Annotated in this window: 94 protein-coding genes (2 of these 94 running past the window's edge); 88 read left to right on the top strand and 6 right to left on the bottom strand. The window is 45.0% G+C overall.

The features are described from left to right. The 37 genes from atpB to ABTV53_RS25645 form a co-directional block, all read left to right on the top strand. Position 1 carries a 1-nt sliver of a F0F1 ATP synthase subunit A gene (atpB, locus tag ABTV53_RS25825; protein WP_433747884.1) on the top strand. 818 nt of this gene lie to the left of the window's left edge, so just 1 of its 819 coding nucleotides falls inside the window; its start codon lies beyond the left edge, outside the window; only part of the stop codon is in view: it crosses the left edge, with 1 base visible at position 1. Between the two features lie 78 nt (positions 2 to 79). Next, positions 80 to 304 carry a F0F1 ATP synthase subunit C gene (atpE, locus tag ABTV53_RS25820; RefSeq protein WP_017691934.1) on the top strand — a complete coding sequence of 75 codons (225 nt, stop codon included), beginning with the start codon at positions 80 to 82 and terminating at the stop codon, positions 302 to 304. A gap of 113 nt (positions 305 to 417) precedes the next feature. Next, complete coding sequence (atpF, locus tag ABTV53_RS25815) at positions 418 to 906, top strand: F0F1 ATP synthase subunit B (protein ID WP_036612568.1); 489 nt, start codon at positions 418 to 420, stop codon at positions 904 to 906. After that, the gene (locus tag ABTV53_RS25810; RefSeq protein WP_036612565.1) at positions 903 to 1,451 is read left to right on the top strand and encodes a F0F1 ATP synthase subunit delta; all 549 of its coding nucleotides are present in this window, start codon (positions 903 to 905) and stop codon (positions 1,449 to 1,451) included. Before atpF ends, ABTV53_RS25810 begins: the two co-directional genes overlap by 4 nt. A 16-nt stretch (positions 1,452 to 1,467) precedes the next feature. Next, positions 1,468 to 2,982, top strand: a complete 1,515-nt coding sequence (gene atpA / locus ABTV53_RS25805; protein WP_047840700.1) for a F0F1 ATP synthase subunit alpha — start codon at positions 1,468 to 1,470, stop codon at positions 2,980 to 2,982. A gap of 208 nt (positions 2,983 to 3,190) precedes the next feature. Continuing rightward, a complete protein-coding gene (gene atpG, locus ABTV53_RS25800) occupies positions 3,191 to 4,063 on the top strand; it encodes an ATP synthase F1 subunit gamma (protein ID WP_036612560.1) in 873 nt (290 codons plus the stop codon). A 95-nt stretch (positions 4,064 to 4,158) separates the two neighbouring features. Then, entirely contained in the window at positions 4,159 to 5,562 is a 1,404-nt protein-coding gene (atpD, locus tag ABTV53_RS25795) for a F0F1 ATP synthase subunit beta (protein ID WP_047840699.1), read from the top strand. A gap of 60 nt (positions 5,563 to 5,622) precedes the next feature. Beyond that, positions 5,623 to 6,027, top strand: coding sequence for a F0F1 ATP synthase subunit epsilon (locus ABTV53_RS25790; RefSeq protein WP_215077371.1), 405 nt, complete (start codon positions 5,623 to 5,625; stop codon positions 6,025 to 6,027). Between the two features lie 616 nt (positions 6,028 to 6,643). Further along, positions 6,644 to 6,901 (top strand): DUF1146 family protein, encoded by a 258-nt coding sequence (locus tag ABTV53_RS25785; protein ID WP_017691941.1) that lies wholly within the window; start codon positions 6,644 to 6,646, stop codon positions 6,899 to 6,901. Positions 6,902 to 7,423: 522 nt separating this feature from the next. Next, positions 7,424 to 8,770, top strand: a complete 1,347-nt coding sequence (murA, locus tag ABTV53_RS25780; protein ID WP_433754344.1) for a UDP-N-acetylglucosamine 1-carboxyvinyltransferase — start codon at positions 7,424 to 7,426, stop codon at positions 8,768 to 8,770. A gap of 469 nt (positions 8,771 to 9,239) precedes the next feature. Continuing rightward, on the top strand, positions 9,240 to 10,580 hold the full coding sequence (spoIID, locus tag ABTV53_RS25775) for a stage II sporulation protein D (protein ID WP_433747879.1): 1,341 nt from the start codon (positions 9,240 to 9,242) through the stop codon (positions 10,578 to 10,580). 479 nt (positions 10,581 to 11,059) lie between these two features. Continuing rightward, positions 11,060 to 11,800, top strand: coding sequence for a M23 family metallopeptidase (locus ABTV53_RS25770; RefSeq protein WP_145149371.1), 741 nt, complete (start codon positions 11,060 to 11,062; stop codon positions 11,798 to 11,800). A 171-nt stretch (positions 11,801 to 11,971) separates the two neighbouring features. Then, entirely contained in the window at positions 11,972 to 12,259 is a 288-nt protein-coding gene (gene spoIIID, locus ABTV53_RS25765) for a sporulation transcriptional regulator SpoIIID (RefSeq protein ID WP_024632710.1), read from the top strand. A gap of 219 nt (positions 12,260 to 12,478) precedes the next feature. Next, positions 12,479 to 13,477: a rod shape-determining protein gene (locus ABTV53_RS25760; RefSeq protein ID WP_133386096.1), complete on the top strand. Its 999-nt coding sequence runs from the start codon at positions 12,479 to 12,481 to the stop codon at positions 13,475 to 13,477. A gap of 102 nt (positions 13,478 to 13,579) precedes the next feature. Continuing rightward, positions 13,580 to 14,464 carry a flagellar hook-basal body protein gene (locus ABTV53_RS25755; protein ID WP_433747875.1) on the top strand — a complete coding sequence of 295 codons (885 nt, stop codon included), beginning with the start codon at positions 13,580 to 13,582 and terminating at the stop codon, positions 14,462 to 14,464. Positions 14,465 to 14,508: 44 nt separating this feature from the next. Then, complete coding sequence (locus tag ABTV53_RS25750) at positions 14,509 to 15,348, top strand: flagellar hook-basal body protein (protein ID WP_433747873.1); 840 nt, start codon at positions 14,509 to 14,511, stop codon at positions 15,346 to 15,348. A gap of 12 nt (positions 15,349 to 15,360) precedes the next feature. Beyond that, positions 15,361 to 15,585, top strand: a complete 225-nt coding sequence (locus ABTV53_RS25745) for a DNA-directed RNA polymerase subunit beta (protein WP_017691949.1) — start codon at positions 15,361 to 15,363, stop codon at positions 15,583 to 15,585. Positions 15,586 to 16,073: 488 nt separating this feature from the next. Next, positions 16,074 to 16,505, top strand: coding sequence for a 3-hydroxyacyl-ACP dehydratase FabZ (gene fabZ / locus ABTV53_RS25740; protein WP_105406857.1), 432 nt, complete (start codon positions 16,074 to 16,076; stop codon positions 16,503 to 16,505). A gap of 112 nt (positions 16,506 to 16,617) precedes the next feature. Next, complete coding sequence (locus ABTV53_RS25735; RefSeq protein ID WP_433747871.1) at positions 16,618 to 18,339, top strand: phospho-sugar mutase; 1,722 nt, start codon at positions 16,618 to 16,620, stop codon at positions 18,337 to 18,339. A 315-nt stretch (positions 18,340 to 18,654) separates the two neighbouring features. Continuing rightward, positions 18,655 to 20,676: a DUF5693 family protein gene (locus ABTV53_RS25730; RefSeq protein ID WP_433747869.1), complete on the top strand. Its 2,022-nt coding sequence runs from the start codon at positions 18,655 to 18,657 to the stop codon at positions 20,674 to 20,676. Then, entirely contained in the window at positions 20,652 to 21,833 is a 1,182-nt protein-coding gene (gene csaB, locus ABTV53_RS25725; RefSeq protein ID WP_433747866.1) for a polysaccharide pyruvyl transferase CsaB, read from the top strand. Before ABTV53_RS25730 ends, csaB begins: the two co-directional genes overlap by 25 nt. Before the next feature lie 7 nt (positions 21,834 to 21,840). Further along, a complete protein-coding gene (locus tag ABTV53_RS25720; protein ID WP_433747864.1) occupies positions 21,841 to 22,599 on the top strand; it encodes a WecB/TagA/CpsF family glycosyltransferase in 759 nt (252 codons plus the stop codon). 375 nt (positions 22,600 to 22,974) lie between these two features. Beyond that, on the top strand, positions 22,975 to 24,102 hold the full coding sequence (locus ABTV53_RS25715; RefSeq protein ID WP_433747861.1) for a glycosyltransferase family 4 protein: 1,128 nt from the start codon (positions 22,975 to 22,977) through the stop codon (positions 24,100 to 24,102). A 163-nt stretch (positions 24,103 to 24,265) separates the two neighbouring features. Continuing rightward, on the top strand, positions 24,266 to 28,165 hold the full coding sequence (locus ABTV53_RS25710) for an S-layer homology domain-containing protein (RefSeq protein WP_433747858.1): 3,900 nt from the start codon (positions 24,266 to 24,268) through the stop codon (positions 28,163 to 28,165). A gap of 206 nt (positions 28,166 to 28,371) precedes the next feature. Next, the gene (locus ABTV53_RS25705) at positions 28,372 to 28,713 is read left to right on the top strand and encodes a hypothetical protein (RefSeq protein WP_036612519.1); all 342 of its coding nucleotides are present in this window, start codon (positions 28,372 to 28,374) and stop codon (positions 28,711 to 28,713) included. Positions 28,714 to 29,231: 518 nt separating this feature from the next. Beyond that, on the top strand, positions 29,232 to 32,219 hold the full coding sequence (locus ABTV53_RS25700) for an S-layer homology domain-containing protein (RefSeq protein WP_433747855.1): 2,988 nt from the start codon (positions 29,232 to 29,234) through the stop codon (positions 32,217 to 32,219). Positions 32,220 to 32,561: 342 nt separating this feature from the next. Then, positions 32,562 to 35,168, top strand: a complete 2,607-nt coding sequence (locus tag ABTV53_RS25695) for a hypothetical protein (RefSeq protein ID WP_433747853.1) — start codon at positions 32,562 to 32,564, stop codon at positions 35,166 to 35,168. A gap of 135 nt (positions 35,169 to 35,303) precedes the next feature. Further along, positions 35,304 to 35,870, top strand: a complete 567-nt coding sequence (locus ABTV53_RS25690; RefSeq protein WP_433747851.1) for a hypothetical protein — start codon at positions 35,304 to 35,306, stop codon at positions 35,868 to 35,870. Between the two features lie 148 nt (positions 35,871 to 36,018). Further along, the gene (locus tag ABTV53_RS25685) at positions 36,019 to 36,291 is read left to right on the top strand and encodes a small, acid-soluble spore protein, alpha/beta type (RefSeq protein WP_433747848.1); all 273 of its coding nucleotides are present in this window, start codon (positions 36,019 to 36,021) and stop codon (positions 36,289 to 36,291) included. 255 nt (positions 36,292 to 36,546) lie between these two features. Then, positions 36,547 to 37,749 (top strand): methionine adenosyltransferase, encoded by a 1,203-nt coding sequence (gene metK, locus ABTV53_RS25680; protein ID WP_433747845.1) that lies wholly within the window; start codon positions 36,547 to 36,549, stop codon positions 37,747 to 37,749. Between the two features lie 209 nt (positions 37,750 to 37,958). Beyond that, positions 37,959 to 41,744, top strand: coding sequence for an S-layer homology domain-containing protein (locus ABTV53_RS25675; RefSeq protein ID WP_433747842.1), 3,786 nt, complete (start codon positions 37,959 to 37,961; stop codon positions 41,742 to 41,744). Between the two features lie 116 nt (positions 41,745 to 41,860). Continuing rightward, the gene (locus ABTV53_RS25670) at positions 41,861 to 43,087 is read left to right on the top strand and encodes a stalk domain-containing protein (RefSeq protein ID WP_433747840.1); all 1,227 of its coding nucleotides are present in this window, start codon (positions 41,861 to 41,863) and stop codon (positions 43,085 to 43,087) included. A gap of 229 nt (positions 43,088 to 43,316) precedes the next feature. Further along, entirely contained in the window at positions 43,317 to 46,040 is a 2,724-nt protein-coding gene (locus ABTV53_RS25665; protein WP_433747837.1) for a stalk domain-containing protein, read from the top strand. A 47-nt stretch (positions 46,041 to 46,087) separates the two neighbouring features. Continuing rightward, complete coding sequence (locus tag ABTV53_RS25660) at positions 46,088 to 47,248, top strand: sensor histidine kinase (RefSeq protein WP_074092506.1); 1,161 nt, start codon at positions 46,088 to 46,090, stop codon at positions 47,246 to 47,248. A gap of 7 nt (positions 47,249 to 47,255) precedes the next feature. Further along, complete coding sequence (locus ABTV53_RS25655) at positions 47,256 to 47,978, top strand: response regulator transcription factor (RefSeq protein WP_026081439.1); 723 nt, start codon at positions 47,256 to 47,258, stop codon at positions 47,976 to 47,978. Between the two features lie 323 nt (positions 47,979 to 48,301). Then, the gene (locus ABTV53_RS25650; protein WP_433747834.1) at positions 48,302 to 48,712 is read left to right on the top strand and encodes a hypothetical protein; all 411 of its coding nucleotides are present in this window, start codon (positions 48,302 to 48,304) and stop codon (positions 48,710 to 48,712) included. 445 nt (positions 48,713 to 49,157) lie between these two features. Further along, the gene (locus ABTV53_RS25645) at positions 49,158 to 51,047 is read left to right on the top strand and encodes a helicase-related protein (RefSeq protein WP_433747831.1); all 1,890 of its coding nucleotides are present in this window, start codon (positions 49,158 to 49,160) and stop codon (positions 51,045 to 51,047) included. 32 nt (positions 51,048 to 51,079) lie between these two features. Here the strand turns inward: ABTV53_RS25645 and ABTV53_RS25640 are convergent, their stop codons facing one another. Next, positions 51,080 to 51,403 (bottom strand): hypothetical protein, encoded by a 324-nt coding sequence (locus tag ABTV53_RS25640; protein ID WP_433747828.1) that lies wholly within the window; start codon positions 51,401 to 51,403, stop codon positions 51,080 to 51,082. On the opposite strand from ABTV53_RS25640, the gene ABTV53_RS25635 reads away from it, so the two are divergent. The 32 genes from ABTV53_RS25635 (at position 51,404) to ABTV53_RS25480 (ending at position 87,546) form a co-directional block, all read left to right on the top strand. Continuing rightward, complete coding sequence (locus tag ABTV53_RS25635) at positions 51,404 to 52,066, top strand: ComF family protein (protein ID WP_433747825.1); 663 nt, start codon at positions 51,404 to 51,406, stop codon at positions 52,064 to 52,066. It abuts the gene before it with no gap. Between the two features lie 315 nt (positions 52,067 to 52,381). Next, on the top strand, positions 52,382 to 57,376 hold the full coding sequence (locus ABTV53_RS25630) for a fibronectin type III domain-containing protein (RefSeq protein WP_433747822.1): 4,995 nt from the start codon (positions 52,382 to 52,384) through the stop codon (positions 57,374 to 57,376). 150 nt (positions 57,377 to 57,526) lie between these two features. After that, positions 57,527 to 57,934 (top strand): TIGR03826 family flagellar region protein, encoded by a 408-nt coding sequence (locus tag ABTV53_RS25625; RefSeq protein ID WP_433747819.1) that lies wholly within the window; start codon positions 57,527 to 57,529, stop codon positions 57,932 to 57,934. A 174-nt stretch (positions 57,935 to 58,108) separates the two neighbouring features. Continuing rightward, positions 58,109 to 58,393, top strand: a complete 285-nt coding sequence (gene flgM, locus ABTV53_RS25620) for a flagellar biosynthesis anti-sigma factor FlgM (protein ID WP_433747817.1) — start codon at positions 58,109 to 58,111, stop codon at positions 58,391 to 58,393. 11 nt (positions 58,394 to 58,404) lie between these two features. Then, complete coding sequence (locus ABTV53_RS25615; RefSeq protein ID WP_222215826.1) at positions 58,405 to 58,908, top strand: flagellar protein FlgN; 504 nt, start codon at positions 58,405 to 58,407, stop codon at positions 58,906 to 58,908. 19 nt (positions 58,909 to 58,927) lie between these two features. Beyond that, positions 58,928 to 60,484: a flagellar hook-associated protein FlgK gene (flgK, locus tag ABTV53_RS25610; protein ID WP_433747814.1), complete on the top strand. Its 1,557-nt coding sequence runs from the start codon at positions 58,928 to 58,930 to the stop codon at positions 60,482 to 60,484. A 20-nt stretch (positions 60,485 to 60,504) separates the two neighbouring features. Then, positions 60,505 to 61,425, top strand: coding sequence for a flagellar hook-associated protein FlgL (flgL, locus tag ABTV53_RS25605; RefSeq protein ID WP_433747812.1), 921 nt, complete (start codon positions 60,505 to 60,507; stop codon positions 61,423 to 61,425). A gap of 15 nt (positions 61,426 to 61,440) precedes the next feature. Beyond that, complete coding sequence (locus ABTV53_RS25600; protein WP_433747810.1) at positions 61,441 to 62,010, top strand: DUF6470 family protein; 570 nt, start codon at positions 61,441 to 61,443, stop codon at positions 62,008 to 62,010. A gap of 25 nt (positions 62,011 to 62,035) precedes the next feature. After that, entirely contained in the window at positions 62,036 to 62,539 is a 504-nt protein-coding gene (gene fliW, locus ABTV53_RS25595) for a flagellar assembly protein FliW (RefSeq protein WP_433747808.1), read from the top strand. A gap of 2 nt (positions 62,540 to 62,541) precedes the next feature. After that, on the top strand, positions 62,542 to 62,787 hold the full coding sequence (gene csrA / locus ABTV53_RS25590; protein WP_433747806.1) for a carbon storage regulator CsrA: 246 nt from the start codon (positions 62,542 to 62,544) through the stop codon (positions 62,785 to 62,787). Positions 62,788 to 62,930: 143 nt separating this feature from the next. Further along, on the top strand, positions 62,931 to 63,746 hold the full coding sequence (locus tag ABTV53_RS25585) for a flagellin (protein WP_433747803.1): 816 nt from the start codon (positions 62,931 to 62,933) through the stop codon (positions 63,744 to 63,746). A gap of 247 nt (positions 63,747 to 63,993) precedes the next feature. Then, positions 63,994 to 64,809 carry a flagellin gene (locus tag ABTV53_RS25580; RefSeq protein ID WP_433747803.1) on the top strand — a complete coding sequence of 272 codons (816 nt, stop codon included), beginning with the start codon at positions 63,994 to 63,996 and terminating at the stop codon, positions 64,807 to 64,809. Positions 64,810 to 65,057: 248 nt separating this feature from the next. Further along, positions 65,058 to 65,879, top strand: coding sequence for a flagellin Hag (hag, locus tag ABTV53_RS25575; RefSeq protein WP_433747800.1), 822 nt, complete (start codon positions 65,058 to 65,060; stop codon positions 65,877 to 65,879). A gap of 178 nt (positions 65,880 to 66,057) precedes the next feature. Beyond that, positions 66,058 to 67,932: a glycosyltransferase gene (locus ABTV53_RS25570; protein ID WP_433747798.1), complete on the top strand. Its 1,875-nt coding sequence runs from the start codon at positions 66,058 to 66,060 to the stop codon at positions 67,930 to 67,932. A gap of 87 nt (positions 67,933 to 68,019) precedes the next feature. Beyond that, complete coding sequence (locus ABTV53_RS25565; protein ID WP_433747796.1) at positions 68,020 to 69,132, top strand: glycosyltransferase; 1,113 nt, start codon at positions 68,020 to 68,022, stop codon at positions 69,130 to 69,132. A 14-nt stretch (positions 69,133 to 69,146) separates the two neighbouring features. After that, positions 69,147 to 70,340 (top strand): class I SAM-dependent methyltransferase, encoded by a 1,194-nt coding sequence (locus ABTV53_RS25560; RefSeq protein WP_433747793.1) that lies wholly within the window; start codon positions 69,147 to 69,149, stop codon positions 70,338 to 70,340. A 25-nt stretch (positions 70,341 to 70,365) separates the two neighbouring features. Next, the gene (gene rfbF / locus ABTV53_RS25555; protein ID WP_433747790.1) at positions 70,366 to 71,154 is read left to right on the top strand and encodes a glucose-1-phosphate cytidylyltransferase; all 789 of its coding nucleotides are present in this window, start codon (positions 70,366 to 70,368) and stop codon (positions 71,152 to 71,154) included. Continuing rightward, the gene (locus ABTV53_RS25550) at positions 71,117 to 71,860 is read left to right on the top strand and encodes a hypothetical protein (protein WP_433754372.1); all 744 of its coding nucleotides are present in this window, start codon (positions 71,117 to 71,119) and stop codon (positions 71,858 to 71,860) included. Before rfbF ends, ABTV53_RS25550 begins: the two co-directional genes overlap by 38 nt. Positions 71,861 to 71,880: 20 nt before the next feature. Further along, on the top strand, positions 71,881 to 72,795 hold the full coding sequence (locus tag ABTV53_RS25545; protein ID WP_433747787.1) for an NAD-dependent epimerase/dehydratase family protein: 915 nt from the start codon (positions 71,881 to 71,883) through the stop codon (positions 72,793 to 72,795). A 2-nt stretch (positions 72,796 to 72,797) separates the two neighbouring features. After that, positions 72,798 to 73,865 (top strand): class I SAM-dependent methyltransferase, encoded by a 1,068-nt coding sequence (locus ABTV53_RS25540; RefSeq protein WP_433747784.1) that lies wholly within the window; start codon positions 72,798 to 72,800, stop codon positions 73,863 to 73,865. 42 nt (positions 73,866 to 73,907) lie between these two features. Then, positions 73,908 to 74,462, top strand: coding sequence for a dTDP-4-dehydrorhamnose 3,5-epimerase (rfbC, locus tag ABTV53_RS25535; RefSeq protein ID WP_433747782.1), 555 nt, complete (start codon positions 73,908 to 73,910; stop codon positions 74,460 to 74,462). 12 nt (positions 74,463 to 74,474) lie between these two features. Continuing rightward, the gene (locus ABTV53_RS25530; RefSeq protein WP_433747780.1) at positions 74,475 to 76,289 is read left to right on the top strand and encodes a glycosyltransferase family 2 protein; all 1,815 of its coding nucleotides are present in this window, start codon (positions 74,475 to 74,477) and stop codon (positions 76,287 to 76,289) included. A gap of 26 nt (positions 76,290 to 76,315) precedes the next feature. After that, positions 76,316 to 77,410 carry a CDP-glucose 4,6-dehydratase gene (gene rfbG, locus ABTV53_RS25525; protein ID WP_433747777.1) on the top strand — a complete coding sequence of 365 codons (1,095 nt, stop codon included), beginning with the start codon at positions 76,316 to 76,318 and terminating at the stop codon, positions 77,408 to 77,410. A gap of 257 nt (positions 77,411 to 77,667) precedes the next feature. Further along, a complete protein-coding gene (locus ABTV53_RS25520) occupies positions 77,668 to 78,057 on the top strand; it encodes a flagellar protein FlaG (RefSeq protein WP_433747775.1) in 390 nt (129 codons plus the stop codon). A gap of 14 nt (positions 78,058 to 78,071) precedes the next feature. Continuing rightward, the gene (fliD, locus tag ABTV53_RS25515) at positions 78,072 to 79,553 is read left to right on the top strand and encodes a flagellar filament capping protein FliD (RefSeq protein WP_433747772.1); all 1,482 of its coding nucleotides are present in this window, start codon (positions 78,072 to 78,074) and stop codon (positions 79,551 to 79,553) included. 23 nt (positions 79,554 to 79,576) lie between these two features. Then, positions 79,577 to 79,963, top strand: coding sequence for a flagellar export chaperone FliS (gene fliS, locus ABTV53_RS25510; RefSeq protein WP_433747770.1), 387 nt, complete (start codon positions 79,577 to 79,579; stop codon positions 79,961 to 79,963). Then, entirely contained in the window at positions 79,956 to 80,315 is a 360-nt protein-coding gene (locus tag ABTV53_RS25505) for a hypothetical protein (protein WP_433747767.1), read from the top strand. The genes fliS and ABTV53_RS25505 overlap by 8 nt, the downstream gene beginning before the upstream one ends. A gap of 291 nt (positions 80,316 to 80,606) precedes the next feature. Continuing rightward, the gene (locus ABTV53_RS25500) at positions 80,607 to 80,804 is read left to right on the top strand and encodes a cold shock domain-containing protein (RefSeq protein ID WP_024631599.1); all 198 of its coding nucleotides are present in this window, start codon (positions 80,607 to 80,609) and stop codon (positions 80,802 to 80,804) included. A gap of 432 nt (positions 80,805 to 81,236) precedes the next feature. Further along, positions 81,237 to 81,800 (top strand): ribosome hibernation-promoting factor, HPF/YfiA family, encoded by a 564-nt coding sequence (hpf, locus tag ABTV53_RS25495; RefSeq protein ID WP_124116500.1) that lies wholly within the window; start codon positions 81,237 to 81,239, stop codon positions 81,798 to 81,800. A 792-nt stretch (positions 81,801 to 82,592) separates the two neighbouring features. Further along, entirely contained in the window at positions 82,593 to 85,097 is a 2,505-nt protein-coding gene (secA, locus tag ABTV53_RS25490) for a preprotein translocase subunit SecA (protein ID WP_433747765.1), read from the top strand. 286 nt (positions 85,098 to 85,383) lie between these two features. Continuing rightward, positions 85,384 to 86,497, top strand: a protein-coding gene (prfB, locus tag ABTV53_RS25485; RefSeq protein ID WP_124116498.1) for a peptide chain release factor 2 whose coding sequence is annotated in 2 segments (ribosomal slippage) — positions 85,384 to 85,455 and positions 85,457 to 86,497 — 1,113 coding nt in all. Because the reading frame shifts where the segments join, the coding sequence is not laid out codon by codon here. Between the two features lie 140 nt (positions 86,498 to 86,637). Then, positions 86,638 to 87,546 carry a YitT family protein gene (locus ABTV53_RS25480; RefSeq protein ID WP_433747762.1) on the top strand — a complete coding sequence of 303 codons (909 nt, stop codon included), beginning with the start codon at positions 86,638 to 86,640 and terminating at the stop codon, positions 87,544 to 87,546. A 243-nt stretch (positions 87,547 to 87,789) separates the two neighbouring features. Here ABTV53_RS25480 and cls read toward each other — a convergent pair whose 3' ends face one another. Continuing rightward, on the bottom strand, positions 87,790 to 89,238 hold the full coding sequence (gene cls / locus ABTV53_RS25475; protein WP_421895675.1) for a cardiolipin synthase: 1,449 nt from the start codon (positions 89,236 to 89,238) through the stop codon (positions 87,790 to 87,792). A gap of 329 nt (positions 89,239 to 89,567) precedes the next feature. On the opposite strand from cls, the gene argC reads away from it, so the two are divergent. From argC to argH, 8 genes are all read left to right on the top strand, one after another. Continuing rightward, positions 89,568 to 90,617 carry an N-acetyl-gamma-glutamyl-phosphate reductase gene (gene argC, locus ABTV53_RS25470; RefSeq protein WP_433747759.1) on the top strand — a complete coding sequence of 350 codons (1,050 nt, stop codon included), beginning with the start codon at positions 89,568 to 89,570 and terminating at the stop codon, positions 90,615 to 90,617. Between the two features lie 133 nt (positions 90,618 to 90,750). Further along, positions 90,751 to 91,989, top strand: coding sequence for a bifunctional glutamate N-acetyltransferase/amino-acid acetyltransferase ArgJ (gene argJ / locus ABTV53_RS25465; RefSeq protein WP_433747757.1), 1,239 nt, complete (start codon positions 90,751 to 90,753; stop codon positions 91,987 to 91,989). 92 nt (positions 91,990 to 92,081) lie between these two features. Further along, on the top strand, positions 92,082 to 92,264 hold the full coding sequence (locus ABTV53_RS25460; protein ID WP_421895666.1) for a hypothetical protein: 183 nt from the start codon (positions 92,082 to 92,084) through the stop codon (positions 92,262 to 92,264). Between the two features lie 43 nt (positions 92,265 to 92,307). Continuing rightward, positions 92,308 to 93,147 carry an acetylglutamate kinase gene (gene argB, locus ABTV53_RS25455; protein ID WP_433747754.1) on the top strand — a complete coding sequence of 280 codons (840 nt, stop codon included), beginning with the start codon at positions 92,308 to 92,310 and terminating at the stop codon, positions 93,145 to 93,147. 372 nt (positions 93,148 to 93,519) lie between these two features. Beyond that, complete coding sequence (locus tag ABTV53_RS25450; RefSeq protein WP_433747751.1) at positions 93,520 to 94,773, top strand: aspartate aminotransferase family protein; 1,254 nt, start codon at positions 93,520 to 93,522, stop codon at positions 94,771 to 94,773. Between the two features lie 199 nt (positions 94,774 to 94,972). Beyond that, positions 94,973 to 95,938 (top strand): ornithine carbamoyltransferase, encoded by a 966-nt coding sequence (gene argF / locus ABTV53_RS25445; RefSeq protein WP_433747749.1) that lies wholly within the window; start codon positions 94,973 to 94,975, stop codon positions 95,936 to 95,938. 157 nt (positions 95,939 to 96,095) lie between these two features. After that, on the top strand, positions 96,096 to 97,331 hold the full coding sequence (locus ABTV53_RS25440) for an argininosuccinate synthase (RefSeq protein WP_017692004.1): 1,236 nt from the start codon (positions 96,096 to 96,098) through the stop codon (positions 97,329 to 97,331). 106 nt (positions 97,332 to 97,437) lie between these two features. Further along, positions 97,438 to 98,841, top strand: coding sequence for an argininosuccinate lyase (gene argH, locus ABTV53_RS25435; protein WP_433754343.1), 1,404 nt, complete (start codon positions 97,438 to 97,440; stop codon positions 98,839 to 98,841). A gap of 193 nt (positions 98,842 to 99,034) precedes the next feature. Here the strand turns inward: argH and ABTV53_RS25430 are convergent, their stop codons facing one another. Then, on the bottom strand, positions 99,035 to 99,823 hold the full coding sequence (locus ABTV53_RS25430; protein ID WP_433747747.1) for an alpha/beta hydrolase: 789 nt from the start codon (positions 99,821 to 99,823) through the stop codon (positions 99,035 to 99,037). A 307-nt stretch (positions 99,824 to 100,130) separates the two neighbouring features. On the opposite strand from ABTV53_RS25430, the gene ABTV53_RS25425 reads away from it, so the two are divergent. The 4 genes from ABTV53_RS25425 to ABTV53_RS25410 all read left to right on the top strand — a co-directional run bounded on the left by ABTV53_RS25425 (position 100,131) and on the right by ABTV53_RS25410 (position 103,843). After that, positions 100,131 to 100,754, top strand: a complete 624-nt coding sequence (locus ABTV53_RS25425) for a YhbD family protein (protein WP_433747744.1) — start codon at positions 100,131 to 100,133, stop codon at positions 100,752 to 100,754. A 14-nt stretch (positions 100,755 to 100,768) separates the two neighbouring features. Next, the gene (locus ABTV53_RS25420; RefSeq protein ID WP_433747741.1) at positions 100,769 to 101,497 is read left to right on the top strand and encodes a polymer-forming cytoskeletal protein; all 729 of its coding nucleotides are present in this window, start codon (positions 100,769 to 100,771) and stop codon (positions 101,495 to 101,497) included. A 33-nt stretch (positions 101,498 to 101,530) separates the two neighbouring features. After that, entirely contained in the window at positions 101,531 to 102,214 is a 684-nt protein-coding gene (locus tag ABTV53_RS25415) for a hypothetical protein (RefSeq protein WP_433747738.1), read from the top strand. A gap of 72 nt (positions 102,215 to 102,286) precedes the next feature. Next, the gene (locus ABTV53_RS25410) at positions 102,287 to 103,843 is read left to right on the top strand and encodes a DHA2 family efflux MFS transporter permease subunit (RefSeq protein WP_433747736.1); all 1,557 of its coding nucleotides are present in this window, start codon (positions 102,287 to 102,289) and stop codon (positions 103,841 to 103,843) included. A gap of 190 nt (positions 103,844 to 104,033) precedes the next feature. On the opposite strand, the gene ABTV53_RS25405 is transcribed toward ABTV53_RS25410, so the two are convergent. After that, positions 104,034 to 105,467 carry a VanW family protein gene (locus tag ABTV53_RS25405; protein ID WP_433747733.1) on the bottom strand — a complete coding sequence of 478 codons (1,434 nt, stop codon included), beginning with the start codon at positions 105,465 to 105,467 and terminating at the stop codon, positions 104,034 to 104,036. 254 nt (positions 105,468 to 105,721) lie between these two features. On the opposite strand from ABTV53_RS25405, the gene ftsE reads away from it, so the two are divergent. From ftsE to ABTV53_RS25380, 5 genes are all read left to right on the top strand, one after another. Continuing rightward, a complete protein-coding gene (gene ftsE, locus ABTV53_RS25400) occupies positions 105,722 to 106,408 on the top strand; it encodes a cell division ATP-binding protein FtsE (RefSeq protein WP_024631580.1) in 687 nt (228 codons plus the stop codon). After that, positions 106,398 to 107,315: a permease-like cell division protein FtsX gene (gene ftsX, locus ABTV53_RS25395; protein ID WP_091013078.1), complete on the top strand. Its 918-nt coding sequence runs from the start codon at positions 106,398 to 106,400 to the stop codon at positions 107,313 to 107,315. Before ftsE ends, ftsX begins: the two co-directional genes overlap by 11 nt. 188 nt (positions 107,316 to 107,503) lie before the next feature. Next, a complete protein-coding gene (locus ABTV53_RS25390; protein ID WP_433747729.1) occupies positions 107,504 to 108,784 on the top strand; it encodes a murein hydrolase activator EnvC family protein in 1,281 nt (426 codons plus the stop codon). A gap of 135 nt (positions 108,785 to 108,919) precedes the next feature. Next, a complete protein-coding gene (locus ABTV53_RS25385) occupies positions 108,920 to 110,392 on the top strand; it encodes a S41 family peptidase (protein ID WP_433747726.1) in 1,473 nt (490 codons plus the stop codon). 65 nt (positions 110,393 to 110,457) lie between these two features. Then, the gene (locus ABTV53_RS25380) at positions 110,458 to 111,786 is read left to right on the top strand and encodes a PDZ domain-containing protein (RefSeq protein WP_433747723.1); all 1,329 of its coding nucleotides are present in this window, start codon (positions 110,458 to 110,460) and stop codon (positions 111,784 to 111,786) included. A gap of 90 nt (positions 111,787 to 111,876) precedes the next feature. On the opposite strand, the gene ABTV53_RS25375 is transcribed toward ABTV53_RS25380, so the two are convergent. Next, positions 111,877 to 112,566 carry a response regulator transcription factor gene (locus ABTV53_RS25375; protein ID WP_433747720.1) on the bottom strand — a complete coding sequence of 230 codons (690 nt, stop codon included), beginning with the start codon at positions 112,564 to 112,566 and terminating at the stop codon, positions 111,877 to 111,879. 21 nt (positions 112,567 to 112,587) lie between these two features. Continuing rightward, complete coding sequence (locus tag ABTV53_RS25370; protein ID WP_433747718.1) at positions 112,588 to 113,799, bottom strand: sensor histidine kinase; 1,212 nt, start codon at positions 113,797 to 113,799, stop codon at positions 112,588 to 112,590. A gap of 211 nt (positions 113,800 to 114,010) precedes the next feature. On the opposite strand from ABTV53_RS25370, the gene ABTV53_RS25365 reads away from it, so the two are divergent. Both ABTV53_RS25365 and ABTV53_RS25360 read left to right on the top strand, forming a co-directional pair. Then, entirely contained in the window at positions 114,011 to 114,946 is a 936-nt protein-coding gene (locus ABTV53_RS25365; protein ID WP_433747715.1) for an ABC transporter ATP-binding protein, read from the top strand. Positions 114,947 to 114,957: 11 nt separating this feature from the next. Further along, positions 114,958 to 115,343, top strand: partial view of an ABC transporter permease gene (locus ABTV53_RS25360; protein ID WP_433747712.1) — the 5' end (the start) only. It continues 811 nt past the right edge of the window; the window shows 386 of its 1,197 coding nt (coding positions 1–386); its start codon is at positions 114,958 to 114,960; the stop codon falls past the right edge of the window.

The raw sequence follows: 115,343 nt of genomic DNA, 5'->3' as shown, positions 1-115,343 counted from the left end.
AGTTTCAAGCCCTACGAAGATTTCTTCACCAGGCTGAACAATAAAAAATTCGATTTATCATTTTAAGGAGGATATACAAATGGGAGCAATGGCATTAATCGCAGCAGCAATTGTTGCAGGACTGGGCGCGTTTGGCGCAGGTATTGGTAACGGTATGGTAATCAGCAAAACGGTGGAAGGTATTGCCCGTCAACCGGAAGCAAAATCCACTCTTCAAACAACAATGTTTATCGGTGTAGGTTTGATCGAGGTATTGCCGATCATCGGTGTGGTACTCGCGTTCATGTTCTACGGTATGGCTTAATTAAATTTTAAAGGTTTGGCGGGGAAGGCCATAGCCATCCGCGCCTTCTTTTTAGGTAATGTCCGTTCGAACGGATGACGTTTCAAGGATACCTCCAGGAAGGAGTGAACAGATTGAGTTTCATATGGGAAAATACGCTTCTTGCGATTGTTGCATTTGCAATTTTATATTGGCTGCTTAGCCGTTATGCCTTCGGGCCTTTGTTCTCCATTATGGAAAAACGTCGTGAACTCGTGATGACGCAGATGAATGAGGCTGCACAGACTCGGGAACAGGCCATTGCCTATGTGGAGGAACAAAAACAAGCTCTTGAGCAAGCGCGTCAAGATGCTTACGACATCATTGAACAGTCCAAACAAACAGGTGGCAAACAAGCTGAATCGATTTTGGCTGATGCAAAAGCTGAAGCTAATCGTCTGAAAGACGATGCAGTACGCGAAATCGAGAGCGAGAAGAACAAAGCAGTCGCAGCACTTCGCAGCGAACTGGGTACAGCTTCCGTTCAGATTGCATCCAAGTTGATCAAAAAAGAAGTTGAGAACGGTCCTGCACAAGAAGAGCTTGTGAACCAATACCTCAATGAGGTAGGAGGCCGACAATGAGCCGCGATACGATTGTTGCCAAACGTTATGCGAAAGCATTGTTCGAAGTTGCTCTTCAGCAACAGCAGGTGCTTGAGGTTGAACAGGAACTGGTTGCAGTAGTCAGTGCATTGACCGGAGATGCAGATATCGAGAAATTTATCGTATCCCCTAATATCTCTGATGAAGCCAAGCAGAACGTGATTCACTCAAGTCTTGATGGCAAGGTATCCGATTCAGTCCTTCGTACAGTCTTGTTGTTGATTGAGCGCGGACGCGTTGAATTGCTGGGAGACTTGCTGAATGATTATCGGAAGATCCAAGGTGAGTCGTTGGGCATCGCTGATGCACGTGTCTACTCGACTTATGCGTTGAATGATGAAGAAAAAGAAGCGGTAGCCCGTGAATTTGGTGGCCGTGTGAATAAAAAGATTCGTATCGAGAACATTGTTGATCCGACTCTGCTGGGCGGATTGAAAGTCGCCATTGGCGATACGATCTATGACGGCAGCTTGGCTGGCAAGCTCGAACGTCTTGAGCAGTCTTTTAACAGACGAGTACAGTAGATTGGGGTGAGGACACTTGAGTATCAAACCAGAAGAAATCAGTACATTAATTAAGAGCCAAATCGAACAATACAAGACCGATATCGATGTAGTCGAAGTCGGAACGGTAATCGAGGTTGGTGATGGTATCGCTCGTGTTTACGGACTTGAGAACGTCATGTCCAACGAGTTGGTTGAATTCCCAAGCGGTGTTATGGGACTCGCCATGAACGTCGAAGAAAGCAATGTCGGTGTCGTTATCCTGGGACCTTACTACGATATTCGTGAAGGTGACCAAGTGAAACGTACTGGTCAAATCATGCAAGTGCCTGTAGGCGAAGCATTGATTGGACGCGTTGTGAACCCGCTCGGTATTCCGGTAGATGGCAAAGGGCCAATCGCTACAACGGAATTCCGTCCGGTTGAAGGTAAAGCACCGGGCGTAATGGATCGTAAATCGGTTCATGAGCCGATGCAAACAGGGATCAAAGCCATTGATGCCATGGTTCCAATCGGTCGTGGACAACGTGAGTTGATCATCGGTGACCGTCAAACAGGTAAAACATCCATCGCAATTGATGCGATCCTGAACCAAAAGGGTAGCGGCATGAAGTGTATCTATGTGGCTATTGGTCAGAAACAGTCTACGGTTGCTCAAGTTGTGGAAACTCTTCGTCGTAAAGGCGCAATGGAGTACACAATCGTTGTAACTGCAGCAGCTTCCGATCCATCACCACTCTTGTACATCGCACCGTATTCCGGTTGTTCGATGGGTGAGTACTTCATGTACAAAGGCGAGCACGTTCTGGTCATCTATGATGACTTGACCAAACAAGCCTCTGCATACCGTGAGCTTTCCTTGTTGCTTCGTCGTCCACCAGGCCGTGAGGCTTATCCGGGTGACGTCTTCTACCTGCACTCCCGTTTGCTGGAGCGTGCTGCGAAGCTGAATGATGAGCTTGGTGGTGGTTCTTTAACCGCACTGCCGTTCATTGAAACACAAGCTTCTGACGTATCTGCATACATCCCAACGAACGTAATCTCCATCACGGACGGACAAATATTCCTGGAAGCTGACTTGTTCAATGCTGGACAACGCCCGGCGATCAACGTAGGTATTTCCGTATCCCGTGTCGGTGGTTCTGCTCAGATCAAAGCGATGAAAAAGGTCGCAGGTTCCCTGCGTCTCGACCTCGCTCAATATCGTGAGCTTCAAGCGTTCTCCCAGTTCGGTTCCGATCTGGATAAAGCGACTCAGGCCCGCCTGAATCGTGGTGCGCGCATGATGGAAATCCTGAAGCAAGGTGTTAACCAGCCTCTGCCTGTAGAACAACAGGTTGTCAGCTTGTACACTGCGGTTAAAGGATTCCTGGATGAGATTCCAACAGGTGATGTGACTCGTTTTGAGCGTGAGTTCCTCGCGTTCATGGAGAGCAGCCATCCGGAGATTCTTGCATCCATCCGTGATACTAAAGAATTGACTGCAGACAACGAAAATGCACTGAAAGGTGCAATTGAGAAGTTCAGAAAGAGCTTTGCTGTCTCTGTCTAAATAAATGATTGCAGGTGCGGAGTTGTCTAACCGATTCCGCATGTCTGCATGTAATACGTTGACTCTGTCAAAACAGGGTTGTGCTTACGACTTAGTTTTGACAGAGTCAAAACTAGTGAATGCTTACGAAGTAACTTTGGCTCTGCCAAAGTAGGATTGTGCTTACGATGTAGTTTTGACTTTGTCAAAACTTTAAGGTGGTGAAATCATGGCAAAAGGCATGCGCGAAATTAAGCGGCAAATTAAAAGCGTACAAAGCACCAAGCAGATCACCAAAGCAATGGAGATGGTAGCTGCTGCAAAACTGCGTAAAGCGCAGGAAAAAGCGGAAGCAGCCCGTCCTTATTCGGAGAAACTGAAAGAAGTTGTAGCTAGTATTGCATCAAGCACGCAAGGTATACAGCACCCGATGCTGGAGAGCCGTCCGGTCAAAAAGACAGCTTACCTGATCATTACATCGGACCGTGGTCTTGCAGGTGGATACAATGCGAACGTTTTGCGTCAGGTTAATCAGACGCTCAAAGAGCGCCACAACTCCCAGGATGACTACGAATTGTTCGTCATTGGACGTAAGGGACGCGATTACTTCAGACGTCGTGAAATTGCGATGGCATCCACAACAACGGATCTGTCGGATTCGCCTTCATTTGCAGACATCAAATCCATCGCACACGAAGCTGTTCATGGGTTTGAACTGGCTGAATTTGATGAATTGTACATTTGTTATAACCGCTTTGTGAATGCGTTGACCCAGATTCCTACGGTAGAAAAACTTCTTCCGATGGAAACACCTGAGGTAACTGCTGCGGAAGGACCAACGGCGAGCTACGAATACGAGCCGTCTGCTGAAGCTGTACTTGAAGTTTTGCTTCCGCGTTATGCGGAAACACTGATCTATGGTGCACTTCTGAACGGTAAGGCGAGTGAGCTGGGTGCGAAAATGACGGCAATGGGTAATGCAACCAAAAATGCATCCAAACTCATTAATGACTTGTCATTGACATACAACCGTGCCCGCCAAGCGGCGATTACGCAGGAGATTACGGAAATTGTGGCAGGTGCCAACGCAGCACAAGGCTAACCGTTTTTTTATTAATGAAGGCTTGCAGAGCAAAGATAAACGAACGGTACATTATTTTTGCAAAAGTAGCAGGCTTGTAGGAGGGGAACGTTAAGATGAACAAAGGACGCGTTGTGAGCATCATGGGTCCGGTTGTTGACGTCGAGTTTGATCGCGGCGGTCTGCCGGAAATCCTCAATGCCATTACGATCACTACAGTAAGTGAGAGCGGCGTTAGTGTAAACCTTACACTCGAAGCTTCGAAACATCTGGGTGACAACCGAGTACGTTGTATTGCGATGTCCTCCACGGATGGACTTGTTCGTGGTATGGAAGCTTTAGATACAGGAGCACCAATCTCTGTACCTGTCGGTGAAGCAACACTGGGTCGTGTATTTAACGTACTCGGCGAAGCAATTGATACTGGCGGTGCTGTAGCTGCTGAACACAAGAACCCGATTCACCGTTCAGCACCTGCATTTGATGAACTGACTACCCAAGCAGAGATGCTGGAGACAGGAATCAAAGTTATCGACTTGCTTGCTCCTTACGCTAAAGGTGGTAAAATCGGTCTCTTCGGTGGTGCCGGTGTAGGTAAGACTGTAACGATTCAGGAATTGATCAACAACATCGCACAAGAGCACGGTGGTATCTCCGTATTTGCGGGTGTTGGTGAGCGTACGCGTGAAGGTAATGACTTGTATCACGAGATGAGTGATTCCGGCGTTATCAACAAAACAGCAATGGTCTTCGGACAAATGAACGAGCCTCCAGGCGCACGTCTTCGTGTTGCCCTCACAGGTCTGACGATGGCGGAATACTTCCGTGATGAAGAAGGCCGTGACGTGTTGCTCTTTATCGATAATATCTTCCGTTTCACCCAAGCGGGTTCAGAAGTATCCGCTTTGCTTGGACGTATGCCTTCTGCGGTAGGTTACCAACCTACGCTGGCAACAGAAATGGGTCAACTGCAAGAACGTATCACATCAACGAAAAAAGGTTCTGTAACATCCATCCAGGCCATCTACGTGCCTGCGGATGACTACACTGACCCGGCTCCTGCAACGACGTTTGCTCACTTGGATGCAACGACGAACCTGGAGCGTAAAATTTCGGAGATGGGTATCTACCCTGCGGTAGATCCGTTGGCTTCCAGCTCCCGGATCTTGTCCCCTGAAGTTGTAGGTGAAGAACACTACAGCGTAGCTCAAGGCGTTAAACGTATCTTGGCACGTTACAATGAATTGCAAGATATCATTGCAATCCTGGGTATGGACGAGTTAAGTGAAGAAGACAGAGCGCTTGTATACCGTGCTCGTAAAATCCAACGTTTCTTGTCCCAGCCTTTCCACGTTGCTGAAGCATTTAACGGTATTCCGGGTAAATACGTTCCGGTTAAAGAAACGGTGCGCAGCTTTAAAGAGATTCTCGAAGGTAAGTATGATGATCTTCCGGAAGCAGCTTTCCTCTTTGTTGGTACAATTGAAGAGGCAGTGGAGAAAGCCAAAACACTGGTTTAGTCTGAATCCAGGATTGTCCTTAGGTGGGCTATCCTTCGGATAGTTTCAGGAGGGATGGAATTGAGCACCTTTTTGTTGGAGATTGTAACACCCGAGCGTCTGGTCTATTCAGAACAAGTGGATAGCATTACAGCTCGTGGTATTGAAGGGGAGCTGGGCATTCTGCCTGGTCATATTCCTATGGTTACACCTTTGCAGATTGCACCAATCTATATCCATAACGGAAAAGAAAATAAACGAGTTGCTATCGGTGGCGGGTTTATCGAAGTACGTAAAGATAAGGTTGTTGTACTCGCAGAGAGTGCTGAATTCCCGGAAAACATTGATGTGGATCGTGCGCGTGCGGCGAAAGAGCGGGCAGAACGTCGGCTTGCAAGCCAAAGCAATCAGGACCACTTTGATCACCGTCGTGCAGAGATTGCACTGCAAAAAGCGGTTAACCGGATTAATGTGTTCGGCAAATAAATGATTCTTAGAAGCCCGGCGGCTTAGTCTGCTGGGCTTTTTTGAGTTCGTTTGATAGAACTGTTTTCGAAAATAGCAATATTATTAGTTTGAACCATTCAAGAAATTTTTCATTATAGAGAAGTTTATAGAAGCATTCTTAAGCAAATTAATCACCGATTATGAGGATTTGAATAGAATGTAGGACTAAAGTAGTGGGCGCATTTACCACTAAGAGAACCATTTTTTTCATAAGAGATTTAAAATTATTTCCGAGGAAATGACAGAATCGATATCGAAATAGCGCTCTTTTATGTCGTTTTAGTCACAAAATCCCGGCATTTTAAAATTAGAATATTTTAGAAGTGGAAATCAATGTAATTGACAATGTATGATGAAAGAGCCTATATTCCATAGAGTCAGCAGAAGCAGGAAGCTGCGTAGTAGATTCCATAGTCATGCACAGCCGCATTGTTGCTGCTCGGTGATTGGGCATCAGGAGATTCCTGCCTGGCAGGAATAAATCTGACAGTACGCTCAGTATGTTATGCTCAAGTCATTCCAGTATACTAACAAGTTATGGGTGCCGGGCATATGATATGCTGATCGCTGCAACAAATGTGGAGGTAAAGAATATATGGATACTGATCTGACAAATCAGGTGAATCAGGCGTTAAGTACCAATGGCTTGGTCTCAATCATCGTCTCCCTTTTATGTATTGCATTATCTTGGTGGGCTTTGACAAATCTCAAACTGGATTTAATCATCAGACAGCCACGAGGTGCTCAGGGAAGATTGTTACATTTGTTGCTCGCCATTATCTTGGGGCATGCCGTTGCTGGCTTTGTCATTGACTACTTGTCCTGGACACAAATGTTGCGTAATTTGTTTTAATGTTGAGATGGTTGGTTAATCATCTGTTAGGTTCTTCAAGCTGCTCATTGTCGAATAACATCGATTAATTGTGTTAACAATTAGAGTATGAGTTGTCGGTAAAGAAATTAAGAAAAAAGTGTGACGTAAAATTGGATGAATCTGAGATGTTTTATGTAAAAATGCTTGTATCGTATAATTCAATAATGTTATGATGGAAGTTAGGGAATTCACAATTGTTCACTTATTTTGTAGTTATAAACGGGATATCCGGTTCATGCCGGCTAATAACCATCCCACTCTGTCTGTTCTGATGCTCTGCTGGCTTGTAAGACACTAATTTTACATGCTGATTAGCAAGACGCACGGCACATGGTATCATTGATATGGATTATAAAAACCAATTCTTTTCTGAATAGACATCTGTGGCAATATGCCAGAATATGTCGAAATTCCACACACAGCAACAGTCCTTTCTACACACAGTGGGGCTTACGTATTCCGGAATGAAGAAAAGGGAATAAAAGCGCGGAGGGAACCATGATGAGCAAATTTATCGTCCGCGGTGGCAAAAGGTTGACCGGAAGTGTCAAAGTTAGCGGCGCTAAAAATTCTGTTCTTCCGATCATCGCTGCCTCTCTCTTAGGGGAAGAAGGACAAAGCGTTATTATTGACGCACCTCCTCTAGACGATGTGATGACGATTAACAAGGTGTTGGAATCGCTGGGAGCGGGAGTTACATACCGGGACGAAGTGATTACCGTAAATGCGGAGAAACTTACTTCCTGTGAAGCCCCGTATGAATGGGTAAGTAAAATGCGGGCGTCTTTCCTGGTCATGGGGCCTTTGTTGACTCGTATGGGTCATACAAGAATCTCACTTCCTGGTGGATGTGCCATCGGTACACGGCCTATTGATCAGCATTTGAAAGGTTTTGAAGCCATGGGCGCAGAGATCAGCTTGGGCCAAGGTTATATCGAAGCTCGTAGCCAAGGTCGGTTGCGTGGCGCGAAAATTTATCTGGATGTGGCTTCCGTAGGTGCCACTCAAAATATTATGATGGCTGCAACATTGGCTGAAGGTGTAACTGTTCTGGAGAACGCGGCCAAAGAACCTGAGATTGTGGATCTTGCCAACTTCCTGAATGGAATGGGCGCCATCGTACGTGGTGCCGGTACTGGAGTTATCCGCATTGAAGGTGTGGAGAAACTGACAGGCGTAACACACACGGTTATTCCGGATCGGGTAGAAGCGGGTACGTATATGGCTGCTGCTGCAATCTCTGGTGGTGACGTGTACATTGAAGGTGCAATCTCTGATCATTTGGGCTCCGTTATCGCGAAGCTTGAAGAGATGGGTGTAACGATCCAACCGGATGAGAATGGCGTGCGTGTAATTGCAGATCGTCCTCTTAAAGCTGTAGATGTGAAAACATTACCCTACCCAGGATTCCCGACAGATATGCAATCCCAGATGATGGCACTCTTGCTCGCATCTGAAGGAACAAGTGTCGTGACAGAGACTGTTTTTGAAAACCGATTCATGCATGTGGATGAATTCCAATTGATGAATGCGGAGATCAAAGTTGAAGGACGTTCGTCCATCATCACAGGTAGTGCCAAACTGAAGGGTGCCAAAGTAACGGCTACCGATTTGCGTGCGGGTGCCGCACTCATTATTGCAGGTCTTGTTGCTGAAGGTACAACGGAAGTGGGCGGTGTTCATCACATTGACCGTGGCTATGTACATCTCGCTGAGAAGCTTAACGGACTTGGCGCTGACATCTATCGGATCTCGGTTGATGAGCCTAAGCTGGAAGCAACCAAAGCACCTAGTGAAAAAGTGGAGAAAGAAGTACCGATGTTTAAGGTGCAACCCACTTTGGCTTAACACTGGATTGAATAGAAAAAATATGGTCCCCCAATTATGAGTCACACGATTGTGTGGATTATGAATGCGATGGAACGTATATTGTAAAAAATGATAAAGCTAAGCCATCCGGCTTGGCTTTTTTTGTGTTTACTTTTAAGAAGATAACGAGATATTTGATACCTGATTCTATTAATAGCTGGTCCTAACTTGTATAACATAACATCGTATTCTGTATCGATTCTGAACCAAATGAAAGAGCGTACTTTATATAGGGTGTCGGATCCAGCTAAACACCGGTATTCAGCGACAGATCAACGTTTCTGAGATGTACATAGCAAAAGAAAACAGGAAATTGAACATAACGAAAAGGGCCTCGTTTCTCTTAAATCAGGTTCTATCAGATCAAGCCAGCTCATAACCTAAACTATGGATTTGAACAACACGACCGGCACAAGACCGGCCATAGATAACGGAGGGTTATAGTCGAATGAAAGAAGCTCGTGTACAGGTAAAGGTACCCCTTGTCCCTCGTTCAGGTATGCAAGAGCCGGAGGGAAATACCGTTTCTGGAGTGGAAAAAGACAAGTCCGCCCCATTAAAACTGAGGACTGTTTCCTCACAGCCTGCAAGATTATCAACTCCAGAACGGGTGTCGACAGATGAGCTGAACCGACAGACTACCGAGCACATTCATATACCTGTTATTGAGCTGGACCAGTTCCGCCGTGTGAAGCGTCGCCGAATGCGGACATTTGGACGAAAACCCCGGTGGGGACGCAACTCGACACGTTGGCAACCTGCTGCCGCTGTATCTGCCTTATTGGCAATGGCGCTGCTGATTCCGGTCATTCTGGTATGGCCGCGGACAAGCGAGTCACCAAAACCGATCCCTGCTCCAACCGATTCCAGCAGCACAAGAACCCCAGCTCCTGCGCCAGCCGTTCCTGTTACCTACCCTGAACCCCAAGTGCGCGTATACCTGTCTGCAACGGGCACAACGATGAATCTGCCATTGGAAGACTATGTTATCGGGGTTGTCGCAGCTGAGATGCCTGCGGAATTCAGACTGGAGGCGTTAAAAGCGCAGGCGATCGCAGCTCGCACATTTATCGTGCGCAGGTTAGCTGCGAGTGATACAAGCGGTGTTCCATCAGGTGCGGCAGATGTGACGGATACGGTCAGCCATCAGGTGTTTATTCCACCAGATCAGGTTAAAGCGGATTGGACACGTCTCGGGAAGGCAAAGGAATGGGAGAAGCTGCAACAGGCTGTACGTGAAAGTCGAGATACGGTTATGACATATCAGGGCAAGGCGATCACCGCATCCTTTTTTTCCACAAGTAATGGGTATACCGAGAATGCCGAGGATGTATGGGGGAACGCCGTGCCGTATCTGCAAAGTGTAGATAGTCCGTGGGACAAAAACCTGGCACCGGGATTCAAGCAGACCGTTACCATGAAGCGTAATGAGATTCTGCAGAAGTTGAACCTGGATGCCATACCGGTTACCGCCCAGAAGGGTGGATCGTGGATGGAAGTATTGTCTACAACCAAAGGACATCGGATTAAGGAAATGCAGATCGCAGGTGAAACATTCAGCGGTCCCGAGGTTCGCAAGCTGCTTGGATTAAGATCAAGCCAGTTCAGTTGGAAGACCACAGGTGACGAGGTCCAGATTACAACGTATGGATACGGGCATGGGGTTGGCATGAGTCAATGGGGAGCAAATGGCATGGCGCAGGAGGGACACACGGCCACCCAGATTCTCAAACACTACTATACCGGCATTTCATTCGGACAGGCATCCAAGATGTTGGCATCCAAGTAGGAGAGATGAACATGGATGGCGAATTAATTTCGAATGGATACGCTAACGAATCTCAGAAGCGTGGTATCTCAGTCACATCCTATATCTTTTCGCTCTCACCGATAAATGTACTTCATAGGAGGATTGACCATCACAGCCAAACCAGCAATCCAGTCTTCTCTACCAGCCACCGATTCCGGAGCTTTCGAGATTCGGCTATATATGCGGAGAGTGCTAGCGTGTGGGGAGCGCAGGGGACAGAAAAGGCCTGTAGAAGCAAAGCGTCCGCCTTTATCACCGATTTCTCCCTTGGGAGAATATAATCAGGAAATCCGGGGGTAACAGCCGGTCGAAAGGTTTTCTGGCCACGAAGGGGCACACGAACTAATCACCCACCACCACACATATATAGCACTCTCTGAAACCTCCGTGAAAATAATTAGAGTCGCGCGTGTATAAAAGAGTTGCACCCGGTAACACTTGTTACTGAGGTGATCAAGATGAATGAACAAAACAAAAAAACAGTCCAAGAAGAAACTCCTAAAACAACTCAAGGAGTACCGGCTAGCCAGCCCTCTTCATGGAAAAGAGCAATGTCCAAACGCTGGGTCTTCCCGGCAGCCTACATCGCAGCAGCAGGCATTATACTAACCTTAGTGTGGGTCTATCAGGGCACAGGCGACAAAACGCTGAACTCGGACCCTGCTAGCGGGGTAGTAGAAACAGGCGCATCGGCGGGTACAGAAGGAACAGCAGTAGGCGGAGAAGAAGAAAGTGTGGAAGTTGTCGCAAAGTCGGAGAATTTTGTATGGCCGGTAGCGGTACCGTCCGAAATTTCGGTAGTGAAACCATTCTATGATAGCGAAGCTTCAACCGAGGAACATGAAGCGGCAATGGTGCAGTACAATGATACATTTATCCCGAACACGGGTGTGGATCTGGCACGTGGGGATAACAAAACGTTTGAAGTCAAAGCAGCGCTTGCCGGTAAAGTTACCCGGGTTGAGCAAAACCCGCTCACAGGTCAGGTTGTGGAAATTACACACAGCGATAACCTGAAGACGGTATATCAAAGCTTGGCAGACGTCAAAGTGAAACAGGACGACGAAGTGAAACAGGGAGATGCGATTGCATCCGCTGGCGTCAATGAATTGGGTAAAACGCTTGGCAACCACCTTCACTTTGAAGTATACGAGGACGGACAGCCGGTTAACCCGCAAGGATATCTTCCGGAAAAATAAATGAATTTTACCGCAGCAACATGATGGGCAGAGGGGTTGAACCTCTGCTCTTTTTGTGCTTTTCAGAAAATAATGGGACCTTCGAAGCTTGTCACACCTCTAAACCGCGAATATATAGGCATGCTCCTCATATAATGTACCAAACTATCCACACAGTAGGGAGGCGGGAGCGTGCACGATTACATCAAGGAACGGACCATCAAAATTGGTCGCTGCATTGTTGAGACGAGGAATACGGTCCGTACCATAGCCAAAGAATTCGGCGTGTCAAAGAGTACTGTGCATAAGGATCTGACGGAGCGTCTGCCGGAAATCAACCCTGATCTTGCTGACCAGGTGAAACACATCTTGGAGTATCACAAGTCCATTCGCCATTTGCGGGGCGGTGAAGCGACCAAAATTAAATACAAAAAAACGAGTGGCAAGAAACGTGAGGTGTTGGCTTCCGCCAAATCGTAAGCATCTTCACAAAGACGTAGGTCAAAAAGCTCACACATGCATTGAATCCCTCCCCTGAAGTATGATATGTTAAAAGCTGGTACAGGATCGAATTATGACATCTTATCAGCCCGATTTTTACATATATATGTTGCACTTTGTCGAACGAGCGGTGACGTGATAAGGGACTCTTTTTCACAGGATACGCTGACCAAATAATATCACTTTGGGGGCTCTTTTATGTTTAGCAAGGATATCGGTATTGATCTTGGCACGGCCAACGTGCTTATTCACGTGAAAGGAAGTGGGGTAGTCCTCGATGAACCTTCCGTCGTGACCATTGAAAGAGATACGAAGCGTGTCCTTGCTGTTGGGGAAGAAGCGCGTCGTATGGTGGGGCGTACTCCAGGTAACATTGTTGCCATTAGACCGCTGCGTGACGGCGTTATTGCGGACTTCGAGATTACAGAAGCGATGCTCAGACATTTCATTAATCGTGTGGGTGCAAGAAGCTGGTACAGCCACCCTCGAATTTTGATCTGTGCACCAACGAACATTACTTCCGTGGAGCAGAAGGCCATCCGCGAGGCGGCAGAACGCAGTGGTGCCAAAGAAGTGTTTCTGGAAGAAGAGCCGAAAGCGGCAGCGATCGGTGCGGGAATGGATATTTTTCAGCCGAGCGGCAATATGGTCGTGGATATCGGCGGCGGTACGACTGACGTTGCAGTCCTGTCTATGGGCGACGTGGTCACCGCCTCTTCTATTAAAGTCGCAGGGGACAAGTTCGACGAAGCCATTATCAAGTTTATCAAAGCCAAGTACAAGCTCATGATCGGTGAACGGACCGCTGAAGATATCAAAATTGCGATTGGTACCGTACATCCGGGTGGACATCAAACGGAGATGGACATTCGCGGACGCGATATGGTATCCGGTCTGCCTGTTACCGTAACGGTATCGGGAAATGAAGTACAGGAAGCACTTTGGGATTCCGTGCAATCCATCATCGTGGCAGCCAAATCGGTATTGGAACGTACACCGCCTGAATTGTCAGCGGACATTATCGACCGTGGTGTTGTATTGACTGGTGGAGGTGCATTGCTGAACGGACTGGACGAGCTTTTGTCCAATGAATTACATGTACCGGTATGGGTTGCGGAAGATCCAATGCATTGTGTCGTGAAGGGGACAGGCATTATGCTTAATAATTTGGATCAGGTGGTTAAGAAAAAGTTCTAATCTGCCGATATAAAAAGCAAAGGTTCGCCATGCTCGGGAAGCAGAACGGACAAGCAGCCAACCTGCAATGCAGGTCAAGCGCTTGAGGAGAGGGGTTAATTCATGTTAAGAGGTCTGTACACCGCTACTGCGGGAATGATTACGCAACAACGCCGCCATGACACAGCAACACAGAATATCGTAAATATGAACACCACGGGATACAAACAAGTGAACAGCGTAAGCCGTTCCTTCCCGGAAATGCTCATTACCTTGGTAGGCGGAGATGCAAATCTCCCGACAAAGCGGCTGGGCAAGCTGAACACGGGAGTGTTCGCGGAAGAAAGTTTGTCCATGAATTTGCAGGGGACCATTATGGAGACGGGGCAGAAGAATGATTTTTCCATTTCATCCAATATGACTGTCAACGATCCGCAGACTGGACAACCTGTCCCGTTTGACGCATCAGGCAAATTTGTACGGGCCGATGGCACAGTGACTTACCAGCCTCAGGCGTATTTTACAGTTCAGGATGCAGAGGGTAACACCGGATATACACGTGATGGTCACTTCGAGATTACAGGAACGGGACAATTGTTGAGTTCGACAGGTTCACAAGTGTTGGATAATAATGGACAACCAATCGTATTGACAGGTTCCGTAGAGCAATTTAAAGTGGATGAGCAAGGCCGTTTGGTGGATGCAGCAACGGGTGCACCGACAGGGGTTACTCTCGGCATTAGTGTCATTGACCAGCCGAATCAACTGGTTCGTCAAGGTGATGGCAATTTCAGTCTCAGCGATGAAAATGGCGCAACTGCCCGGATGATGGCTGCAGGAGATAATGTGCAGATCCGTCAGGGTTACCTGGAAGGCTCGAATGTGGATGCTTCACAGGCCACCGTCGATATGAACGCCGCGTTCCGCGCGTATGAAGCGAACCAAAAGGTTGTACAATTCTACGACCGCAGTCTGGATAAAGCCGTCAATGAAGTCGGGCGTGTATAACGCCGACGTTTAAATATAACCGCACAGCGGGAGGGTAACCACCGATGAATAATTCCATGATTAGTGCCAAAGTTTCCATGACTGCGATACAGCAACGTCTGGATGTCATTGCCGATAATATTGCCAACGTGAATACGGCAGGCTATAAGAGCAAACAAGCGGCCTTCGAGGATGTGCTTACCCGTGTTCAACAACAACCGGACAAGTACAAACTGGATGGACGCTCCACACCGATGGGATATAACCTCGGTTTTGGTGCTCGTTTGGCAGATGTGACGAAGGATATGTCTCAAGGCCCCTTGAACGAGACAGGTCTTCCGACCGACCTGGCTATTGAGGGAAATGCGATGTTTGCGGTTGAAGCAAATGGGGAGAAAATGTGGACACGTCAGGGTGCATTTCATTTTGTACCAGATACAAGACCAAAAGCTAATCCAAATGCACCAGATATGATGGTGATGGTCAATGGCGAAGGCCACTTTGCCCTGGATCGTCTAGGGAATCGTATAACGGCACCGAATAATAGCAAGGTTGCTTTTGATGAAAATGGCAATCTGTTAATTCGACGCGGTAATGAGGCGAGCGCCACTATTGGAGCACAACTGCAAGTGGTAGATATTGAACGGCCTGAAGGGCTGGTACAATATGCGGACAACCTGTTTGGTCTGGGCGCGGGATTAACCGAGGATGATGTGTTTGGTGCTAATGCAGCTACACGTCAAGCGGCTGCCTTGATCCGTCCAGGATATCTGGAGCAATCCAATGTGGATATGACACAGGAGATGTCTTTGCTTATGCAAGGACAGCGGACATATCAGCTGGCGGCAAAGGCGCTAACTTCAAGTGATTCCATGTTGGGTCTTGCCAACAATATGAGAGCATAAAAGGTGAATGTGATGACAGAAACACAGCAGCAGAACAGTAAGCCAGAGAAAAAGGAAGTCAAGAAGAAGAAGAGTGGATGGCGCATCGCAAGATGGTTCCTGGTCCCGGTCCTGCTTGTTCTTGCCCTCGCTGGTGGAATGGTAGCTGGATATGTGGTACTGGGCAAACAGGATATCGGTTCCGTATGGCAATGGAGTACATGGGAACATGTATATAATCTGGTGTTCGCTCCATAATGTAACGAGTTAAGCGAAAACTCCTGCGCAGGCAGGAGTTTTCTTTTTGACGTTGAAAACAGTATAATGATGGATGACGTTTGACGTCACAAAAGAGGCCTCCCCTGCGAAAGACATTCGTCATCGCGAAGAGAGACCCCTTATCTTAACCTTCAATACTGCAGTCATGAAGGATATAACTAGTGTTAACCGAAAATATGCTTTCCATACAAACTTTTAAAATTAAAAACCATTTATATGGGCTTTTGACTTTGTCATGTTGAGAATGATCTTGCAGCTCCGAAGTGAGTCGAGGGGACGGAATCGTTCAGAAGAAGCGAAGCGCTTGCCTTTGTGGCCGAATTTTAGACCTCTATAAGGTTGATCAAAAAAATTCGGAGACAACAGCGATCAGAGGGACGATCCGTAACCGTAACGACCATCGTAGAGCTAAGAGTCGATCCATGATGAAGAACGCTCGTATAAACATCCCGAGAGGAGATTACACTGTGCTCGATATCAAACAGATTCAAGAAATCATCCCGCACCGTCCCCCGTTTTTGCTGGTGGACAGAATTTTGGAGATGGAAGATGGCAAACGTGCTGTTGGTTTGAAAAATGTAACGATTAATGAACCATTCTTTATCGGTCATTTCCCTGAGTATCCGGTAATGCCGGGTGTTTTGATCACCGAAGCATTGGCTCAGGTTGGTGCTGCGGCTATGTTGAACCTGGAAGCGAACAAAGGCAAAATCGGCTTTTTGGCGGGACTGGACAACTTCCGATTCCGTGGACAAGTTGTGCCTGGAGATACGTTGATCCTGGAAGTGGAGATTACACGCCTGAAGGGTTCGATTGGTAAAGGTAAAGCAACCGCCCGTGTGGACGACAAAGTAGTCGCTGAAGGCGAGATTATGTTTGCACTGTCTGACCCAAGCTGATTACCATACGTGAGCATTTACATCATGCAGGGACGTAGAGGGACCGAATGATGCAAGATGCTGAAGTAACTCAGCACACCTGAATTTATATAGACGGAAGGGGTTTATCGGAATGGAACAGTTAAGCACAGCAGCAGCAGAGACGTTGCAGCAATGGTTGGAGGATGCTTCGATTGATGAAGCAACGAAACAGGAGCTTCGTGACTTGCAGGATCAGCCGAAAGAGTTGGAGGAACGTTTTTACAGAAACCTGGAGTTTGGTACAGGGGGATTGCGCGGGGTCATTGGTGCGGGAAGCAACCGGATGAACCGTTACACCGTAGGTCGGGCAACGCAAGGATTTGCGCGTTATTTGCTTGAGCAGCATGGTGACCAAGAAGGTAAACCTTCTGTTGTCATAGCTCATGATTCCCGTCATTTCTCACCTGAATTCACACTGGATGCTGCGCTTGTACTGGCTGGAAACGGCATTGTAGCCAAGCTGTTCCCATCCCTGCGTTCAACTCCTGAGTTGTCATTCGCGGTTCGTCATCAGAAGGCAACTGGCGGAATCGTTGTAACAGCGAGTCATAACCCACCGGAATACAACGGATACAAAGTATACAATCATGAGGGCGGTCAATTAGTACCGGATGAAGCGGAAAAAGTCATTCAGTACATCCAGGAGGTGCCTTCTCTTGCTGACGTGAAGAAGCTGACACAAGAAGAAGCAGAAGCACAAGAGCTCCTGATCTGGCTGGGTGAAGACCAAGATCAAGCGTTTGTGGATACTGTAGCAAGCCGCAGTCTGAGTCGCGAACTGATCCAATCCGGCGTAGGTCGTGATTTCAAAATCGTCTACACACCGCTGCACGGAACAGGAAACATCCCTGTACGTCGTGTACTGGAGCAGATTGGATTCGAGCAGGTGCACATTGTAGCTGAACAAGAACAGCCGGATGCTGAGTTTTCTACCGTGAAATCGCCTAACCCGGAAGAACGCGAAGCGTTTACGCTTGCGATGAAGCTGGGAGAATCCGTGGGCGCTGACATTCTGATCGGTACAGATCCGGATGCAGACCGTATGGGTGCTGTCGTGAAAGACAACGATGGCAAATATTTCGTCTTGTCTGGTAACCAGTCTGGTGCCATTATGGTACATTACCTGCTCAGTCGCCTCCAAGAGACTGGAACGCTGCCAAGCAACGGTGCAGTTGTCAAAACGATCGTAACCAGTGAGATGGGTGCTGTTATTGCTGAACATTACGGTGCAGAAGTGATGAACACCCTGACAGGCTTCAAATATATTGGTGAAAAAATGAACCAGTTCGAAGCAACAGGCAGTCATACATTCTTGTTCGGATATGAAGAGAGTTATGGCTACCTTTCAGGCAACTATGCCCGTGACAAGGATGCTGTCCTTGCCTCGATGCTGATTGCTGAAGCTGCTGCTTATTATAAGAGTCAAGGTAAGACCCTCTATGATGTCTTGCAAGAACTGTACAACCAATTCGGATATTTCCTGGAGAAGCTGGAGTCCCGTACGCTGAAAGGCAAAGACGGCGTAGCTCAGATTCAAGCCAAAATGACGGACTGGCGTTCCAATCCACCACAAGAAGTAGCGGGAATTGCGGTACAAGATGTACTGGACTACTCCCTTGGTCTGGACGGTCTTCCGAAGGAAAACGTACTGAAGTTCATTTTGGCAGACGGTTCATGGTTCTGCTTGCGCCCTTCAGGAACAGAGCCAAAGATCAAAGTATACTTCGCCGTACGTGGAGAGAACTTGGAAGATGCGGAAAGCCGGATCGAGCGTCTGGTGACTACCGTGATGTCACGTGTAGACGCACAATAATACGAATGCAACAATGAGCAAGAACATGAGAAGGCCTCTCCGCACCGTAAGGTTGGTTGGCGGAGGGGTTTTTCTTTGAAATAATATACAGATGGATCTATATAAATTGAACTGAACAGTTACACGAGAACGTAAAATCGGAAGGTTGTTCTGTCATCGAAGTGGCAAGTGTAATTATTGCTTTAGTTCAATCTATATGGCATATAACAGGGCTTGTTGACACAAGCTGTTTGTAACCTATTGTATAAATGTTAAATGAACGAATTACTTGAGCTGAACGTGCATTTGGTTCCAACACTTGAGGAGGTACATGTAGTGCGTCAAAAATGGCTTTATTGGAATAACGCTTCTCGGAAGTGGTTGTGGCTCGTCGTTATTATCGGTCTGGTTGCGTCCATCCCTGTCATCAGTGATCGGGTGCAGACAGAATCTTCTGCCAAAAAGGTAGAGCTTGTCTTCAACTATCGGGGTCTGTTGGATATCTCCGCGTATCAGGCACATCCGCAAGATTTCATGAATGAACAATTGACTCGTCTAAAAGACGCAGGCGTAACAACGATGGCTGTGTTCGAAAGTACATTGGACGAGCTGAGAAAGACACGCCGACTGATGGTGTACAATGGCCAGGATCTCGCGAACCTGACCAAAGATGTGATTCCTTCTAACGCAAATTACACGTATGTGTTATTTACATCGGAGGAAAATGCACTGACGTATACCCCTATTATTGAACGAACGTTCGCTGATCGGCAGATTCCGGTAGTACCATGGGAATATGAAGGTCGTAGCGGCTTAATATTGCAGACTCCTCCGGAGAATGCCAACATGCAGCCTTTGCAGCCCGATCCGGTTGCCGTGAAGATGCTGCGTGATAAAGGTTTTTACATTTTGCCGCGGATCTCGGACAGTGTGCCATACAGCCAGGAATCGATGGAGCGCTTGCTTACCTTCTTCGAAGAGAATGGCGTAAAGCGCATCTTGTTTGATGGTGATGCTGTGAAAGGGTACAATGATAATGCAGAGATGAAAAGTCTCGACCAATTTGCACAGTTGCTGAACAAGCACAATATTGGTCTAGCAGCCATCGAGAACTTGAAGAAACCGCAGTCTGGATTCCAGACCCTTGCTTATAAAACGGATTACAACGTTACGCGTCTATACTCACTTAGTGATGGAGATGCCAATCTGGATGTGGACACGATTGCTGACCGTTTTGTTCTCGCAACCAAGGATCGCAACATTCGTATGCTCTATATGAATGCATCGCCAAGCCGGAATACAGCAAAGGCTATGATTACAGATCCAATTGAGAATCTGATCAACAGCCTGGGTGAACCTGGTCATGCGGTAGAACGTATGGCGAAGCACGGATTCGAGCTAGGACAAGCTGAAGCATTCACAGTTAAGGATTCGTCGATTCAGCGTTATGCCAAACTGGTTGCTCTCGTTGGTGCGATTGCCATGATTGCACTTATGGTTTCTTATTTCATCCCACTGCTGACCTTGATCACATTTGTGGTTGCTCTGGTGGGCAGTGCAGGATTGTTCCTTTTGAAACCAACGCTGCTGGAGCAAGGAATTGCCTTGCTTGTGGCCATAGCGGCGCCGACCATAGCGATGGTGCTGGCTGTTCGTACCGTGAACTATCAGCAACAGCGTCAACCCGACGCATCTGCGGGTCAGCGTTTGAAGCAGACTGTAATTTTATATGTAAGAACGTCAATTATTTCGTTCCTGGCAGTACCTTTTGTCATCGCGTTGCTTAACAGTATTACGTACAGTCTGGTGATTAACCAGTTCCGCGGCGTAAGTCTATTGCACTTTGCACCTATGGCACTGGTAGCGATCTATATTGTGTTTTATCGTGGTTCGGGTTCATTCTCTATTCAGAAAATTAAAGAAATGCTTCGTATGCCAATTAATGTTTTGATGGTTGTTTTGGCACTTGTTGCTGCCGTTGTTGGATACTATTACTTGAGCCGTACAGGCAACTCGGGTTCAGTAACACCATTTGAGATGTTCCTTCGTACCACGTTGGAAGATACGTTCGGTGTACGTCCGAGATTCAAAGAATTTATGCTGGGACACCCGCTGTTTATCGTTGGCGTGTTCGCCGCTTTAAAATATCGTAAAGTCATCTTTGTGCTCATTATTGCAGCAATTGGACAATTGTCCATGGTGGATACGTTCGCGCATATTCATACGCCGGCTGTATTGTCACTCATTCGTGGAGTGATGGGATTGGGACTTGGCTTAATCTTCGGTATCATTGCTGTGGGTGTGTGGCAAGTAGCGGAAGGATGTTGGAAAAAATGGTCACCACTTCTCAAAAGTTAGTCATCTCAGGGTATTACGGATTCCGCAATAGCGGAGACGAAGCGGTGCTAAAGTCGATTTTGACAGCGCTGGAAGAGGAAAGCCAAAGATCGAACATAACGATTGAACCTATTGTTCTCTCGGGTGATCCCGAGTCGACAACCGCCATGTACGGTGTGCGTTCCGTGCATCGTATGAAATTGAAGGAAGTCCGTGAAGCACTTAAGGAGAGCGACGGGTTAATTAGTGGCGGAGGAAGTCTATTGCAGGATGCAACTGGACTGAAATCCATTCCTTATTATCTGGGTGTAATCAAGCTGGCCCAGTGGCTGAAAAAACCAACGTTTATCTATGCACAGGGGATTGGTCCTGTGAATCGTAAAATTTTTAATCCAATGATCAAATCGGTCTTCAAGGCCTGCACCTATGTGTCCGTTCGGGATGAACAATCTGCAGACTATCTACGTGGGCTCGGGCTACAGTGGAATCAGATCCACGTAGTACCTGACCCGGTAATGGGTTTGCCATTACCAGAAGCAAAAGTTGAGAGTGGCGCAGGTGCAGTCTCAACCAATGGAGCTACCCAAGCTAACCAAGTGGAAACTTCATCTGGAGCACACACCAAGCTTCCTGTGATTGGCATATCGGTACGTTTTTGGGAGTCAGACCGGAAGGAACTTACGGCTATTGCCGCCGGATTGAAAAAGCTGTGCTCCAAAAGAGCGGTGCACTTGCGTTTTCTGCCATTTCATTTACCGGTTGATGAACAGGCATCACGATTCCTTATGGAAATGCTCGGTGATGTGACCAATAAAGGCAGTGAGATTAGCATCACACAGGATCTGACTGACCCCCAGCTTATGCTGGAGGAAGTCAGCAAGTGTGATCTCGTGATTGGTATGCGTCTGCACAGTCTGATCTATGCAGCTTCGCAATATGTGCCTCCAGTGGGTATCTCGTATGATCCGAAAATCGATCAATTCCTGCTTCGTCTGGACAGTGAACCAGCAGGCAATACGGATACACTCGATGGCGACAAACTCGCCAAGACTGTCGTTGGACTGTTGGATCAACGTTCACAGTGGCTGAAGGAACATGAAGAAGGTATCACCCAACTGAAGCAGGAAGCCAGAGTACCTGCACAGCAGATAATTAACTATTTAGGCCGCAAAGGATGAGATAAAGATGAGTCAGACCGGATCAATACCTACCGTTTCGATTTACGGCATTCCTTTTTCCAAACTGACAATGAAAGAAACGGTAAAGGTTCTCCAGGAAGCTGTGCTGTCCAAGCAACCACATCAAGTCATTACCGCCAATCCGATTATGGTTATGGCTGCGTTGGAAGATCCCGCAATTATGGAAGTCATGCAAACTGCGGAATTGATTGTTCCTGATGGAACAGGGGTTGTATGGGCGGCGAACTATTGTGGAGATCCAGTAGCTGAGCGAGTGCCGGGATTTGAGCTTTTACATGAATTGCTGCGTGTTGGAGAAAACTATCGATGGGGCGTATATTTACTCGGTTCCACCCCTGAGGTGATTCAAGAAACGGCAGTTCGGTTACAACAGCAATATCCGGCGATTCGAATTGTGGGTTATCGCGACGGTTATTTTGGTCCGGCTGAGGATGAACAGGTCATCGCTTCCATTCGTGAAGCTTCACCTGATCTGTTGTTTGTAGCACGTGGGGCCGATACACAGGAGCCTTGGATTCACAAACACAAAGATGCATTGCAGGTTCCTGTAACCATGGGCGTTGGCGGCAGCTTTGATGTGATTTCGGGTAAAACGAAACGTGCGCCTATGCTGTTCCAAAAATTAAGACTGGAGTGGTTCTATCGCTTATTGCGTGAACCAAGCCGGGCTGGTCGGATGCTTGCGCTTCCGAAATTCGCTGTTAAGGTAATGCGTGACAAAGAAAACGTGACGAAAGTCCGTTAAAAACAGGTAATTAAGAGATAAATGCTTGTTTATGCTAGAAATTGAGGATAGCTTTTCGGGTGGGATCGGCGTATAATTCATTCCGGATTACATGTGTGCCACTCCACGAAAACAGAAGCGTTACACTTGGCACTACGATTGCAAGGCAACCTGTCGATCGCCGTTATCCCCAGATTTCCTTTTGTCCTTTTCCAAAGGATGAAATCCGGTGATAAATGCGAACGTTACACTTCTCTAGGTTTTCCTTGCACTCTCCGTTATCGTGTAACAAAAATTTTTCCTCAAAAGTGACTAACAAAACATTTTTATATATAAAAAGAGATCAGGGGATTTATAATTTCGTACAGGTATTATAATTGGGGGTCGAATGTTCAAATGGTAGCGATCTTTATCATTGGATTTATCGTGTCAATGGGACTGGCTCTTGCCCTGACACCGCTTGTCAAAAAGTTCGCAGTCCGCATTGGCGCAATGGATACGCCGAATGCACGTAAAGTACACACACGGATCATGCCACGTCTTGGTGGTCTGGGGATATTCCTGGCCTTTATTATTACAGTTGCTGCATTGCTTCCGTTTGTATCGGCATGGTTTACCACTCGGGACATGAGTTTTGTCAGCGCGTTTCTGATTGGTGGAACCATTATTGTGCTGATCGGCTCACTCGATGATCGGTTTGAACTGTCGGCCAAAGTGAAGTTGCTTGGTCAGATCGTGGCTGCTTCTGTCGTTGTATTCGGATTTAATATCCGGGTAGATTTCGTTAACATTCCTTTTCAGGATTCCTATTCTTCACTCGAAGCTTGGGTATCCATTCCGCTGACGATCTTATGGATCGTTGGTGTAACGAATGCAATTAACCTGATTGATGGTCTGGATGGTCTGGCTGCCGGTGTATCTGGTATTGCCATTGGTACCATTGCCGTGATGTCCTTCCTGATGGGTAACATGATGATCGCCTTGATGTGTCTTGTATTGCTGGGTAGTATTATCGGATTCCTGTTCTTCAACTTCCACCCGGCCAAGATCTTCATGGGGGATACCGGATCACTATTCCTTGGTTTCTCTCTGGCGATGCTGTCCATGCTCGGATTCAAACAAATCGCTGTCGTGTCCTTCATTACACCGCTGATCATCATCGGTGTGCCGCTCTCGGATACCTTCTTCGCGATCATTCGTCGTGCGGTACAGCGGAAGCCGATCTTCTCACCGGATAAAGGTCACCTGCATCACTGCTTGCGTGAACTTGGATTCAGTCACCGTCAGACGGTACTGATCATTTATGGAATTGCCGCATTCTTCGGAGTTCTGGCAATTATCCAATCTTCTGCTGCCATGTTTGAAGCGAACTGGGTAACGTTTGTGGTAATCTGTATCATGATGTTCTTCCTCCAAGTGGGAGCAGAAGTCATCGGACTTGTTAGCAAAACGAGAAGACCGGTTATTAACTTCCTGATGCGCATGCGCGTCAAGTTGAATCCGGAGACCCGCTCGAAATCATAAATAGATAAATGTAATGGTTATAGCTATTCTTGAATATTATTCCAGACCCAACCTTATCCCTCGTGGATAAGGTTTTTTGTTTATTTTGAGATTTTTACTAAATAATTGGAACCTTTTGCCGATATATAAAGGTAACTGACTTAAAAAGAGGAGAGATGATTGAATGCAACGTACGAAGAAGCCGATAATCTGGCTGATGATGGTGGCACTGGTTGTATCTCTAATACCAGCTGGCCTTGCACCAGTCGCATCGGCGGCGGGACAGACGAGTTATTTTACTCCTGATAATACAGCCAACGTTCCATTGAAAAGTACAGTAGGACTCAAGATGACTGGAACAGGCTCTGATGTTCTTTCTCGTTCGACTGCTTTTGTGGTAACTAGCGCGGAGCAAGCTGTAACAGGTACGTTTACGAATGTTACTGGCTCAACGTTGGGTGCCAACGTACAGCTATTGAATTTAAAAGATGGAACATGGGTTCCAGATAGTTCAAGATTAGCACCAGCTGTTGTCACAGTTGATCCTAATCGCCCGGATAATCGCTTTAACGCAACACTTACCTTGTTCCCCGGAATGAACAAAGTGACGTTTACCGGTTCCCAAGGTCCAAGTGAGCGTTCCGAAAGCTTTTATATTTTGTATGACTCTGTACCTTACATCGAGAAACTGCAGGTTTTGGGTGGAGCTGATAATCTCGATCTGAATGAAGGATCGCAAGTCGTTGTGGATACGGGTGATGTGACGATTCAAGGTGTAGCTCACAACTCTTCCAAAGTAACAGTAACACTGAATAATGGTGAGGCTTTACCAACATCCTTATCTACACAAGATGGTACCTTCTTCTCACCAATGCTTCGATTAAAATCAGGTAAGAATGATCTAGTTGTAACCATTGAGAGCGGCGTAGACAAAAACAAATTCACGTACTCTCTGCTTTACTATGATGAAGAAAACCCGTTTTCTCAGCTCGATCTGAAAGAGGGCTCGGATGGGCTGTCTCAGAGTATGTTAACTGATCGGCCTACGTATGGGGGGGATCCTGCACAAGCCCGTGTGATGGTTGAGTTGCTTTTGCCGGATGATAAAACCACTGCTGTTCCTGAAATTTCTGTGGATGGTGTGTTGACTAATATTGTTCCCAAGATTGAACCCATTCCTAGTGTGGGGATCAACACACCTTCATATTCTCTGTTTTCATTCGAAATTCCATCTTTGAAGTTTACAGAATCAGCAACTGGCACACCTCCAGTCACTTCGATTGATTCTCTACAGAATCATTCGTTGACTGTCAAATATGGAAAAAACACAGCCAGTGCAAACATGAATTTTCAATATCTAGAGAACGAAACGGTAATTACGGATTTAAGATACCTTAAAGACTACAGCGGTTCTGGTGATGCACCAGAAGGGGTACCACTTTCGGGTTCTAGTGTCACTTCTGCAGATTTCTATATCCTTGTAGAGACTAGCAGAAATCCTAATGGAAGCTTATTGACAGCGGAATATCTTCCAAGGAGCACAAGCCCAATTGAACTTTCAACAACGCCTATACAGGTATCTCCAACGAAATATATTTATCAAATTAAAGGTTTCAAAAACGGAAATCAAACGGTTCAGTTTAAATTTACTGGATCAAAATCAAGCAAAAACGCAACGATCTCGTTTGCTTCCAAAAACTATATTTTTGTGAGCAACCTGACGGATGGCCAAACATATGATATGAATTCCAAAAAAACAGATAAATTGTTGCTTGAAGGTAAGTACGTTGATTTTGCCACATTAGATAGCAAATACTTTGTAGCAGAGATTTTTGCGAACGGAGTTAAAGTGTATTCAACACATCCTGCAGCGAACACAAAGCAAAAACAATTGACTTTGGGTGCTGATGGAAGTTTCGAGGATGTTGAGATTGATATCGATGGGGACACAGGACCATTATTCTTTGGGGAAAACCGTATTGTATTAACGGGAACAGGAACTGGAGATAAAGGCCAACTAAATGAAGTAACTAAAGAATTGCGTATTTACATCAATGATAACAATGTATCTACAATCAATAATTTTCAACCTGCACCAAGTAAAAATCGCTCGACATTCCTTGATCCATATAATCCGGATGACCAATGGGTGAAAAACCTATTTAACCTGTCCACGGATTTCACATTTGCGGACAAGAAATATACGACCAGCCTGAAAAACTTTGACTTGGCTATCCGTGGCGCAGGGGCGACTCGAATGAGCTTGAGTATGGGTACTCAAACGATTTTTGACTTGAACATACCAGATGGATCGGCAACTAATACAACTTGGGAAGATCCAATAATCGCTCCTGAGTATGCACTGAACAATGGTAATGTTATTGTGGATCGTTCCGGAAGTCAGAAGGACTTTGTGGTGCGGTTAAGAGACCTAAAAGCGGAGACACCAGGAACATACATCTATACACTGGATTTGTATAACAAAACAGGTGCAAAAACGAGCCAAAAGGTAGAAGTGGTCAGAGAAGCAGCGGGTTATCGCATCTTGGCTCCACGTCCTACCTCAGGCAGTCAAATTGTTGTAAGTAAAAACTTTGTTCATTTTGATATTGAGGCTGAAGGAGCTACTTCTGTTGTAATTGACAAAGAAACGGCTAAGAAGCTTCAGGGCACAGAAACAGATCGTTTTGCTTTGGATTATGTTGGGCTCAAGGCTGACAAAGTGAATAAAATCAAGTTGACGATTGATCGCAATGGTGTCAAAACAAATGATACAGTGGAAGTGTACTATACAAGCAACACGGGTGTTGACTCTCAGTATATGGCGCCTAAGGTAGCCAACAAATATTCAGCATTCAATAAACAGCTGGAACTCAGTTTCCCGAAAGGCACGGTAATGCAAAGCACAGACCTCAGCGGGATTGCTAAATTCTATCCGAACAACAAGCTGTTGTTTGGTATTGCTGATCCGAACACAGGAATTGTGGAGCGGAAGAACGACTATGGCAGCATCGTTGGTTTCAGAACAGAAGCAGAGGATCCGAATCCATTAAGCGTTCCCGATGACTATTATAGAAGGTTCTCCGCAATTGTAGGGGACTCTGTAAACTTTAGTCCAGTTTCCGAAATTTACTGGGTAAGCGGCGGCCTTGGGGAGTCGGGTACAAGAGGAGATAATAATTACAAAGAGCCAACGAATGGAATTGGCCCTTATACTGTAGATTCCTTATACGGTAATCCTTTGACACCTGCAGAGCGAAAAATCAAGCCGTCACAACGGGGTACATTAACTCTTGCTTATGATCCGAATGTAGTAGATGATGCTGGTTCAACCATTTCCGTATTTTACTATTCACCAAGCAGAGAGTGGAGACGGATTGGTGGCGAAGTGGATTCGAAGAAGCATACAGTGACCGTTCCTTTTGATGAGTTTGGTTACTATAAAGTAATGAAGCTGAGAAGAAGTTATAACGATATTACGAACCATGGGTGGGCAAGAAATATTCTAAATGCACTCTATGCTAAAGGATTCATGGCTCCATTGCGCTTTGAGCAATTCGGTACAGATGACCGTACATCGCGTGGAGAGTTTGCAACTCTTCTTGTGAAAGGTCTGAATTTACCAATTACGTCCGATAGTAGAAGAACATTCACGGATGTTGCACCAGGTACAAGTTCATTCACATGGGATTATGACAGTATCGAGACCGCAGCAAGAGCGGGTATCATTACTGGTTTGACAGATGGTGTATTCGGACCGGATCGTCCGCTGACACGCGAACAGGCTGCAGTGATGATTGCACGGGCACTAGAACTGAAAATGGCTGCTAATGATAGCAAACTTCAAAGTGCACTTGCGAAGGCATTCATCGATTCCGGCAGCATGGAGAGCTATGCTGGACCAGCGGTACAAGCTGTGACCAAAGCTAAGATTATGGAGGGTTCTCCGGTTACAGTGGCTGGACAGAAGAAGCCACAATATGCATTTAACCCGAAAGGTAATCTGACGCGTGCAGAAGCAGGTAAAATTGCTGTTGAATTATTGAAAAAGAGCACAAAAGTATTCCCTAAAAACTTAAGTTAGTTTTGAGATGAATGGATGCATTTTAGGAAGAACCTGCCCCTCATTCTAAAAGGGGCGGGTTCTTTTTATGACTGTGAAGCAACTGATATAGAACTCTTTTATAATAGAAGAAATCTGTTTTTTACCAATAACTATTTTTGTAATTTGTTAGAGATTAAGATACAATAACGGTAAATACACAATGATCTAGAGGGTGAAGTTAGCTAATGAAACCGATTTATTCGAAAGCCCAGCTGGGCTACATGAAGGCAAAGACACAGTTCGAGAAGCAAGCAGTCATTCTGGAGAAGAAATTGGAAGATACACGCAAGACTCAGGAGATCTCTCAGGAAGTTATGGAAGGGCTTGTACAGTCCACTGGCTTCCATGATGCGTATAACAATCTGGTTCTGGCTGAGAATGAGTTGATTGAATGGTCTCACACAACGATGAAGCATGAGAAAACGTACCGTGAGAACAGACAACCAATTGACGATATGTATCTGAGATTGAACAGTGATCCAAATATGCGTGCTCAAATTATTGAACTCGCGATGAAGATTAAATAACTTATATTTCCAGAAATGCACCAGAAGCATCCCAATAGGGGTGCTTTTTTATTTTATTTTTTGTGAATTTTGTCGCTTCATAGGTTAAAGTTGCGGGTATAAATAAACGTTGGTAGCACAGACAAACCAGAGATCACAATTCCAGATTCACTGCTGTATCAACGGTTTGAAAAGGTTTTGGATGGCTTCAATACCCGCACTGTATCTATACATAAAAAAAACCAAAACTTTTTTTGTGCAATCCGCAACTTTTTGATATCTGCTGCGTTTAAAGTGTATAGTCGAAAACATTGGGCCTGTTACCAAGAATGACCTCGTGAAGAATCTTGTCTATTTATTAGAAAAAATTGCTTTACGCCACGAGAGACCCATTGTATAATACGTAAGGTAGGATTAGGAAACTACTCTATTTACGTGTGATTCTGCTTTACAAACTAGTTTACAAGTTTCTGTGATATGCTCACAGACATCATTTATATTAACTTGCTCACAACTCTGGAAAGGGGGTGCAACAATATATGAGGAATACGAGCGACCCTATTAAAAAAGAAAATTCAAATGTTATGAACGCCCAAGGAGGAGAAAAAAAGGTTATGAAGAAAATTTTATCCGTAGCATTGTCTACAGCAATGGCATTCTCAATGTTTGCATCTGTAGCATTCGGTGACACAGCAGTTTCCGCGCAACAACAGTTTGATGCATTGAAAGCAAAAGGTATCTTCAACGGTTATCCGGATGGTACAGCAGGTCTTGACAAAGACATGACTCGCGCTGAGTTTGCAAAAGTTATCACTAAATTGCTGGGTCTGAAAGAGATCACTGGAACTCTTTCTTACACTGACAAAAACTACACAGCTAAAAACTGGGCTGTACCTTACATCGAAGCAGTAACTGCTGCGGGTATCATGGAAGGTAAAAACGTTGAGAAGAAAATCTTCGACTTCAACGGTAAAGTGACTGTGTCCGAAATGGCTACAATCCTGACTCGTGCATTGGATCTTGAAATCCCAACTGAAACAAACAACACTGCACCAGCTTGGGCTAAAGGTTATGTTCAAGCAGCAATCAACGCTGGTTTGGTTGATGCAAACACTAACTTCACAGCTAACGCTTCCCGTGAATTGCTTGTAGGCGCTGCTTACGCAATTGACGAAGCACAAAGCTTGAAAGTATCTTCTTACACAGTAACTGAAGCTGGTAAAGTTGTTGAGTTCAAAATCAGCGACGGCGAAACAGTTAAAGTAACTTTGGATAAAGCTCTCGAAGCTAACAAAGAAACTGAAGTGAAATTTACTTACAAAGATAAAGAGTTCACTGAAAAAGTTACTTATGTAACTACAGTAGCTCAAGCGGTATCTTCCGTATCTGCTACAAACTTGAAAGAAATTACAGTTAAGTTTGATGGTACTGTAGATCCAAACTCTGCTGAAAGCACTAATAACTATGTTGTTAGCGGATTGACTTTCAAAAGCGCTACATTGTCTGATGACAAAACTACTGTAACTTTGTTGGTATCTGAAGGTAACACTTCTTTGACTAACCAAAGATCAACTAGTCTTCAAATCAACAATGTTAAAAATGCTGATGCAACTAAAACATTCACACAAAAAGTAGAGTTTACTCCACTTGATGTTGCAGTTCCAGAAGTAAAAGAAGTTAAAGCTTTGGGAACAAAAGCTTTCAAAGTAGTATTCAGCGAGCCAGTTAAACCAGAATCTGTAAACGCAACTTCTTTCCGTGTAGATAACAACGTAATTGCAGCTTCTGTAAAATACGTTTATCCTAACACTGCAATTGTAACTACAGATCTAACTGCTGGTGAGCACACATTGCGTGTGAGCGGCGTACAGGACTACTCTGGTCTGTCCATCGTTCCAGTGGAAAGCAAATTCACAGCAACTGAAGATACAGCTGCTCCTAAAGTAGTTGGTGTTAAATCCAACGACTTGAAAGAAGTAACTGTTGAGTTCGACGAAACAGTGAAAAGCGTTGCAAGTGCATATGCTAACACTACAGGCAACACTGCACAATCCATTGAAATCAACGACAACAAAGTTACATTGAAATTCAACAATCCGTTGAATGTATCGGAAAACACAGTTTACTTGACTGCAGTATCCGACTATAGCAATAACTCTGCTTCCGTTGACACTAAAGTAACTCCAACATTGGACACAGTTCGTCCAACAGTTGTAGATACTAAATTCAAAATGGAAAATGGTAACTACATTGCTGAAGTTCAATTCAGCAAATCACTGAAATTGGATTCCGCACAAAACCCAGAGAACTATGTTCTTAAAGATGCAGATGGTAAAGTTGTAACTGCTTCTGGATTGACTTCTAAAGGTCACCCAGTAATCACACCAGTTTATACTGATAACAATAAAACTGTTAAAGTTAACCTGGGAAGCAGCTTGAAATCTGATGCAACTTACACTCTGACTGTATCTGGTGTTATCGATACTGCTTACATCGGAAATGTATTGTTGCCTTACACTGCGACACTGAACGCTAACACAGCTCAAAACGGTAGTGTTACACGTGTATGGTCCGATGTGACTAACGGTGTTCGTTACGTGTATGTTCAATTCAACAAAACTTTGGCTACTTCCGGTGACGGTAATGCTCTGGATGCAGCTAAATATATGGTAACAAACGTTGATAACAATGGTACTCCTATTGGAACTCCATATCAAATCGCTAAAGAAAACAATGACATTACATTGATTTCTACAAACACTGTTAGAATCGCTGTTACAAATAACGTTGCGATCAGTGACTGGGCTAAAGCTAAAGTTTCCGCAAGCTACATTAAAGATTCCGAAGGTAAATACTTCAACAGTGGTAACTACACTGTAGGATCTAACGTAGGTTCTTCCGAAGTACTTGCGACAACTGACGATGTATATGCTACAAGCCGTAACGAAGTTAAAGTTAAATTCAACACAGCGTTGTCGAATGTTAACTTGGGAGACTTCGATCTGAACGGAATTCGCCCTACAAGCTACACAATGGCTGATTCTAACAAAACTGTAGTTCTGAAGTTTGCTGACAACACAATCTCCAATGATGTTGCTGGTTATACTTTGAAAGCTACTAACCCTAGCACTCAAGATAGCTTCGGTAACAAACTTCAAGCGTTCACTGCAACCGTAAAAGATGGTATTGCTCCAACGGTAACTTTGAAAGATATCGTTAGAACTGGTAACACTGTTACAGTAACTGTATACGCTTCTGAAGCTCTTACTCAAGATGGAAACTATGGTGCGGCTTACATCCAAGGATTGTTCAGCATTGATGCAGGTAGCGGCGTGACTACAACAGTTACAGGTGCTTCTATCGGTACTGATGCAAGAACAATTACAGTTACTGCAACAGTAGCTGGTAATACAGATGGAAAAGTAGCAACTGTTAAATTCGACGGTGCTAAAAACAAAGCAGCAAAAGCTATTAACGACGCAAACGGCAATGCATTGGATGAGTTCTCATTCGGTAAAGAGCTGTAATTTATATCTTACTAAAACAGCCTTGCATCTTTATAGATGCAAGGCTGTTTTTTTCGCCCGGGAGGGGTAATATCTTGGCGGTTAAGTCCGAAATAGTTTAACAGTAGGAAAAACACCCGCTTGAGGTACTGTCGATTGCGCTCAAATGGTTGAACCGCCGTATGCGGAATGCTACGTACGGAGGTTTGAGAGATAGGCTACTCAATTAATAAGAGTCCTCCTACTCCATTTTATTTAACTTAGAGAACTTTTAAATTGTTGATACACGACAACATCGTAACTTTCTCCTGCTCTTAAACGTTTATACTATAAAGTAACAAGCAACTTATGGGAGGTTTGGAAGTGGATCAAAAGAAAATGTTTGTGAGCTTGCTCGCAAGTGCGATGTTGATCAGTTCAACCGCTGGGATCGCCATGGGAGCAAGCACAACCAATAAAACGTCTGCCACCAGTTCAAATAGCAAGAAAACGACAACAACGCAGAAGGTTGTACATACCCTGGGTAACCTGTCAGCTGTTAAAGTAACAGCACGAAGTTCCGTAAGATTAACAGATGTAAATATTTTGACTCAAGATGATGGCAATGTGGTTACGTATACATTGTCTTACAAGAACAATGATAGCACCCCAATGATGATGCTCGATTACTGGAGCAAGGTAAAGACAAAGGGTGGCACATCGTTCTCGCCAAAACTGATTGCCAAAGATCAGGAAAAGAAAACCGTCGCGCCTGGATCAACAGTCGAATTGACCTATGTCATGAAAGTGGGTCGCGAAGTTAAACTGAGCGATCTGAACTTCCTCATCGTGAAGTGGGATTTCAGTCAAGCTAACTATGAACGTACGTTGGGTAAGTTTAACGTGCCCGCATCCTATAGTATTACTACACCTGTAGGTAAGCCGAAGACGGTTCGTCTTAGTGATTCTGCCGTGAAGGTGAAAGTATCAGGCATTAAAGTGTTTCCAGGTGAAGATAAGAAACAGTATGTGAAAATTGGCGTGAATTTAAACAATATCAGCTATAAATTGCTTGAAAATCCGAATATCAAATGGATTTTGCGTACGCCAAGTGGTACGAACTATCCGCTAACTCCGGATGAAGACAGCACGAGTGTCAGTATTCAAGCCCAAGCTAATATGGCTCTCAGTCTGATGGCATCTCTTCCAACGTCAGTGAAGCTGCAAAAGTCTGAGTTGTTGCTGGTAGAAGAACAAGGTGAAGAGAAGAGTGTTCTGCCTGTTGCTGCTTTCCAATTACCAGAGGCTAGCAAAACGAATGTAGAAGTGGCTGCTAATCAGCCAAACATTATTTCGGTTGAAGGACAACGACTGTCCACATTACTTGAATCCAGTAAAGTCAGAATCGATGATGGTGAGTACAGTCTTAACCTTCAAATGAAACTCAAGAATGAAGGTAAGAAAGCCATTAAGGTGCCGACATATACCTTCGAGGTACGGAATACTGACGGAACAGTCTATCCGATCGAAACCAAAGCACTGGATACTTTGAAGTTGAACCCAGGCGATATCAAGACGATTAAGCTCAATGCAATCCTTCAGGGTGATGGGGATACAAAAAAGATCAAGCTCTATGTAATGAGCCCGGTGGACAAAAATGAAAGTACAGAGTCAGCAACAGCTTCTTCTCCAACCAATGGATTTGTTTTCTCCTATCCTGTAGGCGTCTACGCAATTCCTGAATCGGTATCCAGTGGAGATGGATTGACGACCGAAACGGTCATTAAAAATAACAAAGGTACATTTGGTGTGTCTTTTGGATCGTTACAGCGTTTGCCTTGGCTGGACAGTGATATTGTTGCTGCCAAAGTAACCATTCGTAATGCAGGTAACAAAACAGTTCAACTTCCTGAGCTTGAAGCGATGTTTATGATTGATTCTGCTGAGATTGAAGGAGACAAGAAGTTAATCTACACACAAAGTGGCAAGTTACTTGGAGCCGGCATGACCACCGAGGCCTACCTGTTGACCAAGATTCCTTCTGAATTACGTATCTCTCGTCTTGAACTTAGTCTGAACGAGAAAGTTAGTGAAGAAGAAACGAATGAGTGGATCACGCTAAATACGTCTGGACTGATTTCACCGGTATCTTATGTTGGAAGCGGCAAGACATACACATCGGGTACGGCGGATAAAGAGACCGAAATGGGTGTACGCAGAACGATTCGTTATCCAGGGACGTCTTCAGATATTGTATATACAGAATTCGAAATGAAGAATAAATCACTGCGTCAAAGTGGGCTTGGCAAACTTGTAGGTTACTTTAAGACATCGGATGGCCAATATTACAGAGCAACTGCGAAGCAAGCAGAGCGTCTGCCTGGGCCGGGTCAGAAGTCGATCGTTACGTTCTGGGCTAAGATTCCGAAGTCCGTTACCTTCTCAGACTTGCGTCTGATTGTGGGCGAAGGCATTGCAGACAGCAAGTTTGTAACAGGTGAAGGGGAAGCGACTGCTTATGTGAATGCTCTGGCATTCGAAGTGCCGCCAACTTCAATTAGCGTTCAAAGCTCGTTGACCAATATTGATCTCTATCCTTACTCTTGGACTGCCAACAGTGTGAGAGCGTATCTGGCAGGAAGTTCGTCTGTACAGATCGAGATGAACTACAGCTTATCACGTAATGAAGAGATTGAGATGGGTGAGAACGAGCATAAGTTAATCCTTACACTGACGGATCAAGCGGGAAAAACATATGAGAAAGAACTGACCTTGGGAACCGATCTGAAAGTGGGAACTAACCAGACGCTGAGCTGGAGTGTAGAAGACAGCTTCTTCGAAAAATTGCGTGGTGGTTCGTATCGTTTGACAGTATATGATCAATTTCAAGGACAACGTATCCGTCTTGCAGAGCAAAGTTATGGATACGACATTTCTAAGCTTCCAAAAGAAGAACCGGAGTTCCCTACGTTCCCATCGGATGGGTTTTGATAAAGAACAGCCAGCACTATAATTATCCACAAAACCTCGTTTCCACCTCCACGGAAACGAGGTTTTGCTTGTCGCATCCCTATTTTTTCTCTATAGTTAAAGTTAATAGATTACCAGAGGAGGAAAATGATTCACATGAAACCTTATATGAAAGTATCCATTGCTGCACTAGCGATTGGTGTTGGCGTGTGGGTTGGGTCGGTACACAGCAACACAGCTATCGGTGCAGGTACAAGCCAGCCAGGAACAGCAGACGATCCGGTTGTAACGAAGAGTTATGTAGATCAGCAGATTCAAAAAGCATTGGGTGGAGGCACAAGTACGGGTTCTGGCAACTCATCTGGCAGCAATAACGGCTCTACGGGAACCGGAAACTCAGGCAGCACAGGTGGAGACACTACCCTTCCTCCACTGGTCTCAGGCGCATCTGATGCTGTTGAGATCGTAACGGTTAAGCCGGGTCAACAGCTGATCGGCAAGTCCGGTGCGGAGTTCATTGTACGTAGCGGCAAAGCTGTGATTGTCAGTGAGGGTACGAATGGCGTAGCTGATCTGACGGACGGGATTGATCTGACAAATGGACAGGCAGCGCCGACCAATCACCTGCTCTCTTTTCCAAGGGATGGACGGGGGATCACGGTATTGGAAGGAAACAAATATAGCCTAACCGTAATGGTTCGTGGTGGATATACTCTGAAATAGGATTTGTAGCTGTTAAAGGAATTATTCATTCGTCATACATTTCATTTGCTCAGATTACCCAGTTCTAACAAACATTAATACGGCTAGCCAACCTTGTTCCTGCTCACTCTATAACTGTCGACAACCAATTAACGGAGGTGCAGGAACCATGGCTAGAAACAATCGCAGAGTAGTACCCGAGAGTCGTCAAATGCTGGATCAGATGAAATATGAGATTGCTGCAGAATTTGGTCTGAATGTGGGTTATGGTGGCAGAGGTTTGGCTGGTGCGGATACAGAATTTGGATCTGAACTGGGTGAAGTGAGTGATCACTCTTATGGGCAATACAAAGGGTGGGGACATCTGACTTCCCGTGAGAATGGATCGGTCGGTGGAGAGATCACCAAAAGGCTAATTCGCCAGGCAGAGCAGCACTTATAGGGCATTTTCCTTCACCCAATCCGTTTGACACGTCTTGACAAATACGTTAAGATGGCATATGAGGTATGCAACCTTTTCCAGTAGGGAAAGGTTGATTTTCGTTTGAGGCAATTACCTGAAAAATCCTTATCTTCGCAACTGCGGACCCTGCGTCCTTATTCCATTTTGGAAAGCTTCGAGGGTACAGTGAACGAATCGCTGTCATGTTTTGTTCGGGCAATCGCCATACTACTAGTTATGGGAGGTTGAAACTTCATGTCTGTTAAAGGCCGGCATCTATTTACATCGGAGTCTGTAACCGAAGGACATCCGGATAAAATCTGCGATCAGATCTCAGACGCCGTATTGGACGCGTTTCTTGCAAACGACCCCAATGCTCGCGTAGCTTGCGAAGTTTCCGTAGCCACAGGCTTAGTGCTTGTCATTGGTGAAATCAGTTCAGCTTCTGAATATGTGGACATCCCGTCCATCGTTCGTAATACAATTAAGGACATTGGCTACACACGTGCTAAGTTCGGTTTTGATTATAACACTTGTGCAGTCCTGACTTCTCTGAATGAGCAGTCCGCTGATATTGCCCAAGGCGTTAACGCAGCGCTTGAGAACCGTGACCCGGAACAAGTCGCTCGTGAAACAGAAAACATTGGTGCGGGTGATCAAGGTCTGATGTTCGGTTTTGCAACAAACGAGACACCTGAACTCATGCCTTTGCCAATCGCATTGTCCCACCGTATCGCACGCCGTCTGGCGGAAGTGCGTAAGAATGGTACATTGGAATATCTTCGTCCGGATGGTAAAACGCAAGTAACGATTGAATACGACGGTGACAAGCCGGTACGTGTGGATACCATCGTTGTGTCTACTCAGCACGCTGAAGAGACTACATTGGAGCAGATTCAAAACGACATCAAAGAACATGTAATCTTGCCTGTCGTTCCAGCTGAATTGCTGGATGAGCAGACAAAATATTTCATCAACCCAACAGGACGTTTTGTTATTGGCGGACCTCAGGGAGATGCAGGCCTTACTGGACGTAAAATCATCGTAGATACCTACGGCGGTTATGCACGTCACGGCGGTGGTGCGTTCTCTGGTAAAGATCCAACAAAAGTAGACCGCTCCGCAGCATATGCGGCTCGTTACGTAGCGAAAAACCTTGTAGCTGCAGGTCTTGCAGACAAAGTGGAAATCCAGCTCGCTTACGCGATTGGTGTAGCCAACCCGGTATCGATCAACGTGGATACATACGGAACTGGCAAAGTCAGCGAAGAGAAATTGGTTGAGCTTGTGCGTAACAACTTTGATCTTCGTCCGGCTGGCATCATTCGTATGCTGGATCTGCGTCGCCCAATCTACAAACAAACCGCTGCTTACGGTCACTTCGGCCGTACAGACCTGGATGTACCTTGGGAGCAAGTGGACAAAGTGGACCTTTTGAAAACTCAAGCAGGTCTGTAAGTTAGATTCAAAAGTAATGAAGCCCTTGATTCCGTTAAAGGAATTAAGGGCTTTTTTGTGCTTCCATCGATTTCACTGCTTGTCATGAACAAAGGAAAAATTATGGAATATATCCCCAAATAACTAAATGAAATCCCTTCTCTAACCGAAATACATAATGAGGTCTGTACATCAGACAAGAGAAGAAATTCAGATAAGGGGGAAGATCAGTGAAATTGAAGGGAATCGCCAGAAAAGGCATACTTGGACTCTTGATCGTTATGCTGACGGCTCAAGGCTGGCTTACGGGTTGGAGTGGAGTTGAGCGGGAAGCATATGCGGCACACGCATTAAGTGCAAATGGAATAACGAATACTGTTCCTGCTGTGAAAGGAACGAATGTGGATAGTTCAGTACCATTCGTTATTGATTTTGATAAACCTGTTCAGAAAGCAACTGGTACACAAAGTTCAATCTTGATTAAGCGTTTGGATGACAACACAACGATGGGTTCGGTGCTAGTATCCAGTGAACAAGTCGTGATTGATCCCACACCACCGATTACAGATCCTACGACACCGGATGCGGGAGACAACACACCTGTACCAGCTACTGGCCTACGAGTGACGATTACATTGGGCAAGACTCTACCAGGAGCAACATACTACGTAGAGATAGATAATAAATCATTTGTTTACGCGGACAATACTGCATTTCCGGGACTGACTAACAAAGAGTGGACCTTCAGTACGCTGGGGCTAGGCTCAACTTCCCTTGTGAGTAGAGTTCCTGATAACGCAGCAATAGTATCCCCTTCAACCAAGGTAGTGATGACATTCGATAAGCCGGTAACCGCAGGTAGAGGGAATCTCATTATTTATCAGGGAAGAGTTGGTGGTACTGTATTTGAGCAGATTCCAGTAAACGCAGGAACACCTCGAATTACAGGTTTTGGAACCAATACGATTACGATCGTTCCCACGAATAACTGGAACAACAACACTACATATTACATCGTAATGCCAGAAGGTTATTTGCGGGATAGCAATGAGAATGATATCAGTGCAATTAATGGGAATGTTTGGGGATTCAATGTCATATCCGATCCGACATCCCTTATGGTATCTACTGTATCTCCCGCAAACGGTACTACCAATGCACCCTTAACGGGAAATTTAACAGTTACGTTTAATAAAGAACTTGATCCAAATTACATTCAGAATGTAACGCTCAAAAAATCAAATGGAGCAACCGTTGCATCTAAGACGGTCATAAATAGTGCAAACAATAGACAATTGCTTATTACACCTACAAACGCATTAGATAGCAACACAAATTACGTGGTAGATATTCCAGCCAATGCGTTTCGTGATAAAGCAGGAAATACATTTACAGGTCTTAATGGGTCTACATCATGGGCCTTTAAAACATTAAGTGCAGATACAACTGCACCTGTGTTGAAGAATGCGAAGATGCATAGCAATAACACCATTCGCCTGACGTATGATGAGTGGCTGTACAGCACTAATTCGCTGAGTAGTACTTATGCTGTAACTGTAAATGGTGAAAAGAGGAATGTCAGCTCCACTTATATCTCAGGTGACAGTGTATATGTTGTCTTGGATACGGGTGTAGCGGTAGGACAGGTTGTGCGGATCGCATATGCACCCGGTACTACAGGTAATCGTCTTACAGATCAGTCTTCCAATGCTGCGGCTGCTTTTGGCGCAAGAGATGTGGAGAACGGTTTAGATTCTGTTATGTCCAAGCCGCGAGAAGGTAACGTGTATTACAGTACAATGACGTTGTACTATCCTGAGACGGTATATATCACTTCAAGTGATGCAGCAAGACAATTCAGTGTAACTGCGGATCAGTCGGCTGTAGGCATCAATAGCATATCGATCAACGGCAGCTCTGTGGTAACGTTGAATCTTAGTCGATCCATTACGGATGGTGAAGTCGTTCAGGTTGCATACACGCCAGGTTCATGGCCTGTAAAAGATACACGTGGACAGGCTCTTGCTGGATTCAGCGGCTTCTATGTCCGCAATTCAATTGATACCAAACCACCTGAGTTCAAGAGTGCTGAGGTGAGTGGTAACAAGTTATGGATACGTTATAATGAACCACTGAATACGACGAATAAACCGCTCAACAGCCAATATTCTGTTCTGGTCGATGGCAAGCCCGTCTTCGTTAATGATTCCGAGATCGAAAATGATCTGGTCACGTTAACGCTGGCTTCGGCGGTGAAAGATACGCAAAATATATCGTTATCATATGTGCCTGGAGCATTGCGATTAACGGATCTGAACAATAACCCAGCAGGATATCTCAATCTGACTCCAGTAACGTACACATATGGGAATGGCAAAATCCTGTCGGCTACGCTTCAGGGAGACACGGTTCAGATTAATTTCCGTGATTCAATCCAGTCCCAGGCTGCACTAACAGCATCTCAGTTCAATGTAGTGATTGGTAATTCAACGACAACCGTATCGTCTGCTTCAGCTTCTGGATCTGTGGTGACGTTGAAAGTGGATACTTCAACAGTAGCATCGACAGCTACTCCGACGGGAACGGTGAGTTATGTACCTGGGGCGGTGCCGTTACGTGATGCGTCGAATGTCACGATAACAGCATTTGGTCCACTTACGTTACAACAGACGAATAATAGTTCCAACAACAATAATCAGTCGGGAAATCGTCCTTCCTGGTTGTCGGAATTGGATGCATCGAGCTATGGTCAGTCTTTACTTGTGATGAATAATACTACAGGTTCTGCTGTATCTGCGATGTCCCACTATAATCGCCCGACTCGTCAATTCAACGTGGATGCAACCAAGTTGATTCAGTCCTTTGAATATGCTGGAGCAAACGGGAAATTGACTCAGCCGGTAGTATTCGAGATTTCGGACAGTGAATCGGCTGCGTATGTTGGATTCCCATTAAATGCACTGACTCAGATTGCTGCAAGTTATCGCACAGGCACTATTGGTGTGAAATATGGTGATCTTCTCTGGACGGTGCCACTGTCTAATCTAGATATGGCGGCTATGATTCGGAGTGTAGGAACGTCAAACACAAGTACAACGACAGGAGCAGCAGTGCCATCCTTATACGTTCAGTTAGAGACGGTACCTGTGTCTTCATCGGGGACGATGGAAGGCTTGATTGCAGGTGCAGGAGCACAGAAGCTTGGCAACTATACGGACGTATATTTGTATGCCGGTAACGGAACAAGCGATCAACGTGTGGATCAGAATGTCAAAAGCCAACTGGCCATGCAATTGGCTGCCAATACTCCAAGTGTAACATCCGGATTTACGTATATCGATCCAGTTACGTTTAGATTATCGAATGTACCTAGTTCCTTTAAAAATACGACAGGTGGTGTAGTTGTTAGAGGACAACTGAATGGCAATCAGTCGGTAGTCCCTGTTAACAACATCGTTAGTTATCCGGATACGGCGTCACACTGGGCTAGTGAGGTCATTAAGGAGCTCTCTGCCAAATGGATAATTAACACACCGGGTGGTTCCTTCTACCGACCGAATGAGAACATAACACGTGCGGAATTTGCTGAATTGGTCGCTAGAGGTCTAGGACTGAATGGAGAACCTACCGCAGCAAGTCGTTTCCAGGATGTTCGCAGCGGTAGTGTGACAAGTGCCTATATCGGTGCTGCTGCTGAAGCGGGAATCATTACAGGAAATACCGATGGTACGTTTAAGCCGGATCGCCCTATTACGCGTGAGCAGATGGCACTTATGATGGTACGTGCGATGAACTACGGTGGGAAAACAGTCTCTCTTCAATCTTCAGCTGCCACCACTCTTTCCAAGTTCAAGGACAGCAACAAAATCCAGTCTAAGGATTCTGTTGCCAAAGCGGTGCAGGAGGGAATCATTCAAGGCATGACAGCCAGAACATTTGAACCTCAGGGAAATGCAACTCGTGCACAGGCAGCAGTCATGTTGAAACGGGTTTTGGACAAGTTAGGATATCTATAATAGTAATTAGCTCTTTTATCTTAGTGAAGCGAAATCGATCAGAGGAATAAGTTCAACTGGTTGGTTTCGCTTTTTTATATTATAAAATATAAATTTCATGGATAGAGGGTGTGAATTTGTTTAAAAAAATGCTAGTAATTTTCCTTGTTCTGGGGTTAATATCCCTACCATCACTGGCTTATGCTCAAAATAATAAAGAATCCATACAACTGTACGTTAATGAAAAACCTACTGACATCAAACTGATGACAAAATCAGGAACGCTGTATGTTCCGTTTCGAGAGTTTATTCAATTAATGGGGTACCAAGCGGATTACTCCGTGGTAGATCGAGAGATTTCAGTTAAGATCGGGAACTCAAAATTTATCTTCCTACCGGATGATGGTTACATTAGTGGATCGGGAGATTACTACGAATTACAAAGGCCGGGTATTCAAATTGATGGGAAATTCTATTTGCCTATCCGTTATGCCGCCTGGTTAACCAAGCACTCGATTAAGTATGATCAAAAGTCGAATACGGCGTGGATGGTGCAGTATGGGTATGGTCAAGAGAAAGAGGTACTTGATTTGATAACAACATATGATAGAGCTTTCACTGTAGAACTACTAGCTTCAGATCATATGCAGAGATCTTATTTGACGGATAGTAAGATAGCACCCAAAGTGAGCGAAATTCCTGATCGAATCTACAATGTTGATATCACAAGCATTACATATGAGTCTGCGAACCAGGCATTATTTTACGTTACTTATATTCATAATAATCAGGTAATGGACGACCAGCATGAGATCGTATTCAGAATTAAGAAAGAAAATAATATGTGGAAAATTCTTCAGGATCGATATCTTTCCAGTAATACTACACTTCCAGAAGATATCGATAAATCTGTACATACGATAAAAGAGAATTTTAATGAGAAGCAACAAAATGTCCTATCTGACCTCAGGCAATATTATAGAGCGTTTAATCAGAAAGACTTTGATTTAACGTATAAATATACTTCGCCATTTGATATTGAACGAATGAACGCAAATGCAGTTGATGAATGGAGAACATGGGAGCACATTACAAGAGCTTCCTTTGAGTATGGAGACACTACGTATCATATGTCTAATGAACGAGTGGTGTTTCTTGGGGAGAACCAAGCTGTTGTTCATGCAACCTTGGAATGGGGCTACATCTCAGAGAACATAGAGCAGAACCATTCTATATATGAAGCGCTGATCTACCTCGATTACGCCAATGGGCACTGGAATTATAGTTATGATCATGACATTAGTGAGAACGAAGACGACCCCAATCGAATGTTACCCGAAATTCATTTCCCAGAGTTAAATTGAAAATATAACGAATATCAGTATACAGATAAATTCCCATGTATGAGTAGCTAATTGCATACATGGGTTTCTTTTGCCAAGAATATCCTCAAAGTTAGCTATGGGCGTAACTTTTTCCACAAAAAGCAGTCTATTAATAGAAGAGTATACTAGAGATCTCGCGATCAGCTGCCTACTTGGCAGTGTTGGGATGTCTAAGATTGATATACAAGATGGGAGAGACGTTTCAGACATGCTGGGGAAACATGGGAAACAGCTGGAAGACGTTAAGGGCAGTAAGGTGAAGAAATGGGCAATAGTGACGCTGGCGGGTGTGATCTGGATTGCACCGGTGATGAGCGCGGGAGGACAGATGTGGTCAGGCACTTCGTGGCAATCGGTGGCCTCAGCGGCATCGACGAATACAAGCAAGTTGAGTGAGGAAATTCTGACTTCGGGTGCGAAGCTCATGAAATACAGATATACGACAACACGTTCCGGTTCCAAGGTCAACGTACTGGCGGATGTGATCCAGGTGGATCTGCAGAACCCGTATGTGAAGCTGGATGTGATGACAGGCAAGGGCGGGAATCTGAACAGTAAACAGAGCACAGGTGCCATGGCTAAGGAAAATGGTGCGGTAGCTGCTGTGAATGGTGATTACTTCAATGTATCCGGGGAACTCTCGCCGATCGGTGGACAGGTCTCCGATGGTGTACTGGTCTCCACACCTTCCGAACTGTCGGGCATGTATGCCCTCACAGTGACCAAGGATGGCAAACCGATGATCGACGAGTATTCATTTGACGGGACTGTGAAGGCACAGGATGGTTCAACCTTTGTTTTGCGTGGGATAAATAAAGAGGATTATACGGTAGAGTCGGGTGCGGTGAAATATAGTCATGCCAATTCGATGTATATTTATACACCGGCATGGACCTCCTCCAAACGTCCAAATGATCCTTCCACAACGCCGACAGAGGTCCTCGTGCAGAACGGAGTCATTACCCAAATCTCGGATAAAAAAGCGCTAAACATGACGGTGCCGCAGGACGGGTATATTTTGCGTGCGCATGGAACAGCAGCGACATGGATCATGAGCCATCTATCCGTTGGGCAGACCCTGGATGCGGATTACAAGCTGAAAGCCAAAACAACCGGGCAATCGGTTGATCCAAGTAATCTGGAGATGATGATTGGTGGTCATACCATTCTGGTGAATAGTGGTAAGGCAGCATCCTTTTCCCGTGATATCGCATCTTCCGGCATTGGTGGCATTCGTGCAAGAACGGCAGTAGGATACTCCCAGGATGGTCGGTATGTCTACATCATTGCAGCGGAGAAAAACAGTAACAGCAGCGGGATGTCGCTGACGGAACTGCAATCCTTTATGACCAGTGTGGGTGTCTGGAAAGGCATGAACTTGGACGGAGGCGGCTCCACAACGATGGTAACCCGTCCGCTAGGGGAGCAAACCGCCAGTCTGACGTTCAATACAGAGTATGGCACCGAGCAACGTCAGGTTGTAAACACGCTAGGGGTGTTCTCTACGGCTCCTGCAGGTAAACTGAAGGGCTTTGCCGTGAGTGGCAGCCAAACGTTGCTGGTGGGACAAGAGGGGAAGTACACAGCCAAGGGATATGACACCTACTACAACCCGATTGCAACAGGCGATATCAGCATGTCCTGGAAGTCCAGCAACAACGGCATCGTGAGTGTTAGCAACGGAACGATCAAAGGCGTGAAGCCAGGTACAGCAACGCTGACGGCAACGAGCAATGGAGCTTCATCCTCCATTAAAGTATCGGTACTGGGTGGAAGTGAATTGGCTTCCCTGACAGCAGGATCAGGTCTCGGTTCGCTCAAAGCAGGCACAACGATGTCCATCCCGGTTACGGCAACGACGAAGAGCGGGCAAAGTGTTACGGTTCCGGCGGACTCATTGACATGGGAATTTATCGGGTTCAAAGGTAAAGTGACGGCTGACCAATTAACCGTATCTTCCGTCAATGCTGGTGCACAAGTGGGATACGCGATTGGTCGTTATGATGGTTACAGCACAGTCGTAGTACTTTCGGCTTCTGCCAGCGAAACGATCTGGGAGAATTTCGAAAATGTGAATTATCCGATCAACTTCACAACGAATGCAGCAGGTGTAACCGGTTCGGCAAGCGTGACGGCTGGAACGGGTGAGAAAGCCGGCTCCAATGTGCTGCAACTCGGTTATGACATGACAGCGGGAACAGGCAAAATGTACGCTTATGCACAACTGAACGGTTCCACTGGTAAAGAGGTATCTGCTGCGGCGACATCGATGTCGATGGATGTTATGGGAGATAAGAGCCTGAACTGGCTGCGTGCCGAATTCACGGATGCCAATGGCAAAACGGTATATGCTGATCTCGCCAAGGCGATTGACTGGAATGGATGGAAGAAGCTGAGCGTGGACCTGAACGGACTGAACATGGCCTACCCGGCGAAGCTGAAGCGGGTCTATGTGGTGAACGTGGAAGAAGGTCAGGATGAGCGCGCGAAATCAGGTACGGTTGCTTTTGACAACATCGCATTCACGATGCCTTCCAAGTCCAGCGAAGTCGGATTGCCTATGGGAACAGCTTCGCTTGTGCTTGGACAGAAATCAATGACGGTGAATGGAACGAAAAAAACAATTGATGCAGCACCAGTCCTGAAAAATGGTACGACGTATGTGCCAATCAAACATGTTTTGGATGCTTTTGGTGGTCAGGCAAGCTGGGATAGCAAAAATCAGCGGATCACGGTATTACGTGGTGGCAAGCTGATTGATCTGGTTGTAGGGCAGAAAGAATTCATTCTGAATGGTAAAAGACAGAGCGCAACTGTTGCACCATACGTAACGGGTGGTAGGACTTTAGTCCCTCTTAGACTCGTTTCCGAGCAACTTGGACTGACTGTAAAATGGGAACAGAAAACGAAGACCGTTACCATCTCATCGTGATATGGTATGATATATACCGGAAACGATAGAAATGGAGTCGAACAAACGTGGATTTACAAGCCGATGCCATAGACCGCGTCATTAAAAACGCCATACAAGTCATGGAAAACAGCAAATATCAAATGTTCGAAATTATGGACGCAACTCGCGATGAGCTGAAAACACTCAACGAGGAGTTGAAGTCGGTACTGAAGGAGACGGCGGAAACGATCGAGAAAGTAGATCAATTGGAGCTGAACTACCGCCGTTCCCGGATCCGGCTGACGGAGGTTAGCCGCGACTTTGTCCGTTATTCCGAGCATGATATCAAGCAGGCGTACGAGAAAGCAACACAGCTGCAGCTGGATCTGATGATTTATCGTGAGAAGGAAATGTATCTGAAGGCTCGCCGGGATGATCTGCAGAAGCGTGCCAAAAATGTGGAAGCTTCTGTAGAGCGTGCCGAGACCATCGGTTCGCAGATGGGTGTTGTACTCGAATACCTGTCAGGTGAACTGGGTCAAGTGACCCGGATCATCGAATCAGCCAAAAATCGACAAATGATTGGTTTGAAAATAATTTTGGCCCAGGAAGAAGAGCGGAAACGTATTGCTCGTGAGATTCATGACGGGCCGGCGCAGATGCTCGCAAATCTAGTGCTTAGGACGGAAATTGTAGAAAGAATGCTCATTAAGCAGGATTTTAAGATGGTCCAGGCCGAAATAGTAGATTTGAAAGGCCAGGTTCGTTCCAGTCTTGAAGAAATGAGAAAAGTTATTTTCAATTTGCGTCCTATGGCACTGGATGATCTGGGACTAATTCCGACGCTTCGGAAGTACGTGCAGGATTTTGAAGTAAAAACGAAAATCCGGTCGCTTTTTGAAACAAGAGGTAAAGAACACCGTTTATCTTCTGCAATGGAGGCTGCGATCTACCGCCTTGTGCAGGAAGGTCTGTCGAATGCTGCAAAGCATGCTTATCCCACTTATGTTGTAGTGGAAATTACATATCAGGCTCAGCTCGTCAAAATTGTCGTTCAGGACAATGGGCTTGGGTTCAAACCGGAGCTTCTTGCGAAGAAAAGCAAGGATCATACCCACTTCGGTCTGATTGGGATGAGAGAACGGGTTGAACTGTTAGAAGGAAGAATAGAGATTGAATCCGGAGAAAATCAAGGAACCAAAATAGTGATTCATATCCCGACAAACGTGGATAAGGGAAAGGAGTAGCAGGATGATGGAAAACCGTGATACTGGTAAAGCATCGATTAAAGTTCTTTTGGCTGATGATCATCAGCTGTTCCGTGAGGGACTGAAACGCATTTTAAATATGGAGGACGACATTGAGGTCATCGGCGAATGCGGCGATGGTATTCAAGTGCTCGAATTCTGCAATCAGGATAAACCGGATATCGTATTGATGGATATTAACATGCCGATTGAAAATGGGGTTGAAGCAACGGAGAAATTGCGTGAGCTGTTCCCTGATGTCAAAGTGATTATCCTGTCCATTCATGATGATGAAAGTTATGTATTTGAGACGCTTCGTAAAGGGGCTAACGGATACTTGCTGAAGGATATGGAGGCCGAGTCTCTAATCAATGCGATTCGTTCCGTGCATGAAGGACATGCGTTCATCCATCCGAAAGTGACAGGCAAACTGATCATGCAGCTGCGTCGTATGACGTATCTTAATGAAACAGGGGCGATGAGTGAAGGAGCTTCGAAGGAAGCGGGCGTTAAATTTGTCGCTGGTGACAATAACCCGCTCACACGTCGTGAGGCTGAAGTGCTTCGCTTAATGGCAGAAGGTAAGAGCAACAAAATGATTGGTGAATTCCTGTTCATCAGTGAAAAAACAGTAAAAAACCATGTCAGCAGTATTCTGCAGAAGATGGAAGTGGATGACCGTACACAAGCTGTTATCAACTCGATCAAGTATGGTTGGGTTACGCTCTAATACCTTATGTTACTCGTAAAGCAGTATTCTTACGGTAAGTCAGTCCATTGGTTGATTCAACCTTGACGAAGTATAGATTGGTGTTCACTCGCGCCCTTTCCAGAAAGCTGGATTGGTCTGCGGGTTAATGGACTTTATCACTGCAAATGATCAAAGCGTAAGGTTATGCGGAACATATGTTCAAGCTTAGGCGTGAATGAATGACCTGGCCTGTCTTTCTTCGTCCGGTGTCGATCAGCGTGGAATATGAGTGATAGGAAATGCAAGTGTAACCCTTCAGGAAGTACGGCATATACTGTGGTATACAGGGATGTTCGCCATGGGTGAGCATGACCTTCCGAGGAGGTGCAGTTGCCATGGTTGCTCATCTGACTATGATTCTGCTCATATACTTCCTGGCGGCAATGGCCGTTCATGCCATGCACCAGCGCCATCTTTCCCGTCCGGAATCTGAAGGTTTCGAGCAGATTCTGCTCATCCCTTCCAATCAGGCAGGGCGGATCGAAGGCATTGTAAGAGAACTTTGCCGGGAATTGTTATACCGTGGTAAGAGCTTCAGATTAACCGTTGTTGCGGATCGTACAGAAGCGGAAACGATTACGATTATTGAAAAGCTTATGCAAAGGCAAGGCCTGGAGACATCGTATCTGTCTGCTGTCCCTGCTGATATTGAACGGGTAGCACAGACCGATCACTCGTTTCGACTGATTGATTTGCGTGAGTCAGAGCAATAAATCATCATGTGAACGGGAAATGGGAATAAAATTTCGCAGATCTACAGTGAAAAGATTACAGCAGAAGCTGTAGTCTTTTTTTGTAATTGTAGCCAAGTCTGCTTTTAAATTAAAAATGGGTTTTTATGCAATCTATGGTTATTGCCTGGGTTTGAGGAATTCTTGATCATGAAAATAAGATTTTCGAAGTCAGAACTCTTAATTTAAAAGTATAGACGATTCAGATTGGAAAAAGTTTCGCCATTTTATAGAAAGATTCTGGTTATTAGAAGAATTGTATAATGCGTGGCTAACCTTGTGATGTAGAGACTCAATTGGTATAGTGATAAGTAGATTGATCATAAGAAAATGGAATATGGACATGAAGCACATGCGCCGGCGAACAGCCGGGTTGGCATGTGCTTTTTTTGCGTTCGGATTAAATTAGGATGGGGGAGGAGCGTAAATGAAAGTTGCTTTATATGTGTGCCGTGTAGGAGAAGGGTGGAGTATGATCTTGTCCCTCGATATTCGAGTGGATGTGGCCTGGTGGCTCGAGGGAGGAAGTGGGCGACATGTGCTGCGCTGGTTGTTGTTAGATAAGGCAATGCCGTTAAGTCAGGCATCCTGGTTGGTTGAACATTTTGAGATGGAGCGAGGCATGGATCAGTGGGGCCAGCGTGAATGGCAGAGTTATCTTGCACGGAAGCTGGATGTGTATGAACTGGCCTCAGGGGAAGTTGAGGCGAGAAAAGGTATAGCGGGCACAGCGGGGAGTGCCGCTGTGAGAGTTGCGTTGGTAGGCGGGATGCCAGAGCCATATCCCGCCGGGCAGTGGGCTCAGCTGGAGCGGGACGCGGCCCTGCTGGCTGAGCGGATCAGCGGCCGCCAATTGCTGGCGGCCGAAGCGGAGGCGTTGCTGGCGGATACCGCCCAGCCGCCAAGGGAGTGGCGCGCGGCTGCGCAGCTCGCGCGCTTGCACGGACGGCTGAGTATCACAGCCGCCCTCGAAGGGCCTGCCACGCGCCGTCGGCACGCGTGGCTTGGACGCGCGCGGAGCGCGCCCCGCTGCCACCGTTGTGGCAGCGAAGCCAGGCAGCGCGTGCCCTGCGCTGCCTGCGGCCTGGCGGCGTGCGCCTACTGCGAGGCTTGCCTCGCGCTGGGGCGCAGCCGTGCTTGTGCGCTGCTGCTACGCAGTGCAGCGCCAAGGGCCGTGCCACGACGCGGCGAAGCACCGCGTGGCACGGCCATGGTCCCCACCGGCGGCGGGCTCGCCCGGTGGGGACTTAGCGCAGCGCAGAGCGCGGCAGCTGCCGCGGCGCTTGCGTTTTTGGCTCGGCCACCCGCAGGGGATGGGCCGGGACGGTTCTTGCTGTGGGCCGTGACCGGGGCCGGCAAGACCGAAATGATTTTCCCCCTGCTCCAACATACACTGGATCGCGGCGGACGAGCACTGGTCGCTACGCCGCGCAGGGATGTGGTACTGGAATTGGCTCCGCGTCTGGCCAAAGCATTTCCCGACACCTCACTCGCTACCCTATACGGCGGCAGTGAGGAACGCTGGAAAGATGCTCAGCTCACGCTCGCGACCACACATCAACTGATGCGTTTTTATCAGGGATTCGATCTCGTTATCATCGACGAACTGGATGCGTTCCCTTATCACAACGATCCCATGCTCGCTCATGCGGCGGCATCCTCCTGTAAACCGGAGGGCAACTTCGTCTATCTGTCTGCCACACCGCCAGCTCGGCTACAGAGGGAAGCAGCACAGGGCAAACTCACTCATGCGAAAGTTCCAGTACGTTTCCACCGTCATCCGTTGCCTGTGCCAAGATTGATCAAAATGGTTACCGTTGCTGAATCTATTAAGAAACGAAATTTTCCTTCTGCCTTGAGGACTAACATCCAAATTTCATTGAAGCGTGACGCTCAGGTATTTGTCTTTGTAACACGCATTGCCCAGATTGAGGCGTTTGTGAATCTAATGCGTCGTACTTTTCCCGGAATCCATATCGAAGGAACTTCATCTCAGGACCCTGATCGCGCTAGCAAAGTTACAGCCTTTCGTGAACGCACGATTCGTCTGCTCGTAACCACCACCATTCTGGAGCGTGGCGTGACCATTCCGCGCAGTGATGTCTTTATATTGGATGCAGACAATGGACTTTTTGATGAGGCATCGCTAGTTCAGATGGCGGGCAGAGCAGGGCGTTCCATGGATGATCCGGCGGGTAGAGTGGTTTTTGCATCGTCTCGTCGGACACGTTCTCAGGTGAAGGCCGTTGCCCAGATTCGGAAAATGAATACCATCGCTCGTCGCAAAGGCTACCTGCATCCGCCATCACAGAAATAATTGTTAATTGTTTTTTTCCTAAAATATATGAATTAGCATCCATATTTCAAATTACACACAGCGTACATTTCCGTACATATCATTAGATTCCCCAGACCAGATTGGAGGAGGTTTACACCATTATGTTTAACTGGCTCAGCAACATCGCCGATCACGCGCAGCACCTTACCCAGCGCCTCCATCATCTTCTCGCCCCACCGGGAGCGACTTGTCTGACATGTGGCACTCGGGCGGTCCTTTCCTCGCTCTATCCGGGTATATGCCCACGTTGTGTGAAGCAGATTCCATGGATTCGTTCCATCCGCTGTCTGCGTTGTGGTCGGGGCGTAGGCTGCCCGGACTGTTCTCGTCCACACATGCAAAACCGTTCTTTTATCCTCAACCGCAGCGCCGTACAGTACAACCCTCTTATGAAAGAATGGATAGGCATGTACAAATTCAGAGGCCACGAAAGATACGCGCCGCTCTTAACCGCGTTGTTGATTCAAGCCTTTCAGGCGATGAGCGAGGAACAGAATTCTGCTTTGGCAAAAGAACACCCTGCCCCCGTGGCTTATCCCGCCCCATCTGCTCAACAACCGAAGCCGCAATGGCGGCCAGACGCGGTCACCTATGTTCCGGTGAGCGGGGAGCGCCTGGCCGAGCGCGGCTTCAATCAGGCGGAGCAGCTGGCTGCTGGGCTCGCCACCGTCTTCCGCCTCCCCATCGTTGATCTGTTGCAGCGCCGGATCAACACCACCAAACAAAGTTTCAAATCACGCGGTGAGCGTATCGAAACGATGAAGAACGCTTTTTCCATCCACCCGGATGGCATGTATTCAATTGAAGAGCTATACAGGGCATTTCACCTACCAACACAAATGAGCATGTCACATGTCAAACCCCTACAGATCCTGCTGATCGATGACATATACACAACAGGCAGTACCTTGGATGCTTGTGGGCAGGTTATCTTAAATGCTGGTTTTACCATGGGAATTCCGGTTGAGATTTACACGTTGACACTGGCAAGATCCTAGAAATGAATTCCGAATAGTGTATGATTGCCCAGCATCCTTCAGTCACTTTAGGTGATGATCTATACTTTATGATTAATAGTAGACAGGAAAATATGTTCTTTTATTAATCGTTGGTACATATGTGTGTATTCCCTTTCCATGTTTATCGTGTGAAATATAATTTTTTGATGAAATTATAAGTGAAATCGTAATAAGAAATTTTTTACATGTAAAAAAGAGGAATTGGTTTTCTCGCGCAGAATAGATAGTTTTGCCGTTCATAGAGGTGACAGCATAGGGAGTGGCACAACATATCTTTTGAAGGGGAGAACAAAAGTGGTCGCAGGTAAAAGAAAAAACGGATTTTACTTATGGACTGTCCGTCTACTAGTATTCATGCTGGTATTCGGACAATTTGGCGTATACGGGGGGAACCGGGCGCATGCCGCAACGAGTAGTGGAGTTGTATCCAGTAGTTATGATTATCGTTACGTATTATCAGTACAAAATGGACGACTGAACGTAAATCAGAAACCGATTGATTTGAGCTGGGTAAGAGAATACAGTTTTTCTGCAACGGGATATTCGTTTTCAAGAAGGCAGTCAGTTCTGGGGACAGTTGGGAATATGACTAATGCATCCTTTGGCTCATACACATCTACCTATGCAGGAAAAGTGAACAATGCAATTCTGATCGACTTTTCAGAGATCTGGCATTATTACACAGTAATGGAATTCAGCCAATCTGGAACCAATGTGGGTGGGTGGAATATATCTCATGAGGATGTATTCGGCTACGAAACACCCAGATATGTACAACGCCATGAAGCAACGCAACTTAGCTTGGTAATCAATGCCGATACAGGAGTTGTAGTTGATTTTGTATCCGATCTTAATCCATATTACACACGAAAAGCAGAATCATTCAGCTTTGTAAAGGAAACCGGCACGAACCCGCCAATCACTACAGTTCCAGCTGCTCCGGTTAATTTGAGCGCTACGGCAAGTGATGTGACTGTTCAACTGAACTGGACTGCAGCGAAACAGGCTGTTCAATATGAGATTGAAGAGAATGGTGTAGTTAAAGGACCATTCTATGGGATTAATTATACGAACTCCTCATCTGCACCGAACACTACATACACCTATAGAGTCCGCGGAGTTAACCAGTTGGGAGCTGGTGAGTGGAGTGAGCCGTTTGTGGTAACAACTCTACTTGAAAAGCCCGTTCTTAAAGTCATCCCGGAACAAAACAAAAACACAATTCTGTGGGAGGCGGTTGAATTCGCAGATCGTTACCAGTTACAGATTGATGGCGGCACGCCAATGGAATTAGGAAATGTAACTTCCTATATACATGAAGGGCTTGAAGCAAATTCTTCACATACCTATGTACTAAAAGCCTTCTCAGTTAATAATGAGAGTGCGTGGAGTAAATTGGTGAGTCAGTTAACGGTACCTGATCGAGCAGACGGGTTAAAGGTTACGGATGCAACATTTAATAAATTGACAGTGGCTTGGACAGCTGTAAAAGGTGCTACAGGATATGATTTGGAGATTGATGGAACTGTTGTTGCTGTAACTGGAACCACATATAGCAAAACAGGACTTGCAGCTAACACAGAGTACACATTTAGAATTAGACCTAAAAATGCGGGTGGTGCAGGAAGCTGGAGTGAAGAAATGACTGGAATCACTCAGATGAGCACACCTGTCATCCAATCCAACCCTTCGCAAGAAGAAGTGGTCCTCATCTGGTCACCAATCGATGGTGCTACAGCATATGAAGTTGAGGCTGACGGCGTTGTTGTTGGAGATATACAGGATTCAATCTATACACATACGGGGCTCAAACCTGGAACAGCACATAAATATCGTGTGCGTGCCATAAGTGACAACAACACCAGTGCTTGGTCAGCTGTAAAATCACAAAATACGTTGCCTGATGCTGTTAATGGATTAGTGGTCAGTGCAGCAACCAACGCAGCCGTCACTTTGAAATGGACGACCGTATCTGGAGCGACAGGGTATGATCTGGCGATCGATGGTACGGTTATTCCTGTAACGGGTGCAGCGTATACGAAGAGTGGTCTTGGTGCCAACACAGACCATACTTTCCGCATTCGTTCGAAGAATGCCGCAGGAGTAGGCGCATGGAGCGATCTGATCAGTGGAACGACGCTTTTGAACACACCAGTTTTGAAAGCAGCATCGGAAGAAACTGCAATCAACCTGACGTGGGCTGATGTAGCAGATGCAACGAAGTATGAGATTGAGGCTGACGGAGCAGTAGTAGCAACAGTAGGGGAACCTAGCTTCACCCATACAACACTGCTTCCAGGAACAGCCCATAAATATCGTATTCGTGCTTTGACGGATACTAACACCAGTGCGTGGACAGCAATCCTGACGCAGAGCACTATCCCTGCATCCGTTACAGGATTAACAGTTAACTCGGCTACGAGCGTGGCCATTGCATTGAAATGGACGGCCGTAACCGGAGCGACAGGATACGATCTGGAGATTGATGGTACCGTAGTCCCGGTATCGGGAGTAGCTTATACGAAGAGTGGTCTTGGTGCCAACACAGACCATACTTTCCGCATTCGTTCGAAGAATGCCGCAGGAGTAGGCGCATGGAGCGATCTGATCAGTGGAACAACGTTATTAAACACACCAGAATTAAAAGCAACATCCGAAGAAACAGTAATCAATCTGACATGGGCAGATGTGGCAGATGCGACCAAGTATGAGGTTGAAGCGGATGGAGTAGTAGTGGCAACGGTAGATGAACCAAGTTATAGCCATGCAGCGTTGCTCCCAGGAACGGCCCATAAGTATCGTATTCGTGCCTTGACGGATACTAACACGAGTGCGTGGACAGCAATCCTGACGCAGAGCACTATCCCTGCTTCAGTTACAGGCTTAACTGTTAACTCAGCGACGAATGCGGCCATTGCATTAAAGTGGACAGCAGTGACGGGAGCAACGGGATATGATCTGGAAATCGATGGAATCATTGTCCCCGTAACGGGAGTAGCTTACACGAAGAGTGGTCTTACAGCGAACACAGATCATACCTTCCGTATTCGTTCGAAGAATGCAGCTGGCACTGGCGCATGGAGCGATCTGATCAGTGGAACGACGTTTTTGAACACACCAGTTTTGAAAGCAGCATCGGAAGAAACTGCAATCAACCTCACGTGGGCTGATGTAGCAGATGCAACGAAGTATGAGATTGAAGCGGACGGAGCAGTAGTGGCAACGTTAGAAGAACTTAACTACAGCCATACATCATTGTTGCCAGGAACGGCGCACAAGTATCGCGTTCGTGCGTTGACGGATACCAATACGAGTGCGTGGACAGCAATTCTGACGCAGAGCACCATCCCTGCCTCCGTTACAGGATTAACAGTTAGCTCGGTTACGAATGTAGCCATTGCATTGAAGTGGACAGCAGTGACGGGAGCAACAGGATATGATCTGGAGATCGATGGAACCGTTGTCCCCGTAACGGGAGTAGCCTATACAAAGAGTGGTCTTGTAGCCAACACAGATCATACTTTCCGTATTCGTTCGAAGAATGCCGCTGGTGTAGGAGTGTGGAGCGAACTCATCAATAGTAATACACTTCTAAATACACCTGTTCTAAAAGCAGCATCGGAAGAAACTAAAGTCAACCTTACGTGGGCTGAAGTAGCAGACGCAACGAAGTATGAGATTGAAGCGGACGGAGCAGTAGTGGCAACGTTAGAAGAACTTAACTACAGCCATACATCATTGTTGCCAGGAACGGCGCACAAGTATCGCGTTCGTGCGTTGACGGATACCAATACGAGTGCGTGGACAGCAATTCTGACGCAGAGCACGATACCCGCTTCAGTTACAGGATTATCTGTTAGCTCGGCTACGAATGTAGCCATTGCATTGAAGTGGACAGCAGTGACGGGAGCAACAGGATATGATCTGGAGATCGATGGAACCGTTGTCCCCGTAACGGGAGTAGCCTATACCAAGAGTGGTCTTGGATCAAACACAGATCACACCTTCCGTATTCGCTCAAAGAATGCTGCTGGTGCAGGGGCATGGAGCGACCTAATCAGTGGAACAACGTTATTAAATACACCAGTATTGAAAGCAACATCCGAAGAAACAGTAATCAACCTGACTTGGGCTGAGGTGGCAGATGCGACCAAGTATGAGGTTGAAGCGGATGGTGCAGTTGTTGCAACAGTAAATGAACCAAGTTATAGTCATACAGCATTGTTGCCAGGAACGGTTCATAAATACCGTCTTCGTGCCCTAACAGACACTAACACCAGTGCATGGACAGCAGTACTGACGCAGAGTACCATTCCTGCTACAGTTAACGGTCTCATGTTAAATACCGCTACACCTGTTGCTATTTCAATGAAATGGAGCCCTGTTACAGGTGCTACCGCTTACGATTTGGAAATTGACGGTGTTGTGATTTCTGTGAGTGGAGCTGCTTATACGAAAAGTGGTCTTCTAGCCAATACAGATCATACATTCCGCATTCGTGCGAAGAATGCTTCCGGCATCGGGAGTTGGAGTGAGATCGTAATCGCCTCTACCCAATTAAATGTACCAACAACACTGAAAGCTGTACCTGAAGAAACTTCAGTTACGCTGACATGGAATGAAGTTGCGGGTGCAACAAAATATGAGATTGAGGCAGATGGCATAGTAGTTGCTACTGTGAGTAATCTCTCGTATGTCCATAATGGAGTACTTGGTGGCACAATTCATAAATACCGTGTTCGTGCCCTGACCGACACCAATGTGAGTGCATGGACAGCAATATTGTCGCAAACTACGTTACCTGCCAGTGTCTCCGGTTTGAGTATTAACTCTGCAACAACAGCGGCTATCGCGTTGAGATGGATTGCTGTAACTGGAGCTACAGGGTATGATCTGGAGATTGATGGTACGGTGGTTGCCGTGAGTGGAGTTGCTTATACGAAGAGCGGACTTGCACCAAATACGGAGCATACATTTCGTATTCGTGCCAAAAATGCTTCTGGTGTGGGAGCTTGGAGTGAGATTATAACGGGAATGACTCAATTAACTACACCTGTGCTGAAGGGAACTTCGGACAGAACAAACGTTATTCTGACGTGGGACGCCGTAGCGGGAGCCTCGTCTTACGAAATTGAAGCCGATGGGCAAATTGTGGCGACTGTCAGTGATGCAACATTTATTCATTCTGACCTGTCACCGTCCAGCTTGCATAAATATCGCATTCGCGCATTCAACGATCAGAACACAAGTGTATGGTCTTCTGTACTAAGTATTAGAACATTGAATTAGGAATATAAAATTGGGGAGCAGGGTTGCGTATATGTGCATCCTTCGCCCCTCTTTTGTTTTACAAATAGACTATGGATTCATCAGAGAAAATAAGGTAATGTATAGTTATTATCTATTCGGAAATGGAAGTTTGAGAGGGGCGTTTTAGCGATGAATCTAGGTAATTGTCCTCGCTGTGGTAAATTATATGCGTTGAATTTTCGGGATGTATGCTCGAATTGTATCAAGGAAATAGAGCAGGAATATCAGATCTGTGTAGATTATTTGCGCGAAAACAAGGGCACCAACATACAGGAGCTATCCGATGCAACAGAAGTTTCAATTAAAAACATCACCAAGTTCATCCGTGAGGGACGAATTTCCATCGAGAACGCCCCAAATATGATGTATCCTTGTGAAGTATGCGGAACATTGATTCGTGAAGGTCATATGTGTGACTCTTGCCGTAATCGCTTGACGAAAGACTTGGCAGGAGCAGCTCGTGAAGTAGGTCAGAAGGATAACAACAATGTAGGCGGACGAACCTACAATGCTGTCGACAAACTACGCGATTCATAGGAGCGAGGGCTCAAATACATGTTTTGCTATAACAAATGTTTTGAAACGTACCGATAAACTTATTAAAGATTATCGGTTTTTTTAATTATCCTAATTATTTTTAGAGCATAAAGATAAAGTAAGAAAAACGTATATCGTCGTTAAAAACCTTATTTGGAAGGAAGTGCAAGTTAAATGAAAATCAATGAACCGAGTAGAATTGGCGCCATCAATTCATATCAGAGGAACGTTGAATCCAATCAGCAGGCTGATGCCAAGAAAAGCCGCCGTAAGGACGAAGTATCCATTTCTCCGGAGGCGATGAAAATGCTTGAGGAACAAAGTCGTACACAGGATGCAGGACGCATTCAGCGGATACAGGAACTGAAAGAACAGGTCAGTGCGGGAACGTATCAGGTAGACAGTAGCAAGCTTGCTGACAAGCTGCTGCCGTATTTTAAGTCTTTTGATAAGGAATAGGTGATCACGTAATGGCAGCACTGGACAGATTAATTGCAGTTTTGCAGCAAATGGAACAAAGTCACCGCGATATGCTGGCACTCAGCGAGGTCAAGAGACAGGTCATTGTCAAAAACGATGTGGATGAACTCATTGCCGTTCTGAACAAAGAATCCCGTTTCATGAAACAACAGGAGCCATTGGAGATTGAGCGGCAGAGCGCAGTTCACGAACTGCTACAGGAGCGAGGCATCAAGTCCATGCTGAACCTGAATATTACTGAGATCTCGAAACTGATTTTTGATCCGGCTGACAAACTGCGATTGCTTGAAGTCCAGAAGAAGCTGGCGGGAACACTGCAGGAGTTAAAAGAAATTAATCAATTGAACCAAATGCTGATCGAGCAATCCTTGATGTTTATTGATCTCTCAATGGACATCTTCGCTTCTCGGCCAGAACAGGATGCCACATATCAGCATCCTGCTGATAAGAACGGTAATCCAGGGCGAATCGGTCTGTTTGACACGCGTGCCTGATTAATTAGGGGGAAACCAGGTGACATCTACATTTCATTCAATCGAAACGGCTAAACGCAGTTTGTTCACACAGACGACAGCTCTTAGCACAACAGGCCATAACGTAGCCAATGCCAACACGGAAGGGTACTCACGCCAAAAGGTAAACATGCAGGCATCCATTCCAATGGAACCATTTGCATTTCTGCATAGCACAACACCAGGACAGCTCGGTACAGGTGTAGAATTTAACTCCATTACACGTGTGCGTGAGAAATTTCTGGATGATCAGTATCGCAATGAGAATACCAACTTCGGGAGTTGGTCCATTCAACGAGATACACTTGAGAAACTTGAAGCTATTGTAAACGAACCATCAAACACTGGATTCAGAACAGTTATGGATAATTTTTACAAATCATGGTCGGACCTGAGTAAGAATCCTGAAGATGTCACAGCACGTCGAATCGTTAAAGAAACAACTCTGGCGCTAACAGACGCGATGAACCAGATCAGTCGACAACTGGATGCGCTCAGTCAGGATTTGGACAGTAACATTGCTGTGAAAAGCAATGAAATTCAGGGCTACCTTGGTAATATTGCGAACCTTAATAGTGCTATTGTAAAAGTCGAGTCTCTTGGCGACAACGCCAACGATTTACGTGACCAACGTGATCTGATGACGGATAAACTGTCTAAAATAATGAACGTTACAGTTACGGATTCTCCGCAAGGATACCAGGTTCAGATGAATGGACAGGCACTCGTCACAGGCGGTGCGGTACAAGTTGCGGTTGATCCTGCTTTTCTGAATGCTGCATATACAGCAGGCACGCTCACCAACGGCGAGGTCCACGGCATGATTAAGTCCAGAGACACTTTGGTGACTGATTATCAGAAGCAAATGGACGACTTAGCTAATACACTTGCCAATGGGAATATTGAGATCACCCTTCCTGCGGGTTCTGTCTTGCCGGATAATACTGTACTGGATGGAGTTACATACACAGGTGCAGCACGGACACTGGCAACGGATCTGAAGGTTACAGTCAAAGGTCTGAATGGATTGCATCAACTCGGATACAGCATGGACGGAACTTCGTCACCGGGTTTACCTTTCTTCACGGCATCTGGTGGTGGGACAGCAATCACAGCAGGAAATATTTCATTAAATGCGGCGATTCTAGCCGATCCAAATAAGATTGCAACCTCTTTGCGCACAACTACCGATTCTTCGGGAACAGAAACGGTAATCAAAGGAAATAATACGCTGGCGAATCTGCTTGCCAATCTTAAAGATACACCGATGAAGTCAGCTGATGGTTTGCGTAATGCACCCATTGGTGCTCAGTTCAGTGCTATCGTTGGTCAGTTGGGTGTTCAATCTCAGGAAGCGGCGCGTCAGACTTCCAATTCAGAGTTTCTCGTAGAACAGGTCGATACTCGGCGTCAATCCGTTAGCGGCGTATCTTTAGATGAGGAAATGGCTAACATGATTAAATTTCAGCATGCTTATAGTGCGTCCGCCCGGTTTATGACCACATTTGACCAATTGTTAGATAAATTGATCAATTCTACTGGTGTTGTGGGTAGATAGTAAAAGGGGAATAGAAGATCATGAGAATTACGAATAATATGCTCAGTTCACAGTTGATAATGAACCTTAATCGAAATGCTCAACAAATGAACAATACTCAGACGCAACTTGCTACAGGACGAAAAATTAATAAACCTTCGGATGACCCTGTAGGGATTACTTACTCCCTTCGATATCGTGCAGAATTATCGTCAAATGAGCAGTATCAGAAAAATGTGGATAGTACCATCTCCTGGCTAGATTTTAATGATACTGTTCTGGATCAGGCAGGAAGTGTTGTCCAACGGTTAAGAGAGTTGACGGTACAAGCTTCTACCGGAACAAATCCGCAGTCTGCTCTCGATAGTATTAATGAGGAAGTGAAGCAACTTAAGGAGCAACTTATAGATATTTCAAATAGTAAGCTCAACGGTAAATATATTTTTAACGGAGAGACTTATGATATCAAACCATATGATTTTCCCAGAAATGCAGATGGGACACTTGACACAACAAATGCAGATGCGATTGTCACAGATAAAGGTAAAATCAATTTTATTGTTGGAGAAAGTGTGCAATTACCCATTAATACTACGGGGAATGAAGTGTTTGGTGATTCAACAGAACCTGACAACCTTTTTGTTATTTTGAACACCATTATGCAGGCGCTGACGGATGGTGATCAGCAAGAGTTGTCCAATCAACTTGATAACATAGACAGTCGTACAGACAAAGTGTTAGCAATTCGTTCTGAGATCGGTGCCAAGACCAATCGTGTTGAGCTTATGATGGGACGTTTGGATGACCTTGGTGTCAATCTCAGTGAACTGCAAGCTAAAGTGGAAGATGCGGACTATGCTGAACTGTCAATAAAGTCAAAGATTCAGGAGAATATATACAATGCTTCTTTATCAACAGGAGCTAAGATCATTTCTCCATCTTTGGTGGACTTCTTGAGATAAAGGGAGTGGTTACATTTGAGGACCCTTCCCATCGTTCAAATTAAAACAACACCTACTGTGTTGCATATTGATGCTGATCTAGGTCAACAATCCATTCGCCAGCCTAAGGCTGAGCTTCAAATGAGCACGACACCTGCTAAATTCATAGTGGAGAGTCATCCGATTAAACTAGATGTGGATCAAAGTAAAGCATTTGCGGCGTATAATGGTGGTAGTATGTTTGAAATGAATTCTAGGATATACTCAGGATTTCAGCAGCAATTTTTGCGAAATATGGCTGAGCGAGTTGAGCAAGGAAATCAATTAGCTGCCATTCATAGGCCGGGTAATACGATAGCGAATATTGTTGGTACAAATTGGCAGTCAAAACCTTTTCCAGAGACTAGAGCACCAGCATCTTATGACAATGTTGATATAAGAATTGAGACTAGGGCTCCAGACGTTCGCTTTGAGTCGGCTGTATCCAATTTAAACGTCATAGTGAACAGGCCGGAGATTGAATATCAACGAGGTAAGTTGGACATTTACGTTAAGCAGTATGCTTCTATACAGTTTACTCCACCTGCTATAGATATAGGACTATAAAGGTTATAATGGGCTATAGACGGTTATGTTCGGCATCCGCTATAGCTTTTTTTTGTACAAAACTGTTGCCAAGGGGGCGTTTGTTATTTTAATTAGAACCAGTATGTTAGGTGAAATCGATGTACCTCTAGAGGATGTATATCATTTTGAAAAGGGATTGCCTGGATTTGAGCGGGAAACTGACTTTGCCTTAATTCCATGGGAGGGAACCCCTTTCAGCTATCTTCAATCCATAAATGAATCAGAAATTTCTTTTTTAATCGTTAGTCCGTTTGAGTTCAAGACAGACTATAGTTTTGAGTTGAGTAATGAGGACAAAGATGAGCTGAAGCTTGAAGATAAGGTAGCTGTATATGCGATTGTGACTATTCAGTCGGAAACAGTAAAATCAACTATGAATTTGTTGGCACCGCTTGTAATGAATCCTGTTACTCTAAAAGGCAAACAAGTCGTGCTTCACCAATCCGGATATGAAACCAGACATCGGATCTGGTCAAATAACCTGCAATCGGTGAAAGGCGGAGATTAAATATGCTAGTACTGTCACGAAAAAAAGGAGAATCAATTATTATTCAGGATAATATTGAGGTGACTGTGCTTGCTGTGGATGGCGACACCGTGAGGATCGGAATCTCGGCACCTAACCATGTGGATATCTTTCGCCAAGAACTGTACGTTTCTATTCAGGAAGCCAATCGTGAATCTACAGCACCGCCTGTGTCCGATGTAGAAGCCTTTATGCAGTTTGTGCGTGATACTAAAGAGAAAGATAAATAAAGAATATTCCAGTCTACTATAACAGTTTTTGAATATCTGACGATATATAGTATAGATGTTGTTTCAGGAGGGCGGCCGACCTTAATGTTGCGACGTTTACCACAAGGATGTGGAACTAACTTATTTCAGGGAGGAAACACTCAATGATTATCAACCACAATATTGCTGCGATGAACACTCATCGTCAACTGAACACCAACACAACAAACACGAACAAAGCGATCGAAAAATTGTCTTCCGGTCTGCGGATCAACCGCGCTGGTGACGATGCTGCAGGATTGGCAATTTCCGAAAAAATGCGTGGACAAATCCGCGGTTTGGATATGGCTTCTAAAAATGCTCAAGATGGTATCTCTTTGATTCAGACAGCTGAAGGTGCATTGAACGAAACACACAGCATTCTGCAACGTGTGCGTGAATTGTCTGTTCAATCTGCGAATGATACGAACACAGATGCAGACCGTGCTGAGCTTCAAAAAGAAGTTACGCAACTGACTGCTGAAATTGATCGGATCTCGACAACAACTGAATTCAATACGAAGAAATTGTTGGATGGGGCTGGTGCAAGTGCTGTAGTATTCCATATCGGAGCTAACACAGGCCAAAGCATTACATTAAATGTTGGTAACATGGGATCCGCTTCCCTGGGGGTTTCAACAGTTGCTATTGGTACTCAATCAGGTGCGAATGCTGCGATCTCTACTTTGGACGCTGCAATCGCATCCGTATCTGCTGAGCGTTCCAAATTGGGTGCAAACCAAAACCGTTTGGAGCACACCATCAACAACTTGGGAACGACTTCTGAGAACCTGTCTGCTGCGGAATCCCGTGTTCGTGACGTAGATATGGCGAAAGAAATGATGAACCAAACGAAAAACAACATCCTTGCACAAGCTTCCCAAGCGATGTTGGCACAAGCCAATCAACAGCCACAAGCTGTACTGCAATTGCTTCGTTAATCTTTACAGAAGAACCTTTGGACTTCCAAGGGTTCTTTTTTTTGTTCCAATTATCTTAGATTTCAAAAAAGCCCCAGTCGTTATGGATTAAAAAAATAAAATAAAATAATTCATTTCACTATAAAAAGTATTGATGTTTCTGTCGATATATAGAGTAAGATGTTGCCCGATAAGGTAAGTCAGCCTTAGAGACGTAACGTTTACCACAAGGATGTGGAACTAACTTATTTCAGGGAGGAAACACTCAATGATTATCAACCACAATATTGCTGCGATGAACACCCATCGTCAACTGAACACCAACACAACAAACACAAACAAAGCGATTGAAAAATTGTCTTCCGGTCTGCGGATCAACCGCGCTGGTGACGATGCTGCAGGATTGGCAATTTCCGAAAAAATGCGTGGACAAATCCGCGGTTTGGATATGGCTTCTAAAAATGCTCAAGATGGTATTTCTTTGATTCAGACAGCTGAAGGTGCATTGAACGAAACACACAGCATTCTGCAACGTGTACGTGAATTGTCTGTTCAATCTGCGAATGATACGAACACAGATGCAGACCGTGCTGAGCTTCAAAAAGAAGTTACACAACTGACAGCTGAAATTGATCGGATCTCGACAACAACTGAATTCAATACGAAGAAATTGTTGGATGGTGCTGGTGCAAGTGCTGTAGTATTCCATATCGGAGCTAACACAGGCCAAAGCATTACATTAAATGTTGGTAACATGGGATCCGCTTCCCTGGGGGTTTCAACAGTTGCTATTGGTACTCAATCAGGTGCGAATGCTGCGATCTCTACTTTGGACGCTGCAATCGCATCCGTATCTGCTGAACGTTCCAAATTGGGTGCAAACCAAAACCGTTTGGAGCACACCATCAACAACTTGGGAACGACTTCTGAGAACCTGTCTGCTGCGGAATCCCGTGTTCGTGACGTAGATATGGCGAAAGAAATGATGAACCAAACGAAAAACAACATCCTTGCACAAGCTTCTCAAGCGATGTTGGCACAAGCCAATCAACAGCCACAAGCTGTACTGCAATTGCTTCGTTAATCTTTACAGAAGAACCTTTGGACTTCCAAGGGTTCTTTTTTTTGTTCCAATTATCTTAGATTTCAAAAAAGCCCCAGTCGTTATGGATTAAAAAAATAAAATAAAATAATTCATTTCACTATAAAAAGTATTGATGTTTCTGTCGATATATAGAGTAAGATGTTGCACTGATAAGGTAAGCCAGCCTTAAAGTCGTAGCGTTTACCACAAGGATGTGGAACTAACTTATTTCAGGGAGGAAACACTCAATGATTATTAACCACAATATTGCTGCAATGAACACTCATCGTCAACTGAACACCAACACAACAAACACGAACAAAGCGATCGAAAAATTGTCTTCCGGACTGCGGATCAACCGCGCTGGTGACGATGCTGCAGGACTAGCAATCTCTGAGAAAATGCGCGGACAAATCCGCGGTCTGGATATGGCTTCCAAGAACGCGCAAGACGGCATCTCTTTGATTCAAACAGCTGAAGGCGCATTGAACGAAACACACAGCATTCTGCAACGTATGCGTGAATTGTCTGTTCAATCGGCGAATGATACAAACACTAACGCTGATCGTACAGAACTTCAAAAAGAAGTTACAGAATTGACTGCTGAGATTAACCGTATTTCGACAACAACTGAATTCAATACGAAGAAATTGTTGGATGGTGCTGGTGCAAGTGCTGTAGTATTCCATATCGGAGCTAACACAGGCCAAAGCATTACGTTGAATATTGGCAACATGGGAGCAGGTTCCCTAGGCGTTGGTGCAGGATCAGTAAGTATTGCATCTCAAACAGGTGCGAACGCTGCGATCGCTACTTTGGATGCAGCTATCGCATCCGTATCTGCTGAGCGTTCCAAATTGGGTGCAAACCAAAACCGTTTGGAGCACACCATCAACAACTTGGGAACGACTTCTGAGAACCTGTCTGCTGCGGAATCCCGTGTTCGTGACGTAGATATGGCGAAAGAAATGATGAACCAAACGAAAAACAACATCCTTGCACAAGCTTCTCAAGCGATGTTGGCACAAGCCAATCAACAGCCACAAGCTGTACTGCAATTGCTTCGTTAATCTTACACGAAGAGCCATCGAGGATTATCTCGGTGGTTTTTTTGTTTGATGATTATACGGATTAGACAAGGAATTATTTACTTGTTATAATGCCTCAAGAATTCTAAATATTGTAGATACTTTTACCGATATACATAGGTATGGATATGATTCGTAAATGCGAAATGAGAGGGAATACATGTCGAAAACTATTGCGTTATGCATGATTGTTAAAAATGAAGAGCAATTTCTTAGAAGATGTTTGGATAGTGTAAAAGATAAAGTTGATCAGATAGTCATTGTTGATACAGGTTCCACTGATAATACACTTTCAATCGCCAAAGAGTACACAACTGATATTTTTCAAATGGAGTGGACCAATGATTTCTCAGCGGCTCGTAATGAGTCGATATGTCATGCGAACACAGATTACATTCTTGTGCTGGACGCAGACGAATATCTGGAACAGACTACGAATTTGGCTGAGGTGATACAGTCTGGAGCAGATTACTATTTCACGAGAATATTTAACTTAATGTCAGGCGATCGTGGGATGACTCATCTAGCTATTCGTATTTTTATGAATAAAATAGGTCTGCGTTATCAGAATCGCCTCCACGAACATTTGAATACAAGGGAACAAGAAGATCAGTTAGTAGCAGGTTATTCCAATCTGACCATTATGCATACCGGTTACATCGACGAGATAATGGAAGGCAGGGGAAAGGCTCAAAGGAATTTGGCTCTTATGTTAGTAGAAGTAAAGGAAAATCCCTCTGTCTATAATTTATTCAATATGGGTAGAACCTATATGTGGCTTGGTGAACATGAAAAGGCCATTCAATATCTGCAAAAGGCATATCCATTAAGTAAGAATCTCACGATTGCCTCAGAGTTGATTGCATCTTTATGCAGGAGCCTTGGTGAACTAAAGAGATATGATGAGGCGCTTACGGTTCTGGAACAAGCTGTGGATTTATACCCACTCGAAGTTGATTTGTTTCATCTGCAAGCACTGTACTATATGGAAATTGGATATCATAAAGATGCTTTGGCGTGTATGAACAGATGTTTGGAGATTGGAGACCAAGGTATTTCGTTTACAGAAGGAAATGGCACGTACATCGCACATTTAAGGCTTGCAGAGTGGCATACAACACAAAATGAATATAACAAGGCGTATGAACATATTACAGAAGCGATCAGGTTTAAAGCAGATTTTTTACCCGTGATTGGAAAGTATTTTGAAATTGTAGAAAAAGCAGGTCTTTCTCTGGAAGAGATGTTTACAAACGCTAATGATATATTTTCAATAAACAACAGTAGAATGCTGGAAAAAATACTAGAGGCACTTTATCAACTGAGACATCCACTATTACAGAGATATCTAACTTTGTATGAGGTAACGGTCCAGAAGCATGTCATGGCTGTTGCAAGTCAATACGCCAAGGATTACAGCCAAGCCCGAGAGCAGTGGCTAGTACTACCCGAGCAAGAAGAGCAAAATGGAGTAGATATACTGTTGTTAGCAATACTTCTTAAAGACGAGGTATTATTCAAGAAGGCTGGCCCATTACTTAATCTAAGTGAAAAAGAAAAGAAATTTTTAGCCATAGTTGTAAGGAATGAAGCGATCGATAAGTTAAGTTTAACAACTTATACAGAATGTATTTTAGAGAGAGTGTTAGTTCATTTGATTCGTTTACAAGAGTTCGAAGTAATGGAAACTATACTTGGCTATATGTGGCATGGACACGTTGAAATTAAGATTAAAGTGTGTCAGCATCTGGCGGATTATGGTTTCGGTGAAATTGCTATTGATCTATTACTGGAGCTGTTCAAGCTTCATCCAAGAAACAAAAATATTATAGAGATATTAGGTGATGTGTGCTATAGATCGAATTATCTGCAGGATGCGCAGCTCTTTTACAGTGAGTTACTTGAATTATATGATAATTACAGTTCACATGAACGAATGTATAATGTATATCTTAAATCCAATGATGAGACAGAAACGAATGCTTTATTAACTGTAATAAGCGAGAAGTTTAAACTGTGTTTATGGGTAAGATAGATTTTAAAATGTAATAAGAAGCTGTAAGGGAATTAGTTTTTTGAGAGTGATACCTAAACAGAGTTTAACAAATTAAGGGAGTCGACTATGGGTAATCTATCAGCTAAAACAAAACCACGTCTTGTAGCTCTGTGGCCCGAATGTGAAAATGTTCATCTGACGAAGGATCTTGGAATGATTCCGTTTATTTTGTATAAGTACCATGACTATAATTCATCAATAGCCTGTTACAAAATGGAGGAGTTCCCTTATTTAGATAATGAAGTTAAAGGACTTGGCGTTGAACGTATTGAAAATACAGGCGATATTTTGCGGGATGGGGACGAGTACCTCATTAAAAATGCGAATAATATCGATATATTATTCTTAATGGGGATCTACTCGTTTACATTAAGCTGGATTAATGTATATAAAACTTTTAATCCGAATGGAAAAATATATCTTAAGTTGGATGCAAACCTTTATTGGATGAACAGCATGGATATGACGAAAGACGTTTTAGAAATATTGGATAAATGCGACTTGATTAGCGTAGAGAGTAGCAGATTACATCATTATCTTAATCAAAAATGGCCATTGAAAATTGAATTAATACCTAACGGGTATTACAACTTTAATGAAAGTAATGATGTTGCTTTTGAAGAAAAAGAGAATGTAATTCTAACAGTCGGAAGAATTGGAACTTTTCAAAAAGCAAATGATGTTCTTTTGAAAGCTTTTAAGTTAGTGAATGAGGAAATACCTGATTGGAGAATTAAAATTATAGGGAACATGGAAGAGACATTTATGGAGTACCTACAAAGTTATTTTTCAGAAAATCCTACTTTGATGAAAAAGGTAGAATTACCTGGCTCAATCAATGATAGATTTGAGTTAGAAAAGGAATACAGAAAAGCTAAAGTGTTCTGTTTAACCTCGAGATGGGAAGGATTCCCTCTTGTTTTTACAGAGGCGGCTAGAGCTGGATGTTATGTGATTTCAACTGACATTGATCCTGCTTATGACATTACTTGCTGTGGCAAACTGGGGAGCCTTTTTCCGATTGATGACGTAGAAAAGCTAGCAGAAACACTATTAGAAGTATGCAAAGATTCAGGACAAATTGAAAAAGTGTGCTGTGAGATTCAAGAAGTCTCTAAAAGGAATTTTGATTGGGTCACTATTGGCAATAAGATTGATCGATTATTACATTTGAACTAAGTGGAGGAACTTTTGTGATTGAAATATCATTGCAAGAAAATACAGTGAAACTGACTAACACATATACCAATGAGTCTGAAGTTGTTTTAGATTTGGGGGTAAAACATAATAACTACACTACATTGAGCTCCCAAAGATTGTATCAGGAATATACCAGTATGATAAACAACTATGAGGTTATTAAGAAATACACTTATGGCGAAACAACACTGCTTGATATTGTGGCAATTACAAGTCTTGTTTTCAATGAACTAATGAATGGTAAACACACTAATATAAGAGCGTTAGAAGTGGGCAGCTGGTTTGGTTGTTCTAGCTATTTTTTCGCTAACAGTTTAAAGACGTTTTCAGAGAATAATATACTTTTTTGTATGGATACATGGAATGGTAGTCCAGATACGATGAGTCACAGCATAGCTAATTATGAAAATGCATTTGAACATTTTAAAAGTGTAATGCGATATGCAGGGGTCTACGAAAATATAAAACCAATAGTTTGTGACTCCACGATAGGGATGGATATTCTACAAGAAAACTTCTTCGATATTATTTTTGTAGACGCTAACCACACTTACGATTATGTATATCAAGATATTATTAAAGGAATCAAAAAAATTAAAGTAGGCGGACTCTTGATAGGTCATGATTGTGAATGCTATGCGGATGAGTTACCTCCTCATCTTTTACATGGAGACAATAAGCATTTGGATGGTATTGAGGGATACCATACAGGGGTTATCAAAGCTCTGGATGATATTTTTGGTCGAGATTATAGCCGCTTTAATGCTAGCCTAGTTTGGTACAAAAGAATAACTCAAGAAGATAAAGATATGATAATTCAATTGGAAAAGAAATCGAGTATTTCTTATCAGAGAACGGATGAATTGGTTAAAGCTATAAAAGACTCTATACAATTTATATACAATAGTAGTTTGGATGAAAAAACGGAAACAACCCAGATTCTTCTTACTGATCTGGTTCAAGTTGCTCAAGAGCTTGAGAATACAATGGCTGAAATTAGTGGGAAAATTAATAATAAGAGTATTAAGCTTAAAGCTAATTTGCTAAAAAGTGCTTTGATAGATTACCAGATTACGTATGAGAATGATTTCCCACAAGCTCTCATGGTATTAGAATCAAGTGTTATTGAAAGTTTTAATGACTTTTGGAAATGTTATTCAGAACTTGATGGAAGCCATGTTGAATAAAGTAGCCGGGAGGTGAAGTGGAAGAATGAAAGTCGTTATTTTAGCAGGTGGAAGAGGTACTCGGATAAGTGAAGAGTCTCATTTGAAGCCTAAACCCATGATTGAAATTGGAGATGCACCAATACTATGGCACATTATGAAAACTTATTCTTCCTTCGGATATCATGAATTTATTATATGTCTAGGATACAAGGGGTACATTATTAAAGAGTACTTTGCAAATTACTATCGACACATGTCTGAAGCAATTACGTATGATTTCTCTTCAGGATTGGATGCCACAGTAAGTGTTCATCGAAATTCAGTTGAACCCTGGAAAGTTACATTGGTGGATACAGGGTTAAATTCCATGACTGGCAGCAGAATTAAGAGAATTGAACCATATGTGGGAAATCATCCATTTATGCTAACATATGGAGATGGTTTAGCTGATATTAATATTGAGCAGTTGGTGAAAAGTCATAGTGAAAGTGGGAAGCTAGCCACGATTACAGGCGTACAACCAGATGGCAGGTTTGGACGACTCGAACTGGACGGTAATTCGGTCACTGGCTTCACAGAGAAGGTAAAGGGAGATGGCGGTTGGATCAATGGTGGTTTTATGGTCTGCCAACCACAAGTTTTTAGTTATATTGAAGATTTTGAAAGTACGATTTTAGAGCAAGAGCCGTTACAAAATTTAGCAAAAGATGAACAACTTAATGTCTATAAACACGAAGGTTTTTGGCAGCCAATGGATACTCTCCGTGAAAAAATTATATTGGATGAGCTTTGGCATGGACATAAAGCGCCTTGGAAGGTTTGGACAGATTAGAATATATACAGATAATGGAGGGTATATGTTTAAGACTTCGATGACTGAAGATGAGTTACAAAAGTATGTTATTCATCAATTAAATAATTTCTATCCAGACAACCGGTTATCGAATAAAGAATATATATTCAAAGGGGCAATAAGTGAAGCGCTTGAACGCACGCATGTTTGTTTCAAGCATGTTTCACTACCAGCGTATCATCGCGATGGGACAACGTATTTTTCTCATTTGCACTCCGATCAATATACCGTCTTTTTATGGTTTTTATCTAATACGATATGGAGAAGATTCAAAGATGCTGAAATAGCTGCTAAGTTGTTTAATCTAAATAAGGCGCTGAACGGTTTTCTGTGTATGTATGATGCAGAGTTACCTGATATTTTTCTTGTTTTACATGGGAACGGAGTAGTGTTGGGCAAGGCTTCTTATAGTAACTTCTTCGTATGTTATCAGGGATGTACTGTGGGAGCTATAGAGGGCCGATACCCTAAACTAGGTCGTGGTGTTGCTTTAGCTCCTAACTCAACAGTAATTGGTGAATGTAATGTGGGGAATTTAGTCACTATAGGGAATCAAGCACTCCTCAGAAATACAGATCTGAGTGATGGTTCATTGTACTACCGTCATATAGACACAGGTAGGCATATAAATCAATCAACAGACACTCCTTGGGCACAGACATTTTATAATGTACCTATTTCATGACATGGAGATGAATCCTGACAGTGAAAACAATTTTAATTAGTGGTGCAAATGGTTACATTGGTCTTCACATGGCCACGTTACTTGAAAGTTTGAACTACAGAGTACTTAAAGCTACCAGAGATTCGCACGGAGATCTCCTGATGGATTTTACTGATCCGGATAAGGTAGCTGAAATTAAATACAGCGATATTGATGTGATGATACATCTGGTTTCACCTAGCGATAACATGTACTCAGAATCAAATCATGAAGCTATAATTGACAATACTGCTAAGGTTCGTGCAGCACTAACTTTCTGTGAGAATAATAAAATACCTAGTTTCATATATGTATCAAGCTTTCATGTTTTCGGAGTATCCCAAGGTGAATTAACAGAAGATTCTCCTCCCATGCCAATTAATAGTTATGGGCTTGCACATTATGAGGCTGAACGAACAGTAATTAGGTTTAATAGAACAAATGGAGTTAGAACTTGGATAGTTCGACCGTCCAATGTTTTTGGTGTACCTAAGGATTTAGCTAAATTCAAAAGATGGAATCTCATACCTTTTGCATTTTGTGAAGAAGCAGTAAATAATCATGAAATTATACTACGTACTTCAGGGAAACAACTTCGTAACTTCGTAGGTGTTACTGATCTTTGTCGAAAAATAGCTTGGATTATTAGAGAGAAACCATCTTATGAAATTTTACATGCTTATGGTGAAGAAACGATGAGTGTTCTGAATTATGCGTATCTTGTTCAGAAAGTTTCGCAAGAAAAATTCAATATGCCCGTGCAAATTATTCATCCCGAAGTGGAAGAAGAGGTAGTTCATTTTCAATTTACAAGCTCAAATGATTGTCCAGAATTGTATCCTACGGAGAGCTTGGAAATATTCGTATATGAAATGCTGGGAGAGCTCCTTAAGCGCTCATCAGAAAGGAAATATTAGACATGATATGTTGTATATGTGGACAAGTCTGTCATTTTGAAGAAAAATATAACGGTGCTCCACACAGTGTGATGCTTGATTATGATACGGAACAAGTTCAGGTGCGCGATATTGACATTTATCACTGTAATTCATGTGGACACACTCAGATTCCGTCTCATATAAATGAAAGCTACTATGAAGAATATTCGATGGGCTCTTTTTGGGGTGCGAGTTTTAAAAGTGTTCGAGAGCAACAAGTTGAACGTTTATCTTTACTTGCTCCATCAAATAATAAATTCCTTGATATTGGATGTGGTGTTGGACACTATCTTGAGTTGGCTCAGAAGTACTTCATAGAAATTCAGGGTGTGGAACCTTCTAGTTCTAGTGTTCTAATTGCTCGGGAAAAGGGCTTCAATGTGACTCATGATTTTTTCCATCAAGGATTAAGTTTTGACTCGGGATTCGATGTAATAACTTTAATAGAAGTTTTGGAACATCTTGAAGATCCGCTAGAGATGATAAAGCAAGCAGCGACACATCTAAAAGAAAATGGTGTGATGTTGGTTGAAGTACCTAACGGACAACGAATTTTTGAGAAAAAATTGTATAATAATCTTTGTACTGACCACATCCAATATTTTTCAGTAACCAGTCTATCAGCAATGGCCTGTCGTGCTGGATTGAGTGTTGTATGTGTGCAGGAATCAGCAGATCCTAATTTACTGGAAATTTATATGAGAAAGGTGCCGAAGTCTCTAGTGGATTTTAGCACGAAGCGGCAAAAGGATATTAAAAGAATCGTCTCTCAACTCTCTCCGAATTCTAAGGTTGCAGGTTGGGGCGCAGGAGCGGAAGCCACTTGTTTTTTGGCAATGTTAAGGAATGAAACCCAGATACAATGTCTCTTTGATAGTGACAACGCCAAGCATGGACATTATCTTTCACGCATTCTCATTAAAAAACCTACATCTGAAGCGGTCTCTGAATTCAATACTATTATTATTTTTGCTAATGCACATATAAATCAAATACAAACTCAGCTTAAACAACTTGGATTTTCTGGGGAAATAATCACATTCAAATAATAAAATCATCAATCTAAGTAATAGAAAGTTAGGTGGACATGCATGTTGATTCTTCCTACGCCGTTGAATAAAGCGGCAGTTATTGAATTAGAACCTATTACGGACAGTCGCGGATATTTTGCCAGAAGTTTTTGTCAGACGGAAATGAAAGCAAAAGGGATTAACTTCAATATGACTCAATCGAATGTAGCTTTTAACTTGAAATCCGGAACCCTCAGAGGTATGCACTTTCAAAAACCACCCTATAGCGAAGACAAAATCGTAACGTGCTTCAGTGGTGCGATATACGATGTTATTATAGATCTGAATTATAAAAGTTCTACATTTGGAAAATGGTATGGGGTGACACTGTCGGAAGAAAATCGCTTATCTTTATATGTCCCCAAAGGTTTCGCACATGGTTATAAGACCCTAACAGACAATACAAATATTCATTATATGGTAAGTGAGAGCTATACACCTTCACATGAATCTGGAGTCCGTTGGGATGATGAGGCGTTCGGAATAGAGTGGCCTGAGTCAGAGCATACCTTCATTTCACAAAAAGATGAATCATGGAATGCTTTTAATATGAAAACAGATGGTATTGAATTATAAAGGGAGACTAAAATGGATAATTTGACCGCAACAAAACTTCTAGAGTCTCTGCATGTTGGACGTGAAGGAATATTTTATTTGGAAAATTGTATTAAACAAGAAGAGTTGAGTCTCTCGGATTTGGGCATTTTCGATGATATCCTAGGATTAATACGTGTAGTGGAAAACTTAACAAACATGTCAACCATACCTAACAGAGTCAAAGAAATTAATGCGAATATTATTTTTTATATTAATGAGCTTAAAGAAAACATAATGACTGATAAAGTAGAATCTTTTTTATATAATTTCAAATTTCATTTTACATCTTTGTTTAGAGTTTTAGAGTTTGAGGTAGCTTATTTGGTAGAAAACATAGTTACGAAGAGGGACTACCCGAATTATTATCCTGAGATTGGGATTGTGGACCATGAAGATATTATTATGAAGGGTAAAAATTCAAAGTGTAAAGTCAGTATAGTTTTACTAGCATATAATAATCTCAGTTATACGAAGGATTGCGTTGAGAGTATTTTAATGAATACTGGTGATATAGATTATGAATTAATTTTGGTAGACAATGGTTCTACTGATGGAACAAAAGAGTATTTTAATTCTATTAATGGGGCAAAAGTAATTCATCTAAAATATAACATACATCTTGTTAAAGGATTTAATATTGGATTAATGGCAGCAGAAGGTAAATATTGTGCTGCTGTATGTAATGATTTTATTTTCACACCAAATTGGATAGAAAACTTGATGATTTGTATCGAATCAGACCCAAAAATTGGTTTTGTCTCACCAGGTGCAACATTTATTTCAAATTTGCAGCAAATTTCAGTCCCATTTGTCTCTAAAGAAGATTTTCAAGAGCGGGCTAAAGATTATAATGTAAGTGATCCTGCTAAGTGGGAAGAACGTGTAGTATTATTACCCAATGTGTTGTGTTGTCCCACAGCTCTTTTAGATCGAATTGGATATTATGATACTCGTTATTACCGTGGTGAATTTTTGGACGATGATATAAGCTTTAGAATCAGAAGAGCGGGATATAAGCTCGTATATTGTGGTGATACTGTGACTCATCACTACGGTAGTTTGACTACAGCAGTTGACCACCAATCCAATTCCTTGGAAGAGGGAAGAGTAACTTTCCAGGAAAGATACGACTTGGATGCTTGGTTGGATGCGCGTATGAATGTAGCCTATCTCGATATTGATGAAAAATTACTTTCAGGAGTTAATTCGATTCTGGGCATTGATGTAAAATGTGGGGCTACTTTACTGCAATTAAAGAATCGTATTTGGTCAAGTTATGGGAATAAACCAATGATTTCTGTTTGTTCTACGGAGAGAAAGTATGATCAGGATGTTAGAAGTATTTCTGAGCAAGTCATTACACTTGACAATTTAATTCAACTCCATTCTGTTGAAAACGTCAATGTTGACTTAGTTTATATTGAAAAACCATTGGATATGTATTCAGACGATTTGGATACTCTTTTTAGTAGTGTTGCTGACAAGATGAATACCAATGGCAAGTTGATTTTTATGGTTAACAACGGAATTAGTATTGAAGTGCTATACGAAATGTTGAACTCTTCTCATTCTGTTCATAGTCGTAAGCATTACATCCCTGAAGTAATTTGCAATCAAGCAAGGATATATGGTTTTGAATCAACTTCAATAATTAACTATGCCCCACAACGAAGTGTTGATAGTGATCAGATGGTTGGTAATTTAGCACGTTTTTTAGCTAATGGTGAGGAAAAAGAAACGGAATATCTGAAATCATTACTAAACCATACTTATGGATTATATCAAATGAACTTCGTTGGAATTTAAATTTATATGAAAGTCAAGAGGTTGATATGGTGAAAACAGGCATCGTGAATCGTAACTTTTGGTTAGGGAAAGATGTATTTATAACTGGACATACCGGTTTCAAAGGTAGTTGGCTGACTCTGTGGCTTCATAATATGGGGGCAAAAGTTACAGGTTACTCTTTAGATATTCCCTCAAGTCCTTCGTTATTTAAGCTAGGTAATATTGAAGAAGGTTTAGTTGAATCCACTACAGACGGTAATGTAACTGACTTATTAAATCTTACTCAATCTATAAATAAAGCTAATCCTGAGATCATTATTCACATGGCTGCGCAACCTCTAGTTAGAAAATCATATGAAAGCCCCGTTGAGACATACGCAACCAATGTAATGGGTACTGTTAATGTGATGGAAGCAGCGCGTAGATGTTCATCGGTCCGCGTTATTCTAAATGTTACCACAGATAAATGTTATGAAAATAAGGAATGGGAGTGGGGATACCGGGAAATTGATCCTTTGGGTGGGCATGATCCCTATTCAAGTAGTAAAGCTTGCTCAGAACTCATCACCTCGGCATATCGTCGTTCTTTTCTTCAATCCTCTGGGATAAATGTAGCAACTGCGAGAGCTGGCAATGTAATTGGAGGAGGAGATTGGGCTGAAGATCGACTCATCCCTGATTTTGTTAAATCACTGATTAACGGAGATAAGATTCAGATTCGTAATCCCGGTGCTATTCGTCCTTGGCAACATGTACTAGAACCTTTATCGGGTTATCTACTACTTTGTCAAAATTTATACTCTGAAGAATTTAATTATGCTGAGGCCTGGAACTTTGGACCTCAGCATGATGATGCTAGATCTGTTGAGTGGATCATCAATCAGATGCTTAGCAAATGGCCTCACGATAATTTGGGATACCATATTATAAACCAAGATTCAAAACATGAAGCAAACATGCTTAAACTGGACTGCTCGAAGGCTCTGAAGCACCTTAACTGGTTTCCCAAGTGGTCTCTCGGTAAAGCACTGGATCATACAGTTCAGTGGTATGTTGATTACTTGGTGGGGAGAAGTGTTAGGGAGGTATGCGAGTTTCAAATTAGCCAATATGAAAAAGATAGTTTGACACAAAGTTAAACTCTAATATATAGCGGATCATCCTCAATCTATCTATTCTATTCAGTGTGTTTAGTCTCTGAATTGGAATGGATGCCAGTATGTTTTTTAGATAATAGTTATTTTCCACGCACCCCATTGGAGATCATTTACGTTCATTATGTAGCACATTTTATTATGTTTATTTTAGAAACATTCATTGTACTAATAAATATCTATTCAATCTCAATCCTCGCTAACCGATAAATATAATAAATAATTCCATCGGGGGATGAACGATGAATATACAGTTTTCACTTTCTACCAATGCTGCGAATAGCACATCGGTTGCAAATGGCACTCAAGTTGAATCCCGTGGCAAACAAGACAGCGCTCTGTTACAAGCTGTTAGAAGCGGGACAGAGTTATCCAAGCTTGAACGGCAAGGTGTTAACATTCCATTTGGAGATGAGCAGCTTATTAAAGCAATAGACAGAGCTGTTAAAGCTCTGGCAGGTCCTACCACAACTCTGGAAATGAGTGTCCACGAGAAGAGTCACCAGATTTTAGTCAAAGTGCTCAATAAGGAAACAGGTGAACTGATTCGTGAAATTCCTCCAGAGAAAACACTGGACTTGGTAGCCAAGATGATGGAAATAGCCGGGATTATAGTCGATGAAAAAGTATAAGGAGGTTAGATGAGATGAATATGCGTATTAATGGTTTTTCAGGAATGGATATCGACAGTATGGTTAAATCAATGATGACAGTGAAGCGAGTTCCATTAGACAAGTTGAATCAGCAAAAACAAATTCTCGAATGGACACGTGATAGCTATCGAGAAATAAATAGCAAAATTGTTCAGTTGAGTGATAAGTTGCAGAAAATGAGCTTTTCTGATGCTACAAATACTCAAAAATCAACAGTAAGTGGGAATACAACAGCAGTCAGGGCGGAAGCCACAGCTGAGGCGAGCTCGGTTCCTTTTTCAATTACTGAGATTAAGTTGGCTAAACAAGCTCAAATGCAAAATAGTTCTAGACTGGAAATCGCTAATCAGCCCACCGCGAAGGTTACGCTTGATACAACTTTAGCAGATTTGACAGGGACAGCCACTCCTTCATACGATTTGAATATTAATGATAAGTCGATAACTTTTCTTAGTACAGATTCTCTATCTGTTGTTATTGCACGCATTAATTCAAGTATACCAACGGTAACGGCAAGTTTTGATGAAATTAGTGGGAAGCTTTCAATAACTTCAAAAGAACATGGGAAAGCAATCACAGATACGGGGACAGGTGGTGCTCAGCAATCTAGTTCACTGAATACTGCTCTAGGATTAACGTATACTCCTCCTCAAGCTGGTGAAGTATCAATATCGAATGGTACAGATTCTGTGAAATATGCACTAACTGATAATAAACTAAAAATTAACGGTATTAACTTAACATTTTTAGAAGAAACGACTGCAACTAATCCTTCCAAAATTACAACGCAATCTGACCCGACCAAGGCTGTAGAGACCATAAAATCTTTCGTGGACACATATAATGAATTACTTGGATTGTTAAATGGAAGAATCTCAGAGCAAAAGTTTCGTGATTTTCAACCTTTGACAGCTGATCAAAAGAAAGATATGAAAGAAGACGACATTAAGAATTGGGAAGAAAAAGCCAAAAGTGGACTCTTAAAGAATGATTCTATTCTTAGTGCAGCTGTTAACTCAATGAGAACGGTAGTTACAGGGAATTTGAAAATGTTAAGTGAAGTAGGGATTACTACTGGACAATATTATGAAAAGGGTAAGTTGCAGATTGATGAAAGTAAACTTAAAGATGCTCTAACGACTAACCCTGACAAAGTTCTAAATATATTCCGTGGTTCAGTTTCAGACGTAAATAGTAAACCTCTGTTTAGTGAGATGCGTAGTGAACTTAATTCTACGCTAGACATGCTCGTGAAAAAAGTGGGTACATCGAAATTGGACTCTAATGCTAGTATGACACTGAAAACAGAGAGTATTATGGGTGAGCAATTGAAGCAGTACAACAAGAGAGCATCCGAGATGGAACGAAAAGTTTCAAATTGGGAAACACGCTATTATAAGCAGTTTGCTGCTATGGAGAAAGCGATGAGTCAATTTCAATCGCAATCTTCCAGTTTAGCAAGTTATTTTCAATAATGAATGAGGAGGAATAATTTAGTATGATATCATCTCCTTACGAGAAATATAAGCAGTCTTCGGTACAAACCTCTACTCCAGGTCAATTGGTGATCATGTTATATGATGGAGCGATTCGATTTACAAAAACGGGTCTGGAAGGCATTGAAGCAAGGGATTACTTCAAAGCTAATGTAAACCTTGGCAAAGCTCAAACTATTATCAGTGAATTGATGTCTACCTTAAACCAATCCTATCCTGTGGCTAAAACTTTGTTCTCGCTATATGAGTATATGAATTATTTATTAATCCAAGCTAATATAAAAAAAGAAACCAAATATGGAGAAGAAGTATTGGGATACTTGCAGGAACTGCGGGAAACATGGGTAGTTGCTAGTAAACAAGTGGCGGGAATTATACCAAATGAGTAGTGAGATTCAGTCAGAGTTGGATAGGCTTCTCTACCAACTATTAAATTTAACGCTGAATTTTACAGATGAATTGGAAACCAAGGCTTCTAAAGATATTGAAGATTTCGTTAGTGAACGTCAAGATTTAGTGCAACAATTACAGGGTATTATGGACGTTCAAAAGATGAATAGTTTGCAAAAAGAAGAACTGAAGCGTATTTTGACGTATGACCTCATGATACAGGAACGTATGTTATCAATTAAAAATGAAGCACAAGAATGGTTACTACAGCGAAATTTAGCCAAGACACAACGTAGTTTATACGAGACTAAGTATGCATCTGAAAGTTATCTTATGGATAAACGAAAGTGAACGAAGTAAAGTTGATGGCCCGTACTCAGTACGGGTCTTCTTCGTTCATAAATCCTCCTAACGTATCCATCATTAATACATCAAAAATAGACTTACCAACCCGCCAATTACCTGATATATTCAAGATATCTCACCGTTCAACATAATCCCCAATTAATCTACAAAAAATTCCAAGAAAACATTTACTTTACCAATTGACAATGGATAACTTTGGGTGGTATTATCTGAGTTGTGGGCAGAGGTTAAGGCCGAAAGCTTCACTTCATTTGATGACGAAGGGAATGTTAGTGCATGCAAGGTAAAGTAAAATGGTTCAACGCAGAAAAAGGTTACGGTTTCATTGAGACTGAAGATGGCGGCGACGTATTCGTACATTTCTCCGCAATTCAATCCGAAGGATTCAAAACTTTGGAAGAAGGTCAATCCGTAGAATTCGACATCGTCGAAGGCGCGCGTGGACCGCAAGCAGCTAACGTAATCAAATTATAATCATCCGGACAATCCGACCTACATATATGGTTAGATGGTTACCAGATTGAATTATCGCTAGCATCAGACTCCGGTACTTTCCGGGGTCTTTTTTTGTTTTAATAGATACGAGATTTAGATCAGTTCGGGAACAGTATTCTTGTGAGTTTAATAGATTAAAGCAGTAGATTCAAGAGATCGATTGAAGTTCATTTTACATATTAGATTGAGCAAGCTCAAAAACGGTTAAATACATCATCAAGCGCCTAATAAGACGTTCCATGCAAATATACGATTATGGCTGAATATGATGAAATATCGCGAAATATGGCGTTATTCCTATGTTGGCAGATGTGACTTGAACAGATGTCATTATTCGGTCACCGGGAGTTTTTACATGGCGCTTACATTCGTGTTATAATGAAGTTGCAAAGGAAAAAGGAGGAGTGCCCTATGAATTTAAGTATTCGAGGTCAACAAATCGAGGTTACTGATGCTTTGAAGGATTATGTCGACAAAAAGTTGAGTAGACTCGAGAAGTATTTCGATGCACCCCTTAACTCTGACGGTGCTGTTACATTGAGCACGACGAGAGGTTTGCATACGGTAGAGGTGACGATCCCTTTGAAAGGCATTGTGCTCCGCGCTGAGGATGAGAGCGACGATATGTACGCATCCATTGACTCCGTGGTAGACAAGCTGGAACGTCAGATCCGCAAACACAAAACAAAAATTAACCGTAAGTTCCGCCAGGAAGGTAGCCTGAAAACACTCTTCGTTGAAGATCCAACAGGTACTGTGGCTACAGCTGAACTGGATGCGGACACGGATGAAGATGATTTGGAAGTTGTACGGACGAAACGCTTTATGTTGAAACCAATGGACGTGGAAGAGGCCATCCTCCAAATGAACATGGTTGGTCACAATTTCTTCGTATTCTCCAACATTGACAGTGAAGAAGTTAGCGTGGTTTACAAACGGAACGATGGTAAGTACGGATTGATCGAACAAGGTTAATCTTAAACTTACGGGATCACCGGATCGGAATTGAATAAGAATATCTAAATTTTAATAATGAACACAGGAACTGTAGTTTCCTGGATTAGACTTAACAAGAGCTTCCATCCCTTAGGAGATGGGGCTCTTTTGTGCGTAGAGGAGCTGGGAAATCACCTTTGGAAATAAAGTGGTGAAACTATTCCCTATGCTGCTGCGTCTAATAGATAGTATGAAGAATCACAATCGGTACAATTTTATCTCCAGATTCCGATGGTTACGAAAATATTTGTACACCTACATTCGAGAACTGGATATTGAGATTATCATCCAAATTTACCATCAAAATTCGTTGACAGGGCAGTCTATCCTGCAAAGTGAAACATGGCAATGGAACGCTTCCACTAACGACTATGATTTTTTGCACTTAAACTCCATCTGATATGTCTCAGAAGTTCAAAGAAGTGTGCCGTGGCGTGTTGCGGCGGCCCTTACAAACTGTTACAATTTATGCAAAGAGAATCATTGTCCTGATGAGGAATTGTCAACGAATGATCGCTAATCATAATCAATGACAGGCACAGCACCATGAACATGATTCGCAAAGCGCGGGCTTCGGCTAGTTTTTAATAATCGAATCCGTCTGAACACCGAATCAGCTTCATGAGGAACCCTTGGCAAGCCTGGAGTTGATTCATCCATATTACTTTTTATAATGTTTGTCACCCCCGGGCAAGTGGAGCAACATCCATCCGATGGTGTCGCGTGGCGGCAACAGGGGGTCTATTCTGTTTTGCACGAAAGGGGTATACCATGCTAGGACTTGTCAAAAAGATCTTCGGCGACATGAATGAACGTGATGTTAAACGTCTGATGAAGACGGTCGATGTGATCAATAAACTGGAACCACAATTTCAGGCGTTGTCTGATGAACAACTGAAAGGTAAAACGGACGAATACCGTGCTCGTATTGAAAAGGGAGAAACAACAGATGAGCTTCTTCCAGAGGCATTTGCAACTGTACGTGAGGCATCACGCCGTGTACTGGGCAAACGTCACTACGATGTACAGATGCTGGGTGGGATCGCTCTGCATGAAGGCCGTATTTCCGAGATGAAAACGGGTGAAGGTAAAACGCTGGTAGGAACACTTCCGGTATATCTGAACGCGTTGATGTCCAAAGGTGTTCACGTGGTCACGGTCAATGACTATTTGGCACAACGGGATAGCCAGGAAATGGGACAAATCTACGAATTCATGGGCATGACGGTAGGGGTTAACCTGAGCGGTATGGACCATGCTTTGAAACAGCATGCATATGCATGTGATATTACGTACGGAACGAACAACGAGTTTGGTTTTGACTATCTGCGTGACAACATGGTCCTGTACAAAGAGCAAATGGTTCAACGTCCATTGTTCTTCTGTATCATTGATGAGGTGGACTCCATCCTGGTCGATGAGGCGCGTACGCCACTCATTATCTCCGGACAAGCTCAGAAATCAACGGATATGTACTATGCAGCAGATCGCTTTGTGAAACGTCTGGTGCCAGAGGAAGACTTTACGGTAGACATCAAGGTGAAATCCGTAGCGTTGACTGAGGCGGGCGTGGCCAAAGCAGAGAAAGCATTTGGGATCGAGAACTTGTATGATCATGCCAACGTAACGCTCAACCATCACATTGTACAGGGCTTGAAAGCAAATGCAATCATGCGTCGTGACGTGGATTATGTGGTCAGTGATGAAGAAGTTATGATCGTTGATGAATTCACAGGTCGTCTGATGTCTGGACGTCGTTACAGTGATGGATTGCACCAGGCGATTGAAGCCAAAGAAGGCATTGAAGTACAAAACGAGAGCATGACGCTTGCTACAATTACCTTCCAAAACTATTTCCGGATGTACCGTAAACTTGCGGGTATGACGGGTACAGCGAAAACCGAGGAAGAAGAGTTCAAAAAAATCTACGGTCTCGAAGTATTGCAGATTCCAACCAACCGTCCGAACAAACGGGATGACATGGCAGATGTCGTGTACAAGAGCATCGATGGCAAGTTCAAGGCGGTGGTAGAAGAAATCGTGGAACGCCACAGCAAGAATCAGCCGGTTCTGGTAGGTACAGTGTCCATCGAGAACTCTGAACGCTTGTCTGATATGCTTAAGCGCCGTGGTGTAAAACACCAGGTACTGAACGCCAAGTACCACGCGGAAGAAGCAGAGATTATCTCAGGAGCTGGCCAAGCGGGTGCAGTAACGATTGCTACCAACATGGCAGGACGGGGTACAGATATTATCTTGGGTGAAGGTGTAGCTGAAGTAGGCGGCCTTCATATCATCGGTACAGAGCGTCACGAATCACGCCGGATTGATAATCAGCTGCGTGGTCGTGCAGGACGTCAAGGTGACCCGGGTTCAACACAATTCTACCTGTCACTGGGTGATGAATTGATGAGACGTTTCGGTGCAGACAATGTACTGAACATGATGGAGCGCCTTGGTTTTGAAGAAGACCAACCGATCGAGAGCCGGATGATTACCCGTGCAGTAGAATCGGCGCAGAAGCGTGTTGAAGGTAACAACTTTGACGTGCGTAAAGTCGTTCTCCAATATGATGATGTCATGAACCAGCAACGTGAAATTATATATAAACAGCGCCGCGAGGTACTGGAGTCCGAAAACATCAAACAGATCGTTATGGATATGATCAAACCTTCCATCGAACGTATCGTTGAAGCTCACTGTGGTGACGATATTCCGGAAAACTGGGAGCTGCAGGAAGTTGCCGATTACATGAACAGCAAATTGCTGGATGATGGTTCGATAACAAAAGATGATCTGTGGGGTAAGGAAGCAGAAGAAATCATCGAATTCCTGTTCACGAAAGTTCAGAACAAGTACAACGCACGTGAAGAGCGAATTGGCGAAGATATGGTTCGTGAGTTCGAGAAAGTGGTTGTGCTTCGTGCAGTAGACAGCAAGTGGATGGATCATATTGATGCTATGGATCAATTGCGTCAAGGTATCCACCTTCGCGCTTACGGCGGTACAGATCCACTGCGTGAGTACCAGTTCGAAGGCTTCGAGATGTTCCATCAGATGATCGCTTCGATTCAGGAAGAAGTAGCGACTTATGTGATGAGAGCACAGATCGAGAGCAATCAGGAGCGTCAAGCGGTTGTGGAGGAAAGTCAGATCTCGACAAGCGGTGAACCTGCTGAGAAACGTCCAGTGAAGGTTTCCGACCAAATCGGACGTAACGATCCATGCCCATGCGGTAGTGGCAAGAAGTTCAAACACTGCCACGGCCAAGAGTAGAGCGATCGGAAGATGCTACTGTAATCGGAGTGACAGGTGTAACATTAACTAGGTCAACTTATATAGCATGACATGAACGGCTCCTTGCAGCCGGGTGTTCCATAGGATGAAGTGAAGGATGCAAAACCGGTGAATGGTGCATAGTTATAATCATATGACCATGATCATGGAGAAGAGATATACTGGAATAACAGTTGTCTCAACACCCGGCTGACGCATCGCATACTTGATCTGGAGGAATACCCTGGATGCGGGGAGCTTATCTTAATGAAAAGAGGAATTGCACATGATCGATCCAAATGTGAAGCATGACCTGCGTGAAATAGGCAAGAAACTAACAAACCTTAGGGGGTCTCTTTGACTTAGATCTGAAGCAAGAGATGATTGGCAACTTCGAAGTGAAGATGTCTGCCCCGGATTTCTGGGACGATAGTGACAAGGCGCAATCCGTAATCGCTGAGCTAAATGCGGTGAAAGGATCTGTGGATCAATACACCAAACTCCAACAGGACTATGATGACGCAGTGATGATGATCGAACTGGCCGACGAAGAAGGCGACGAAGACCTTGCTACCGAGATTGGTAACAGTATTACCGCGATCGTGAATAAGGTTGCAGAGTTCGAACTTCAGCTTCTGCTGAATCAACCATATGACAAGATGAATGCGATTCTGGAGCTTCACCCGGGTGCGGGTGGAACCGAGTCCCAGGACTGGGGACAGATGCTGCTCCGGATGTACACGCGTTGGTCCGAGAAGCGTGGCTTCAAGGTTGAGGTACTGGATTATCTGCCAGGTGATGAGGCTGGGATTAAGAGTGTTACATTGTCGATTAAGGGACATAACGCTTATGGTTATCTGAAAGCCGAGAAGGGTGTACACCGACTGGTGCGGATCTCTCCTTTTGACTCATCAGGCCGTAGACATACGTCCTTTGTATCCTGTGATGTGGTACCGGAGATTGATGACACGATTGAATTGGACATTCGCACAGAAGACCTCAAGATCGATACGTACCGGGCAAGTGGCGCGGGTGGACAACATATCAATACCACCGACTCTGCCGTACGGATTACTCACCTTCCAACAGGTGTAGTTGTAACGTGTCAGAATGAACGTTCACAGATTAAGAACCGTGAGCGAGCGATGACGATGCTCCGTTCGAAATTGTATGAGCGTAAAATTGAAGAGCAAAAACAACAGCTGGATGAAATCCGAGGAGATCAGTCGGATATTTCGTGGGGTAGCCAGATTCGCTCCTATGTGTTCCATCCCTATAGTATGGTAAAGGATCACCGTACAAGCGTAGAGACAGGAAATACAGGAGCAGTAATGGACGGCGACCTCGATGCATTCATCGATGGTTATTTGCGCAGCCAGATTAAAGTAGAAACCGATTAATATAAGTTCCTGTATGGACCCATACGTGTAGGCGTATGCTGGTGTGTACAGGAGCTTTTTTTTGAATTATTTAATAGGATACAGATACAGAGAAGATGAATGAACAACTGATCAGTCATAACAAAGGAGCGCACGAGAACATGCAACAACGATCACAATTTCATAATAAACGCAAAAAGGGGTTAATCAGCCTCATTCCCCTAAACGGGCCCTGGAGAAACGTCGTGGATACGTTATCCATTATTATAGGTTCATTTTTAATCGCAGTAGCCTTTAATTTATTCCTATTACCGAATCAGATCGCTTCCGGCGGGGTGTCCGGGTTATCCATCCTGGGCAAGGAATGGCTCAATTGGGAGCCGGCCTATACGCAGTGGGCAATTAATATACCACTCCTGATTGCAGGGTTTCTGCTCATTGGCAAACAGTATGGTATCCGTTCAGTTCTCGGCAGTATTGTCCTGCCATTGTTAGTCTATCTGACGAAGGATTGGGCCATTCCAACAACGAATCCACTTCTTGGTTCACTGTATGGCGGGATCGGCGTGGGTCTGGGAATCGGCATTGTATATCGGGGTCGAGGATCAACAGGGGGCATGAGCATTCTGGCCAGAATCGTGCAGAAATACAGCGGGCTTAGTTACTCTCTCTGTGTTGTAATTATGGACGCCACCGTTATTATTATGGCTGCATTTGTATTATCGTTGGAGCAGTCTCTCTATGCGCTGATTGGGTTGTATGTTACCGGTAAAGTGATCGATGCGGTTGAGATGGGGCTCGGATTCTCCAAGGTGGCTTATATTATCTCCAACCAGACGGAAGCGATCAGCAAAGTAATTCTGGATGACCTGGATCGTGGCTTAACGAAGCTGGAGGCCAAAGGGGGGTACACCGACGATCAACGAACAGTATTGATGGTAGTGGTTGGGCAAAATGAGGTGCCAAGACTCAAAGCGTTGATCCGGTCCGTGGACGCGGGAGCTTTTGTCATTATCAGTAACGCGCACGAAGTGCTCGGCGAAGGCTTTAAGCGGGGAGAACATGTGTGAACGGGTATGAAAATAGCGAGTGAGCCATACAGGCTCATAAGTTTGAAAGTTCAAAATAAAAAGCAGGTACACCCTTCTCTGAGATAACGAAGAGGGAGTACCTGCTTTTCTTTTATTAAAAGTTCAACTTAACATTTCACATAACGGAGAGGTCGGAAATATCCTGAAGAAGTGGAGCATTCGCCTAAAAGCATTCTGAAAGAAAGCTACTTCGGAAGGCGGTTCTTTCTTGTATTGCCACCACTACAGAATCGGAGATAACAGACGGGAAATGGCTTCTTTGAAGCGGATAATCAGACTGCGTTTTTGGTATTCCTCGAGTGTCATTTCGCGCGATACATGCAGGTCGTGCTCAAAGGTCTGTACAAGTGCTGTCGCAATCGTTTCATCGTACATAAAGGCATTCACCTCAAAGTTCAACCGGAAACTGCGGTAGTCAATATTGGCGGTTCCCACGGATGCAACCAAACTGTCAATGATAAGTGTTTTAGCATGAATGAAGCCATTATCATATATAAATACTTTGGCGCCGACCTTCAACAACTCACCAATATAAGATAACGTAGCCCAATATACGAAGGCATGGTCGGGTTTATTAGGAATCATGATGCGAACATCAATGCCGGACAGACACGCGAGACGAATCGCTTCGAACACACTGGCATCCGGGATAAAATAAGGCGTTTGAATCAGAATCGAATGTTTGGCCCCATTAATCATCTTCAGATAACTGTTCTTGATATGCTCAGTCTCTGCATCTGGTCCACTAGAGACAATCTGCATGGCAGTGTGGCCCGTACCCTCGATATGAGGGAAATGTGCCGGAACATAAGGTGTGTCGTGCTGCTTGGACGCTTCATTCCAATCCAGGAGGAAACGGGTCTGCAATGCATGAACAGCATTTCCCTGAATACGCAGATGTGTGTCGCGCCAGTAACCGAATTTCGAGTTCAAGCCGAGATACTCATCACCAACATTAAATCCGCCTGTGTAACCTAGATTACCATCAATGATGACAATCTTACGGTGGTTACGGTAGTTCATACGCAAGTTGATCAGACTGAATTTGGAGGGGAAAAAGACTTCAACCAATCCGCCTGCTTCGCGCAATTCTTTGAAAAAGCGTTTCGATACCCGCCGTGATCCGAGCGCGTCATACAGCAAACGAACTTTGATGCCTTCCCGCGCTTTGCGTATAAGTGCATCCCGAATTCTTTTGCCCAGACGATCGCCTCTATAAATGTAGTATTGCACGTGCACGTGATCCTTGGCCGCTTCGATGTCGTCCAAGAGCCGCTGGAATTTATCGGTTCCGTCCGTAATGATCTCAACCGCATTATCTTCTGTCAGCAGGGCACCATTCTGTTTCAAGTTCATATAGATCATGTCTTGGCTACTCTCGGTTGCTTGGTTGCGGAAGGGGGTACGGTTATCATGCAACTGTGCGAGTTGGGCTTCAATACGTTCCTCGAGCCCAAGCTTCTTGCGTTCTTTCCACTGAAAGAGCCGGTATCGGGTCAGATTCTGACCGGTTAAAAGATAAAGTACAAACCCAAACACCGGAATAAAGTTCAAGACGAGCAGCCAAGCCCAGGAAGCGCTGGCATCCTTCCGTTCGAAGAAAACGACTGCTGCCGCAAAAATAATATTCAGGCCCAGGAGTACAATAAGTAAAATGGATTCGATATGCACTATAGTCCCCCACGTCTCATAATGACCATCATGAATCTATTCATATGTCCTTGATTAGCAGGTTAGTTATGAATGAGACCCTGATTGTAATGTTTCCTACTAATACGTATTTTAACAGAAGTATACCTGTTCGTCCTGAATGTTAAAAAGATATGTTCGGATTGGATGGAAATCCATGTGAAATTGATGATAGAGTGTTGTATTTATATAACCAGAGTCGTATAATAATACACAAATATGCATATAAGCGACGGAATTGCTGTGTTCAGGCCTCATTCATGCAAGGGCATAGCACAAGTAGCGCATACATCGAGATTGGGGGAGCGAGAGTGAATAACAAATTAAAAGTAGCAATCGTCGGTTCCACCGGCTACGGCGGGGTGGAACTGATTCGTTTTTTCCAGAACCATCCGCAGGTTGAAATCACATCAGTGATCTCATCATCGAGCAGTGGTGAGTCCATCGCAGATGGATTTCCGCATTTGACGGACGTGATTCACAGGCCACTCGACGGCGTAGATCCGGCTGAGATAGCGAGTCGTGCGGATCTGGTATTCACAGCGACCCCGTCCGGCGTAAGTGCAAAACTCGTACCAAGTCTGCTGGCAGCAGGGCTTAAGGTCATCGATCTGAGTGGCGATTTCAGACTCAAGGATGGAACAGTGTACGAAGAGTGGTACAAACATCCGGCGCCTCCAGCTGATTTGCTGGAACAAGCGGTGTACGGCATGGCTGAGGTGTATGGTGAGAAGGTGAAGGGACAGAATTTTATATCCAATCCGGGCTGTTATCCAACGGCTACCCTTCTTGGACTGATCCCTGCAGTAGAGGCAGGCTGGATTGATCCTTCTACTATTATTATTGATGCCAAATCAGGTGTATCCGGAGCAGGACGCGGAACAAGTCTGACCAACCATTATGCAGAGATGAATGAGAATTTCAAAGCCTATAAACTCAACAAACACCAACATATTCCCGAGATCGAACAAGTACTTGGCAACATAACGGGAACGCCTGTTACGGTTACCTTCACCACACATCTGGTGCCAATGACACGTGGAATCATGAGTACGATGTATGCAAAACTCGTTGGGGAACACAGCGACCGGGAGATCGTGGAGTTGTATCGCAAATATTATGAGAACAAACCTTTCGTACGTGTACGTGAACCGGGCATCTGGCCTTCTACGAAAGAAGTGTACGGATCCAACTATTGTGATATCGGATTTGCGGTGGATCCTCGCACAGGGCGTTTGACGATTATTTCGGTCATCGACAACCTGGTGAAGGGTGCATCCGGGCAAGCGATTCAAAATATGAACCTGATGATGGGATGGGAGGAAAACCTCGGGCTGAACATGACACCGGTATATCCATAAGGATTGGAATTCAAAAGGCACTGGAACATTCGATGTAAAAGTAAAGTGCATTTTCGGAGTCACTTAGGGAGATCGGATCAGGTTAAGCAGGCGGGTCATCGGCAAATAGCTGAACGCATACGGGGGATATGATATGGGAACGAATGTGGAGCAACAGAACTTTACCGTGGTTGAGAACGGAACAATTGTAACCCCTGGGGGATTCACTGCTGGTGGACTTCACTGCGGATTGAAAAAAACTTCTCGTAATGACATCGGAGCGATCCGATGTGATGTACCGGCTACAGCTGCTGCTGTGTATACAACGAATGTGTTTCAGGCAGCGCCACTCAAAGTAACGCGCGAAAGCTTGAACAACGGACGACTCCAGGCTGTTATCGTTAATAGTGGTAATGCGAATGCATGCACAGGGCAACAAGGTGAAGAAGATGCGTATGCGATGCGTTCGGCTGCTGCGCGTGAGTTGGGTGTGGCAGAAGAGGACGTGGCGGTGGCTTCCACAGGTGTCATTGGGGAATTGCTCAAAATGGATGCTGTGCATTCAGGCATTACCGGCCTTCCGGCGCATATGGGCAAGGAGTCGAATGAGGCGGAACAATTTTCACAAGCGATTCTGACAACGGATTTGGTGAAAAAGGAAGCCTGCGTCTCCGTTATGGTTAACGGCAAGACGGTTACGATTGCGGGAGCCGCCAAAGGCTCGGGTATGATTCATCCGAATATGGCGACGATGCTCGCTTTCATGACCTCTGACGCGGTCATTGGTGCAGAAGCGTTGCAGCGCCTGCTGCGCCAGGCAACCAATCACACATTTAACATGATTACCGTCGATGGGGATACAAGTACAAACGACATGCTGGTAGCCATGTCCAGTGGATATGCAGGCAATGAAGAGCTGACAACAGAGCACCCGGATTGGGACGCTTTTGCAGCCGGTTTCACCTATGTATGTCAAGTGCTGGCCAAAGCCATTGCTCGCGATGGTGAAGGAGCAACCAAACTGGTTGAGGTAGAAGTTACAGGTGCGGTAAGTGATGAATCCGCGCAAGTAATTGCCAAAACGGTCATCGGGTCCAGTCTGGTGAAATCCGCCATGTTTGGAGCGGACGCCAACTGGGGACGGATTATTGCAGCCGTAGGACGTGCAGGACAGCCGGTGAACCCGGATACGGTAAATATTCGTTTGGGAGAGATCTCGGTACTCGAACAATCTCGTCCAGTCGTTTTCGACGAAGAAGCAGCATTGGCCTATTTGCAGACGGATACGGTGCGCATTGTGGTGGATCTGCATCACGGCGAAGGAACAGCAACAGCCTGGGGCTGTGACCTGACGTATGACTACGTCCGAATTAACGCCGCATACCGTACGTGATATTTTGTATTTATTCTATTGAAGCTAACAGCTTCCCTATGAGGAGCTGTTTCGTAAATATATAGAAAATCTATATAAGGATTGAACTTTATTTGGTCTTTGAGATAACTGGCGAAGGCAGTGCAGAAGACGGAATCGATTCTGTAGAAGCGAAGCGTTCGCCTTTGTCTCCGGGTTTCCCCTTTAAAAAGGGAATCAAAAAACCTGGAGACAACAGCGATCAAAAGAACGATCCGGATTCGAAACGGTCAGCCACCGAATATCGCATCAATTAAGTGTTAAGCGTTTTAGAATATTTGAACGATAGGAGCTTGCCCCATGAATTCAACAATGCCAAACGAAAGTACCGCAACGGAAGCGAGCACAGAGAAACAGATGTTTGTCATGAAATGTGGAGGCAGTACACTGGCGGCATTGCCAGAGTCCTTCTTTGCGGATCTGCGTGATTTGCAATCTCAGGGTACGCAGCCAGTGATCGTGCATGGTGGAGGTCCTGCGATCTCGGATAACCTGGCGAAGCTTGGTATCGAAACCGAGTTCGTTAATGGCCTGCGCAAGACAACTGAACCTGTGCTGGACGTGGTGGAGATGGTGCTCGCTGGAAGTATCAACAAGCAGATCGTGCGTTTGATTCAGCGTGTGGGAGGTCGTGCACTAGGCTTGTCAGGTGTGGACGGTGGCCTGATTCAGGCCAAACCTGTTACAAACCACGCGGAGATCGGTTGGGTAGGCGATGTCACTGGTGTGAATGCAGAGATTATCCAAGGCATCGTGAACATGGGTTACATGCCGGTTATCGCGCCAGTTGGTGTGGATGCAACCGGACAACGCTACAACATCAACGCAGATACAGCTGCGGGTGCAGTGGCGTCTCATCTCGGCGTGAATCGGATGATTGTCGTGACTGACGTTCCTGGCATCATGAAGAACGTAGGCGGCGAGAAAAAAGTACTGCCATCCGTATCTGTACAGGAGATTGAGGACATGATCCAGACCGGAGAAATCTATGGCGGCATGATTCCCAAAGTGCGTGCAGCTATCGCATGTATCCATGGTCAAGTACGTGAGGTCATCATCGTAGATGGCAGCGAACCCCAGATCCTGAGCCGAGTGCTCGGCGGAGAAGTCATCGGAACAAAAATTATCCGTATGCAATAATTATTCTCAGTGCGCTAGGGTTTTAATAGTCTTATATTAAATAAAAAAATATGTGCACGGCTTTTTTTATATAAGAAATCTAATTTTACACACATAATAACGTAGGGTGCAGAACCAATCTGAAGAATAAAATTGCATAACGGAGAGGACAGAAATAACCTGAATAAGCGGAGCGTGCGCCTTTATCACAGGATTTTCCCCATTGAAGGGGAATAAAAAAAATCCAGGGATAACAGCGATCGGAAGGTTGTTCTGTCATCGAAGTGGAGTATGCAAACGTTCAAAAAATGGTTCTGCAATCGGAGTGGTCTAGTGTAAATCAGGACTCTTATATGATTGCCGTTGCACCAATCAATAAGGAGTGATATGGTCATGGCAAAAGGCAACGAACAGCCAGGTTCTGGCACAGCGGTAGCGGGCGCAGCAGCAACAGGTGCAGCGGCACAGACGGAAAGCTCACTTTTCCCGACGTATGCACGTTATCCAATCAGTCTGGTCAAAGGTAAAGGCAGCTGGCTGTGGGATGATCAGGGTAACCGTTATCTCGATTTCATGTGCGGACTCGCTGTAACCAGCCTGGGCCATGCACCGGAGAAAGTCGCAGCCAAGCTGAAAGCTCAGATTGATGAGCTGTGGCATGTATCCAACCTGTTCCAGATTCCGGGCCAGGAGAAAGCTGCAGCATTGCTCACAGCCAATACGTGCGCTGATGCCGTTTTCTTCTGTAACAGTGGTGCCGAAGCGAACGAAGCAGCTATTAAAGTGGCCCGTCGTTATCACCAGAAGGTGAAAGGTACAGATCGCTATGAAGTGATCACCTTTGCCCAGTCCTTCCATGGACGGACACTCGCAACACTTACAGCAACCGGACAGGATAAGGTGAAAGAGGGATTTTTGCCCTTGCCAGCCGGATTTGTAACTGTACCTTTGCATGACATCCCTGCACTTGAAGCGGCAATTGGACCTAAGACGGCAGCAATTATGCTGGAGATGGTTCAGGCCGAGGGCGGTGTATATCCGGTTGAACCGGAATTCGTCAAGCATGTACGGAAACTGTGTGACGAGCATGGATTGTTACTCATTGTGGATGAAGTGCAGACTGGAATGGGACGTACAGGCAAACTGTTCGCGCACGAACATTATGGCATTGAACCAGATGTGTTTACTGTCGCTAAAGGTATCGGTAGTGGTTTCCCTGTAGGCGCGATGTTGGGTAAAGGCTTCCTGCGGGATGCGTTCACGCCAGGTAGTCATGCGACGACATTTGGCGGAACACCACTTGCTTCATCCGTTGTGATTGCAACCATCGAAACGATGCTGGAAGATCGTTTGCCAGAGCGTGCAGCGGAAATGGGTGAATACCTGATGAGTTCCCTGCGGGATCGTTTGGTGGACAATTCCTTTGTGAAAGAAGTTCGTGGTTTGGGATTGTTAGTTGGTATTGAATGTGCTGAGCCGGTAGGTGATATTGTGCTTGCTGGGCAAAAACGCGGGATCTTGTTCGTCTCTGCAGGACCGAATGTGATTCGTTTGCTTCCGAACCTGTATGTGAGCAAAGAAGAGATTGACGAGGCGGTATCGCTTGTAGGCACATTGATCGAAGAGCACGTAGCGGCGAAAGCCTAACATAAAAATGAGAACCTTTCTGTCTCGGGGCCCTTACCGGCCTCGAAGCAGAATGAGATGATGAATCCCTGTAGCCGCGTGGTGAACTTGCAGAAGGTGGACATGCATAAACTTGAGAAGCACCGAGCCAAAGTGTCAACGTTGCTCTCTCTTCTGCCCATGCGGGTGCAGGGAACCGGAAATAAGGAGGACATTATACATGACAGCACAACAGACGGAAAAGATTCAGAAGATTGATCTGAGAGGCCGGGATTTTATCGAATTCACGGACTACACAGCAGAGGAAATTCGTTATCTGCTTGATCTCGCAATTGAGATTAAAGGCAAACAGAAAAGCGGTGTACCTTTTCAACCGTTGAAAGGTAAAACGATCGGCCTTATTTTTGAAAAATCATCTACACGTACACGTGTATCCTTTGAAGTGGGCATGTTCCAATTGGGCGGACATGCGCTCTTTCTGAGCAAAAATGATATCCAGCTGGGTCGCGGGGAAACAACACATGATACAGCCAAAGTATTGTCCCGCTACCTGGACGGCATCATGATCCGTACCTTTGGACACCATAATGTAACTGAACTGGCAGAGCATGCAGATGTTCCGGTTATTAACGGACTGAGCGATGCAGCGCATCCTTGTCAGGTACTGGCCGACTTCCAAACGGTGCTGGAGCATAAAGGCAAGCTTGCAGGTCTGAAAATAGCTTACATCGGAGATGGCAACAACATGGCACACTCCCTGATGCTCGGAGCAGCGAAAATGGGGATGCACGTTGCTGTAGCAACGCCAGAAGGCTATGAGCCGGATCGTGGAGTTGTGGAACAGGCACGCATTATCGCACAGGAGAGCGGTTCTGAAGTGACTGTAACCTACAGTGCACAAGAAGCAGCCAAAGATGCAGATATCGTGTACACGGATGTATGGGCAAGCATGGGCTTTGAAGAAGAGCAGAAGATTCGGGAGCAGGCATTTGCGGCATATCAAGTGGACGAGGAACTGATGAAAGGCGCAAAGCCGGACTACATGTTCCTGCACTGTCTGCCAGCACACCGCGGCGAAGAAGTGAGTGCCGGTGTAATTGACGGACCGAACTCCCTGATCTTTGATCAGGCGGAGAATCGCTTGCATGCACAGAAGGCATTAATGGCTGCGTTAATGAGCGAATAGAGGCTGTTTGCCTTTATGGGTTGATTTTAGGCTCAGATTTCGCGATGATAGATTCATCTATAATGTACTTTAAAAAGTTAATTAAATAAGAAGCTCGTAGGATTCAGTGTATGAAGGCTCTGTTTAACTTAACTGATCTTGGGGAGGACCATCACACATGGCTAAGGAAAAAATTGTACTCGCGTATTCAGGCGGGTTGGACACATCTGTAATTTTGAAATGGTTGAAAGAAACGTATGATGCAGAGATTATCGCTTTCACAGCGGATATCGGACAAAAGGACGAACTGGATGGCTTGGAGGAAAAAGCACTGGCAACAGGCGCTTCCAAAGTATACATCGACGATCTGCGTGATGAATTCGCCAAAGATTTCATCTATCCAATGTTCCAGGCAGGTGCCCTTTATGAAGGACAATACCTGCTGGGTACAAGTATCGCTCGTCCACTAATCGCTAAACGCATGGTCGATATCGCTCGTGCAGAAGGTGCTACAGCCATCGCTCACGGCGCTACGGGTAAAGGAAATGACCAAGTTCGCTTTGAGCTGAACGCGGCTGCGCTGACACCAGACATTAACGTCATTGCACCTTGGCGTCTGGAAGAATTCCGTAACCAGTTCCCGGGACGTGCCGAGATGATCGCTTATGCTGAGAAACATGGCATTCCGGTAACCGCATCTGCGGCTAAACCGTACTCGACAGACCGCAACCTGCTGCATATCAGCTATGAGAGCGGTGTGCTCGAAGATCCTTGGTTCGATCCAAGCGCGGACGAGAACAAAGACATGTTCCTGCTCAGCAGTGCACCTGAAGATGCACCAGATCAAGCAGAATATGTTGAACTGGAATTCGAACAAGGCGATTGTGTTGCACTGAACGGTGAGCGTCTGAGCCCGCTGCAAGTGATGGAGCAACTGAACGAGCTGGGTGGCAAACATGGTATTGGTCGTGTAGATATGGTTGAGAATCGATTTGTGGGTATGAAGAGCCGTGGGGTGTACGAGACACCAGGTGGAACCATCTTGTTCACCGCACATCGCAAAATGGAATCCATCACGATGGACCGTGAAGTGATGAACCTGCGTGACAGCCTGATCACACGTTACAGCACCTTGGTATACAACGGTTTCTGGTTCGCACCAGAGCGTCTTGCATTGCAAGCGCTGGTGACGGAAAGCCAGAAGAACGTAACAGGTACGGTTCGTGTGAAACTGTACAAAGGCAACATCATCGGCGCTGGCGTGAAAAGTCCTGTCAGCCTCTACAACCCGGACATCGCAACGATGGAAGCTGATCCAACGCAAGCTTACGATCAAGGCGATGCAACAGGCTTTATCCGTCTGAATGCACTGCGTCTGAAAGTGAACTCCGGTGTGGAGCAAAACAAAAACTAAGTTCAACCTGCATACTAGAGCTACACCAATATAACTGACAAGGCGGGCCGTTCTTGCACATCTGGCAGGGGCGGCTTTGTCCATGAGCGAAAGGGGAGTACTCACTGTGAGCAAGCTGTGGGGAGGACGTTTTACAAAACAAACCAATCATTTGGTTGAGGAATATACGGCATCGATCAATTTTGACAAAGCTTTGGCTGAGGAAGACATTCAGGGCAGTCTGGCCCATGTGACGATGCTGGGCAAATGTGGAATTCTTCCGGCGGAAGATGTAGAGACCATCAAAGAAGGTCTAATCACCGTTCTGCACAAAATCCGTGCGGGCGAAGTGGAATTCTCCGTATCGGATGAAGATATCCACATGAACATCGAGAAAAACCTGATCGAGACGATTGGCCCTGTAGGCGGTAAACTACATACAGGCCGTAGCCGAAACGACCAGGTTGCAACGGATATGCACCTATACCTGCGCGAGCGGGTAGTTGGCTTTGTAGGCATGCTGCATTCCTTGCAGGAAGCCCTGATTGGACAAGCCAAAGATAACCTCGATACCATCGTTCCGGGTTATACGCATCTTCAACGGGCACAGCCCATTTTGTTCGCACATCACCTGATGGCGTATGTATCCATGTTCCAACGGGATGCGGAGCGTCTGATGGACAGCTACAAACGCATTAACATCCTGCCATTGGGTGCAGGTGCGCTCGCAGGCACAACATTCCCGATTGACCGTCATTTTGTGGCGGAACAACTGGGCTTCGATGGTGTGTACGAGAACAGTCTGGACGCAGTAAGCGACCGTGACTTCATCGTTGAGTTCCTGGCAGCCGCTTCCCTCATCATGACTCACTTGTCCCGTCTGAGTGAAGAGTTGGTATTGTGGAGCAGCACGGAGTTTGGATTCGTTGAACTGGACGATGCGTTCTGCACAGGCAGCAGTATTATGCCTCAGAAGAAAAACCCGGACGTTCCTGAACTCGTTCGTGGTAAAACAGGACGTGTGTACGGCAACCTGATTGGTTTGCTGACAGTATTGAAATCTCTTCCACTGGCATACAACAAAGACATGCAGGAAGACAAAGAAGGTATGTTTGATACTGTAGCCACGCTGGAAGGTGCATTGCAACTGTTCGCTCCAATGATAGCAACAATGACAGTGAACAAGGATCGTATGCGTCAAGCGGTCAACCAGGATTTCTCCAACGCTACGGATATTGCCGACTTCCTCGTGGGCGAAGGTTTACCTTTCCGTCAGGCGCATGAAGTGATTGGTAAAACGGTGCTGTACTGCATCCAGAACAGCAAGTATTTGCTGGATCTGACGATTGATGAATTCAAGCAGTTCTCACCACTGTTCGATGACCGGATCTATGATGTGTTGCAACCGGAAGCAGTAGTGAACGCTCGTAATGTGTACGGTGGAACAGCCTCGGGTCAAGTTGCTGAAGCCATTGCACGCAGTGAGAAGGTACTGGAGATCACCGAGCAATGGATTACAAACCGCGGTTAATACCAAGGTTACGATAGTATCGTACAGATACGACAGTACAATAAAGAAGCAGGCCAGAGAACTTTGTTCTCAACGGCCTGCTTTTTGTGTTTTACAGCAAGGTGATGAAGATCATTCCAACTCCATAGCAACGGAAGATTGTTATGTCAGCGTAATACCGTCTTTATTGTCTGAAGGGGCCATTAATGCCCTACTAATCGCGCTTGGGCAAAGGCAACCATTTCAATACATCCTGGATCTTGGTATCCCAGTAGCCCCATTCATGTTCACCAGGCCCTTCCTCGTACGTCAACTCGAAGTTGGTTTGTTCACAGGCTTTACGGAACGTTTGATTATCCTCATACAGGAAATCTTCCGTTCCGCAACATTGGTAGAGCAGAGGTCGCGGGCTTTCGCCAGATTGATTTTCTTTTAACAGATGGATCAGATCGTTCTTTGTACCTGTCACATCGGGTCCGAAAATCCGCTGTAACTCCGTCTGCTGTAATGCTGAGGATGCGTTTCTATCCATATGAGCAGACATATCGAGTGCTCCGGACAAACTTGCAGCTGCCGCGTATTGATCCGGTTTGCGAAGGGCCAGCTTAAATGCACCATATCCACCCATGGATAAACCGGCGACATAGTTATCCTCGCGTTGATGCGACAGGGGGAAGAAAGAGCGAGCGAGTGTTGGCAGTTCCTCGCTGATAAACGTCCAGTACTTTCCTCCTTCCACCATATCCGTATAGAAGCTGCGATGTACCTGTGGCATAACAACAGCGATCCCGAGGTTGGCGACATAACGTTCAATGGAAGTCCGGCGCAGCCAGATGGAATCATCATCAGACAGACCGTGCAAGAGGTACAGGGTTGGATGAAGTCCTTTACCGGTTACATTCTCCATACCGATCTGATTGTGGGTTTGTTGCGGCAGAATGACATGCATGCTGGTGCTCAATCCAAGTGTATCCGAGTAAAAATCACATTTAATAAGTGCCATGAGTAAAAGAAACCCCTTTCATATTTTGATTGACCGATTGTCCTGACTAAAGAGATAGATGGGAGTTAGAATCCCTAATGGCTTTTAAGTGCCTATATTTAACAGGTTATACGTTATGCCCATCCAATGCAATAACAAGATCCACTCTAGGAAACCTTGCATGAGTATGCCCGAATCATATGTTGTTCAACAAATTAACTCACAGGAGTGGAATGGTTTATTGGAGGAATGATCAACTATTTTGCTACTCAGTTTACAACGTAACAATGTTATGTTACACTCATTTCAATATAAAGGGGGCCCCTATATGACGGATGATTTGATCTCCAAAAAAGAATTGCTGGACCTGACAGGAATCTCATACGGCCAGCTATACCGCTGGAAACGGAAAAATCTCATTCCGGAAGAGTGGTTTATTCGGAAGTCGTCCTACACCGGACAAGAGACCTTTTTTCCCAAACAACAGATTTTACTGCGCATTGACAAGATTCTCAATATGAAAGACGGATTATCGCTGGATGAGCTGGCGGACGTGTTCTCACCTACGTTGGGTGACGTGGAGATGTCTGCACAACAACTGCTAGAGCGAAACATTGTTTCACAAATCTCGCTGGATCTGTTGAAAGAGGCAGGTCGAGAACAATCGCTGTATGCTTTGGAGCAGATTATGATGATCTACGTCCTTGATAAGCTGTTAATGAGCGGAGATATTACGCGGCAAGAGGGTGCGTTGCTGATCGAAGTGATGTCCGAACATTATTATCGTTTCACAGGCAAACCCAGCGAGCTCGTGCTTATTCGCAAGATGGGTGTTCCTTCATTCATGCTGATTGCAGCAGGAACGGAGTTTTATTTTGACAATGGTGTGAAAGTGGTTCTTAGGCAGTCGATGGGAACATTTATGGAAGAATTAAAACTCAAATTGGGATAGGGAGAGGATCATCTATGGAAGAGCGGAATAAGCGGAATGATCTCAATGTGGCAGGCATAAGTCAAACGGCAGGCGGGAATTTTCACCGTGTATCTATTGATGGCATGGCTAAGGTGAACGGCAACCTGGACTGCACCTCTATGGAAGTGAATGGAACATTGAAGATGCACGGCGCTTTGAACTCCGAGAGTGCAACGATTAACGGCATGTGCACGTTGAATGGCCCTTTGACCAGTTCTCGTGTTCGTGTGGATGGCATGACGACAATTAACGGAGATCTCCATAGCCCAGAGATTGAAGTGAACGGGAAGTGTACCGTACGCGGAAGAGTGGATGGGGAACGAATGGATATTGGCGGTGTAATCGATATTGAAGGCGATGTGCAATGTGAGTCCCTGAATGTACAGGGCAATATCAAGATCAGCGGCTTACTGAATGCGGGAACTGTGGAGATCAGGCTTCACACCTCTTCTTCGGCTAAAGAGATTGGCGGAGAGCGTATCGATATTCGTCGCAAGGAGCAACAGAATGGATTTTGGAAAAGTATTGGCCTGGGCGGGACTCCTTCATTTAAAACATCCTTAATTGAGGGCGATGAGATCGTGCTGGAAGATACCGAAGCTGATATTGTGCGGGGAAGCAACATTCATATCGGTCGTGGCTGTAACATCAGGCTGATCGAGTACTCAGGTGAACTCGAGGTTGATCAGGATGCCAAGGTGGGCAGCAGTCAGCGAATTTAAAGTTTGATTTGGAGAGAAAGGGATGGGATGGACATGAATAACAATCCGGGGCGTTCATTGGACAAAAAAATGGATATCAGCATCGTTGGTGATGGCAGTTCTTCTGGTGGCGTGTACGGCAAGGTCAAGGTCGTAGGGGACGCGTCTTTTACCGACAATCTATCTTGTGATCGATTCAAATGTACGGGTACATCCGTCATATACGGATCGCTTGGATCCACAGATATTAAAATCACGGGAACCCTTACTCTGACAGAGCGAGTGGCCAGCAACGAAGGTGAGGATGACATCCAGGCTTCTGGCCTGCACATCAAAGCTGAGCATATAAAAGTGGTCGGTGAGCTTCATCTGTCAGGGGATTGTCAGGCGGAAAATATCAAGCTGAACGGACGGCTGACAATAGCGGGGATGCTCAGCGCTGAACACATGACACTCAAAATCATGGGTCCATCCGAGGTCAAGGAAATGGGCGGTTCCATCATCTCGGTGAAGAGTGGCCGGTTGAATGACTTGTTTACGGGGAATAAGTCGATTCTCAAGGTACAGATCATCGAAGGTGACGACATTGAATTAGAGAATACGGAGGCCGAGATTGTGCGTGGCGATAAAATAAAAATCGGTCCAGGCTGCCGGATTGGCACAGTGGAATATCGTTCATCTCTGCAAGTTCATCCGCAATCGGAAGTTTTGCTGCAAAGCAATCGGTCCTTGGACTGATTAACGAAAACTTCTTTTCGGATATACTAATGCAGTCATATGAATAGAGCGTGAATGGAGAGATTGAGTACAATGGTTGCACGTAAAAACAGTATTGGATTGGTGCTGGCAGGGTTATTGCTCAGCATACTAATGGCTTCGATGGATAACACCATCGTGGCGACAGCTATGGGGGATATTGTCGGGAAGCTGGGTGGGCTCGACAAGTTCGTCTGGGTGACCTCCGCGTACATGGTGGCTGAGATGGCGGGGATGCCAATCTTCGGTAAGTTATCCGATATGTATGGACGTAAAAAGTTTTTTGTATTTGGTATTATTGTATTTATGCTTGGCTCAGCACTGTGCGGAACGGCAACGTCTATTGTGGAATTGACGATGTACAGAGCGATTCAAGGTATTGGTGCGGGGGCCCTGGTGCCGATTGCCTTTACGATCATGTTTGATGTCGTTGCACCAGAATCTCGTGGTAAATTGGGTGGATTGTTTGGAGCGGTCTTTGGCCTGTCCAGCGTATTTGGACCACTGCTCGGTGCTTACATTACCCAATATGCGACATGGGAATGGGTATTCTATATCAACCTGCCGCTAGGCTTGATTGCATTTGTGTTTATTGCATTTTTCTACAAAGAGTCTCATCAGCATCAATCCCAACAGATTGACTGGCTGGGTGCTGTAACACTGATCGGTGCTGTTGTATGCCTGATCTTTGGTCTGGAACTGGGCGGCAAAACATTTGCGTGGGATTCGTGGCAGATTCTTGGTTTGTTTGCCGGATTTGTAGCATTAGCGTTGCTCTTCCTTTTTGCAGAAACAAAAGCCAAAGAACCAATCATCTCCTTCGGCATGTTCCGCAACCGGGTCTACTGGTCCAGTAACGTTATTGGTATGTTCAGTGGTGCGGCGTTCATTACAGCATCCGTCTACATTCCGATCTTCATACAGGGGGTACTTGGTGGTAAAGCGACCAACTCCGGTCTCGTGCTTTTACCGATGATGCTGGGGTCCGTTGTGACGGCATCCCTGGGCGGGGTGCTGATGACCAAAATCAAATATCGCAATATCATGATTCCTACGTTGGCCTTGCTTGTCATTGGACTTGGATTGCTGACTACACTGGATGAGGGTTCTTCCCTTTGGACGATACGGATTTACATGGTGATGGTTGGTCTGGGTGTCGGTGCTTCGTTCTCGGTACTCAGCAATGCAGCCATGAACGCATTTGAACCGCAACGACGCGGAGCAGCAAGCTCCACGCTTAACTTTTTGCGGTCACTCGGCATGACGATGGGGATTACGATCTTTGGTATCGTACAGAGCCAGGTATTTACACGTAAAATGAATGATGCCCTTTCTGCTGGTTCAGCTGCGGATGCAGGTGGTGCCTCCGCGGGTGGTATGCCTCAGGGAATGGATCTGACCGATCCACATGCATTACTGTCACCAGAACTCAGACAGGCGATTCCCCCTCAGGTGCTGGATACTATCACACATGCCCTGTCTTCTTCCATCGTGCAGTTATTTGCCTGGGCTGTGATTCCGGCTGCACTCGCGTTGGTCGCTTCCTTCTTCATGGGAAAAGAGAAGATGGTCGTAGGCGAAGAGCAAGGCGAATACACAGGCGGTCACTAAGCCGTTATACAGCTAACTGTAAGTTGCGGTACATCGGCTAATCGTAGTTTATTACAACTCGAATAACCTATCTCCTATCTTAAACCATAAAAAGGCACACTTCTGGCGTATCCGCAAAAGGGACGGGAAGTGTGTCCTTTTGCTTTGTAGGATCAGCTTATCCTTGAATGATTGAATTTACAGCTGGAGCCTAAGGCTGTTTCGTATCGCTAATCCCGTCCTCGACTACAGAGGGTTCCTGTGGATCAGGCATGCTGCTATGACCGGAGCGTGCAATCAGACGATTCTGAGCTTTGTACGTATCCCGTGTAATCGTTTTGGATTCAACCACTTTGCCGTCGACACTCTTGGTTCGTACCGTCTCCACAATATATCCAGGCTGTCCGTCTTGCAGCACCTGCTGGGCACCATCAGGCAGTACCGCACTAGATACATATTTCACTGGAACACTTAATGTTTCAATGGTACGGGATTCAAGTGCATAGCTGACGTTCTCGGGGAATGTGCCGAAAAATTTCACCATCAATTGGTGGTTCTTCACCTCTGCATGGATCAGCAAAGACTTACCCGTATTATTCTTGAAGCGAAAGTTGATGGCTCCCGAGGCAAAGGTGGCATCCAGTCCTTTTGGCAAATATTTGACCGGCAGGGAGTGGTTGCGACGCTCAATAATATCGAGACCTGTCAATAGCGCTGCGTTATACACTGTACTGGATACCTGACAGATTCCCCCGCCAATGCCGGGAGTTAGTCTTCCATTAACAATGACTGGCGCCTCACGAAACCCATAATCCTTCTCCGCTTTACGGACGACCTTCTCATAATCGAATGTGGCATCTGGTGGCAAAATCATGCCGTTAATCGCTTCCGCCGCTGCGCTGACATTATGTATCCGGCCTTCACTGCTATTGCCCAGACCCGTGGAGAACTGGATGATCTTTCGGTCAATGCCTTCCTGGCGTAGCGAATCAAGGGTTACTTCAGGCTTCAGCGTATGCAGTGGTACCTGGATCAGCAATGGGGCGGGTTTCTCATTCGGGCTCAGTACACTGAAATCCCTGTGCAGCTTTGTTTGAATGAGATTTGTGAGTGTATTCCAATCAATCCGGCGAACGCCTTTTTCCGGGATGTACTGGACTTTGTCACTTGCGGTAATGCGGCGAACAGCGTCCGCAGGTGTACCGAAGGTTTCTTTTTCCCAGGCAGGGCTGAGATGCTCTTGAAGTGACCGTGAGTCGTAGCTCATATCGAGAGAGAACTCTTTCGGAAAATGATAACGTGCATAAGCGCGTTCCCACAGGTTACCTTCCTCCAACTGCCGGATCGCGGCTTTCAGGCTGTTAATGTTGTAGCTCACCCCCACCTGAGCTGCGGTATACGTCATCGTCTGGGGGTCGGGTTCAGCCACTTCCAAGGTGACAGGCCAGTCCTCCAGCTTTTGGATTTGTTCATGCACTTCATGCAACAGGTTTTTGCGGTTCTTTCCCTCTACCAGCATGCCACCAACGTGAACATCTTTGGGCACGGCAGGTTGATTCACGTACATATACAGCAATCCATAAGACGCGGAGCCGATCAAGAGGATGGAGAATAGAACAATGACCGTCACATGTATTTTTTTCATAACCGTACGCTCCTTTATACTTCTGTTGTTCCGCACTTTGTAACACTTTCTATATATATGATCCAATGCAGGAAAACTTTCGGGTACTCAATAGGTAACAAATTTGTTACAATAAACTTCATATGAATCCATGCTTCACCAACGAAACAGGGACGAAGTGGATTTTTTCCTGATGAAATTCAGGTCTTTTTAAAGGAAATGCCGGGATTGTGTCGAAATGATAATGGCTAACTATGCGAGCAGGAAGTGATGATGTGATAGAAATGCAGGACGTGTGGAAGACCTATGCCAATGGGACCCACGCATTACAAGGGGTGTCGGTGAAGATCGACCGCAATGAATTTGTCTATATCGTCGGTCCGTCCGGTGCAGGCAAATCGACATTTATGAAATTGATGTACAGAGAAGAAGTTCCGACCAAAGGACAAATATCCATTAACGGATTTAATATTGGTAAGTTGAAGCCAAGAAAGATTCCTTATGTGCGTCGTAACATCGGCGTTGTGTTCCAGGATTTTCGTCTGCTGCCCCGGATGACAGCATTTGAGAATGTGGCCTTTGCCATGGAAGTTATTGAAGCACCGAAGCGTCATATCAAGAAACGAGTGATGGAAGTACTCGACTTGGTGGGACTGCGGAGCAAGGCAAATCGCGAACCTTCACAGCTCTCAGGCGGGGAACAGCAACGGATTGCCATTGCACGGGCTATCGTCAATAACCCATCGGTTATTATCGCGGACGAGCCTACAGGTAACCTCGATCCGGAGACGTCATGGGGCATTATGCAACTGCTGGATGAGATTAATTTCCGGGGAACAACCATTGTTATGGCGACCCACAACAAAGATATCGTGAATACGATGCGTAAGCGGGTAATCGCGATTGAACGTGGACAGATTGTACGGGATCAGATGAGAGGGGAATACGGTTATGAATTTTAGTACTCTCTTGCGCCATCTGCGGGAGGGATTCAAAAACGTATTCCGCAACGGCTGGATGTCTGTGGCCTCCATCATGTCCATCATTGTGTCGCTATTGATTCTGGGTGTGTTTATGCTGCTGGTGCTTAATGTGAACTCCATGGCGAATCAGGTTGATAGTCAGGTGGAGATCAGCACGTTCCTCGAACTGAATGTGGACGAGAACCTGCGTAACACACTGGAGCAAGAAATCAGCGCGATGCCTGAAGTAAGTGAGATTCGTTTTGTTTCCAAGGAAGAAGGACTCAAGGAGTTCCGTGAGCGTCTTGGAGAGAGTGCAGATAACGTGCTTAGCGGTTTCGATGTGGACAACAACCCACTGCCGGAGACCATTGAAGTTGAGGTCATTGAACCGGAAACCGTCACTTTTGTGGCGCAAAAAATCGAAGCTTTGAACGAAAAACACCCGGAGAAGCCGATCATGAAAGTGAACTATGGCAAGGAAACGGTGGAAGTGTTGTTCAAATTCACGAAACTTGTTCGTAACATCGGATTTATTTTTGTCGGTGGACTGGGTCTCATGTCCATGTTCCTGATCTCAAATACGATTCGCGTAACGATTCTGGCACGTCGCCGGGAGATCGGAATTATGAAGCTGGTTGGCGCAACCAACACCTTTATTCGCTGGCCTTTCTTTATTGAAGGTGCACTCATTGGATTTATTGGCTCGGTCATTACGGTTGGGGTGCTGTTTGTTGGATACAGTCAGTTGATGAAGACGATTGGTCAGGATGTCTTCATGCAGATGCTTAACTTGATTCCGCTCGGCGAAATCTGGCTGCTGTTTGGAACACTGTTGATCGGACTCGGTGTGCTGGTAGGTATTTTGGGAAGTACGCTGTCCATTCGGAAATCACTCAACGTTTAATGTTGTTTTCAACGATCGAATTGCAGAATATGTCGAAAAGAATGGTAAAGCGGGTTCATTAATGGATGCTGTTTGACGATATGTAGGAAAGACGGAGTCGTTTAAGATTGAAGAAAGCAAAGGAACATGCTGTTCACCACCTGTGCAGGTTGCTTTCTTGTGAAATCATAGGATGGGGGATCATCATTTTGAAAAAAACCGCTTCGCTGCTGGCCTTTACGTTATTGGCCAGTTTGACGCTTCAACCTTCTGACGGATATGCCAAGAGTAGCATCAGCGATATTGACAAGCAGATTCAGCAACTGGAGAACAAGGCAGCTACTGCTAAGCAGGAGCAGAAAAAAGCTGCTTCCAACAAAAAGGAAGCTCAGCATTACAAGAACAAAACCAACGCTTATCTGAAGGTTGTCATGGAACAGATCAATGTCGTTAGTGATGAACTGGCCAGCGTATCCTTGCAGATTGAGAACACGGAGGAAGATCTCCGTACAACCAAGAAAGACCTTCAAGCGGCGGAAGAACGTATTGTTGCAAGGGAGAAACTTTTGGAGTCACGCGTGCGTTTGATGTATACGGACGGTGCTGTATCCTATCTGGATGTATTGTTGTCCTCCACCAGCTTCACTGACTTTCTGACCCGTGCGGATTCACTCAAAACGATCGTGGATCAGGATCAGCATTTGCTGGATGAGCACAAAGCGGACAAGCAACTGGTTGTGGACAAAAAGGCAGAACTGGATGTGCAATATGCGGAAGCCAAGAGCCTGTATGCGCAGAAGAAACAGCGCAAGTCCCAATTGAATGAAAAAGAAGCGGAAAAGCAAGTACTTCTCGCTTCATATGATGCTAAAATTGAAGAGTCAGAAGAGCTGACACAAGAGCAGGAAGATGTATTGATGCAGATTGCCAGCAAACGTTCGGCACTTCTTCAAGAGAAAAATAAATTGCGTGAACAGCAAGCAGCCGCAGCGGCCAAAGCAAAAGCCGCAGCAGCTGCCCGGGCGAAAGCTGCAGCCAAGACACCAACCAGAGTCAGCTCGGATAGCAGCAGTGAGGTCACGTATTCATCCGGTAATGGTATCTTCTCAAGACCGGTATCGGGAGGACGTATTTCTTCTCCATTCGGTCCCCGTACCCATCCAATTACGGGTGTAGTGGGTAAGATGCACAATGGTGTTGATTTCGCTGTTCCAACGGGAAGCTCAGTTTATGCGGCTTCTGGCGGAATCGTAATTATGGCTGAATGGTATAGCGGTTATGGCTACACGGTTATTGTGGATCATGGTGGCGGACTATGGACGTTATATGGTCACTTGCGAGAAGGTGGATTCAAAGTCAGCAAGGGAGACACTGTAAGCAAAGGTGATACCATTGCTGAGTCAGGGAATACAGGAAACTCCACGGGACCTCACTTGCACTTTGAAGTAAGAGATAACGGTACCGCGGTAAATCCGATGAACTATTTGTAATTATTGCTCCATTAAACGAATGGAAAAAACATATTCCGTACAAGCTAGACATATACTAAGCTGGCATGTTCAGGGAATGGATCCAAGCAACATTGGAATCGGACACGCTTCAAAACAAAAGGCGGTGACAAACAGATGATGAAAAAAAGATCGGCGCTACTGCTTGTCATTGTGGGTCTCCTGGGTGGTAGTTTGTTAACCCTTGTACTAATGACTTACCCAGGAATAGCGAACCAGACCACAGCTGGTGAGGGTTTGCTAGCCAGTGTAACCGGCAATACACAGCAGAAGAACGATTTGAAGAAGATTGAAACCGCGATGGATTTGATCTCAAGCAACTATTATAAAGACGTGGATCAGACCAAATTAATTGACGGTGCGATCAACGGCATGATGGAATCCCTTGGTGATCCGTACTCCAACTATATGGGGCAGGAAACGGCTGCTCAGTTTGAAGAGTCGATCGAAGGTTCATTTACCGGTATTGGCGCAGAGGTATCCTCACAGGATGGAAACGTCGTTGTTGTTTCCCCAATTAAAGGATCACCTGCCGAGAAAGCGGGTATTCGTGCAAAAGACATGATTATGTCGGTCAACGGCGAATCTCTGCAAGGGTTGGAACTGAACAAGGCTGTTAACAAAATCAGAGGTCCCAAGGGCAGTGAAGCGAAGGTACAGGTCAAACGTGCCGGATCTTCCGAGCTGATTGAATTTGTCATTGTACGCGATGACATTGATCTGGAGACCGTATATGCTCACATGGAGGATGGCGGAGTTGGCGTTATTTCCATTACTCAATTCTCTTTGAACACAGGCGATCGCTTCAAGGAAGAGTTGGCGAAGCTTGAGAAGCAGAATATGAAAGGTCTCGTCATCGACGTACGGAATGACCCGGGCGGTGTCCTGCAAGTTGTTATTGATATTGCGGAACAATTCGTTCCTAAAGGCAAGGTTATTGTGCAAGTTGAAGACAAGAACGGCAAAAAGGAACAAAGCAAATCCAATGGATCAGCCAAAGCTTATCCAGTCACAGTCCTGATGAACAAAGGCAGTGCGAGTGCGTCGGAGATTCTGGCCGGTGCATTGCAACAGTCAGCAGGTGCGAAGTTGATTGGTGAAAATTCCTTTGGTAAAGGAACCGTACAGACGAGTTATGACAAACAGATGGGTGATGGCAGCTTGCTGAAGATCACCATTGCCAAGTGGCTCACGCCGAACGGGGACTGGATTCATGAAAAAGGAATCAAACCGGATATTGCGGTAGACCAACCGGATTATTTCTCGGTGGCACCGATTAACAAAGAGAAGTTACCACTTAAATATGACAGCAATAGCACGGATGTGAAAAGTGCGCAGACGATGCTGAGAGGACTCGATTTCAAACCGGATCGTGTGGACGGATACTACGACCAGAAGACAGAAGAAGCGGTCAAGGCATTCCAGAAGCAAAAAGGCATTCAGGCTACAGGCCAGATTGACGAGAAAACCGCTGAATCACTGGAAGCGGCTCTGATTGAACGTATTGCCAATCCTCAATATGATGCACAGCTGAAACGCGCGATCGAAAATGTCTCAAAGGATATTTCGTCCGCTGTGTCGAAGCCATAAAGAAGGCTGATTTTCAGCCTTCTTTTTTTCTGAAACCGGCTGAAAGAGAGGGGTGAAGAGCCACAATGGAATGGGTATGGCCGTGGTTAACTACATTAGGCGAAGCATTGTTGCAGTTGTTTATTCAGCCGTTTTATTATATTGCGGTGATCCTGATTGCGCTCATTTATCATCGTCAGTTACTGCAGGAGCGTAAATTGTTCCATGTTCGTTTGCAAAGCTCAATAACACAGACGATTCGTGCCGTGCTCGGAGGCATACTCATTGGTACCATCGTCTCGATTGTCTCCCTATTCCTCGGTGCACATCTTACACTGGGAAGCCTGATATGCATATGGGCTGCAACGTTAATTCTATCCTTGTTTCGTATCCGGTATCTGTGTTTTGCCTACGCAGCCGGGTTACTGGGCGTGCTGCAATTTGGTTTGAATCTGGCTTCAGGCTGGCAACCATCGGGCTGGATCGGGAGTATAACGGAGACGCTACGTGCTCTGGACATGCCTGCCCTGCTTGTCTTGGCGGCCCTTCTACATATGGGTGAGGCCCTGTTGGTACGCATGCAGGGGGTATCGATGGCATCACCGCTTCTCTTCGAGGGAAAACGCGGGAAACTGGTTGGTGGATATCAACTGCAACAGTTCTGGGCCATTCCCTTACTGGTTCTTGTGCCGGTCACAGGAGGTGGCGCGGAGCTGGCATGGAATCCACTCATGAATGCAGGTCAGAGTTATATGCTGTTTGCATTGCCCATCATGCTCGGATTTGGTGAAATAACGCAGAGTATGCTGCCAGGACGGAAAGTACAGATCTCGTCCAAACGGTTGATGTTATATGGGACAACCTTGCTGGTATTCAGTTTGCTTGCTGCATGGTGGTCTCCAATCATGGTGGTTGCTGCGCTGATTGCATTTATTGGACATGAGTTCCTGGTATGGTACAGCGCGTTTGAAGAGCAAAACCGCAGTCCGGTATTTGTCCATCCGCAGCATGGGTTGAAAGTATTGGCTGTTATTCCAGAGAGTCCTGCAGCTGATTTGGGGATTGAAGCTGGAGAGACGTTGTACAAGGTGAATGGCAAGTTGGTTCATTCACCGGAAGAGTTACATCGTGCTCTGCGGATGAACCCGGCTTTTTGCAAACTTGAGGTGCGAAATCACCAAGGAGAAAGCAAGTTCATGCAACGAGCGATCTATGAAGGGGAGCATCATCAGCTTGGGGTCATTATGGCACCGGATAATCACGAGGTCTGGGCGATTCGGTTACGTCCACTGACGTTGTTCCACATCATTAACCTCAAATTGCTAGCCCGTCTGAAAAAACCACACAGGGACGAAGCTCCCTTGGCATTACCGCCAGCCCCGGTGGCCAGTGATAAAGGGTCCGTGGAGATGTAACTAGCATACGTGATGAAGTATATTTGCATAATCAAGCCATGAAAAAGGTATTTCCAAGCGCCGTCACAGGCAAGGGAAATACCTTTTTTGTTATTGTTTTAACATAAAGATGGCGATTTGGGTCCGATCACGCAAGCTCAACTTGCCGAGAATATCCGTGACGTAGTTTTTGACCGTGCCTTCACTGAGGAACAATTTGGCGGCAATTTCTTTATTGGATAGTCCTTCCGATATGGCCTCGGCAACCGCTAGCTCCATACGTGTCAGTCCATAAGCTTCGATTGGATTCTGTGTCGGGGGAATTGCAGCGGGACGAAGAAGGCCTGCCAATTTGCGGGCAACATCCGGATGAATTAACATATCACCGTTATGTACGGTCTTGATGCCTTGAATGATCCGCTCGGGGGGCACATTTTTGAGCAAATAACCGCTTGCTCCATTCTGTAATGCCTGGATGATATACTCATCGTCGTCAAACGTAGTCAGCATCAGCACCTGGATTTCAGGAAAACGTGCCTTGATGCGCTTTGTACCTTCGACACCGTCACATTCCGGCATTCGAATATCCATTAAAACCACATCCGCAGGTGTGCCAGCTTCAAGCAGTGCCAGCGCTTCTTGTCCATTTGAGGCTGTGCCTGTAACACGAATGCCGGAGCCCAATCCGAGCAGCACTTTAAGGCTCTCACGAATGAAGTAATCATCGTCTGCGAGAATCAGCCGAATAAGTGGGGGTTGGGCTGAATCATTGTTTTGGTTCACATTATTCCATTCGGACATGAGCACATTCACTTCCTTTTATTAGAGTAGATCCACCTGGTTCGTTATTGGAATGCGTGTAATCACTGTATATGGATAAGCTGATTGGACCTCCAAGGTTCCTCCCACCATTTGTGTCCGCAAACGCATGCCCTCCTGTCCTATGCCATTTCCCTTGGAAGAATGGGGATTAATTTTGCCATCATTACTTACACTCATACAGACTTCCTGAGCCCCGAATACCAACTCCACTGTAATCGAAGAAGCATTTCCGTGACGCAGGGCATTGGTTAAGGCTTCTTTGGCATTTTTGTACAAAACAATCTGTATGCTGGGATACAGCACATGAGATGGACCATGAACTTCATAATTTGTCTTCACGCCGGTATCTCTGCCCACTTCTTCTAGGAGACGATCCAGGGCGTAGGCTTCGGATGCATAGGAATTAGGTTGCAGTTTGTGCAGTGTGCTGCGCATATCATCCATACTATCGGCCAATTGATCGCGAATCTGTCGCACCATTTCCGTTCCTTGTTCCATATTGAGAGGGAGGGTCAGCAGGGCGGCTTCCGACATCATTTTGGTGCGAATCAGTCGATGCCCGATATCGTCATGAAGCTGTCTTGAGATACGGGTACGTTCCTCTGCCTGAGCCGCTCCTTCAAGTTGCTTTGTAAATAACAGCAGCTGCGCACGCGCTTCTTGTAGCTCGTAATGTTTGCTGCGAAGCTCGTCATAGACTTGTTCCAGTTGTCCGCGGCTGCTCGCTGTTCTTGATCCCTGCCAGGACAGAGCGGCTGTGATGAGCAGAAGCAGGTTGCCAAGAACCATCGCAGTTGTCTCTGCGGAGAGTAATGTAGTGGCGGTTGTATTTAGTGTGGTTAACTCTGGCTTCGGTGTCTGTGGGTCAGAATAATGCCAATGCAAAGCGACATTGTTAGCGACAAGCTGAATTGCAAACATCAACCATCTCCGACTTCCCTCCAGTCTGTATATATACACGTAGAGCACAGATAGAGTGAGGAATAGCAGGACGGGTCCATACGAAGCAATCAGCCAACAGCCCCAGAGTATTTCGGCCAGAAGCAACAGCCACTGCTGTGTATTTGAACGAGTGAAATCTTTCGACACGGAGAGTCCAAGCGCAATAATGATATACAGGGTGTAGAGGGCTTCGTTTTCCAAGGGCAACATCAACATGTACAGCACGGCTGGAACGATAATTAATCCATATTGCAGAAACCGCATCGGCATATGTAAATGACATCCTTTATATAAAAAGTGGAGTAGAAAATCTCTCGGTAATGCGCCCTTGATTATACCACAAGCAGCAATCGAATCAGGAGATGACTTAAGTCACCTTCGATTCATGACTTTTCGTACCTTCGCCATAGACGACGATCCGTTACAATACAAATATGAAATTCAGCGGCAAAGGCCGAAACGGAAGAGGGGCGTAAAAGGGATGGGGATACTTGAAGTGAATCATGTTGTGAAACGATATGGCAGCAGGCTGTCCGTGGATCATTTGAACCTGAGTGTTGGCAAAGGCGAAATTTTTGGATTGCTCGGTCCCAACGGAGCAGGGAAAAGTACCACCATCAGCATGATTGCAGGACTTCTGAACATGGATCAGGGTGAAATCAGATTAGATGGAATATCGGTCAAAGAGCGACCACTTGAAGTGAAGCGCAAGATTGGACTGGTTCCGCAGGATCTGGCTTTATACGAAACGATGACGGCTGCGGAGAATGTAACTTTTTTTGCCCGGCTGTATGGACTGCGTGGGAAATTGCTTAAGGAGAGGGTACAGGAATCTCTTGATTTTGTAGGGTTACAGGATAAAGCAAAGGATGCCCCCGCGACCTTCTCCGGCGGTATGAAACGCAGGTTAAACATCGCATGTGCGATTACACATCGCCCGGATCTCATTATTATGGATGAACCGACAGTGGGCATTGATCCGCAATCGCGGAACCATATTCTCGAATCGGTACGCACACTTAATAAGATGGGTTCAACGATTATATATACAAGTCACTACATGGAGGAAGTGGCGGCGATTAGTCACCGGGTTGCGATTATGGATCAGGGGCGAATCATTGCCTGTGGAACTGAAGCAGAGCTGAGAGAACGGGTAGCATCGGAGGAAAAAGTAGTGCTATCCACTTCCGGTATTGGTCCCGGCGTCGTGGAAGAACTCAAACTTCACCCTCGCGTGCGATCGGTAGAAGTTTCAGAGAATACACTGACCATTACGCTGCCTTCGGCACAGCAGGATCTCCAGGATCTGCTCTTCATTTGCAGCAAACATGAATTATCCATTCAGTCGCTCAAGGTCGAAGAGCCTGATCTGGAAACGTTGTTCCTCAATCTGACCGGGCGTACGCTTCGGGACTAGGGGGGCAAGAGATGATTATATGGCATATTTGCATCTTTGAGTTAAGACGTATTCTTAAGATTCGATCTGTGGTGTTGAACTTGTTCATTCTGCCATTGTTACTGATTTTTATATTGGGCACGGCCCTTTCCAGTACAATGGGGACGGCGGAAGATGTCATTCCGGATTCAGTACGCGTAGGGATAATCCATATGAATTCGGAATCAGGCGGAGGATCAGATACGGTTAGTCAAGCGTTGGATTCATTTGTGAATGCTACACCCGTAGCTGAGATGATCAAGGTGCAGAACTTTAAGACAGAAGAAGAGGCTGTCCATTCATTGCGTACCGATAAGCTCGACTTTGCTGTAATGATTCCTTCGGATTTTGAGCAAAACGTGAGGATGGGGAAAGAGGC

Origin of the sequence: Paenibacillus amylolyticus, from assembly GCF_050990605.1 — a bacterium.
Taxonomy (GTDB): domain Bacteria; phylum Bacillota; class Bacilli; order Paenibacillales; family Paenibacillaceae; genus Paenibacillus; species Paenibacillus amylolyticus_H.
Note: the sequence above shows the minus strand (reverse complement) of the source record. Positions and strands in the feature narration are given on the sequence as shown.

Coding starts and splice junctions, on each gene's coding strand:
- ABTV53_RS25580 (WP_433747803.1), top strand. CDS start 63,994: ATGATTATCAACCACAATATTGCTGCGATGAACACCCATCGTCAACTG.
- fliW (WP_433747808.1), top strand. CDS start 62,036: ATGTTCGGCATCCGCTATAGCTTTTTTTTGTACAAAACTGTTGCCAAG.
- ABTV53_RS25425 (WP_433747744.1), top strand. CDS start 100,131: ATGACGGATGATTTGATCTCCAAAAAAGAATTGCTGGACCTGACAGGA.
- ABTV53_RS25585 (WP_433747803.1), top strand. CDS start 62,931: ATGATTATCAACCACAATATTGCTGCGATGAACACTCATCGTCAACTG.
- argB (WP_433747754.1), top strand. CDS start 92,308: ATGAATTCAACAATGCCAAACGAAAGTACCGCAACGGAAGCGAGCACA.
- ABTV53_RS25540 (WP_433747784.1), top strand. CDS start 72,798: ATGATATGTTGTATATGTGGACAAGTCTGTCATTTTGAAGAAAAATAT.
- ABTV53_RS25655 (WP_026081439.1), top strand. CDS start 47,256: ATGGAAAACCGTGATACTGGTAAAGCATCGATTAAAGTTCTTTTGGCT.
- ABTV53_RS25705 (WP_036612519.1), top strand. CDS start 28,372: ATGAAACCGATTTATTCGAAAGCCCAGCTGGGCTACATGAAGGCAAAG.
- ABTV53_RS25785 (WP_017691941.1), top strand. CDS start 6,644: ATGGATACTGATCTGACAAATCAGGTGAATCAGGCGTTAAGTACCAAT.
- ABTV53_RS25480 (WP_433747762.1), top strand. CDS start 86,638: ATGCAACAACGATCACAATTTCATAATAAACGCAAAAAGGGGTTAATC.
- csrA (WP_433747806.1), top strand. CDS start 62,542: ATGCTAGTACTGTCACGAAAAAAAGGAGAATCAATTATTATTCAGGAT.
- murA (WP_433754344.1), top strand. CDS start 7,424: ATGAGCAAATTTATCGTCCGCGGTGGCAAAAGGTTGACCGGAAGTGTC.
- spoIID (WP_433747879.1), top strand. CDS start 9,240: ATGAAAGAAGCTCGTGTACAGGTAAAGGTACCCCTTGTCCCTCGTTCA.
- rfbC (WP_433747782.1), top strand. CDS start 73,908: ATGTTGATTCTTCCTACGCCGTTGAATAAAGCGGCAGTTATTGAATTA.
- ABTV53_RS25760 (WP_133386096.1), top strand. CDS start 12,479: ATGTTTAGCAAGGATATCGGTATTGATCTTGGCACGGCCAACGTGCTT.
- ABTV53_RS25370 (WP_433747718.1), bottom strand. CDS start 113,799: ATGCCGATGCGGTTTCTGCAATATGGATTAATTATCGTTCCAGCCGTG.
- ABTV53_RS25520 (WP_433747775.1), top strand. CDS start 77,668: ATGAATATACAGTTTTCACTTTCTACCAATGCTGCGAATAGCACATCG.
- ABTV53_RS25685 (WP_433747848.1), top strand. CDS start 36,019: ATGGCTAGAAACAATCGCAGAGTAGTACCCGAGAGTCGTCAAATGCTG.
- ABTV53_RS25750 (WP_433747873.1), top strand. CDS start 14,509: ATGAATAATTCCATGATTAGTGCCAAAGTTTCCATGACTGCGATACAG.
- ABTV53_RS25440 (WP_017692004.1), top strand. CDS start 96,096: ATGGCTAAGGAAAAAATTGTACTCGCGTATTCAGGCGGGTTGGACACA.
- ABTV53_RS25770 (WP_145149371.1), top strand. CDS start 11,060: ATGAATGAACAAAACAAAAAAACAGTCCAAGAAGAAACTCCTAAAACA.
- ftsX (WP_091013078.1), top strand. CDS start 106,398: ATGAATTTTAGTACTCTCTTGCGCCATCTGCGGGAGGGATTCAAAAAC.
- fliS (WP_433747770.1), top strand. CDS start 79,577: ATGATATCATCTCCTTACGAGAAATATAAGCAGTCTTCGGTACAAACC.
- ABTV53_RS25635 (WP_433747825.1), top strand. CDS start 51,404: ATGCAAAACCGTTCTTTTATCCTCAACCGCAGCGCCGTACAGTACAAC.
- fliD (WP_433747772.1), top strand. CDS start 78,072: ATGAATATGCGTATTAATGGTTTTTCAGGAATGGATATCGACAGTATG.
- ABTV53_RS25550 (WP_433754372.1), top strand. CDS start 71,117: ATGGACATAAAGCGCCTTGGAAGGTTTGGACAGATTAGAATATATACA.
- ABTV53_RS25710 (WP_433747858.1), top strand. CDS start 24,266: ATGCAACGTACGAAGAAGCCGATAATCTGGCTGATGATGGTGGCACTG.
- ABTV53_RS25645 (WP_433747831.1), top strand. CDS start 49,158: ATGAAAGTTGCTTTATATGTGTGCCGTGTAGGAGAAGGGTGGAGTATG.
- secA (WP_433747765.1), top strand. CDS start 82,593: ATGCTAGGACTTGTCAAAAAGATCTTCGGCGACATGAATGAACGTGAT.
- metK (WP_433747845.1), top strand. CDS start 36,547: ATGTCTGTTAAAGGCCGGCATCTATTTACATCGGAGTCTGTAACCGAA.
- rfbG (WP_433747777.1), top strand. CDS start 76,316: ATGGTGAAAACAGGCATCGTGAATCGTAACTTTTGGTTAGGGAAAGAT.
- atpE (WP_017691934.1), top strand. CDS start 80: ATGGGAGCAATGGCATTAATCGCAGCAGCAATTGTTGCAGGACTGGGC.
- ABTV53_RS25690 (WP_433747851.1), top strand. CDS start 35,304: ATGAAACCTTATATGAAAGTATCCATTGCTGCACTAGCGATTGGTGTT.
- argF (WP_433747749.1), top strand. CDS start 94,973: ATGACAGCACAACAGACGGAAAAGATTCAGAAGATTGATCTGAGAGGC.
- ABTV53_RS25720 (WP_433747864.1), top strand. CDS start 21,841: ATGAGTCAGACCGGATCAATACCTACCGTTTCGATTTACGGCATTCCT.
- ABTV53_RS25810 (WP_036612565.1), top strand. CDS start 903: ATGAGCCGCGATACGATTGTTGCCAAACGTTATGCGAAAGCATTGTTC.
- ABTV53_RS25665 (WP_433747837.1), top strand. CDS start 43,317: ATGCTGGGGAAACATGGGAAACAGCTGGAAGACGTTAAGGGCAGTAAG.
- ABTV53_RS25530 (WP_433747780.1), top strand. CDS start 74,475: ATGGATAATTTGACCGCAACAAAACTTCTAGAGTCTCTGCATGTTGGA.
- ABTV53_RS25430 (WP_433747747.1), bottom strand. CDS start 99,823: ATGGCACTTATTAAATGTGATTTTTACTCGGATACACTTGGATTGAGC.
- ABTV53_RS25405 (WP_433747733.1), bottom strand. CDS start 105,467: ATGAAAAAAATACATGTGACGGTCATTGTTCTATTCTCCATCCTCTTG.
- csaB (WP_433747866.1), top strand. CDS start 20,652: ATGGTCACCACTTCTCAAAAGTTAGTCATCTCAGGGTATTACGGATTC.
- ABTV53_RS25385 (WP_433747726.1), top strand. CDS start 108,920: ATGATGAAAAAAAGATCGGCGCTACTGCTTGTCATTGTGGGTCTCCTG.
- atpD (WP_047840699.1), top strand. CDS start 4,159: ATGAACAAAGGACGCGTTGTGAGCATCATGGGTCCGGTTGTTGACGTC.
- atpG (WP_036612560.1), top strand. CDS start 3,191: ATGGCAAAAGGCATGCGCGAAATTAAGCGGCAAATTAAAAGCGTACAA.
- ABTV53_RS25715 (WP_433747861.1), top strand. CDS start 22,975: ATGGTAGCGATCTTTATCATTGGATTTATCGTGTCAATGGGACTGGCT.
- ABTV53_RS25565 (WP_433747796.1), top strand. CDS start 68,020: ATGGGTAATCTATCAGCTAAAACAAAACCACGTCTTGTAGCTCTGTGG.
- hag (WP_433747800.1), top strand. CDS start 65,058: ATGATTATTAACCACAATATTGCTGCAATGAACACTCATCGTCAACTG.
- flgL (WP_433747812.1), top strand. CDS start 60,505: ATGAGAATTACGAATAATATGCTCAGTTCACAGTTGATAATGAACCTT.
- flgM (WP_433747817.1), top strand. CDS start 58,109: ATGAAAATCAATGAACCGAGTAGAATTGGCGCCATCAATTCATATCAG.
- ABTV53_RS25380 (WP_433747723.1), top strand. CDS start 110,458: ATGGAATGGGTATGGCCGTGGTTAACTACATTAGGCGAAGCATTGTTG.
- ABTV53_RS25420 (WP_433747741.1), top strand. CDS start 100,769: ATGGAAGAGCGGAATAAGCGGAATGATCTCAATGTGGCAGGCATAAGT.
- ABTV53_RS25735 (WP_433747871.1), top strand. CDS start 16,618: ATGGAACAGTTAAGCACAGCAGCAGCAGAGACGTTGCAGCAATGGTTG.
- hpf (WP_124116500.1), top strand. CDS start 81,237: ATGAATTTAAGTATTCGAGGTCAACAAATCGAGGTTACTGATGCTTTG.
- ABTV53_RS25755 (WP_433747875.1), top strand. CDS start 13,580: ATGTTAAGAGGTCTGTACACCGCTACTGCGGGAATGATTACGCAACAA.
- ABTV53_RS25500 (WP_024631599.1), top strand. CDS start 80,607: ATGCAAGGTAAAGTAAAATGGTTCAACGCAGAAAAAGGTTACGGTTTC.
- ABTV53_RS25450 (WP_433747751.1), top strand. CDS start 93,520: ATGGCAAAAGGCAACGAACAGCCAGGTTCTGGCACAGCGGTAGCGGGC.
- ABTV53_RS25505 (WP_433747767.1), top strand. CDS start 79,956: ATGAGTAGTGAGATTCAGTCAGAGTTGGATAGGCTTCTCTACCAACTA.
- ABTV53_RS25745 (WP_017691949.1), top strand. CDS start 15,361: ATGACAGAAACACAGCAGCAGAACAGTAAGCCAGAGAAAAAGGAAGTC.
- ABTV53_RS25570 (WP_433747798.1), top strand. CDS start 66,058: ATGTCGAAAACTATTGCGTTATGCATGATTGTTAAAAATGAAGAGCAA.
- ABTV53_RS25365 (WP_433747715.1), top strand. CDS start 114,011: ATGGGGATACTTGAAGTGAATCATGTTGTGAAACGATATGGCAGCAGG.
- ABTV53_RS25410 (WP_433747736.1), top strand. CDS start 102,287: ATGGTTGCACGTAAAAACAGTATTGGATTGGTGCTGGCAGGGTTATTG.
- ABTV53_RS25700 (WP_433747855.1), top strand. CDS start 29,232: ATGAGGAATACGAGCGACCCTATTAAAAAAGAAAATTCAAATGTTATG.
- ABTV53_RS25625 (WP_433747819.1), top strand. CDS start 57,527: ATGAATCTAGGTAATTGTCCTCGCTGTGGTAAATTATATGCGTTGAAT.
- ABTV53_RS25615 (WP_222215826.1), top strand. CDS start 58,405: ATGGCAGCACTGGACAGATTAATTGCAGTTTTGCAGCAAATGGAACAA.
- ABTV53_RS25375 (WP_433747720.1), bottom strand. CDS start 112,566: ATGTCCGAATGGAATAATGTGAACCAAAACAATGATTCAGCCCAACCC.
- ABTV53_RS25415 (WP_433747738.1), top strand. CDS start 101,531: ATGAATAACAATCCGGGGCGTTCATTGGACAAAAAAATGGATATCAGC.
- rfbF (WP_433747790.1), top strand. CDS start 70,366: ATGAAAGTCGTTATTTTAGCAGGTGGAAGAGGTACTCGGATAAGTGAA.
- argJ (WP_433747757.1), top strand. CDS start 90,751: ATGGGAACGAATGTGGAGCAACAGAACTTTACCGTGGTTGAGAACGGA.